This is a genomic window from Enterobacter huaxiensis, assembly GCF_003594935.2.
GTDB classification, from domain to species: Bacteria; Pseudomonadota; Gammaproteobacteria; order Enterobacterales; family Enterobacteriaceae; genus Enterobacter; species Enterobacter huaxiensis.
Map to the genome: position 1 here is coordinate 4242091 of NZ_CP043342.1, position 115343 is coordinate 4357433.

Genomic DNA, 115343 nt, shown 5'->3' on the forward strand with positions numbered 1-115343 from the left:
ATAAACGGTTTTTCCTTGATGAGCGTAAAACCCACAGCGGGATCCGCCTGACGGATAACTTCTATTTACTGGGCGAACGCCTGCAGTATAAAAACCTCGCTTTTGAAACCAATGCTCGCTGGAACCTGGTGGAACAGGCATGGTCGATGGGGATTTCACGTAACCTTGTTGGCGTGGAGTTCGACGAAGATAATCAGCTACTGTTCACGAAGGTGAACGCGCGTCGCGTAAACATCACCAGCTGTCGCGATAGCCTGAATGGTTACCAGAAAGGACGGTGTTTTTACTGCTTCAAACCCATCAGCCTGGTACCGGGAGATGCAGAACTGGCGGACGTCGACCACTTTATTCCCTGGGCTTCCCGCAAAGAAGTGAGCAATATTAACGGGGTATGGAACTTAGTGCTGGCCTGCCGGTGCTGTAACCGTGGCGTCGAAGGCAAGTCTGCACGCATTCCCGACCTCAGGCTCCTGCAGCGGTTACACACCCGCAATGAGTATTTTATTCAGAGCAAGCTGCCGTTACATGAGACGATTGTTCTACAGACAGGGCAGCGTCCTGAAGCACGGAAAAGCTTTCTGCAGCGTAACTGGCAGGCCGCGCTGGACAAACTTATCCATACCTGGCAACCCAACGCGGAAGGCGAGGAAACGTTTTAATGACACTTCACTACTATCAGAACCACGCGCAGGATTTCTTCGATGGCACGGTCAATGTCGATATGACCTCGCTATACGAGGCCTTTACCCAACATCTGCCTCTCGTTGCCCAGGTTCTGGATGCTGGGTGCGGTTCTGGCCGGGATGCAAAAGCCTTTCATGAGATGGGTTATCAGGTGGATGCTTTTGATGCCTCTTCCGCGATGGTGGAACTGGCAAAGCAACATACCGGGTTACCCGTGCAGTTGATGACATTTTCAGAGATCGACGGTAAAGCACAGTACGACGGGATCTGGTGCTGTGCCTCTTTGCTGCATGTCCCCTCTTCTGGGTTACCTGCGGTGATGCAGAAGCTTGCGGATGCGCTTAAGCCTGGCGGCGTCTGGTATGTGTCCTTTAAGTATGGCAACGGTGAGCGGGTGCAGGGTGAAAGACGGTTTACGGATCTGGATGAAGAGGGGTTGCGGGAGTTGCTGAAGGCGGTTCCGGGGATTGAGATAGCTTCGCTTTGGACGACTCAGGATAACCGCCCGGACAGAGATGAGACATGGCTGAATGGAATATTACGAAAAAACGCCGCTTGATCGTCAGGCGGTGCTAATCGACACGGATTATCTCGATGCGGTTTTCATCATCGCCAGCATGATTCTGTTGATGTCTTCAGTGCGCGGGCCACGCCTGATTTCCCAGTTAGAGAACATTCCAACGCCTCTGTATAGACAATTTCTCCGTCGAACACGTCGAATAGTTCTCCAGCCTTTATCTTTCTTATGCTGCTCATACTTACATCTCCACGAGCAGTACACGGTAAAAATCTGTCAGAGCGTCAGGCCTGAACACCCAATAACGTATCGGTGTGCTCAGGCACTTGATACTGTTTTATAACTGCCGCTGCTCAAGGCTGGAATAAATCGTTTTGATCTCCGATTTTAAGCTATCACCGCGATAGACCATCGATGTGTCATAGCGCTGGTATCTTTCCTCTCGCGCGGCGCTAAACCAGTTAAAGGAACCAACGCAGAGTAGTCCCTCATCGCCAATCACAATCTTACTGTGAACACGGTTGACCAACTTCGTCGTGATGCCCATTTCATTCAACCTTTCCAGGGCTTCATTCAGGCGCTGATGTTTCTCTTTTCGCTTTTCAAAATCTGCATGCTCTGTATTAAACGTTTTATCCGTTACTACAGTGATATCAATGCCACGGGCGCGCGCCTGAGACATCGACGCCAGAAAACCTGTCTGTTCCAGCTTTTGCCAGGTGAGCCACGGGGAAACGATAGTAATGCTCTGATTAATGGCGTCAAAAGTCTGGTTCAGAAACGCATCATGTTGATCCACCCCGTGCAGGGTTGAAATCTGCGTTTGCGAGGTACTTAAATCCTGGCGCTCCTGAAACTCAAACTGCAACGCATTATCAGTGGAAGCAAACAGGTATTTTGCCAGCAGTCCCCGAGGTGAAGAACCGGGTTGGATCTCAAACAGATCCATATCGCCAAAGACCAGGAAGCTATCTTTCGCACGCGAAACGGCGACATTCAGCATGCTGCTGTCGCTGTCAATAAAACTGCCATCTTCATGCTTCGAATATACAGGGGAGAAAAGCACAATCGCCCTTTCCGCCCCCTGCAATGAATGGACAGTACCGACTGTCAGCGAATTTTCATCGCCACTACAATTAATATCCAGCTTACGTAATGACGATTTAATCGTACTGACTTGTGCCGAAAATGGGGTAACAACCCCCACTACTTTATGTAGAGGTTCGCCATAATGACGCTCGATTTCCTCTTTGTGCGCCGCTAGCCACACAGCGATCGTCTCTGCTTCAAAGGCGTTATAACGGCTTCCTCCACTGGCCTGCATACCTTTACCATCAATATGCAAATATCCCATTGCAGGAAATATTGTCTCTTTTTCTTCCCCTCGTTTGGGCTGCAACTTACCGTGATAGCAGAGGGTGTTACAGTAGCCAATGATGTTATCGAAACAGCGACGGTGTTCGTACAGATACATCCCCCTCGCAAAGTCCGGATCATATTGATAGCGCGAGTTAAACTGGGCGATCTTCATGACACTGCCAGATGCAGCACTCTTTCCTGAGTCACACACCAGGGCATAAGATTCGGTAAGTTCTTCTTGAGTACCACCTGGAAGGATATTCTCCTCAACCATGTTGCCGATATCAATACCGGGCAAGCTATTCCAGATAGGCGCAATCTGTTCTGTGTCACCAATCACCAGGGCTTTCTTCGCCAGTGCGAAGGAGGCTGCGGCAACCTCAGGAAGCACCTGCCCCGCTTCGTCGACAATTAGTAAATCGGCAAAGTTATATAAATAGTTATCGTCGAATTTCTTATTGCCGCCGACAAATTCGCTGGTTTTCATATGGTAAGGAAACATGAAGCACGTCATAACTACACAGGGCGTTAGCTTCATTCTACGCTGCCAGCGGGCCTTTGTACTTTTCGCACCAGTACGACCTTTTTCTTTTTGAATATTATCTATGGCAGCCATATCCATCAGCCACCGACCTTCCCAATAATGCGTCGCCAGCAAAAACATTGGGAAACGGAGCTGTGTATCGGCAAGCTCATCGGCTTCGTGCAGACTTAACTCTGTTTCGCCCGGATTCCCCAGTGAGTGAGTAATCTCGCGCCAGCGCATAGCTGCTTCGCTTTCACGTCGGGAAATGTCCTCAGCAAGATCCATTTGCTGCTGATACCCGGCCTGCTCTTTACGCGTTTGCTCAATCAGGCCATTGATAAAGGCATCAATTTCATCGGGCAGAGCGCCCTGGAATGCTGTCATTCTTTCGCCAAACGTAGCCTCTAAAAACAGCTTCATTTGATAGTGACGCTTAGTACGCACGGCGGGAAGCCAGGAGAAGAGAGCGAACATGAACGACTCACCGGCGCGATATTGTTCCCACTGTTTTTTGCCCTGCGTTAATAGCGAGATTTCATTTGTGCTATTAAGCAATATCGTTCTCTTATCCTGAATATACTGTTCGAGATCGTCACTGATGGCATGCCGCTCCTGACGGATTGCGTTCAGGTCATCCCACGCAGGCTCGATTTGCTCAAGCTCTGCAGAGAGTTCAACCAAACGCTGATGCAGGAGATCCACAACCTGTTCAGGTGAATGACATTCCTTATTCGGGAAAGCTGCCCTTGCCTTTTCAAGGAAGAAGCACCGGGCATCTTCAACATATTCAAGGGATTCAACACGGTTAAAAAATTCTTCCGTCTGGTATTTTTTTACCGCCTCGGCTCTTCGTCCAGAAGACGGGAAGTAAGCGCCAAAGCTTTTTACATCAGGTAACCAACGCCCGGCCATAGGCCCAGTGCCGGTAGCAAAATCTTTACCGAAAGCCTCGATAATGTTGGTAACGGCCTGATTGTTGGTTGATGTCGCAATCACTACCGGCGGTTCGGTTTTGTGTAAAGCCGCTCTCGCCCACTCAGTAGCAATGATTGAGAGAACCAGAGTAGTTTTCCCGGTTCCCGGAGGACCGTTCACGGCAAGAATATCGCCCGGCTGTTGAGTGAGATAATGGCTAAGGGCATCGCGCTGCGCCACAGCCAGCGGAAATTTATCACCGGAATGCCCCAGACGCTCACTGAACATGGCATTACTGGCAAGGAGCTGCTCAACAGGAAACTTATCTTTCGAGGCAAAGCGCGCCAGCAATGGCACCTCTTTTTTGCACGACAGCAGATGATCGTACATAGGCAGGATATGGATGCTGGCCCCTCCAGACTGGTTGGCTTTAATAATATAGCCATATCCAGCTGGTTCATATTGCTCAGGTGATGCGAGCCATCTGCCAGCAACATTTTTTAAAAGTTCATCTGTGTCTTTAAGATACTTTTGCCACAACTGCTGATAACGAGCATATCGTTCCACTCGTTGATCATCAGTCTCAACAAGCAGCTCATCCTCATTACTGGGACCAAAAGTAATTGAATCATGCGTGGTTTTGTACTTGTCATATTCCGCCATCTCACCAATAGAAAAGGTTCCTTTAGGGAGAGGTTCGAGCAGGTCACGGGGAATGGTGGCAGGAGATGTAGGGAATAAAAAGCCTTCGCGGTTCAACAGTGCGGAAGTCACCAGAGGCGTAACTATACCTGGTGCGCCTGCCGTACGTTCCTTGCCATGCTTTAACAGGCGGATCCATACTTGTGGACGTAGTCGTACCTCAACGGTCTTAACCTGCTCGTCTTCGCCCTCGAAGAACGATTGCACGATCTCTTCACCCAGTCTTCCCCGATCGACATCCATCCATCGCGTGAATGAATCTTCATCTTTGCGCTCAAATGCCCCTTTTCCAGACTCAGCATCAGCTAAGGTATTTCGCCAGTATGAAGTGAATCCTTGAGTATTGCTGTCCATTCCCCGTCCCATGACTTAAATAAAACTATTGATTTCGTTGATATAAAATCCTCATGGTTAAACATTGTCCACGATGCCAGTACGATCGCAAGGATTTGTTTGTATCGCTAAACATGGTGTATCACTGTACATATCGATGGCTATTTGAGGACACTCACTTAGATAATCAGCCATTGCTTTAATAACTTCTACATCTTTTAGATCATGCCAATAATCTAGTGAGTTCTTCTTTTAGAACATCCATATGTAAATCAATATATGACTTCACCATTGCAGAATATTCACGGTTAGGCTCATAGCAGGTCTGCAATGCATCAATATCGCGCCCAATCTTCGCAAGATAGCGATCTCGGGACACTCCGGGTTGCAAAGTCGTCGTGATCTCTATCAACTCATGAATACTATCCACCTGTACCGCAACAGGTTGCAATACTTCAGCTCTCCTAGTTACAAGCCCAAAACGATTCAGTCCCATAATTTCAATGCTTTTTACCCCCATCTCATCTGGGACATTCTGCACAGAATTTGCTAGCAACAGGGGAATCTTCAAATTGTTGATATGCCAGCAAAGATGGTCCTCAGGGTTATGATTACAAGGATTGATCAATAGGGGAACTTCTTGGTCTAAATCGTCTTGACTTCCCTGAGCTCGATAGATCCCAGATACAGGAAAAGCACATTCCTTGCCTGAATTTTCGGGATCATCGATGAAAACAACTGTGCCATCAGCCTGCAAAGTATAGGACTTCTGTCCGCGTCGGCGGTTACAGTCAGTGCAGGATGGAAGTAAATTCTCCCACTCCAATGCTAGCCACCAGTAACCCGGATGCCCCTGACTTTCGTTCACCTTTCCTTTCGGACGATAATGCTCAACATCCATTTTCTGGGTGCCTATGTATTTACTCTCGCAATAGGCACATTTACCGTGAAAAAGATGTTCCAAGGCTTCGACGATATCTTCTTCTTTATATCGCTTAAATTTATACGTTTTACTGGGGGCTGGTACGACTGCGTAATATCTTCGTGCAGCAATACGCTCATTATCAACAACATTACCTGCCGTGGTTAATGAGACTGGCACAGGTTGAACTGAGCGATCGATTTTAATCATTATCAATAGCCTTTTTGCTCAAGAACGTTAAGGATTGCTCTGATCGCATCCTCTTTCATATCTTTGGCTTCAGGCATCTTTCGTTTTACTGAAATTAAATACCGCGCCAATGCTTCATGGACTACTCGCTGACTAAGAGTCGTACCAAGTACAGTTATTTCACTAAGTTCTTTTTCTATATGACGAATATATTCAGCCTGATTACTTCCGTCTTTCCTGGTAATATTTCCTAGTCTCCGCTCAAGATCTGGATCATCAGTCGAGAGAAGGCCAAAATACTCAGATGTCAATAGTTGTTCCGTTCTCAACCCCTGGAATCCAGGTAAATCATCCTCCTCAGTAATTGAGTATATTTCATCACGTTTTAGCACATGAACTTCACCATCAAACATCCCTCGCAAACAAAGAGGATCATGGGTTGTAAATATGAACTGCACACCCGGCATTGCTCGCCGGAAGGCACCTACTATCTGCATTTTCCATCGGGGATGAAGATGCGTTTCAATTTCATCAATAATAACGATGCCTGATGCATATTCTAAGTTTTCCCAACGTTTTAGCATATGGCGCATAATATCAATAGCAACATAAAACAGAGCCTTATAGCCATCACTCATGTTTTCAAGAGGAGTGTTACGCTTGTGAGCATGGACCATGACATGTCTAAGTTCATTACGATAAATTATGTCATCCTGCTTTAAGGCAAGGATCTCCTTCATGGCCCTAGCCACAGATTGAAATACAATTTCATCACATTCTTGCAGCCATTTAGTTGGATTTGAAAGTAAGGCTACCGGATTGAAAAGAGTTTGGCAGATAATGCCATTTTCTTGACTGGCACGTTTAAGTGGCTTAACAAAGCGTCTAGCTCCATAGGCAAGAAAGACAATATTCTCTGCACCCTCTCCGTTGGCATTAAAATTTTCATCTATCTGAAAAACACACTTGAATCCATCATTAAATATTAATTTAATTATCGTGGGTTGGATATTATCGACCGTCCATTCACCTCTATCCCTAGAAATAAAATCGTCGTAGCTAAGGTGCAACTTTCCACGCTGAGATTCTGTCATCATTGTAAGTGCTATTGACTGAAGAATTGAGCTTTTACCTGTAGCATTTTCGCCAAGTAGCATCACGCAAGGTGCAAGAGATTTCGACTCACCATGCTTTATATTCAAGGTGAATTTATTTATCCCTTTAAAATCCCGAATTTCGATAGTTTTTAGGTGGCGGGAGGCTTTGTCCTCATCACCTATTTTTCTAGCAAGTCTATCATAATAGTCGGACGAAATTTTCAGCGCAATAGAATCTTCATATATTTCAACTGGAGTATTTATCGGATAGTCAAAATTAAAATGGTAATTCTGTAGACTATCCTTTATGAAAGACTCGATTTTAATAGTAGAATAGGTTCCTTGTCTTCTGGAGTATTCCTTTAGGAACATAGAAACAATAAAATTTGTAACACCGACAAGGCATTTATCACTTGAATGATAGCTATTGAACTCTTCAACAGATCCATTATTCTCAAAAACCATAGCGCGAACAATGCGAATTTGTTCCGCCCGAGCAAAGACGAGTTCTGACCGATTCAGATTAAAAATTAGCAGAGTGTGCTCACCTTTATCCGTTAAGGCCTGCAGCGACCCATCTGAGCTAAGTGAAAGGTGACGGAGAGGGTCATCTCGACATGGATTGATAAGTAACACTCTCTCCAATGTGTTGGCTTCTTCCCAAGTAGAAAGGACTGGAGCACGTACAGACTCCACAGGAAAATAATTTCGTTGCGCGCGGCTACACTCGGCACAAGACAAAAAAAGGTTATCCCAAATATAAGCCAACCAACCGTAAGACTCTACGCTTTCATCATCGTTTAGTCCTCTGGCATTCCCGATAGGTCGAAAATGAACAATTTCTTCGTCTCTAGGAGCTAGGTAGGTCTCGCACCAAGCACAGCAACTATGGAATGTTTTGCGTAGAGAAACACGCACGCTCTCATCATAGAAAATTTCTTTATTGACCGGGGGGCGGCTATAGCGGCGCAACTCCTCTGATTGGAGGTAATATTTTCTTAACTTGCTCACTTCTTCGACGATACGTCCTGATTTTAAAATACTAGGGGTATCGGCTTTGAGTCTTCTAATCTTTCTCATGTAATTCCTAGCAAGCTGGGCAGAGTGCGATCCGACAAAAAAATGTTCTGATGAGTATGATTTTACGCTTGTTCAACCTGGTTAAAAGTAGCGTCTTCCACAAAAATCAGAACATTGTCTCTAAGATATTCAGCCAGTTCCAATCCGTGTTGTTAAGGCTACGATGTTCTGCCGTAAATTCGTTCCAATGATACATTTTTTTAACAAATTAGCCTCTATCTTCTCAAACTCAAGAACTCAGCTTGCCGTCAAAACGAAAAAAAACTATGATTAAATCTGCTTAACGCAATCAGGGTATCTAAATGAGTAAAGATGACGTACAAAAGGACATTAGCGGACTGATCGTAAATGCTTTTCAGCGAGAATTCTGGCTTAACATCCAAGAAGAACTCCATACCGCATACGTGGCTGCAAATGCGCTTACAATGGGAAGCATCGCAAAACTAGGTGAGCCAGAACAATCACGTTTTCGCCCCCAAGCACGACATTATGTACTGAATGCGGCTTTTCGAAGAGCTGCAGAAAACTCGGGTATTGTTTGTTGTGACGTGGATACGACACCGAAAGGTGAGAGCTACATCATAGTAAACTCTGCAGGAGTGAAGATTAGTCGAATCGGGCTGAACTATGATGAAAAGTGCATTCGAGGTGCAAAACATCGTTCTTTATTAGCAGAATTAAACGAGAGTTTTGAAGGATATACGCCAGATTTATTTAGCGAACGTGATCATTCTGAAGGTGGAGTTGGCACTCTAGGAATGTTGGTCTTAAATATCAACCCACCACACGGTCATTCGCAAGATAACATGCTGGACCTAAGGATTGTCGTTCCCTTTACAAATATGAAGGGGTATCACTTTAACCGTTCAGTAAGCGAGCTGATTGAGCTTTACCATACTGAACAAGCTGCGGTCATACCAGATAAGGTTATTCCACAGCTGAAGAAACGCCTGAAAGAACAGGAAGGCTAACGTGGTGAAATTATGAGAGTGGGAATAACGGGATTTCAGCCGGAAAGGTTAACTCAGCTTCGTGAAGCGCGAGGGTTATCTAAAATTAATTTGGGTCGTTTGGTTGACCGTTCCCCCTCTACGATTACAAAATGGGAGAATGGCAGCCATTCTCCTGATGCAGAAGTCATTGCGATCTTGGGACAGGTTCTGAACTGCCCTGTCACATGGTTTATCAAACCAACGGTGAAAAAAGAGAACAATCCAGTTTTCTTCAGAACTATGGCAAACACAGCGAAAGACCTGTGCAATGCTTCTGAGTGTTACATGGGGTGGTTGCAGGAAGTTTCTGCAACTTTACAGGAATACCTTGATTATCCTGAAGTAGATGTTCCTCATTTAGAGGTTACAGATTATCGTGCAATTGATGATGAAATGATCGAATTGATGGCTGCAAAATGCCGTCAGCAGTGGGGATTGGGTATAGCCCCTATTACCGATTTGCTTTTGATTATTGAAAATGCCGGAGTTGTATGTTCTCGTTTTGAACAGGGAAGCGCAATGATGGATGGATATTCTCAATGGAATGAGTCAGAGAGTCGTCCCTACATTATTCTTGCCAGTGACAAAGATAATTATTACAGAAGTCGTTTTGACGCTGCACATGAGCTTGGACACGTAGTGTTGCACAGATATGTCGAAAGGCTTGATTCTGTCAATTTTAAACCAATTGAGGAACAAGCTCATAAATTTGCTGCATGTTTGATGTTACCAGAGGAAGCATTTTCGATAGAATTACCTCCGTTCCCGACGCTTGAGAACTTTATTTCATTGAAAACTCGTTGGGGAATGTCTGCTCAATCCATGATTCATAGAGCTAAATCATTGGAACTCATCTCTCCGCTAGAATACCAGCGCCTATATAAAAGCGTTTCTGCTCGAGGCTGGAGAAAAGGTGAGCCACTTGATGATCTTCGCAAACCAGAGTCAGTGAGATTACTGCCTCGTTGCGTCAATTTGTTGTTTGAAACCAACACATTCTCTAAATCAACCTTACTTGAAACTTTAAGCATGTCACGAGTTGATGCCGAAGATATTCTTTCTCTTCCGCGAGGATATTTAGCAGACAAACCATTACTTGATATTAATTCAAAAATTAAACTCAAGAATAGTCTGACACCTGCAGTAAGAGAAGATGAAAAATCAAATGTTATTGATCTATTCACTCGCAAATCTTAAATAACAGATGCTGCGCTGAGTTGCCAATGAAGGCTGACGCTACAATTCCGAGGGTAGTGTCAGCTTATATCTCCTAGAGCAACACTTGTTATGTCGAGAAAACTTATACAGAATTAGAATACTCGAATCATAGCCAAATGATTACCACTCGCTTCACGAATGACCAGTATCTTTCTTCGCCACAATCTTCCCTGTCGTATTGTCCATCCGATATTGCGAAATTGTACCGTCAAGAATGTACTTGATCACAGAGAGCACAGTCGTTAAGGGCGCATGGAACCATTCGCGGGGATGATAAGTTTGTCCATCTAAACCCCGTAATGTGATATTGAGCCGTTGCTTACCTAAAAAACCGTGAATAAAGGTTTCAAATTTGTGAGTGTTGATATTGAAGCATTGTGTAGTCATGACTATACGGACGGGTGCTTCAAGGAATGTTTTATCTTTTTCAGCGTGTTTGATGCGCTCTTCGATAGTTCCTTCAGTAAAGCCAATTTTATACAAATCAGGTTTAAAACGTTGAAGAGCTGGCTGGTCGCTATGCGTGGCGAGGACATAGACATATCCTGTCGGAACCGGAGCTTCATCTGGACGTATTGACTGTCCATTCAAAACAACTTTACGACCTTCTGTATCTCGTACCAGACCATGCGTAAGCGAGAGGAAAAGCATATTCATCTCAGTTCCGTTTTCAAACACCAAATGCAAACGGGCATTCCAAGGTCCATATTCCTCCAATCGCTCACCAACTTTATCTACATAGCCCATAACCCCATTGAGAATAAAAAAATTACCTTCATGAATTTTTAACTCATGGCGGAAGCGAACAAATGAAAACGCCCCCGTTTTCAGACCATGTTGGACTGTCTCAAACAGTGGGGAAAAGCGATAAAAATCAGGGCACGGCTGTCGTTTGGCAATTTCGTCCGGCTGTGTTTTCTTTTCAACCGGAACATGTTTTAACGTGAAAATATCGGGCTCAGCAAATGAGAGCAATCCATCATCGTCATCAGCAAAGATATCGTCCAGAGAGGTGACCAACTCCGATCTATCAACCTCGACGGGAGGAACTGAGAATGATACAGATGATTCAAGGGTATTCTCGTTATTTTCACCTGCTAGTAAGCCATGAATATCAAATGGCTGCAACATCTCGCGATATTGCTTGTTATCCTTGAGAGCCCTCAAACGCTGTGCTAGCAACGTTTCCTTAAATTCCTCCGAATCTGGTAGAGGTGGACGCCCATGAACCACATAAAATGCATTAATTTCTTCTAATCTGCTTACAGGCAGATTACCCGTAGAGGAATATATTTTTAGTGGTTCGACTACGAGTAAGCCAAGATCGTCTGGTTCAGAAAAAATGTCATCAATTGTCACTTTTTGACGAACTTGAAGAGGTGAAAGTCTGAGCATAAGTTACGGTTCCTGTCGCACAGTACGCTGTTGTTTCATTTTTCGGATGTAAGCTAACGCTTCTGCATAACGAACCTCTATTGCGTCACTGGCATTCAGCGATGGCTCCCTTTTATGCTCACTGGCAAACGTTTTAATTCTTGGCCAGAGCATTACCGCCTCCTCCTCAGATACCTGTGCCTGATTAGCTCTGACTGCTTCCTGTATAGTTTTTAGCATTGTCGCGGTAACTGATTTTGATAGAATCTCATAAGCACCGTGAAAAGGATTTACCGCATCAATTAAGTCAATATTCAAGTTCTCAATATTGATGAATTTATCACCCATTTTTATAAACTGATTGTTTACGTTTAATGAATCATTCGAATTGCCGGAACGCTGACCTTGGCTGTTATCAATGATGGCATCCGACGGCAAATCGGCTTCATCAACTAACCCACCACATTGGCCTACAAAAAGACTCTGCAAAATACCGCTGCGAACCTGTTCTAGTTCGTATTCAGTCAGGTCAGGGTGAAGCGTTTGTATCACCGATGGTAACACTACCTGAGTAATTACCTCAGGTGGCGTTGACTCGGTAATAGCCTCTTTAACCACCTGCTCATTCGCCATTAGCGCCGCCAGGATCTCGTTTTTACCGCCGTTAAGGATTGTTAGAACCTTGTCTGATACTGGTAATGCATGATCATCAACTAGAACCGTATTGGCAGGTAACGGCTCGCCAGTCCATTGAGATCGTGGTTTAAATTGAATATTTGGAGCCATGATCTGCTCCATCAACAACGAGGTGGTGATGGCTTTAAGCATGTTGTTTACTGATACTTTAACGTCATCATCTTGAGCATCAGGCTGAGCAATAAGGTTAGTAAACTGTGCGTGAGTTTTGCCTTCACAATCCCGTGTCGCACGCCCAATTATTTGCACAATTTCTGTCATAGAGCTGCGATAACCAATGGTCAGCACATGTTCACAGAATGGCCAGTCAAACCCCTCTTTCGCCATACCTAACGCAATAATGATATCCATATCGTCGGCAGAGTGGATATTGCGCAGATACGCCTGTACTTTCGGTCTTTCTGCCGGGTTATCATCAACCAGATTCGCTACGCGCAACAATTTGCCATCGCTTTTGCGTTTCACTCGATAGATACCGGTATCTGGTTCTTGCTGTTGCACCTCACCCAGCGCATCCAGAATGGCATCAACCTCGGCATGTTTATCTTTTGTTGATTCGCCGGAATTAACATTGGGAATATGGATGATGGTTTTCTTGCTTGCATCCAGCACTGAAGGTAGTGCCTTGATGTATGGACCCTGATAAAAATGGTAGCCAATGCCTAAAGATTTTAAATACTGGTATCCATTTAGCTGTTCATAGTAGGTATAGGTTACTTTCGTGAATTGGGCTTCATCTTCGGGTTGCAGAATGGGTACGGTATCCCCTCGGAAGTAAGAACCAGTCATTGCAACAATATGTGCATTAGAACCTTTCATCAGAGCATCAATCAGATTGCCTAAACGGTTGTTTTCATCCGCTGAGACATGATGGAACTCATCAATTGCAACCAGGCAGTCATTAAACGATTCAACGTTCAGCTTATCGAAAGCAAAACGTAGGGTGGCATGAGTACATACCAGAATGTCGTCAGGACTCGCCATAAATCGTTTAAAGGCTTCAACCTTCCCAGCCTCTCCACCGCCAATGCACAGATTATTTTCAGGTTTTACCTTCCAGTCTGCAAAGAAACCATGATTCGTAAGTTCAGTATTTTTAAACGAACCTCCGATAGACATTTCAGGGACCGCGACAATAGCTTTGCGTAAACCTTGGTTAACAAGCTTATCCAGTGCAAGGAACATTAATGCTCTCGATTTACCAGACGCTGGCGGAGCTTTGATAAGTAGATAAGGGTTGTTGCGCTGTTCAAAGGCTCGTGCCTGCATTTCCCGCATACCAAAATCATTAAGACGCGCACTTTGCCCGGTCTGCCCGTACGTAACCTGTAAAATATTTTCCACAATGCAATCCTCCGTATGCCATGGCTGTCAGAACCAAACCTTATACTTTAGTCAGTAACTCATAGCGCTCTAACAGGCAACTTAAGCGCTCGCTTGAGTCCTTGAATGGTTTATCACGATAAAGACGATCAACTGCCTTATCTAAGGCCTGATGGGCTTCCAGAAGATCTATGGGCATCTTTAACGGGTCATACAACTCTGCAAGCGTTTTTTCTGGGTAATTCTCACGCATCAGTAACACTGTTTTGGCCAAGCTAATAAGGTTCTTACGTTGTACATCCGTCACATCAGGCCAAGGAAAGGAGTTGTAGACCACTTTAGCGGAATAGCGGTAGCGACTTTCAAGACGCCCCGCAACTAATCGCATCCAATCGTTGTGCATTATCGAAGCTAATATTGCAAACTCGTATAAAGAGCCGTTGGGAAGAATGTAATTCAGGTTAGTTGAAATTACACTGGCATCATAAAAACCGATAGGCACATAGGTTCGCCGCTCCGATGAGACGCTAGGGATCAAGATGTAATCGCCGGATGTTGGCTGACGGTTTTCATCAAAAAGATGGGGAGTGTTTGATTTTTTTTGTGTGCTTATCTTTGCGCTTTTCCTGCGCATTTCAGCCACTTTTTGAACCCGCGTGTAAACATGCTGCATCGACTGAAGCTCAGTGATGTTTATATCTACTAACCACAAACACCAACGTTCTTGCCCATTCAAGAATTCATCTGCACCCAGCACTTTTTTAATCCAAGGAGCAGCCTGTGGCTCTTGCTTGAGTAAAGCATCACGTTCAGTACCAGTCATAAGCAAGTGTCCACCATCAGTAGGTTTATTACCAAATAATAAAGGAGGAACGCCATTCACAATTGGTTTGATTCTCGCCTCGACAGCAACATTGCTACCTTCAACCAGATAAGGACTGATATTACTAACTTGCTTACTGTGCCACTTCCCGTCAACCTGTTGATAAAGTTGGCGAATCTTACTCACCCCTGATAGCCCAATAATGACCACATGCACCGCAGCCTTATCACGAGCATTGTTTTCCCATCTAAAGGTGGGGTAAGCGAAGTGAATACTCAGCCCCAGCTCAAATATAGAAGGCCATAATGTTGCTACTTGCTCCCCCTGACATAGGGAGTTTGTAGCCACCAGTGCCAACTCAGCACGACTATTCTGGATATATTGCGCCCCTTTCCAAAACCAACAGGCAACAAAATCCAAACCACCCAATGATTTGAAACCGCTAAATACAGCCTGCATATCAGCACGCTGTTCATCAGAACGTCCAGATGTTCCTAAAAAAGGTGGATTACCAATTATATAAACTTCATCATCAGCGCCCTTTGGACACACCGTTTGCCAGTCTGTTTGCAGGCTGTTGCCACTCCAAATTTTACCGGATGAACGCAACGGCAACGCTGGTGGTGCTGAACCAATATGTTCTTCCCACTGTTTATTTAACTGATGCTCTGCAAGCCATAGGGAAAGGCGGGCTATTTCACAGGCAAAATCATCAATCTCAATGCCGTAAAACTGGTCGAGATGGATACCGCTCATAAAAATGGATTGTGGATCGCATTGCAAAAGAGCTTGAATCACGTCCATTTCCAAAAGACGTAGTTCTTTATAGGCGACAATCAAGAAGTTCCCTGAACCACACGCAGGATCAAAAACTTTCATTTTCCCCAGACGGAGAAGCAACCGTTTGAGACCATTCGTATTTGTGCGTTGTTTTTCAAGCTCTGAACGCAATGGTTCAAGAAATAATGGTTGTATAACCTTCATGATATTGCTGTATGAAGTGTAATGCTGTCCTAAACGGCTACGCTGCTCCACATCAATCACGGCCTGGAACATACTGCCGAAAATGTCAGGGTTAATCTCGCTCCAGTCCATTGCACTGCATTCAATTAAGATACGTCTACCCTTCAACCCCAACTCTGGAACAGGCTCATCACTGGCAAATAAGCCACCATTAACATAAGGGAATGCGGTTAAATGAATCGGAAGTGACAGGCGTAATTTACTATTCGGTTTGCTGTTCATCACGGCAAAAAGGTCTGTCAGAAACTGATCTAAATCACTGCCATCTTCGGCGGTGTAGCTCTTAACTGAGGAAGTAAACTGACCTTTTTCAAAGATTCCTGTGTCTTCGGCAAAAAAGCAAAACAACAAACGAGTGAGGAAAACATTAAGAGCGTGAATATCTTCTGCTTTGCTTAAATCATTACGCTCCTTGATAAGATCAAACAGCTTTCCCATCTTCTCAGCGGCTTTTACATCGGCCGGGTTTTCACTATTGAGAATAGCCTTTTCCAACCCTACCAGCGGTAAGAAAAAACCGTAGTTACGTGGTAACTCTTCAAACTCAATATCGAGACGTTCCTGTGTCAGTGTGTCCAATGCTAAAAAGCGAACAAAATTTGTTACTAGAACAAAGCGGATCTTATTTTTTGCTACAGCAGAATCGGCAATACGTTGCTCAAAAGCAGATTCGAAATCATCAGTATCCGCCACTGGCTGGTAGTAAAGTTTATTTTTTAATGCAACGTGTCCTGGCTCTTTCGCAACATTACGCGTCCCACCTTGCCGAATCTGACTCAGGGTAGATTTAGGGAACTCAAAAGCAGTTAAAAAGCCGTAGATAAATTCGTCTTGCTCAGGGTTTTCAACCAGTTGTTCGAGATGTTCAAAAATTTTCGCCTGATTAACAGCCATTATTTTTCCTAAAAAATACAGTACCCGTAGAGGATGATGCACTCATTCTAACCGAAGAAAATTTTATCAAGTAGTTCCAATGCGTTACTTGGGGTGTATCAAAAAAATAAATAACTTTAGTCCTATGCCTGCCACCGCAAGGCGGCAGGCTTTGCTCAGAGTACTTAATCCTCAGCGGAAATTTATCCCAGGACAGCCGGTGCTACCATGTAGACTCTAGTTTCCCAAAATCAAACGGACTCACTGCCTTCTCCCGATTAGCATCAATATAATCAGCCCACCATTGCAACATCAGCCTACGCTCCCCAAGATGCTCCGCCTTATGAATGTAAGCTGCTCGCACAGAGCTACGCTCCTGATGACTCATCTGCCGCTCTACTGCATCCCTCGACCATAATCCCGACTCGATCAACGAGCTACACGCCATGGTCCTGAAACCATGCCCACACACTTCCGTTTTCGTGTCATAGCCCATCACTCGCAAAGCCTTGTTTACCGTATTCTCACTTAGGGGTTTACGTGGATCGTGATCACCAACAAAAATCAGCTCTCGATTCCCACTCATGCTTTTGATCTTTTCCAGAATGCCTAGAGCCTGCCTCGACAAAGGAACAAGATGAGGAGTCCGCATCTTCGAACCACGCTGAGAATGTTTAACACCTTCCAAGGGTTCACGCTCTCCCGGAATCGTCCACATAGCCGTTTCAAAATCCACTTCTGACCAGCGTGCAAAACGCAGCTCGCTTGAGCGAATGAAAACCAACAAAGTGAGTTCAACCGCCAGTCGAGTTAACGGCCTGCCAGAATAGTGATCAATGCGGTGAAGTAATTCAGGAATGCGATTAAGTTCCAGAGCAGCACGATGCTGTCTTTTCGCCGTAGCTACCGCACCGGCAATCTCTTGTGCGGGGTTATAGTCGATTAAGCCGCTCTGAACGGCAAAGCGCATAATCGCAGTAGTACGCTGCTGTAAACGGGCGGCAACTTCGAGCCGCCCGGATGACTCGACGGCTTTAATGGGTACAAGAAGATCCCGAGTCTTAAGCTCTGCAATGTTCCGCTTACCGATGGCAGCAAAGAGATTATCTTCGAGGCTTTTCAATACACGAGCGCTATGCGATGCCGACCACTTTTGATTGCTGGCATGCCAGTCTCTGGCAACCACTTCAAACGTTATCGCCTCTTGCTCCTGCTCTACCTTAACGGCTTTCTTGTTCTCACTGGGATCGACGCCATTAGCAAACAGCTTACGGGCTTCATCCCGGCGTGCCCGGGCATCCGCCAGCGAGACTTCGGGGTATTTCCCCAACGCAAGCATCTTCTCTTTGCCGCCGAAGCGATAACGAAGCCGCCAATATTTGGAACCGTTAGGGTGAACCAGCAAAACCATGCCTTCACCGTCAGTCAGCTTATAGGCTTTTGCTTCAGGCTTAGCCGAACGAACCTTCACATCACTCAGAGCCATGATGAGTATCCTTTCAAGGGTTCTGTGTGGGTACAAACATTATAGAACCCGGATATACCCGCAGTTGTACCCGCATCAGTAAGTTGATGTAGATTGAATCAGGTTGACTTAGGTCGAGTGAAAAAGCGAGGAAAGCCTTGCGGATACTGGATTTCAGGCACAAAAAAAGACGTCCGTTGACGTCTATTGATGTTCCGATGGTGCCGAAGGCCGGACTCGAACCGGCACGTATTTCTACGGTTGATTTTGAATCAACTGCGTCTACCGATTTCGCCACTTCGGCACTGAAGGGGATGCGGAAACGTTGTGGATTATACCTGTCGCGCGCCGCCATGCAAGCGACGACGCGCTAAACCCGCGCTAAGTGCCCAAAAAACCAGCGTCCTTCGTCACTCCAGCTCAGACACCGCCAGCCGAATCACCCCCGCGGCCTTCTGCTCCGGCAGCTTCAGCACCTTCGCCCACATGTCCTGCACCATATCGCAGGAGAGCTTCTCTTTGCCCACCGCGTTCTCCGGCATCTGCAGCAGCTGGATGTCCTCGCCGTATTTATCCGCCAGCGCCTTCATTATCGGGCGGACGGTCGTCACCGCGGCCTCACGCTCGGCCGGAGTCACATTGTGGCTGTTTTTGCCGTAGGCCGCGCGCATCATGTCGGCGTCGGCCTGCATGCGCCGCGCCATCATCTCTTTATCCAGCACCCGCACCGGGTTAACGCCCCCTTTCACCGCCGGGTAGAGGAAGCGGAAACAGGCGTCGTCGCTCACCTTCTGGATGGCGGCGGTCTGCTCCATGTTGGCCTTCATATAATCCACCACGTTGGCGTCCGGGGCGTGCTGCAGGCGCGACATCTGCAGGGTCAAAATCTGCGGCTGGATGACGTCGATGATGTGCTGTTCAGACTCGCCCGCTTTCTGCATGGTGAGGATCTGCTCGCGGATGCGCTTCTGGAACGCGGGTTCCTGCTCTTTAATCACCTGCCAGGCGGGCATCGTGTTGAGGGTGGTATCAAGCTGCTGTTCAGGGGTGCGCTGCATACGCTGTTTGTCGAAATACACCCAGAACGCCACGGCGGCGGCCGCGACGACGACAATGACAATACGGGTCCACGTTTTATTCATCTCGCATCCTTATCCTTTAGCTATGCCGGTTTACACCGGCACGCCGCTGTGGAAGCGAAACTCGTGGTCCGGTGTTGAGATAAGTGTGGCTTCAATTTCGCCAAAATGCTGCACCCGATGCGAGATATCGTCGTTGCTCACCTGTTGGGCAAGTGCCAGATAGTCCTGATAATGCCGGGCTTCAGAGCGCAGCAGCGAGAGATAGAACTTCTGCAGGTCGTCGTCGAGGAACGGGGCCAGCGCGGCGAAGCGTTCGCAGGAGCGGGCTTCGATATAGGCGCCGCAAATGAGCTTGTCGATCAGCGTCAGCGGTTCATGGGTGCGCACTGCCTTCAGCATCCCTTTGGCGTAGCGGCTGGCGGTGATTTTGACGTACGGAATGTCGCGGGCCAGCATCGCCTCGCGCACCTGCCAGAAGTGGTGCAGCTCCTCTTTAATCAGCAGCACCATGCTGTCGATGAGCGCCTGGCCCCACGGGTCGTCGGTTTTGGGCATCACGCTTTTGCCAATCTGCCTGTGCAAGGCGATGAAGTCCGGCTCCGGGCCGTCGCGGAAGGTGAACTGTTCGTAGGGTTTGAGCCAGTCGAGCAGCGCGTCGGCACCGCTTTCGTCGGCGACGTATTTACGCACCAGGAGCAGCGCGGTCTGGGCGGCCTTGAGCTCGCACACCATGTGGTCGGTGAGCAGCAGCGGCAGATTGGCCGGGTCGCGGGCTTTATCAATCCATGCTTGCGGGGTCGGGCACTGGAGGAAGTTGAGTACGGGGGCGAGTATCTGCGGGTAATCCATGGTTCTGCCTTGAAAAAAGCGGTGGCGCGCGCCACCGCCTGAAACGCTTAGTGACGCACGCCGTCGTCGTCTTCGTCGATGAAATCTTCGTCGTCGCCTTCTTCGCCGTCTTCACCGTTCGGATCTTCGAAGTAGGTTCCCCAGCCGTCGTATTCCACTTCAAACTTCTCGGCCAGGTTCATCAGCTGTTCAACCTGCGCGTCAATAAGTTCCGCCTTCAGCGCGCCTTCGCTCAGGATATCGCAGCAGATGACGGTGTCGCCCTCTTCCACTTCCAGCTCTTCCGGCTCGGTCACTTCGTAACCCAGCTTGAAGGCTTCCACGGCCATTTTTTCCAGCGCGTCGAAATCGTCGGCAGAGAAATGGTGCTCGATGGTGTACAGCGCGTCCGGATCGCTACCGTCTTCCAGCAGTTCTTCAATAATCAGACGCGTCTCTTCGCGTTGCTCTTCCAGGTGTTCCGGGTTTGCCATGGCTCAATCCTCTTTAAAGTGCGGCAGATACTTCTATTTTCACACACGGACGTGTTTGCCTCCACCTTTGTAAGAAAGAATTGTGAAACGGGGTTGCAAATGAATAATTACACATATAAAGTGAATTTTAATTCAATAAGTGGCATTAGCCATGCGAGGATAAAATGTCCGATTTGTACAAGAAACACTTTCTGAAACTGCTCGACTTTACCCCTGCACAGTTCACCTCTCTGCTGACCCTTGCCGCACAGCTCAAGGCCGATAAAAAAAAGGGCCAGGAAGTACAGAAGCTTACCGGTAAAAACATCGCGCTCATCTTCGAAAAAGACTCGACCCGTACACGTTGCTCTTTCGAAGTTGCCGCATTTGACCAGGGCGCGCGCGTCACCTATTTAGGGCCGAGCGGCAGCCAGATTGGGCATAAAGAGTCAATTAAGGACACCGCGCGGGTGCTCGGGCGGATGTACGACGGCATTCAGTACCGCGGCCACGGTCAGGAAGTGGTCGAAACGCTGGCGCAGTACGCGGGCGTGCCGGTGTGGAACGGGCTGACCAACGAGTTCCACCCGACGCAGCTGCTGGCGGACCTGCTGACCATGCAGGAGCACCTGCCGGGCAAGGCGTTTAACGAGATGACGCTGGTCTACGCGGGCGACGCGCGCAACAACATGGGCAACTCGATGCTGGAAGCGGCGGCGCTGACCGGGCTGGATCTGCGCCTTGTGGCCCCGAAGGCCTGCTGGCCGGAAGAGAGCCTGGTGGCGGAGTGCAGCGCGCTGGCTGAGAAGCACGGCGGGAAAGTCACCCTGACGGAAGACGTGGTGGCGGGCGTGAAGGGCGCGGACTTTATCTATACCGACGTGTGGGTGTCGATGGGCGAAGCCAAAGAGAAGTGGGCGGAGCGGATTGCGCTGCTGCGCGGGTATCAGGTGAACGCGCAGATGATGGCGCTGACCGGCAACCCGGACGTGAAGTTCCTGCACTGTCTGCCCGCGTTCCATGACGACCAGACCACGCTCGGCAAACAGATGGCGAAGGAGTTCGACCTGCACGGCGGGATGGAGGTGACGGACGAGGTGTTTGAGTCGGCGGCGAGCATCGTGTTCGACCAGGCGGAAAACCGGATGCATACGATTAAGGCGGTGATGGTGGCGACGCTTGGGGAGTGACCCTCTCTCCCACCTTGAGATGGTGATTATCTGCTGAATTATTTTTCAGCAGATAATCATTTCCAGTTTACGCGCAGAAAAAACCATTTTACTGACGTTTCCTCAGATAAGCATCAACCATAATATGTATTTATGATTTTATTAACCATTATTTATTACATAGATGATGGTTAATATTAGATCATTATCAATTACAAACCATTGTATATATTCGGTGTAATGTTTCCTTATTACTACGTTTCGTTAATAAGGATTATTTTATGTCATGGAATAAGCATGAAGCTGTGTCTTATGCCCGCAGCCACGCACATCATAACAGCACGGGTTACTGCGCTCGCGCCGTCGCTGCAGCTATTCGTGCCGGAGGTTTGAAAATTGATGGTGCTGATGCAAAAAACTTCTGGCGCTCTCCTGAGAAGGCAGGATTCAGCAAGGTGTACGGCACACCCATTGAGGGTGATGTCGCAGTCATTGACGCATTACCAGGTGCGCATCAGAATGGGCATGCATGTATCTACGACGGATCGGGTACCTGGTATTCAGATTTTAAACAGAACAGCCTTTATCCCGGCCAGACATATCGGAAGATACAGCCAAAAATTACCCTTTACAGGCACTACTGATATGAAAAATATCTTACTGCTTCTCTTCATATTTTCTTTCTCTGCAATGGCTGGCCACTCTGACCCGATTGAGCGTGCTGTAAAATTTAACAGCTGGTACGTTAATCAAATCAACAAAGATGCATTTCCCATTACTGATGGGAACGAAATAGATAAATATGTCACAGCATCAACAATGAAAAAACTCCGACACACTCAGCATCCTCGCTATGCAGACGAAGAGTTTTACGAGGCTGATATATTTTTAAAAGCGCAATACGTCGGCGATGACTGGCCCCAGAATGTTACAGCCATAGCCGGGGATACCGATCCAGTTTGTGTCAACGTATACATTGCATTTGGTAAAAAGCAGGACCACGTAGTCATAGATTGCATGGTTAAGGAAAACAACTTATGGAAGGTACAGTCAGTTTCTAATGCGGATTTTTCAAGAAATCTGGCCATCGCGAAATGAGCCAAACAAAGTTCTGACCAGGATAGTGGTTCAGTGCGTCTTTCTTGCCGGGTGGCGCTGCGCTTACCCAGCCTACTTTGTGCAACGATATCAATAATCGTACCACCGGGCAAATCAGGAGCCGATGCGGCCCTCTCCCACAGGGAGAGGGCGTAAACCCGTTTAGCCGATCAGCAGCTTCACCACAACCTTGCGCACCTGCGCAGGCGTCCCCACCGCGCACAGCGGCTTGTGCACTTCGCCCGGGTAGAACACCACAAAGTCCCCTTCGCTGAGCACCACGGTTTTTTCCTGCTCGCCTTCCGGCAGGAACGCGATGTCTTTGTCCGCCAGCCAGTCGGTGTCCGGCGCGCCGTGCGGCAGGGTGCTGAAGGTCATCCCTTCCTGCCCCTTCATAATAATCTGGATGTCCAGATAGCGCGCGTGGTACTCGGCGCGGCGCTCGGCGAACGGCTGGGTCATGTCTTCGGAGACAAGATAAAACAGGCTGTTGCCGTTGATGTCGTGCTTGCCCAGCGGCGTGGCGTCGGTGACGTGCGCTTTTACGTGCTCGATAGCCTGGCGCAGCTCTTCTGGCAGCCAGGGCTGCAGATGGTGGATGTTACCAATAATCATGATTGAACCCTCGATATAAAACACCGTTTCATTTTTATCTTTTATACGAGAATTCGAACTGCCATACCACCGCTTTTTAAACAACATTTGCGCGAGCGCATGTTTATCGGAAAAGGTGTTAATTCTCTGTTAATCCTGCCCAGGCAATTATGCAGAGGTTATGCATAACCTCAGAAGCCGCATATGGCACAGGAAGCGCTAACCCACTGATTATTAACTCTTATTAACAAAAACCGTTGCAGCTTCACATTTTACTGTTTTGTTTATTTGCTCTAAAAACCCATAATTATTTATTGATTTCAATTAAGTCAAAAATAGTTAATTACCTTTCATGCATAGCCATTCCCTACCATCCAATTTTTCCTTTTAAATCAGTTACATGTCTATATATTTCAAATTAATAAAATCTACAAAATAATAACAACCACAAATAATGCCAACGATTCCTGCTTAATCATTCATCGCCGGAAAATATCTAATTAATCATTATCTGATGCGAATCATACAAATAAAAACAAACCCCATAATATCCGATTTCACGTGAGCAGTATCACAATACGGATTATTTAACTGCCTAGTATGAATCACGAAATCAATTGAGCTTAGCCGCCATGAAATTAAACACATCACATGGCGCATGCCCTTTTTATTCTGAAAAACAGTTAAAGGAATAATTATGGAAAAGCATTACGTCGGTTCTGAAATTGGTCAATTGCGTAGCGTTATGCTGCACCGCCCAAATTTAAGTCTTAAACGCTTAACGCCGTCAAACTGTCAGGAGCTGCTGTTTGATGACGTACTCTCGGTTGAGCGGGCGGGCGAGGAGCATGACATCTTCGCAAACACGCTGCGCGAGCAGGGTGTGGAAGTCCTGCTGTTAACCGACCTTCTGACACAAACGCTTGATATTGCAGAAGCGAAAGCCTGGCTGCTGGATACGCAAATCTCCGACTATCGCCTCGGCCCAACCTTTGCCGGCGACGTGCGCGGCTGGCTGGCGGATATGCCGCACCGGGAACTGGCGCGCAGACTGAGCGGCGGATTAACCTACGGTGAGATTCCGGCAGCCATTAAAAATATGGTGGTGGATACCCACACGGCGAATGATTTTATTATGAAGCCGCTGCCGAACCACTTATTTACCCGCGACACCTCGTGCTGGATTTATAACGGCGTCTCTATTAACCCCATGGCAAAAGCTGCGCGCCAGCGCGAAACGAATAACCTGCGAGCAATATATCGCTGGCACCCGGCGTTTGCCGACGGCGATTTTATTAAGTATTTCGGCGACGAGAATATTAATTACGACCACGCCACCTTAGAAGGCGGCGACGTATTGGTGATTGGCCGCGGCGCGGTACTTATCGGCATGTCCGAGCGCACGACGCCGCAGGGCGTGGAGTTCCTCGCCAACAGCCTGTTCAAACACCGCCAGGCCGAGCGCGTGATCGCCGTTGAATTGCCAAAACACCGCTCCTGCATGCACCTCGACACCGTGATGACCCACATCGACGTGGACACCTTCTCCGTCTACCCGGAAGTGGTGCGCAAGGACGCCCAGTGCTGGACGCTCACCCCGGACGGACGCGGCGGCCTGCAGCGCACGCAGGAAACCGACCTGCTGCACGCCATCGAGAAAGCCCTCGGTATTAACCAGGTGCGCCTGATCACCACCGGCGGCGACGCCTTTGAAGCCGAACGCGAGCAGTGGAACGACGCCAACAACGTGCTGACCATCCGCCCGGGCGTGGTGATTGGCTACGAACGCAACGTCTGGACCAACGAGAAGTACGACAAAGCGGGCATCACCGTGCTGCCCATCCCGGGCGACGAACTCGGACGCGGCCGCGGCGGCGCGCGCTGCATGAGCTGCCCGCTGGAACGCGACGGAATTTAAAGGAGCCATCATGGAACGAAAACCCACTCTGGTTGTGGCGCTTGGCGGCAACGCGCTTCTGAAGCGCGGCGAGCCGCTGGAAGCGGATATTCAGCGCCAGAACATCGAGCTGGCCGCCCGCACCATCGCCGGTTTAACAGAGCAGTGGCGCGTGGTGCTGGTGCACGGCAACGGGCCGCAGGTCGGGCTGCTGGCGCTGCAGAACAGCGCCTACGACAAAGTGACGCCCTACCCGCTGGACGTTCTCGGCGCCGAAAGCCAGGGAATGATCGGCTACATGCTCCAGCAGGCGCTGAAAAACAATCTGCCGCAGTGCGAGGTGAGCGTCCTGCTCACGCAGGTGGAAGTGGACCCCGCCGACCCGGCCTTCCGCAACCCAACCAAGTACATCGGCCCGGTTTATAGCGAAGCCCAGGCGAAAGCGCTGACCGCGGAAAAAGGCTGGGTATTTAAGGCCGACGGGGGCTACGTCCGCCGCGTGGTACCGTCGCCGCAGCCGAAGCGCATCGTCGAGCGCGACGCCATCACGGCGCTGATTCAGCGCGATCACCTGGTGATCTGCAACGGCGGCGGCGGCGTGCCGGTGGTGGAAAAAGCCAACGGCTATCGCGGGATTGAGGCGGTGATCGACAAAGACCTCTCCGCCGCCCTGCTGGCGCGCCAGATCGAGGCCGACGCCCTGCTGATCCTGACCGATGCCGACGCGGTGTACCTCGACTGGGGCAAGCCGACCCAGCGCCCGCTGGCGCAGGTGACGCCGGAGCTGCTCAGAGGCATGCAGTTCGACGCCGGATCGATGGGGCCGAAAGTGGCCGCCTGCCGCGAGTTTGTTGAGGCCTGCGGCGGCATTGCCGGGATCGGCGCGCTGAGTGACGGCGCGGAGATCCTGGCGGGCGAGAAAGGCACGTTGATTCGTAACTAAACCCCCTTCCCCTCACCCTAACCCTCTCCCGGAGGGAGAGGGAATGTAAGCCCCCCCCTCTCCCCGTGGGAGAGGGCCGGGGTGAGGGCATCAGACAGCACAAAATTTAAAAAGGATTTACCCATGACCATCAACCTGAAAAACCGCAACTTCCTGAAACTGCTGGACTACACCCCGGCGGAGATCCAGTACCTCATCGACCTCGCCATCGAACTCAAGGCCGCCAAAAAAGCCGGGCGTGAGAAGCAAACCCTGGTCGGGAAAAACATCGCCCTGATTTTTGAAAAAACCTCCACCCGCACCCGCTGCGCTTTCGAAGTGGGCGCGTTTGACCAGGGCGCGCAGGTCACCTACCTCGGCCCAAGCGGATCGCAGATCGGCCATAAGGAGTCGATGAAGGACACCGCCCGCGTATTAGGCCGTATGTATGACGGCATCGAATACCGCGGCTACGGCCAGGCCATCGTCGAGGAGCTGGGCGAGTACGCGGGCGTGCCGGTGTGGAACGGCCTGACCGACGAGTTCCACCCCACGCAAATCCTCGCCGACCTGATGACCATGCTGGAGCACGCGCCGGGCAAAACCCTGCCGGAGCTGAGCTTTGCCTATCTCGGCGACGCGCGAAACAACATGGGCAACTCGCTGATGGTCGGGGCGGCCAAGATGGGGATGGATATCCGCCTCGTGGCGCCGAAATCCTTCTGGCCGGAAGCCGGGCTGGTTGAGCAGTGCCGCGCCATCGCGAAAGAGACGGGCGCGCGCATCACCCTCACCGACGACGTGGAAGAAGGCGTGCAGGGTACCGATTTCCTCTACACCGACGTGTGGGTCTCCATGGGCGAGCCGAAGGAGGCCTGGGCCGAGCGCGTCAGCCTGATGAAGCCGTATCAGATTAACGCGCAGGTGATGAAGGCTACCGGCAACCCGAACGTCAAGTTTATGCACTGTCTGCCGGCGTTCCACAACGAGCACACCAAAGTGGGCCGCGAGATCGAGATGGCGTACGGCCTGAAGGGGCTGGAGGTGACGGAAGAGGTCTTCGAATCACCGAACTCCATCGTCTTTGACGAAGCAGAGAACCGCATGCACACCATTAAAGCGGTCATGGTGGCGACACTCGGCGACTAATCACCGCCCGGCGCGCCGCGGGGTGCGCCGGGTTCAGGAGAACATCATGGGCAAGTTCAAGTTTCCCTCCGCTTACACCATCCTCTTTTTTCTGATTGCCGTCGTGGCCGTGCTGACGTGGGTTGTACCGGCCGGGCAGTACCATATGGCAATGAACGAGGCGCTCGGTAAGGAAGTACCGGTTGCCGGGACCTATGCGCACGTCGCGGCGCATCCGCAGGGGCTGGTTTCGGTGCTGATGGCGCCGATTGCCGGGCTCTACGATCCGGAATCCGGCCAGGCCGGGGCGATCGACGTGGCGCTGTTTATCCTGATCATCGGGGGATTTCTCGGGATCGTCACCAAAACCGGGGCGATTGACGCCGGCATCGAACGCGTCACCACCCGGCTGCGCGGCCGCGAGGAGTGGATGATCCCGATCCTGATGGCGCTGTTTGCCGCAGGGGGCACGATTTACGGCATGGCCGAAGAGTCGCTGCCGTTCTATACCCTGCTGGTGCCGGTGATGCTGGCCGCCCGTTTCGATCCGGTTGTCGCCGCCTCCACGGTGCTGCTCGGGGCGGGGATCGGCACCCTCGGCTCCACCATCAACCCCTTTGCTACGGTGATCGCCGCCAACGCCGCCGGGATCCCCTTCACCAACGGTATCGCCCTGCGCGTGGCGCTGCTGGTCATCGGCTGGATCATCTGCGTGGCGTGGGTGATGCGCTACGCTCGAAAGGTGCGCAAGGATCCGTCGCTGTCGATCGTTGCGGATAAGCAGGAAGAGAACCGCGCCCACTTCCTCGGCAGCAGGGGCGAGCAGTCGCTGGAGTTCACCCCGGTGCGCAAACTCATCCTGGTGATTTTTGCCCTCGCCTTCGCGGTAATGATCTACGGCGTGGCGGTGCTGGGCTGGTGGATGGCGGAGATCTCGGCGGTGTTTCTCGCCAGCGCGATTATCGTCGGCCTGATTGCGCGGATGAGCGAAGAGGAGCTGACCTCGACGTTTATCAACGGCGCGCGAGATTTGCTGGGCGTCGCGCTGATTATCGGCATCGCACGCGGTATCGTAGTCATCATGGATAAGGGCATGATTACCCACACCATTTTGCATAGCGCAGAGGGAATGGTTACCGGTTTGTCCACGGTGGCATTCATCAACGTGATGTACTGGCTGGAGGTGGTGCTGTCGTTTCTTGTGCCTTCTTCGTCCGGCCTGGCCGTTCTGACGATGCCGATCATGGCGCCCCTTGCCGATTTCGCTAACGTCAACCGCGACCTGGTGGTCACGGCCTACCAGTCAGCGTCCGGCATCGTTAACCTGGTCACTCCCACCTCTGCCGTCGTGATGGGCGGGCTGGCTATCGCCCGCGTGCCCTACGTGCGTTATCTGAAATGGGTTGCGCCGCTGCTGGGCATTCTAACGGTGGTGATTATGGTGGCGTTAAGCCTGGGCGCCCTGTTGTAATTTGCTGGATGGCGCTGCGCTTATCCGGCCTACGGATCGGTGCGGTGCCACCGGTTATTTCGGGAACTGATATGGGAACTATGATGGATTACGAAGAGTACTCTCCCAAAGAGCAACTACAGCTGACGGTCTGCCAGCGCCTTATCGCGGAAAAGAGCTATCTCTCCCAGGAAGAGATCCGCCGCGACCTGCAGGAGCGTGGTTTTGAAACCATCAGCCAGTCCACCGTTTCGCGTCTGCTCAAGCTGCTTGGCGTCATAAAAATTCGAAATGCCAAAGGGCTAAAGATTTATTCGTTGAATCCCCAGCTACGCCCTGCCCCCGACGCCGCGCGCACCGTGTCCGAAATGGTGGTGAGCGTGGAGCACAATAGCGAATTTATCCTTATCCATACGGTTGCCGGATATGGCCGCGCGGTGGCGCGAATTCTGGATTATCACCAGCTGCCGGAAATTTTAGGCGTGGTGGCCGGAAGCAGTATCGTCTGGGTCGCCCCGCGGGTCGTGAAGCGTACCGCGCTGGTGCATAAGCAAATTAATTATTTACTCAGAACGCATTAATATTCATAAAGAACCGTTTGCATTGAGTAAAGCGTGCATTAAATCGCTTGATCCGCAAAGCGAGCTGCGTATAATGCCCGACAATTTGCCGGGAGGAAGCATGGTCAAGCGTGTACGACATATCGTCTTACCGCGTCTGAAATCAGACGCTGGCCTGCCGTTTTTCTTCCCGTTGCTAAACCTATTCCCAGAGCCCCTCATTTGAGGGGCTTTTTTTTGCCCGGCGTCAGGAGATAAACATGAATCCGCTTTATCAAAAACACATCATTTCCATAAACGACCTCAGCCGCGAAGAGCTGGAACTGGTTCTGGAAACCGCGGCAAAACTGAAGGCCAATCCGCAACCGGAGCTGCTAAAGCACAAGGTGATTGCGAGCTGCTTCTTCGAAGCCTCTACCCGCACGCGCCTCTCCTTTGAAACCTCCATGCACCGCCTGGGCGCGAGCGTGGTGGGGTTCTCGGACAGCAGCAACACGTCGCTCGGCAAAAAAGGCGAGACCCTGGCGGACACCATTTCAGTTATCAGCACCTACGTTGATGCCATTGTGATGCGCCACCCGCAGGAGGGCGCGGCGCGTCTGGCGACCGAGTTTTCCGGCGGCATTCCGGTACTGAACGCCGGCGACGGTGCGAACCAGCACCCGACCCAGACCCTGCTCGACCTCTTCACCATTCAGGAAACCCAGGGCACGCTTGAGAACCTGAACATCGCCATGGTTGGCGACCTGAAGTACGGCCGCACCGTCCACTCCCTGACCCAGGCGCTGGCGAAATTTAACGGCAACCGCTTCTTCTTCATCGCGCCGGACGCGCTGGCGATGCCGCAGTACATCCTCGATATGCTGGACGAGAAAGGCATTGCGTGGAGCCTGCACGCCAGCATCGAAGAGGTGGTGGCTAACGTGGATATTCTCTACATGACCCGCGTGCAGAAAGAGCGTCTGGACCCGTCCGAATACGCCAACGTGAAGGCGCAGTTCGTGCTGCGCGCCAGCGACCTCGAGGGCGCGCGCGCCAACATGAAGGTGCTGCACCCGCTGCCGCGCATCGATGAGATCCACACCGACGTGGATAAAACGCCGCACGCCTGGTACTTCCAGCAGGCCGGAAACGGCATCTTCGCCCGCCAGGCGTTACTGGCACTGGTTCTGAATCGCGAATTGGCACTGTAAGGGGAAACGACAATGACACACGATAACAAACTCCAGGTTGAAGCCATCAAGCGTGGCACCGTGATTGACCACATCCCTGCGCAGGTGGGCTTTAAGCTGCTGACGCTGTTTAAACTGACCGAAACCGACCAGCGCATCACCATCGGCCTGAACCTGCCGTCGGGCGAGATGGGCCGCAAAGACCTGATCAAAATCGAGAACACCTTCCTGACCGACGAGCAGGTTAACCAGCTGTCGCTGTACGCGCCGGACGCCACCGTTAACCGCATCGACGATTACGACGTGGTGGGCAAATCCCGCCCGAACCTGCCGGACCGCATTGAAAGCGTGCTGGTCTGCCCGAACAGCAACTGCATCAGCCACGCTGAGCCGGTTTCCTCCAGTTTTGCAGTGAAAAAGCGCGCCAATGACATCGCGCTCAAATGCAAATACTGCGAAAAAGAGTTTTCTCATTATGTGGTGCTGGCCAACTAATTGAGGTTGGTAATGAAATCCCGGCTGTTATAATGGCCGGGAACATTCTTAACGCTGTAATTCTGGAGAAAAAATGAGCAAAGTACTCGCGACGGAAAATGCACCAGCGGCCATTGGCCCTTACGTTCAGGGCGTTGATCTGGGCAGCATGATCATCACTTCTGGCCAGATCCCGGTGAACCCTAAAACCGGTGAAGTGCCGGCCGACGTGGCGGCGCAGGCGCGTCAGTCGCTGGAAAACGTGCAGGCGATCGTAGAATCTGCAGGCCTGAAGGTGGGCGACATCGTGAAAACCACCGTGTTCGTGAAAGATCTGAACGACTTCGCGACCGTTAACGCCACCTACGAAGCGTTCTTCACCGAGCATAACGCCACCTTCCCGGCGCGCTCCTGCGTGGAAGTCGCGCGTCTGCCGAAAGACGTGAAAATTGAAATCGAAGCGATTGCCGTACGTCGCTAATTCGTTTCAATAAACAGAAGGCAGCTCAGGCTGCCTTTTATTTCGGCTATTTTTACTCTCCGAATAAAATGACTCACCGCCCGCTCCGTTATTAGACTCTTCCCGCCCGGTAATATTCTCTAATAATGGATGAGTCATGAAACTTTCAAAAATTGCACTTGCCGTCGCGACGTTAACCGTTGCGTCTTCGGCACTTGCGCACGGATATATAGAATCGCCGGCCAGTCGCGCCTATATGTGTAAGCTTGGCCAAAATATCGACTGTGGCGCCGTCCAGTACGAACCGCAGAGCGTGGAAAAAACCTCCGGCTTCCCGTCAGGCGCTGAGCCCGCGGACGGCCAGCTCGCCAGCGCGGGCATCTCTCAGTATTCTCAGCTGGATAAGCAGAGCCTGAACGCGTGGACGAAAAACCCAATGACGGCAGGCCCTCATGAATTTGTCTGGCACCATACTGCACCGCATAAAACCGTCAACTGGCGTTATTACATTACCAAACAAAACTGGGATCCAAATAAGCCGCTGACCCGCGACCAGTTTGAATTAACCCCGTTCTGTACTATCAATGGTAATAGCCAGGCGCCCGCTGTAACTCAGCCAATGAACTGTAATGTTCCTGAGCGTACCGGCTACCAGGTTATTTATGGCGTATGGGAAATTGCTGACACCACAAATAGCTTCTATCAGGCTATCGACGTTGATTTCGGTAACGGCGGCAGCGTCACGCCGGACGAAACGCCTGCTGTCGTATCCCAGTGGAGCAAAACCCTGAGCGGCCAGGTTGCGGGTAACAACCTGAACGCGGGCGATAAGGTGATTGCACGCTTCTTCGACGCCAACGGAGAAGTGACCTCCATGCGTACCGAAATGACCATCGGCTCCGCCGGGCAGGGCGACGCTAACCAGTGGTCTTACGATCTTGCGCAGAAAATCAACGCCGCCCAGAGCGACGTGCGCGTCGGCGTGAAGGACGATGCGGGTGAAATCAGCCCGGTTCACGGCGCGAACAGCGTATTCGTGAAAGACGGCAGCACGCTGCAGTCCGTGGCCGTCTCGTATGAAGAGCAGAAAGCGCAGGTGAATGAGACCATCGCCGTTACCGATCTGCAGTACAGCAAAATCGCGCACGGCAACGCGACCGTGACCTTCCACGTCAACACCAAGGGCGACGTGAATATGGAAGCACACGTGATGAACCACCACGGCGCGGAAAAAGGTTACCTGAAGCAGGACATGAACAACGCCAGCCAGGACGTCACCATGACGCTGACTGACGTCACGCCGGGCCACCATATGCTGAAATACTACGCCACCAACAAAGACGGCACCATGTTCGCCCAGGACGTGCTGAACCTGATGCTGGAAGGCGATGCCGCGGCAGACAGCACCGGCCACCACGACTATACCTTCCCGGACAATATCGCCTCCTATAAGGCAGGTACCGTAGTGCTTCAGCCTAAGGACGGTAAGACCTACGAATGTAAGCCTTTCCCGTACAGCGGGTACTGCATCCAGTGGAGCCAGAATGCCACCCAGTTTGAGCCAGGCACGGGTTCGCACTGGAAAGAGGCGTGGGTGTTGAAGAACTGAGTGGTCTGGTTCCCTCACCCCGGCCCTCTCCCAAAGGGAGAGGGTGTATAAATTCCCTCTCCCTTTGGGAGAGGGTTAGGGTGAGGGGGTCTACTGATTCCGCGTTGCTCTGAGCAGCGTCTCCAGCGGATAGACCGCCGCAATCACCGCTTCGTCCTGAACCTTCGCCGCGTTATCCAGCTCGCTCTGAATCGACGCGATCTCTTTGTCGTCCAGCGTGCCCTGACGTGCTACCAGGTCCGTCAGCCTCAGGCCAATCGAGGCCAGCTTGTCCACTTCCTGAATCACCGGCCTGATGGCCTTCAGCTGATAACTGTTTTCGCTTAGCGCCAGCGCGTCGCTGGTGTTGCTCTGCCAGCGGTTAAAGACGTGGCGCAGCGCGTCGGCGCTTTCGGCGTCTTCCGCGTCGCTCACCAGACGGTCGACCCATTTGTGCATCTGGCGCACGGTAGCGCTTTCGGCGTTCAGCGCATCAGCAAATCGGTTGAGCGGCTCGAACTGATGATAGTTTCCGGCCTGGAACTTCAGGTGCTGACGGGTGTAATACTGCGCCGGCTCGACGGCCTGGGCGAGGATCTGCAGCGGCAGGGTATCGGCATTGTTCGCAAGGCGCGTGAACTGCACCTGCTGCTGAGTATGCTGCTGAAGCCCTACCGATACCGTTGACCAGCTGTCCATCGCCTGCAGGCGGGTGTACATGTTGTCGACGTCGTTGACGTCCTTCGCCGACCACAGCCGCTCAGCCACCGCGAAGGCGCGCGGCCACAGGCGGATATCCAGCACCGGCGCGACCACGTTCTCTGCCCACAGCGCGGCTTCTCCGCCGAGCAGGTTTGCCTCGTTCGCGGTTTCCGGCACCGCCGGCGGCGTGCCTTTTGGCACCTCGTCGAGGCGCGTGCCGCTGATTGGGTAGCGCGTGTTCCCCACCAGGAAATAGCCGGTGAGTTTGTCGTTATCGACGGAGACCACCGGGCGCGTTTCGCCCATCCAGGTATCAACGGTAAACGTCACCTGATTGTCATCGCGCCATTCAATATCCTGCACCGCGCGGCGGGATTTCCCGGCAAAATCAATAAACCCGCGCCAGCCCGCATCGCCTTTTACCAGCGTGAAGCTCCCCTCCACCGGCTTGCCCTTCAGGCGCGGCATGGAGAAGGCCCAGCTCTGAGCGCTGTCGGCGTCCGCTATCACGTCCACGCCGTTCAGCCCCTGCGGGACAATTTCATTCCGGTAGTGATAGGCGGTGGACTGGGGCTGGTCGAGATAGAAGCCGGTGGAGAGGATCCCTTTGTAGCCGTTCTGCGCCACCTGCCCCAGCGCGTCCTGTCCCTGCCAGGACTGGATCAGAATGCTTTTCGGCAGGTCGGGATGGTAAATCTCATCCCAGCCGACCATCTGTCGGCGATGCTTCTCGAGGATCGTCTCCAGCCTGCGGTTGAAATAGGCCTGCAGCGCGTGGCTGTCCGCCAGCCTGTTATCGCGCATGAAATTCTGGATCGCGGCGTTCGCTTTCCACTGGCTGTCGTCCACCTCATCGCCGCCGATGTGCAGATACGGATCGGGGAAGATCGCCGCCAGTTCGCTGACCATCGCGTCCGCAAAGGCGTAGGTTGCGTCTTTGGTCGGGTCCAGCACCGGCTTCAGCACGCCCCAGTGGCGCTCCATTTCGTACGGCCCCGGCGCGCTCATCAGCTCCGGATAGGCCACGGCAATCGCCGAGGCGTGGCCCGGCATGTCAATCTCCGGCACCACGCGAATGCCGCGCTCGGCGGCGTAACGCACAACCTCGCGCATCTGCTCCGGGGTGTAGAACAGCCCGTCGCTGGCAAGCTGGGTCAGCTTAGGGTAGCGCTTCGAGCTGAAGCGCCAGCCCTGATCGTCGGTCAAATGCCAGTGCAGAACGTTAAGCTTAGCGGCGGCCATGCCGTCGATCTGACGTTTGATATCCGGCAGCGGGATAAAGTGGCGCGCCGAGTCCAGGAGCAGCCCGCGCCACGGGAAGCGCGGTGAATCCTCGATGGAAACCCACGGCAGCGAGGTGTTTTCCGCTCCGTTCTGCATCAGCTGGAGCAGCGTTTCCATGGCGCGCAGCGCGCCGAAGCGGGTGTTGGCAGAGATATCTACGCCGCTGGCGTCCACCGTGAGCTTATAGCTTTCATCACTGTCCGGCAGCGGCTGCGGTTTTACCTTTTTGGCGATGGCGATGCGGATGGTCGGTTGGTCTGGTTTTTCAACCTGCGGCTGCAGCGTCCAGCCGGTTTGCAGGGCAATGCGCTGGCGCAGGCGGTTGACGGCGTCACCGAGGTCATCACCGCTGACGCTGACGGAAATTTTATTGTCGATAACCAGCGCGCCCTGGGTCGTCGGGCGCTCGACCTTCGCAGGCCAGGGCATTAAGGGGAGGTCGCCTGCCGGAGCGGCAAACGCAGAGGCGCCGAGCATCAGCCCGGCGGTTAAGAGGCTGTACCGTAACATGAATGTTCCTTATCTGACGGGCCAAAAAATGGCAAAACATTCTGTTAACATGCGCTCAATTTGTCGTCAAGCGATTGCGCCGACGGAGATCACAGGTTGTTGAATTTGGGAGGAAAGCCAGTCCCCTCACCCCGGCCCTCTCCCCAAAGGGGCGAGGGTGTAATCATCCCCTCTCCCTTCCAGGGAGAGGGTGAGGGTAAAAAAATTACTGCCACCCGTACCGGCGCGCATAGAACCCTTTCACCATCTGCGTCAGCACCATGTAGCCCGCGAGGATCGCCACCAGCCACGGGAAGTAGCTCAGCGGCAGCGCCTGAAGCTGCAGGTAGCCAGCCAGCGGTGAGAACGGCAGCGCGATACCCAGCGCCATCACAATGCCCGTCATGATAATCAGCGGCCACGCCGCGCGGCTCTGGATGAACGGAATGCGGCGGGTGCGGATCATGTGCACAATCAGCGTCTGCGACAGCAGACCCACCACGAACCAGCCGGACTGGAACAGCGTCTGGTGTTCCGGCGTGTTGGCGTGGAACACAAACCACATCAGGCAGAAGGTCAGAATGTCGAAAATGGAGCTGATCGGGCCGAAGAACAGCATAAAGCGGCCGAGATCGGAGGGGTTCCAGCGCTGCGGCTTCTGGATCTGCTCGTCATCCACGTTATCAAACGGGATAGCGACCTGAGAAACATCGTACATCAGGTTCTGGATCAGCAGGTGCAGCGGCAGCATCGGCAGGAACGGCAGAAACGCGCTCGCCACCAGCACGCTGAAGACGTTACCGAAGTTGGAGCTGGCGGTCATTTTGATGTACTTGAGCATGTTGGCGAAGGTGCGGCGGCCTTCGATCACCCCCTCCTCCAGCACCATCAGGCTCTTTTCCAGCAGGATGATATCCGCCGCCTCGCGGGCAATATCCACCGCGCCGTCGACGGAGATACCAATATCTGCCGCGCGCAGCGCGGGCGCGTCGTTGATGCCGTCGCCCATAAAGCCCACCACGTGCCCTTCGCGACGCAGCAGCGTGACGATGCGCTCTTTGTGCATCGGCGTCAGACGCGCAAACAGCGTGGTGTGCAGGGCGAGTTTCGCCAGCTCGTCGTCGGAGAGGTGCTCAATGTCGCTCCCCACCACCACGTTGCCCGCGTCCAGCCCCACTTCGTGGCACACTTTAGCCGCCACCAGCTCGCTGTCGCCGGTGAGGATCTTGACGGTAATACCGCTCGCCTTCAGCGCCTTCAGCGCCGGCGCGGTGGTCTCTTTCGGCGGATCGAGGAATGCGATGTAACCTTCGAGGATCAAATCGGATTCATCGATACGCTGGTAGTCCCCTTCGCGCGCGGGCAGGAACTTGCTGGCGACGGCCACCACGCGCAGCCCCTGACGGTTCAGGTTATCGGTGACGCGCTTGATGCGGCGCAGCATGGTGTCGTCCAGCGGCACAATCTCGCCGTTATGGCGCACCTGCGTGGAAACGTTCAGGATCTCCTGCAGCGCCCCTTTGCAGATCAGCTGATGAACATCTTCCTGCTCGCTCACCACCACCGACATGCGGCGGCGCTCGAAGTCGAACGGAATTTCGTCCACCTTCTGCCAGCGGCCGGAGAGCGTGCGGGCAGACTCTTCATCTACCCCCTCCAGCACCGCCACGTCGAGCAGGTTTTTTAGCCCGGTCTGGTAGTGGCTATTCAGCCACGCGGTGTGCAGCACGCGATCGCTGGGTTTACCGGCGATATCGGTGTGGTTCTCCAGCACGATTTTATCCTGCGTCAGGGTGCCGGTTTTATCGGTACAGAGGATGTCCATCGCGCCAAAGTTCTGAATGGCGTCGAGGTGCTTGACGATCACTTTCTGCTTAGAGAGCTTAACCGCCCCGCGCGCCAGCGTGGAGGTGACAATCATCGGCAGCATTTCCGGCGTTAAGCCAACGGCCACGGAGAGCGCGAACAGCGCCGCTTCCCACCAGTCGCCCTTGGTGTAGCCGTTGATCAGCAGGACAATCGGCGTCATGACCATCATAAAGCGGATCAGCAGCATGCTGACGCGGCCAATTCCTTTCTGAAACGCGTTCGGCTCGCTTTCCTGCTCCGTCACGCGCCCGGCAAGCTGTCCAAACCAGGTGTTGCCGCCCGTGGCGGTCACAATCGCCTGCGCCGTACCGCTGACCACCGTGGTGCCCATAAAGCACAGGGTGTCGCACTCGAGCGGGTTCATCTGCTGCGGGTCGCGGCTGCGCGCCACCTTTTCAACGGGCAGGGATTCCCCGGTCAGCGAGGCCTGGGCCACGAAGAGATCGCGCGCCTGGACGATGCGTAAATCCGCCGGGATCATGTCCCCCGCCGCCAGCTTCACCAGATCGCCCGGCACCAGCTGGTCAATAGGCAGCTCAACCCAGGCGTTTTCGCCGAGGTCGTTGATCACGCGGGACACGGTGGCCGTGTTGCTGACCATCGCCTTCAGGGCATCCGCCGCCCTGGTGGAGCGCGCTTCCTGAATGAAGTTCAACAGCGTGGAGATACCGACCATCAGGGCAATGACGCCCGCGGCAAACAGATCTTCTGTGGCGTAGGAAATAATGCCCAGCACCGTCAGCAGCAGGTTGAACGGGTTGCGGTAGCAAAGCCACAGGTGTACCCACCATGGGGAGGGCTTCTGCGCGGGGATCTGGTTATCGCCGTGCACGGCGCGGATTTTTTCTACTTCGGATGCGTTTAGCCCTTCCGGGTGTCCGCCAAACGCGCGCCAGACCTCGTTTTCATCCATCGCCGCCGCGTTCAGGCAGCGTTCGGTCAGGGAGGCGGGGATGGCCGCCCCCGCGATGTTTTTAGCGTTTGGCAGCGGGTCGCGCTGAATAAGACGGTGTGGCAGGTGGCGGCTCAGCATGGCCTGCAGCTGCCGGGTGATATTTTTAAACATAGGCATTCCTCCGCATCCGCAGGGGCGGACGCAGCATTTCCTTCAGGCGTGGCAGGGCCGTACCTGAAAGGCACTGAATTTTTCAAGCAGGAACGTTTAGAACTTAAGACGCTACTGCCTCACGCCGGTGAGACAGCAACAGGGCTGGCTTACCGGAAAGAACGTTTTCTCCCGTTCAGGAGAGGTGTGGGATCGGGATCCATGTGGCCTCCGGCAGGTAAAAAGTAGGGTGTCGCCGCGCAGTATAAGGATTTAACCATACCGTTTGTGGCTAATCGGGCGGTATTATAACTCCACGCAAATAAACCGAACGTAAACCAGACTTTGCCCATAGCGAAATCGCGCTATAGCATTAGGCTCATTTCACTACATTGTCGTTGTTACAGGGAATACAGCATGCAGAACCGCCTTACGATTAAAGACATCGCGCGTTTAAGCGGCGTGGGGAAATCAACCGTCTCGCGCGTGCTGAACAACGAAAGCGGCGTCAGCGAACGCACGCGCGAGCGCGTCGAGGCGGTTATGAATCAGCACGGTTTTTCCCCTTCCCGCTCCGCGCGCGCCATGCGCGGACAGAGTGACAAGGTGGTGGCCATTATCGTCTCGCGTCTGGATTCCCTCTCGGAAAATCTTGCCGTGCAGACCATGCTGCCTGCGTTTTACGAGCAGGGCTACGATCCGATCATGATGGAGAGCCAGTTCTCGACGCAGATGGTGGAAGAGCATTTGGGCATGCTGCAGCGCCGCAACATCGACGGCGTGGTGCTGTTTGGTTTTACCGGCATTAAAGACGAGATGCTCAAACCCTGGCAGCCGTCGCTGGTGCTGCTGGCGCGCGATGCGCCGGGGTTTGCCTCCGTCTGCTATGACGACGAAGGGGCGATTATTACCCTGATGCAGCGTCTGTACGATAAGGGCCACCGCCACATCAGCTATCTGGGCGTGCCGCACGCGGACGTCACCACCGGCAAGCGGCGCCATGAAGCCTATCTGGCCTTTTGCAAAAAGCACAATCTCTCCGCCGTGGCCTCCCTACCGGGGCTGGGCATGAAGCAGGGCTACGAGCAGGTCGCCAGCGTCCTGACCCCGCAAACCACCGCGCTGGTCTGCGCCACGGATACCCTTGCCCTTGGCGCCAGCAAATATCTGCAGGAGCAGCGTATCGATAACCTGCAGGTGGCGAGCGTCGGCAGCACGCCGCTCATGAAGTTCCTGCACCCGGAAATTATTACCGTTGACCCAGGCTACGCCGAGTCCGGAAGACAGGCCGCCGCGCAGCTGATCGAGCAGATCAACGGACGCGCTGAGCCGCGTCAGATCGTCATCCCAGCCCACCTTTCTTAACCCCCGCTAAGCGGTTTATTGTGATCTTCGCCCGGTTTCGGGAACGTTCCCATTTTCGCCGTCACGCTGAAGGAGTAGGCTTGCGCTCAGGTCATTACCCCCTCAACATCAGTCATGAGGTTTCATGATGAGTAAAGTTAAACAAGCCGATATCGATCGGTTGATCGTCCTGGTGGGCGGGCGCGAAAACATCGCCACCGTCAGCCACTGCATTACCCGCCTGCGCTTCGTGCTGAACGATCCGTCAAAAGCGGACCCGAAAGCCATTGAAGAGCTGAAGATGGTCAAAGGCTGCTTCACCAACGCCGGACAGTTCCAGGTGGTGATTGGTACCGAAGTGGGCGATTACTATCAGGCTCTGCTGGCGACAACCGGGCACTCGTCTGCCGATAAAGAGCAGGCGAAGAAGGCCGCGCGCCAGAATATGAAGTGGCACGAGCAGCTGATTTCCCACTTCGCGGAGATCTTCTTCCCGCTGCTGCCGGCGCTGATCAGCGGGGGCTTAATCCTGGGCTTCCGTAACGTCATCGGCGATGTGCCGATGAGCGACGGCAAAACGCTGGCGCAGATGTATCCGGCGCTGCAAAGCATCTACGACTTCCTGTGGCTGATTGGCGAAGCCATCTTCTTCTATCTGCCGGTCGGGATCTGCTGGTCCGCGGTGCGCAAGATGGGCGGCACGCCGATTCTCGGTATCGTGCTGGGCGTCACGCTGGTCTCTCCGCAGTTAATGAACGCTTACTTACTTGGTCAGCAGGTGCCTGAGGTGTGGAACTTCGGCCTGTTTACCATCGCCAAAGTGGGCTATCAGGCGCAGGTGATTCCGGCCCTGCTGGCCGGCCTGGCGCTCGGCTTTATTGAAACCCGCCTGAAGCGCATCGTGCCGGATTATCTCTATCTGGTGGTGGTGCCGGTCTGCTCGCTGATTCTGGCGGTGTTCCTGGCGCACGCCTTTATCGGTCCGTTTGGCCGCATGATTGGCGACGGCGTGGCCTTCGCGGTGCGTCACCTGATGACCGGCAGCTTCGCGCCAGTCGGTGCCGCGCTGTTTGGCTTCCTGTATGCCCCGCTGGTGATCACCGGCGTGCACCAGACCACGCTGGCGATTGATATGCAGATGATCCAGAGCCTCGGTGGGACCCCTGTCTGGCCTATCATCGCGCTGTCTAACATTGCCCAGGCGTCTGCGGTCACCGGCATCATCATCATGAGCCGTAAGCACAACGAGCGTGAGATCTCCGTTCCGGCAGCCATCTCCGCCTACCTCGGCGTCACCGAACCGGCGATGTACGGTATCAACCTGAAGTACCGCTTCCCGATGCTCTGCGCGATGATCGGCTCCGGTCTGGCGGGCTTGCTGTGCGGCCTCTACGGCGTGATGGCGAACGGGATTGGCGTCGGCGGCCTGCCGGGCATCCTCTCCATCCAGCCCGCCTTCTGGCAGGTGTTTGCCCTGGCGATGGCCATCGCGATTATCGTCCCAATGGCGCTCACCACCGTGGTTTACCAGCGCAAGTTCCGTCAGGGCACGCTGCAGATTGTTTAAATCCTTCTTTCGGGGCGCAGTTGCGCCCCTTCGCATTTGCAGGAACACACTATGAATAACCTTCCTCACTGGTGGCAGAACGGCGTCATCTATCAGATCTACCCAAAGAGTTTCCAGGACACCACCGGGCGCGGCACCGGCGACCTGCGCGGCGTAACGCGGCGCCTGGACTACCTGAAAACCCTCGGCATCGACGCCGTCTGGCTGACGCCGTTTTACATCTCCCCGCAGGTGGATAACGGTTACGACGTCGCAAACTACACCGCCATCGACCCGGCCTACGGCACGCTGGACGACTTCGACGAGCTGGTTGCCGAGGCGCACGCGCGCGGCATCCGCATCGTGCTGGATATGGTGTTAAACCACACCTCAACGCAGCACGCCTGGTTCCGCGAGTCGCTGAACAAAGAGAGCCCGTACCGCCAGTTCTATATCTGGCGCGACGGCACGCCGGAGCAGCTTCCGAACAACTGGCGCTCCAAATTCGGCGGCAACGCCTGGCGCTGGCACGCCGAGAGCGAGCAGTACTATCTGCACCTGTTTGCGCCAGAGCAGGCGGACCTCAACTGGGAAAACCCGGACGTGCGCGCCGAGCTGAAAAAGGTGTGCGAGTTCTGGGCCGATCGCGGCGTGGACGGCTTGCGTCTCGACGTGATTAACCTCATCTCTAAAGAGCAGGATTTCCCGGACGACAACATCGGCGACGGCCGCCGTTTTTACACCGACGGGCCGCGGGTGCATGAATACCTGCAGGAGATGAGCCGTGACGTCTTCACGCCGCGCGGCCTGATGACGGTGGGCGAAATGTCGTCGACCTCGCTGGCCAATTGTCAGCAGTATGCGGCTCTCGACGGCAGCGAGCTGTCGATGACCTTTAACTTCCACCACCTGAAGGTAGATTACCCGGGCGGCGAAAAGTGGACGAAGGCGAAGCCGGACTTCGTGGCGCTGAAAACCCTCTTCAGCCACTGGCAGCAGGGCATGCATAACAGGGCGTGGAATGCGCTGTTCTGGTGTAACCACGATCAGCCGCGCATTGTGTCGCGCTTTGGTGATGAAGGCGAATACCGCGTTCAGGCCGCGAAGATGCTCGGCATGGTGCTGCACGGCATGCAGGGCACGCCGTATATCTATCAGGGTGAAGAGCTGGGGATGACCAACCCGCACTTCAGCCGCATCACCGACTATCGCGACGTAGAAAGCCTGAACATGTTCGCGGAACTGCGGGCGAACGGTCGCGACCCGGACGAACTACTGACGATCCTGGCAAGTAAGTCCCGCGATAACGGCCGTACGCCAATGCAGTGGGACGCGTCGCACAGCGCGGGCTTTACCGAGGGCGAGCCGTGGATTGGCGTGTGCGATAATTACGAAACCGTGAACGCCCGCGCGGCGCTCGACGACCCGGATTCAGTGTTTTACACCTATCAGTCGCTCATTAGCCTGCGCAAAACGCTGCCGGTGCTGACGTGGGGGGATTATCAGGATCTGCTTCCTGAGCACGCTTCCCTGTGGTGCTACCGCCGCCAGTGGCAGGGGCAAAGCCTGATTGTGGTGGCGAACCTGAGCAGCGAGCAACAGCAGTGGCAGCCGGCCCCTATACAGGGTGCATGGCGGGCGGCACTCAGTAACTATGAAGACGTTCCCTCCCGCCCCGATACGCTGGTATTGCGCCCGTTTGAAGCCATCTGGTGGGTGCAGGAATAACTCTCAGGAGATACAGCATGCTGTATCTCCTTTTTTATGTTTAGCGATACGCTAAATGTACGACGATAACTTTTACATCGCGATGTAACAAAAATAAAAATAGCCCTGCCAATTAAATAACCTCGGCAGGACATTATGAAAAAGACAATTATTAAAGCAATGTGTATTAGCGCATTATTATTAAGCACGCAGGGATGGTGCGGAAATACATCCGTCGACCTTCGGTTTGGACATAATACGCGCTCGGACGTAAATGATTCACGTATTAAGGTCATGCATCAGGCGAATAACGGTTTTTACTTCTCCGTTGAAGCCGCACAAAACCACAACGATACCTTTTTTGGTGATACCGATCGCTATAATCCCGACGACAAAGGGTTAACGGAAGCGGCGCAGGAAATCGAAACGCGCTGGCGCGTCGATCTGGGAAATGGCTTTGCCGTTGCGCCCGGCATGGTAACGGTTTTCACCGCCAGCAATACCCATTACCGCCCCTTCATTCAGGGCTGGAAAGCATTTGATAACGGTCTGAATCTTTCCGCACGTTACCGCTATAACACAGTCAATGACGCGCACAGCGACAAAGCGTTAGACGGCAGCGGCTACACCCGCCGCCAGTCGCACCAGTTCGACATTTGGTTCGCGTATAACATTGGCAAATTCGGTATGTCCTACAATCCACGCTTCCGCTGGCAGGATAACGTCGATCAGGGAACCGGGGATGATACCTACTGGGAACATACCGTCGCGTTCAACTACAAGCTAGACGATGGCTGGACGCCTTACGTCGAATTGGTTTCGCTGGATAAAACGTACATCACTGCTGATGGCAATCATGAAAATGATTATGCCGTACGTCTCGGAATAGTGAAGCAGCTCTGACGGCCTGACTACACCGTATCGTGCTGCAGTAGCCTGCAGCCGATACGGTCCACGGCGATTAACAGTTCAAGCTGCCCTTCCCGCTGATACAGCGATACCGCGTTAATGTCGATCGATAACGGCCAGCATAGCGTTGAGATCGCCGCCAGTGTCGACCCCTCGCGGGTAATGGCAATAATCTTTAACCCTTTGCGCAGCGCGTTACGCGCCATCTCAATCAGCGACTGCGTCTCCCCTGATTTACTGATCAACACCAGCGTCCCCTTCGATACCCGTGTCAGCTGGTGCATGTCATTTAAAATAAGGTGCGGCAGGCTCGCCAGCGATAAAAAGCGCGACAGGTAGTTGAGGCTGGTGAGCGAGGCACCGCGTGCGTACAGGTAAATGTGGCTGGACTGCGTAAGCAACCTGGACACCTCTGCCACAATATCATCCGCCTGCGGCCCCACGTCAGGCTCTACCGGGGCAGGTGTAAAATGATCGCGCAAAAAACGATACCGAAGCTCGGTATAGCTTTTATAGCCCATTTTTTTACACACCCGATTAACGGATGTTGTCGTGGTAAAGGTGTCACGGGCAATCTCTTTTGCCGATATATTAGAAATATTACATGCATGATACTGAATGTATTCAAATATCAAACGTTCACTTCCCTGGAATGAATTCATCTATTACACCCTGTTTAATCCCGGCATGATATTAACACAGCGGAAAAATAGTCTCTGGAAGGCGCTTCACACATTGCCTTTACGCGTATCACGATACGTAATTAGTATTAGCAAACATTAAAAACTGTTTTAGGTTCTCTTTATACTTTCCCTGTTTTCACATCCAGGGAATTATGACAATGACAAAACAAAAAGTTGTCGCGGTAACGGCCTGCCCGACAGGCATAGCACACACCTTTATGGCGGCGAATAAAATTATTGCATGGGCTAAAGAGCACAATATCGAAGTAAAGGTCGAAACGCAGGGCAGCGACGGTGTTAAAAACCGCTTAACAAAACAGGATATCGCCTCCGCCACGGCCATTATTCTGGCCACCGACGTTCCCATTCAGGATGCCGAGCGTTTTGAAAACATTGCCCACCTTCAGACCCGCACGCAAGAGCTTATCAAGCATACCGATCGCTATTTGCGTCAGGCGCTGGCAAAGGGAAAAAACGTCGCCTCCGACTGCGTAGCAGACGAAGACGATTTCCAGCGTTCGGCTTATCAGGTCTTTATCGGCCATATCATGGCGGCCATCAGCTATATGCTGCCGGTGGTGGTCATGGGCGGGCTGATGATGGCAACGGCCAAAATTACCGGGCAGTTTATTAACATTGAACATTCGCCATTCAGCGTGCTGGATAAAGTGGGCTTTATGACCATCAAGTTCATGTACCCGGTTTTCGCCATGTATCTGGCGTTTTCCATTGCCGGTAAACCGGCGCTGATCCCCGGGCTTATTGGCGGCATCATGTCAGACGAAGTCTACAAGCGCTTCTTTGATATCGAAGGCTTTATGCCGTCCGGCTTTTTCGGCGCCATTGGTATTGGCTTTTTTGTGGGCTATCTGGTGCGCTGGCTCAATGATTCGATTCGCGTCCGTCAGCAGCTCACCACCCTTAAAACTATGCTGGCCGTCCCGCTGATCGCCGGCATTACGCTGGTGATGGTCATGGAATACCTGATTAACCCCATTTTTGGCTCGCTTAACCAGCTGATGGTGGTCTTTTTTACCTCGGCAGGCGACACCGGACGCGGGTTCTATTCCGCGATGATCGCCGCGGGCACCGCGTTCGACCTGGGTGGTCCGGTCAACAAGGCCGCGGGCTCGGTCGCACTTGGTCTGAACGGCATGAGCGAGACGTTTGATTTAACCGCCCGTGAACTCTCCATCGTGATCCCCTCCATTGGCGTCGGCTTTGCCGCATTCCTCAACGGCCGATTTGGGCTACCGGATGTCTTCAGCCGGGAAGAGAAAACCGTTGGCAGCACCTCGTTATTGCTGGGCGTTATCGGGATCTCGGAGGGTGCCATCCCGTTCATTCTGAAAAACCCACGCCTGATCCCGGTATTCATGACCGGTGCCGTCGCCGGCACGCTGGTCGCGATTGCCCTGGGCGTAAAGCAGACGCTGCCTCTGCCGGCCATCTGGGGCTGGCCGCTGGCAACCAATGTGGCGGGCTACCTGGTGAGCGTCTTTCTTGGCGCGCTGATTTGCGCCCTGGGCGTGCTCTATGTCAGCCCAAAGAACGCCAGGTAAGGGGAACGTCATGAATCAGATCCACGTCATTGCCCATACGCACTGGGACCAGGAGTGGTATTTCACCCGTCAGGACAGCATGGTGCTGGCGTCGTATAACTTTGCGGACGTTATCGACACGCTGGAGCAGGACCCGGCCTATCATTGCTATCACCTTGACGGGCAGATGGCGGTGGTGGATGACTTTCTCGCCATCAATACCGATTATCGCGCCAGGCTGGAAACGCTGGTCAGAGAAAAAAGAGTATTTGTGGGGCCGTGGTATACCCAGACGGACAGCTACAACGTGCATGGTGAATCGATTATCCGCAACCTCAAATACGGCATCTTCGCTGCCCGTAGGCTGGGGCATGCTATGCAGGTCGGGTATCTTCCGGATACCTTCGGCCACAATGCGCAGATGCCCATGATTTTGCAGGGCTGCAATATCGACAATATCGTCTTCTGGCGCGGTATCGATCACGACAGGCACGCGAAAACCAGCCAGTTCCTCTGGCGCGCGCCGTCAGGTGCGACCGTCATCGCCTGTGCGATGGCGCTCGGTTATGGCGCGGCTAAAAACATGCGTTCGGAAGCTCTCCATCTGCAGGGTAAAATCTACCCGATGGTTAATCATCTGCGCTCACGGGCCGGTATAAACGACCTGCTCCTGCCCTGCGGCGGCGATCAGGTCAGCATAGACCCGGCGCTGCCGAAAATCCTGCAGGTCGCCAGCGCACAGTCCCCGGATCGGGATCGTTACCTCATCAGTTCGCTGGAGCACTACGTCAGCATTCTGCGCGCGCAGCGTGAACAGTTTGAACTCTGGGAAGGGGAGCTGAAATCACCGCGCTACACCCGTATTCATAAAACGATCGGCTCCGTGCGCTACGACATCAAAAAGAAAAATGATGAGGTTGAGCAGTTCGTCCTTCGACAGCTGGAGCCAACCATTGCAATGGCGCGTCATCAGGGGATCCCGGTCAACCTCTCAGTCGTCGATACGCTCTGGAAGAAGCTATTGCGAAGCCACGCCCATGACTCCATCGGCGGCTGTAATAGCGATGCCACCAACCGCGACATACTGCATCGGCTGGAGCAAACCGAACAGCTGTGCCACAGCCTGTGGAATCTGGTGGTGAAAACCCTGGCCGCCGCCTGCGTTCAGGAAGGCGGCCTGCTGATTTTTAATCCGCTAGCCACCCCAACGCAGCGCGTGGTGAAAACCACGCTCTATAGCCGCGCTGAAAATATCGCGCTGATGCACCAGGGGCGCCCAATCCCCTTCGACGTCCTGAAAAGAGACGCGTTGCCCGGCGGAACGGCGATCTCTCTCACCGCCGAAGGTGAATGTGAAACGCCCCTTCCCCCTTATTTCCGCTGGCAGGTTGCTTTGCAAACTCCGGTTCTGCCTCCGGTCGGCTATCTCACCGTCAGGGTTGAAGATAACCCTGCGCCGTTCCGCCAGCCTGAACAGATTAAGGGGTGTGAGATAGAGAATACGCGCTATCAACTGGCGCTGGATGCCGGAACGCTCACCCTGCAGGACAAACGCAGCGGCAGACGCATCCCCTCTTTCTTTACCCTGGAAGACTGTGCGGACGCGGGCGACAGCTACGATTTCTCACCGCTTGCGGGCGACGCGCCGACGCGCTGTTCGCAGTTCACGCTCATTGACTGCCTGAAAACGCCGCTTGTCGAAACGCTGGTCGTCGAAGCCAGAATGCTTCTTCCGCCGGGTCTCGCAGGACGTCAGGATTCTGGCCGAATGCCGCTATCTATTCATCTGGTATGCGAATTACGCCACGACGATCCGACCCTGTATGTCGAGGCTTCGCTGGAAAACAGCCACTGCGATCACCGGCTACGTTTACTGATCGGCAGCGATATTCACACCCGTCACGCTATCGCCTCACAGCCCTTCGCAATAATCCAGCGCGAAACGGGGTGTGCCGCTGAAAACTGGCAGGAGCGCTATCGCGAGATGCCCGTGGATATCGAAACCAGCGAGGGAATTATTGCTGTCGCGGAAGCGGGCAAAGCGCTGGTGGTAAATAGCCGCGGGATGAAGGAATTTCAGATCGTTGGCAGCGAGCCGGCGGCGATTGCCCTGACGTTGTTTAAAGCGACGGGCGTGCTCGGGCGCAACGATCTCGATTGGCGACCGGGCCGGGCCTCCGGCATTAATAATACGGTGGTCGAGACTCCTGATGCTCAGCTGCTGAAGCCATTGCACTTCTCATTCAGCGTCGCGCTGGCCGACAACGCCGACCATCTCACGCTTCGCCAGCTGGAAAATCAGGCGGCCGGGCAGCCCTTCACCTATCAACGTCAGATGCTGCACACGCTCGATCACCGTCTTGAGCGCTTTACGTTGCGTCTGCCCGACCGCAGGCTTCCAGCACAATTCTCGCTATTGACCCTGCCGGAGCCGCTCATCCTTTCCGCTCTGCCCCATGCGCAGCAGCTGTCAGGCACCGTCGTGCGCCTGTTTAACGCCGGCACGCAGCCGGCTCCCATCCCGGAATGTCTGGCTGGGCTCCGTCAGATCAACTATCTGGAAGAGCCGGTGCAGCCGGTAACGGCAATTCCCCCTTTCGCGACCTGCGATTTTTTGATGGAGGCTTAATATGAATTTGCTTGCCCTGACGCACCCCGATCTGGTTTTTATCAACCCGCCGCACCGTACGCCTGAATCGCTGATACGCTGGCTCGCCGAACCGCTCGCCAGGCGAGAAATCATCAGCGATGAAGAAACGTTTATCCAGAGCGTGGTACAGCGCGAAAGTGAAGGCCCTACCGCGCTGGGTGAGGCGCTCGCCGTCCCGCACGGTAAAACCGGGGCGGTGCTTCAGGCGGCGTTTTGTCTGGCGCTCTTTGACGACCCGATAAGCTGGCCGGGGCTGGACGGTGATGAAGAGGTCAGAATGGTTTTCTTGCTCGCCATTCCGCCAGCGGAAGCAGGCAGTACGCATATGCAGCTGCTGACGACGCTGACCAGCAGACTGACTGACGATCGGGTGCGCAAGCAGCTCCTGGCGGCACACACCCGGGAAGAGGCGATGTCCGCCCTAAGTGATGAAGAACCTCAAAAACAGGACGATGCCCCTGAACGCTCCCTTCTCATCCCGGTGGTGCTGGGCAGTATCGTTACCGCAGCCTTTTTGCAGGCGGGATTGAGCTGGGTCTGCGGAGTAAGTTAAACGAACAGCGCTCAGGACAGGCCGTGCTGAGCGCTTGTTTTTGTTGAATAATTAATCAGATTTTTCTCTCACGCATTTACAAATGCTGTAACGCCCGCCGTTTGTACTCTCGCCTTTTTACTTTGTTCTGCATCAATAAAATCGCAAACATGTTTGATGCAAATCACTATATGTAGCACTTAAAATGCATCCCGACCCAACATGTTGTATTTATCGTCTACTATTCCAACAACAAGACGGCGACTCAGCTCTCCGGAATTGTGGATAACACGCGTTGGGAACGAGGGAAGTCTCTGGCCTGGCTGATAATAGCCCCGGTGAAAACTTCTCCGCCTCTGTGGATAACCTGTTTTTAAAATGGAGTGATCATGACACCGCATGTGATGAAACGTGATGGCTGTAAAGTGCCGTTTAAATCAGAGCGCATCAAAGAAGCCATTCTGCGTGCAGCTAAAGCAGCGGGAGTCGATGACGCAGATTACTGCGCCACCGTCGCAGAAATCGTTAGCAGCCAGATGAATGAACGCAGCCAGGTGGATATCAACGATATCCAGACCGCGGTTGAGAACCAGCTGATGTCTGGCCCGTACAAGCAGCTGGCGCGGGCCTATATTGAGTACCGTCACGATCGTGACGTCCAGCGTGAAAAGCGCGGCCGCCTGAACCAGGAAATTCGCGGTTTGGTCGAACAAACCAACTCATCGCTGCTCAATGAAAACGCCAATAAAGACAGCAAAGTGATCCCGACCCAGCGCGACCTGCTGGCCGGTATCGTGGCCAAGCACTATGCCCGTCAGCACCTGCTGCCGCGCGACGTGGTATCCGCGCACGAACGCGGTGAAATCCACTATCACGATCTCGACTACTCCCCGTTCTTCCCGATGTTCAACTGCATGCTCATCGACCTTAAGGGCATGTTGACCCACGGCTTTAAAATGGGTAACGCCGAGATTGAACCGCCAAAATCAATTTCCACCGCCACCGCCGTCACCGCGCAGATTATCGCCCAGGTCGCGAGCCACATTTACGGCGGCACCACCATCAACCGCATTGATGAAGTGCTGGCACCGTTCGTGACCGAAAGCTTTAACAAGCACCGCAAAACGGCGGAAGAGTGGCAAATCCCTGACGCCGACGGCTACGCGCACTCCCGTACCGAGAAAGAGTGCTACGACGCCTTCCAGTCACTGGAATACGAAGTAAACACGCTGCACACCGCTAACGGCCAGACGCCGTTTGTGACCTTCGGGTTTGGCCTCGGCACCAGCTGGGAATCCCGCCTGATTCAGCAGTCCATCCTGCGTAACCGTATTTCCGGCCTCGGCAAAAACCGCAAAACCGCGGTCTTCCCGAAGCTGGTATTCGCCATTCGCGACGGCCTGAACCACAAGTTTGGCGATCCGAACTACGACATCAAACAGCTGGCGCTGGAGTGCGCGAGCAAGCGCATGTATCCGGACATCCTGAACTACGATCAGGTCGTCAAAGTCACAGGTTCGTTTAAAACGCCTATGGGCTGCCGCAGCTTCCTCGGCGTATACGAAGATGAAAACGGCGAGCAGATCCACGACGGACGCAACAACCTGGGCGTGATCAGCCTGAACCTGCCGCGCATCGCGCTGGAAGCCAAAGGTAATGAACAGGCCTTCTGGACGCTGCTGGACGAACGCCTGCAGCTGGCGCGCAAAGCGCTGATGACCCGCATTGCCCGTCTGGAAGGGGTGAAAGCCCGCGTCGCGCCCATCCTCTATATGGAAGGCGCCTGCGGCGTGCGTCTGAAGGCGGACGATGACGTGTCGGAGATCTTCAAAAACGGTCGCGCGTCGATTTCGCTGGGCTATATCGGCATTCACGAAACCATCAACGCGCTGTTTGGCGACAAGCACGTGTACGACAGCGAGGCCCTGCGTGAGAAAGGCGTGGCGATTGTTCAGCGCCTGCGCGACGCGGTTGACCAGTGGAAAGACGAAACCGGCTACGGGTTCAGCCTCTACAGCACGCCAAGCGAGAACCTGTGCGACCGCTTCTGCCGCCTGGACGCCGCCGAGTTCGGCATCGTGGAAGGCGTGACCGACAAAGGTTACTACACCAACAGCTTCCACCTCGACGTGGAGAAGAAGGTGAACCCGTACGACAAAATCGACTTCGAAGCGGCCTATCCGCCGATCGCCAGCGGCGGGTTCATCTGCTACGGCGAGTACCCGAACATCCAGCACAACCTGAAGGCGCTGGAGGACGTGTGGGATTACAGCTACCAGCACGTACCGTATTACGGGACCAACACGCCAATCGACGAGTGCTACGAGTGCGGCTTTACCGGTGAGTTCGAGTGTACGAGCAAAGGCTTCACCTGCCCGAAATGCGGCAACCACGACGCGGCCCGCGTCTCCGTGACCCGCCGCGTGTGCGGCTATCTCGGCAGCCCTGATGCCCGTCCGTTTAACGCCGGGAAGCAGGAAGAGGTGAAGCGCCGCGTGAAGCATCTGGGGAATGGGCAGATCGGGTAAGTTCTGCGCGGGGTTCTCCCCCTCACCCTACCCCTCTCCCTCAAGGGAGAGGGAACTTTCCCCCCTCTCCCTGTGGGAGAGGGCCGGGGTGAGGGCATCAGCGCGCACAAACTCTCTGGGAATTTTCTATGCGATACCATCAATACTACCCCGTTGACATCGTCAACGGCCCCGGCACCCGCTGCACCCTGTTTGTTTCAGGCTGCGTCCACGAATGCCCCGGCTGCTACAACAAAAGCACCTGGCGCTTAAATTCCGGTATGCCGTTTACCGCTGAGATGGAAGACAAGATCGTCAACGACCTGAACGACACGCGCATTCACCGTCAGGGGATTTCCCTCTCCGGCGGCGACCCCCTTCACCCGCAAAACGTGCCGGATATCCTGAAGCTGGTGAAGCGCATTCGGGCAGAGTGTACGGGAAAAGATATCTGGGTCTGGACAGGCTACAGGCTGGATGAGCTGAACGCGCAGCAAATGGAAGTGGTGGATCTGATTAACGTGCTGGTCGACGGCAAATTCGTGCAGGATTTAAAAGACCCGGCGCTGATTTGGCGCGGCAGCAGCAACCAGGTTGTGCATCATCTGCGGTGAGCAAAGGCGGATGTTATCCGTCCGCCCTTACCTCAAAACCGACTCACACTCTCCATTGCCACCGCCTTAAACTCGGCAAAATCTCCGCAGCCACACAGCCGCGACATCGCCCGTTCACGCAGGAAGGTGACGAAAATATCGTAGATCGCCATCGCCTCTTCGTACTCGCTTTTGCTGATGGCAAGCAGGAAGATGACGTGCGCGGTTTCATCGCCCCACTGAATGCCCTGCGGCGCCAGCACCGTATAGACCACCGTTTTCTGCGCTAAAAGGCCGAGTGAGTGCGGCAGCGCAATACCGTCGCCGAGCATGGTGCTGACGATGGCTTCACGCTCGATAACCGAATCCAGAAACTCCGCGCCAACGAAACCTTCGCCTTCGAGCTGCTCGCACAGCTCGCGGAACAGCGTTTGCTGGTCAACGGGCGTGTCGATAATACGGAAATGGGCCGCGTCGAAGTATTTATCCAGCATCCACGGTCGGGTGCGGTCCACCAGCACCAGCTTGCCGATCTGCTCTAACTGATAGTCTGTCGGGAACGGGGCGATCGTCACCACCGGCTTAGACTTTTCGCTCACGCGGGCGGTGGCGATCACGAAGTCTTCGCCGATGGATTCGGCCAATTCGTACTCGCGCAGGGTGAGCGTGCGCGTGACCTCAATTTGCGGATATTTGCGCTGCAGCACCGCTTCAATCATGCGGACCATGGCATTACCGGCGTCGCACACCAGCAGCACGCGGGGCTGGCGCTGGTAGCCAATGTTGTAGTGGCGCTCCAGCCCGACGCCGATATGCAGCACCAGGAAGCCAATCTCGTTTTCGCTGATCACATACGGCGTGTATTTACCCCAGCTCGACACCGCCGCGAGCGTCATGTCCCACGCCATCGGGTAGTGTTGCTTGATGTTATCCAGCAGCGGGTTGGGGATCATAATTTGATACCGCACGCGGGTGATCATGGTTTTGATGTGCGTGAGCAGGTCCGCGTGCAGCTGTTCGTCGCTGAGCAGGTTGTAGTTATAGTGGGTGTTGATGTAGCGCAGGATGTAGTTGACCAGCGCCTCGTCGTCGTCGGCGTTAATGGCGCTCGGGGCAATCTCCTGAATCTGCCGCGCCGCAATGTGCACGCAGAGCCAGCTCTCTTCGGACGGCGACAGCGCTTTGCCCGCCAGCTGCTGAATAGTGACGGCGATATCCTTCGCCGCCTCGCGCACGTTCTCCTCCACGTCTTCGGCGTGGAATTCCGGCAGCGGATAGCCCTCGCTGATGCGCCGCACCGACACCGCGCAGTAAAGACGCAGGAACAGCTCGCCTTCGTCGGTCAGGCGGATGTGATGGCGCGTCAGCGCATCGTGCAGCACGGGCACCATCTGTTCCGCGACGCCTGCATTCAGCGCAACGTCAGTCACCAGCGGGTTCAGGCTGTCCTGCTGCGCCAGCTCCCACAGGAGGTCGGTGAGGCAGGCGCGGGTCGCCATCTCGCTGCCAAACAGCTTCATGCCGTGGCGCGGACGGGTTTCCAGCGTCAGGTGATAGCGATGGAACCACTCGCGCACTTCCACCATGTCGCTTTGCAGCGTGGCGCGGCTGACGAACCACTCGTCCGCCAGATCTTCCAGCTTGAGGGAAAATGCCGAAGTGAGAAAACGCACCACCAGATAGTGCACGCGCTCGGGACCGGTCCGGGGGATGCGCAGCGCGCGCGGGTGGGTTGCCTGCAATTGCTGATAACGTTCAGCGTCGTCAATTTTGAGCTGATAGCCGTTGCCGCGGCTGAGAATAAACTGCGCGCCGTGGCTTGCCAGCAGCGCGTTCAGGGCGGTGATATCAGCACGGACGGTTCGCGTGGAGACCGACAGCCGCTGCGCCAGCTCGTCCTGCGGCAGCGTCTCGTTTTGCAACAGGTCGAAAAGTTGCGCTAAACGTTGGTTCGGGAATCGCACGTCGTTGTCCTCTTACTGCTTAGGGTGAAATGACCATCTGGGATGGACTGCCGACCGGGGTATAGTCTGGCTCAAAGCTTAGCTTGCCGTCCTGACCCACGCGGAAACGGGTAATGTTGTCGCTGCGCTGGTTCATGACGTACAGCCAGCGCCCCTGTTTATCGAGCGTCAGGGTGCGCGGGTAATCACCCCGCGTCCACACGTCGTCCTGATGCGTCAGCGTGCCATCCGCTGTTACGGTAAAGTGCCCGATGCTGTTATGCAAACGGTTAGCCACATACAGCTGTTTACCGTCGGCGCTTAATGCCAGCCCGGCGGCAAAGCTGGTGCCTTTGTAACCTTCCGGCAGGGCCGAGAGCGTTTTGCCCTCTTTCAGCGTGCCGTTTGCCGTCACGGCATAATGGGTCAGCGTAGATGCCTCTTCGTTAATCAGCCACAGGCCATCCCCTTTTGGCGTGAAGACGAAGTGACGCGGCCCGGCCCCTTTTGAGGAGGCGCTGATAAACGGCGGATCGTTCGGGGTCAGCTTCCCTGTTCGATCGTCAAAACGGTACTGGTAGATACGATCCAGCCCCAGATCGGTGGAAAACACGTACTTGCCGCTCGGATCGGCGGCGATCATGTGCGCATGCGGGCCGTTGTGATCGCTGATGGCGAAACTCCCCTCCGCCGCGGCTTCCGGTTTTGCCGCACCCGGCTCGCCCCGATCCTGATGTTTATCCGTGGCGTCACCCAGCCTGCCGTCTGCGTTGACGGGCAGAACGGCAATCGATCCGCTGACGTAGTTCGCCACCAGCAGGTGCTGGCCGTTCGGCGTCAGGGAAAGGTACACCGGCCCCGCACCGCCGGATGCCGCCTGATTCTGCTCGCTTAGCTCGCCGTTTTCGCCCACGCGCAATGCCTGCACCACGCCCTGCTCCACTTCGCTTGCCAGATAGAGCGTTTTGCCGTCGCGAGAGACGGCCAGCTGCGCGGCGTTCGGCAGCGTGCTCACCAGCGTTCTATTCGCCAGCGCGCCGCTTTGCGGGTCAACGGTAAAGCGGTACAGCCCTTCACCGTTGGGGTTGTAGGTGCCCACCCAGGCGTATTGCGTCTGGGCGACTGCGGCGGTAGCAAGTAAAGAGAGTGAAGCGACGAGCAGGTTACGGGTGTGCATGGTGGCTCCTTCGGGTGTGTGCGGTGTGTTTCCCCTCACCCCAGCCCTCTCCCAAAGGGAGAGGGGGTAAAGGTTCCCTCTCCCTGTGGGAGAGGGTTAGGGTGAGGGGCAGGTTCTACTTCACCAGCTTCTTCGTCATCGCAAGCAGCGTGCGCACGTCTTCCGGGCGCGTGTCGCCGCTGGCCTTGTCGATAATCGAGCTGTAGATATGCGGGATGATTTTGCTCACGCCCGCGTCGAGGGCGATCTGCAGGATCTCCTCATAGTTTTCCAGATCGATACCTCCGGTCGGCTCCAGCCAGAAGTCGTGACGGGCGCAGGCTTCCGCCACCGCTTTGTACTCGTCGCGGCATTTCAGGCCGCCCATCGGGAAGTATTTGATGGAGCTGCCGCCGAAATCTTTCAGCAGGGCAATCGCGGTTTCAACCGGCACGATGCCGTCCGGGGCCGTGCTGCTCAGCGGGCCGGTGGAGATTTTCACCATCCCGACGGTGCCGGTCGGCGAGACCAGACCGTTGACCACGGACTCATTCTGCCCCAGCAGCGCGCGGCTGGTGGCCACGCCGGTGAAGACCTGGTTGACGTGCTGAGGCTGCACCTGACGAGAGATTTCACTCACCATCGCCGACTGGTTCGGATCGCCCGCGCCCAGCCCAACGGAGAGCGCATTATCAATCAGCGCCGCGTATTCGCGCATATCCGCAACCGCGCTTGCCACGTCCGGGTAATTTTTGGAGAGCACGCCCACCAGCACGTGGCCTTCCGCCGCTTCGTAAATGGCGCTGGCGTTGGCTTTAGAACCTGCCAGCACGTTCAGGCAGACGCGGTCACGGTAAAAATTGGGGGTCAGTTTCATGCATTTTTCTCCTGTCCTAACACTTCGCTAATGCGGCGGTACACGATGTTCAGCTGGTCAGCATTCACGCTGCGCACGTCCGCTTCGATAATCCCTTCGTTAGCCTTGTATCCGCGGAAGTAAATGGCGTATTCGCCCTGCTTCAGCTTCGCTACCAGGTCACCGGTTCCGACGCCGGTCGTGGCTTCGTCGAACTTAATCTCGGTGCGGGCGATATCGCGACCCGCGCTGTCCCAGACCACGCGCGCCGTCACGCCGTTCAGGGTGTTGAGCGCGTCGATAAACGGCGTCATCTTCGCCACCATCTCGGCCCCGCTCTCTTTGGTCGCCGTCAGGTAGTGTTCGATGGCGCAGGTCAGGCCCAGGATACCCTCTTTGCCCACCTTCATCGCGCGGCCAATGCCCGCCGTCTGGCGTTTCACCCATTCAACATATTGAGTTTTGCCGATCACCAGCCCGCTGGTTGGCCCTTCAATCGCCTTCGCGCCGCTGTAGATCACCAGATCCGCGCCGGAGCGGTAGTACGCGTGCAGATCTTCTTCCGCCGCCGCATCGACGATCAGCGGGAGGTCGTGCTTGCGCGCCACCACCGCCGCCTGCTCGACGCTGAGCATGCTTTTCTGCACGCAGTGGTGCGATTTGATATAGAGGATCGCCGCGGTGCGCGGGGTAATCGCCGCCGCCAGCTGATCGGCAGAGCATTCGTTGGCGTAGCCCGCTTCCACCAGCCTGCCGCCGCCCAGCGCCACCATGGTGCCCACCGGCGCGCCAAAGTTTACGTTGTGGCCTTTCGGCAGGACGATCTCGTTATTCTCGATTGGAGTGACGTGCAGGTTTTCCAGCAGCCAGTCGCTGTCCTTCACCAGCACCGCCGCCACCGACTGGGCAATGCCCGCCGACGCGCAGGAGACTACCGTTGCGCCTTCTACATCCAGCAGCTTCGCGATGTATTCCCCGGTTTTATTAACCAGATCCTTCATCTCGAAGTACTCATTCATGCCGTCCATTGCCGCCTGCACCACTTCCGGGCGCGGCGTGGAGACACCCAGCGCCGTCATGCGGCCGGAGGTGTTGATAACCTGCTTTAAGTTGTACTTCTCATAAATCGAAGGCATGTTCCGTGCTCCCTTGTTCGGTCATGTAGCCCTTGCCCGCGCGGATCGCGGCAAGCGGCACCAGAATGTGTTCAGCCTGCAGGCTGTCGTTTTCAGCATCCGTCAGCACAGTCGGCTGACGCTTAAGCGTGAACAGCGTCAGGTCGGCGTCGAGGCCAGGCTGAATGCGGCCCTTGCGCGCCAGGCGCAGGCCGTCGGCGGCGTTCGCGGTCACGCAGTCAATCACCTGCGGCAGCGACATGCCGATGGCGAGGAATTTCGACATCACGCTTGCCAGCGAGCCGACCGGGCCGTTGATGCGGTTGCGACAGTAGATGTCCGAGCTGATGGTGTGCGGCAGGATGCCCATCGCGATGGCGCGTTTCGCCACCTCAAAGCTAAAGCTCGCCGTACCGTGCCCGACGTCCAGGCGCACGCCGCGCTTCAGGGCGGAGGTGATGGAGGCGCGCAGCTCGCCGGAGGGCGTCAGAATGCGGTTAGGCTTGCCGTTGTAGCAGTGGGTGATGATGTCGCCTGAACTGAGCAGTTCGGCAATTTCGTCGAGGTTCGGCGGGTTGTTACCGATATGCACCATCAGCGGCAGGTCGCCGTTCTCTTTCTGAATGGCTTTCGCGCGCTCCAGCGGCGTGATGCCGTTTTCACCGACCACGCTGCTGCTCATGCGCGCCTTCAGGCCGACGATAAAATCAGGGTGGCGCGTCACCGCCTGCTTCACCGCATCGGCGTCAATGTTCGCCATGTTGGCCAGTTCGTTCTGGGCAATCAGCCCCACGCGGGAGATGTTCAGCAGGGCAAACACCTCGGTGGAAGCCTTGCGGGTGATAGCGTAAAAATCGTCTACGTCGTCGGCGCCGGTGCTGCCCGCGTCCACCACGGTGGTCACGCCGGTCGCAATGCCCACGCTGTCCGGTTCGTCGTGGTAAATGGGGGAGTTCGGGTAGCAGTGAACGTGGGAGTCAATCCAGCCTGCGCTGACGAATACCTCGCCGTTCAGCTCAACCGTTTTATGCGCGGGGGCGTTAATCTCGCCCAGCGCCGCGATCTTCCCGTCCTGAATGGCGATATCGGTCAGGGTATCGTCGGCAAGGCGCGCACGGCGCAGGAGTAAATCAAACATGAGGATCTCCTGATAAGGCGGGCGCCTGAGCGCCCGCGGGTATTAAAGGGCGACCGGGAACAGCCAGCCCAACAGCATTGCACCGAGGATCGCACCGCCGGTAATCGGCTTCTGCCAGATGTAGAACAGCAGTGCGCCCAGCAGGGAACCGACGCCGATCGGGATGGAAGCGGTCATGGCGCTGAGGATAATCAACGGCCCGAGGAAGCGGCCGGAGGCGTTACCTGCGCCCATCATCACGTCTGCACCGTAGGTGGAGTTGCTCTGGTTGATGGTGAACTTACGCGCCAGAATGATGACGTAGCCAATCGCCAGACCAATCACCAGGCCGGTGATCAGCGCGGCAATGAAGTTGGTCACCGGGAACATAATGCCCGCGCCCAGCAGCAGCGCCGGAACGCCAAGGCCCACGCCGGTCTGGATGGCGCCGCCGATATCAAGAATACCGACCAGAGACCCTTCGATAATGCGGGCGAACAGGAAGCTGGCGCCGAATGCCGCCACCGCGCCGTACACGCCGGTATCCATCCCCGCTTTCAGCATCGCCACGAAGGCCACTTCGTTAAACGCGCCGATGCCGTAGAGGTAGTACATGTGCGTCCCGGCGAAGACGCCGGAGGAGAGCAGGCCAACGAAGATCGGGAACGACCAGTCGGCATACCAAAAACCTTTATTCTGTTCCATTTAGAGGCTCCTGTTATTTACCGCTGAGCGAGTTGTGGATCATGTCGAGCCAGTTCGGCACCGTCAGATGGAAGGATTCGATCATCTTCATGTCGAAGCCGCGGAAGAAACCGCTCAGCACGAAGAGCAGGACGATCGCCGCCATCATCACTTTGGTGACGTGGTTCCAGCCGCTCTCTTCGACGCCTTTACCGATCAGAATGCCCAGCACCAGGCCCGGCACGGCGTTACCCATGATCAGCTGCGCGGCGCCGCCGAACACGGTGGCCCAGAAGCCGGACTTTTTACCCGCGTCGATAGCCGCCAGCCAGAAGATCACCGGCATCACGGTGTTCACCAGCAGGTTAGCCGCCGGTACCAGCACCTTCACGGCGGTGACCTGAAGCGCAGCCGGAACGGAGGAGGCGGTCAGGTTCAGGAAGGTGACGACAACCATGCCAATCACGCCGCAGGCAATCGCCATTTTACGGGGATCGTGCAGCGTTTCGCCGACGTTACGGTTTTTAATCATCAGAGCAGCAGCACCCCAGTTCGGGATGATGCGGTGGTCAACGTCCTGTGTGAAGGCACCTGCGGCCACGGAAGAGGCCCAGGCGTTAAAGAAGAAGCCTAACCCAAAGGAGAAGTGAGACGCCGGATCCCCTTCGCAGGAGTTCAGCTCCCCCAACGTACGAAACGCGCCCATACCCTGAGTGGTAGGCGCATGAAACATGCGTGCAGCCCCGGCTCCGACACCGACGCCAACCAGGCCGCCAATGATGAGCGATTTTATTAATATAATTAAGAACATCAGTCTGCCCTTTTATGAATAATCAGCGTTGCGTGACGAAATCCACCTGGTCGTGATTGATGGCGGTCACGTTGACGGTCACATCCAGCTCCACGCTGTAGGTGCGTCTTTCCCGGCGCATAAAGAAGAACAGAAAAGCTTCTTTGCGCACCGCTTCTTGCGCCTGAACGACCTGCACATCCTGTGGCTCAATACGCAGTAAGATATGCGGTGAGGCTTTCATCACCGCGGCCTGAACGTGGTTGAGCGCGTCGGCAAAGGCGCGCGCTTTGGCGTCGCCTTTCCCCTTCACTCTCACCGTGGTTGTGAACTGTTCTTTCATGCTTATGCGCCGTATTTCTTCTGCCACGCCTGTACCAGACGCTCGCCCAGCTCTTCTTTATCCATAAAGCCGAAGCCCAGCACGTTGCAGCCTTCATTGATGGCGGTTACGCCCTCTTCCACGGAACGCATGCCGTATTTGGCCTTGTAGCCATATTTGGTCTGCGCCGTGATGGCACCCGCGCCGCCGCTGCCGCAGAAGGAGATGCCGAAGGTGGCGTTTTCCGCCTTCATCATGTCGCCCAGCTTCATGTCCGCGGCCATGCCCGGTACGACAACCGCGCGCCCGCCCGCTTTTTCGACACCGGCTGCCACTTTCTGACCTTTGCCCAGGCGATCGCCAATCACGACTGTAATCTGTTCCATGTGTTGCTCCTTAAAGGTTGTCTTTCGCGACTTCGAAGTGAACGGAGAGCAGCCAGGCTTCTTCATCAGGAAGGTTGCCAAACTGCGCTACCACTTCACGGGCAAGTTGCATTGAATCTGGTGAAATTTCGTCGAACAGCTCCGCTTCAACCTCCGGCAGCGGCTCGCCGGTCACGGACCGGTGCGCCATCGCGCGAACGTGGGAGGTCAGCATCTGCTCCTGCACTGCGTTAGGGATGATGTCGTGCCGGGCCAGCAGGGCATAAACCTGCTGCAGCATGGTGTTAGCGAGCTGCTCTGTGTGCAGCGCCTGTTCCCCAACGTCGTTCATTACCGCTCCGTTAATCACTGGTCTTACCCCGTTAATGGCTCTGGAATAAAACTAACGTTGCAGGGGGATTGTTTGTAGCGAGTTGTTTTCCACTTCGAAGTGGAAAGGCGAGCAGCAGCAGTGATCTGTGCCACATAATTGGGGTGAATCTGGATAAATCGCTGTATTTACGTGATGAATGTCACGCATTCCCGCGGTAAAACGCGCGCCGGGGAAACGAAAACGTTCAGGCGTGGTGACGCAAAAATGTGATGGCGATAGGGTTTACTTATTACCGCGCAAAAAAAAACGGGGGCCACTGGCCCCCGCTGGTTGTTTGTTTGATGCGCGATCGATTAACGGTATTTCTTGTGATACGTGTTGCGGGTCGTCACAAACTGGTCGGCTGCCGCCTGGGCTTCCTTCACTTTACCTTCGTTTGCCAGCTTCAGCGCGCCGTCGATCTGGCCGACCAGCACGTCAAAGCCGTGGCGGTAGTCTTTCATCTCGGCGCTGTCTGGCGCCTTGCTTTCCAGCTTCGGCGGGGTCGCTTTTTGCGCGTCCAGTGCCGCTTCGCGCATTTTGGTCAGTGCGTCTTTCATGTCCGCCGCATTGTCCGTTTTCTGCACTACCTTCAGGTTTTCACTGAGGATGTCCATGTTGTCTTCAAGATCGGCGGCAAACGCAGACGAGCCAAGAATCAGCGTTGAAGCCGCGACGATCGCTAACAGGTGTTTACGCATTGCTCACTTCCTTTTTTATTATTAACAAAACGCTCTCTTTACTGACCCGCAATTTTCATTTCGGGAAGAAGTACAGAACCACACTGTATATTGCTTCGTGTTTCAATATCGTTACCGACCGTAACGATGTTGCGCCACATGTCCTTCAGGTTACCGGCGATGGTGATTTCGCTCACCGGATATTGAATTTCGCCGTTTTCAACCCAGAAGCCTGCCGCGCCGCGCGAGTAGTCGCCGGTGATGCCGCTTACGCCCTGGCCCATCAGTTCGGTTACGACCAGGCCGGTGCCCATCTCTTTGAGCATCTGCTCAAAGCTCAGGCCCTGACCGGCAATGCGCCAGTTGTGGATGCCGCCAGCGTGTCCGGTGCTTTTCAGCCCCAGCTTGCGCGCGGAGTAGTTAGTAAGCAGCCACTGGGTCAGCACGCCATCTTTGATGATGTCACGACGTTCGGTGCGCACGCCTTCGCTGTCGAACGGCGTGGAGGCCAGCCCTTTCAGCAGGTGCGGATGTTCTTCGATGGTCAGCCATTCAGGCAGGATCTGCTTGCCCAGCGAGTCGAGCAGGAAGGTCGATTTACGGTACACCGAGCCGCCCGCGATCGCGCCCACCAGATGGCCAAACAGGCCGGTTGCCACTTCATTGGCAAAAATCACCGGGGCCTTCATGGTAGAGAGTTTGCGCGGCGACAGGCGCGACAGCGTGCGCTCGGCACACTCTTTACCCACCCACTCAGGAGACTGCAAATCCCCCAGCGCGCGGCCAATGGTGTAGGCGTAGTCACGCTCCATGTCGCCGTTCTCTTCGGCGATGACGCAGCTGGAGAGCGAGTGGCGGGTTGAGCAGTAGCCCTGCAGCATGCCGTGGCTGTTACCGAACACTTTGATGCCGTAGTGGCTGTTAAAGCTGCCGCCTTCGGTATTGGTGATGCGCTTATCGGCCTGCAGGGAAGCCTGCTCGGCACGCGCCGCCATCTCGATCGCTTCATCCGGCGTCACTTCCGCCGGGTGGAAAAGATCGAGATCCGGGGCGTCGAAGGCCAGCAGATCTTTATCCGCCACGCCTGCGTAAGGATCCGGGGAGGTATAACGGGCGATATCCAGCGCCGCCTGCACCGTACGGGCAATGGCATCCGGGCTGAGATCGGTCGATGACGCACTGCCTTTGCGATTCTGGTGATACACCGTGATCCCCAGCGCGCCATCGCTGTTGAATTCGACATTCTCCACTTCGCCATAGCGGGTGCTCACGCTGATGCCGGTGGTTTTGCTGACCGCCACTTCGGCGCCATCTGATTTTTCTGAAGCAAGCATCAGCGCGGTGGAGACGGCTTCTTCCAGAATCTTACGCTGCGCTTCAACTTGTGAGGTTACTTTCATCGCAAATGCCATACTGTAAGAGAGAGTTATCTGAAGTCTAACAGAGAACCGTTTTTCAGTGCGCGTCTTAACTGGTAACATTAGCCTCTTTTTTTAAGGAGCCTGACATGACTAAGCAGCCCGAAGACTGGCTCGACGACGTTCCCGGTGATGACATCGAAGACGAAGATGATGAGATCATCTGGGTCAGTAAAAGTGAAATTAAACGTGACGCCGAAGAGTTAAAACAGCTTGGTGCGGAACTGGTAGAACTGGGTAAAAACGCCCTGGATAAGATCCCGCTCGAACAGGATCTGCGTGATGCCATTGAACTGGCACAGAAAATCAAAAAAGAAGGCCGTCGTCGCCAGCTTCAGCTTATCGGTAAAATGCTGCGTCAGCGCGACGTTGAACCGATCCGCCAGGCGCTGGACAAGCTGAAAAACCGCCACAACCAGCAGGTTGCGTTTTTCCATAAGCTTGAGCAGATCCGCGATCGTCTGATTGAAAAAGGCGATGATGCCGTACCTGAAGTGCTGAACCTGTGGCCGGATGCCGACCGCCAGCAGCTGCGTTCTCTGATCCGCAACGCGAAGAAAGAGAAAGAAGGGAATAAGCCGCCGAAGTCTGCGCGCCTGATTTTCCAGTATCTGCGCGAGCTGTCTGAGCACGACGAGTAATCCGTGCGGTTTTGCGCCGGATGGCGGCGTAAACGCCTTATCCGGCCTACAAGGTCATGCAAAATGTAGGCCCGGTAAGCGCAAGCGCCACCGGGCTTTTTTTTACTCTACGGCGGCCGCTTCCGCTTTCTTCGCCAGACCGTCCAGCAGCTTCTGATGGATGCCACCGAACCCGCCGTTGCTCATTACCAGAATATGGTCACCGGGCTGCGCGGTTTTCACCACCATATCTGCCAGGGCATCAACGTCCGCACTCCAGTGCGCAGGCTGAATACAGGCGTCGGCGACTTCCGCCACCTGCCACGGAATATGCTGCGGCTGCAGCAGGAAGACTTCATCGGCGCGCCCTAAGGACGGTGCGAGGTCGTCTTTGCAGATGCCCATCTTCATGGTGTTTGAGCGCGGCTCCAGCACCGCAAGAATGCGGGCAGTACCGCCCACTTTACCGCGCAGGGCGGCAAGCGTTGCCAGAATCGCCGTTGGGTGGTGGGCGAAATCGTCATATACCGTCACGCCATTCGCTTCACCGCGCAGCTCCAGACGGCGGCGGGCGTTAATGAACGATCCCAGCGCATTGGCCGCATCCGCCGGCAGCACGCCCACGTGACGCGCGGCGGCAATCGCCATCAGGCCGTTGTGCATGTTGTGCTCGCCTACCAGGCCCCACTTCACCTCGCCCACTTTTTCACCGTCGAGCAGCACTTCCCACTCGGAGGCATCCGCGTTGAGCTTTTTCGCCTGCCAGTGGCCCTGCTCGCCCACCAGCTCCTGCTCGCTCCAGCAGCCCATCGCCATCGTCTGCTTCAGGTTGATGTCGTTCTCCGGCAGGATGATACGGCCCTGCCCCGGCACGATGCGCACCAGGTGGTGGAACTGCTTCTGAATCGCCTTCAGGTCGTCAAAGATATCCGCATGATCGAACTCAAGGTTGTTGAGGATCAGCGTGCGCGGGCAGTAATGGACAAACTTGGAGCGCTTGTCAAAGAATGCGCAGTCGTACTCATCGGCTTCGATCACGAAGAACGGGCTGTCGCCCAGGCGTGCAGAAACATCGAAATTACCCGGTACGCCGCCGATGACGAAGCCCGGCTTGTAGCCACAGGCTTCGAGGATCCAGGTGGCCATTCCGGCGGTGGTGGTTTTACCGTGCGTACCCGCGACGGCGACAACCCAGCGGTCGCGCAGCACGAAATCATGCAGCCACTGTGGGCCTGACATGAACGGAATATTGCGTTCCAGTACCGCCTCAACGCACGGGTTGCCTCGGGTCATGGCGTTGCCAATGATCACCAGGTCCGGCTCAGGATCCAGCTGGCTGGCGTCATATCCCTGAATCAGAGAGATCCCCTGCTTCTCCAGAAGCGTGCTCATCGGCGGATACACATTGGCGTCCGAACCTGTCACTTCATGGCCCAGCGAGCGCGCCAGCATTGCCAGCCCGCCCATGAAAGTGCCACAAATCCCCAATATATGAATGCGCATACGTCACTATCCTTCTTCAATGTGGCGCACATTTTACTCACATGTCAGCGGGTGTGAAACGCATTTCAGGAAATTCCGTATCCTGCTGGCGCGATTCACCTCTGCGCTAATATTTGAATGTTTGTTAAGATTGTTGGACATCAACCGCTTTACTCAACATAAGATGCAGGGAAAGTGTTATGAAAACGTTAGGTGAATTTATTGTCGAAAAGCAGCACGAGTTCTCTCATGCTACCGGTGAGCTCACTGCTTTGCTGTCGGCAATAAAGCTGGGCGCTAAGATCATCCACCGCGATATCAACAAGGCCGGTCTGGTCGATATCCTGGGTGCCAGCGGTGCCGAGAACGTTCAGGGTGAGGTTCAGCAAAAACTCGACCTGTTCGCCAATGAAAAACTGAAAGCTGCACTGCGCGCGCGCGACATCGTTGCGGGTATCGCCTCTGAAGAAGAAGATGAAATCGTCGTTTTCGAAGGGTGTGAACACGCAAAATACGTTGTTCTGATGGACCCTCTCGATGGCTCCTCCAACATCGACGTGAACGTCTCTGTTGGCACCATTTTCTCTATTTACCGCCGCGTCACGCCGGTAGGTACGCCGGTCACTGAGGAAGATTTCCTCCAGCCGGGCAGCCAGCAGGTTGCTGCGGGATACGTCGTGTATGGCTCCTCGACCATGCTGGTCTATACCACCGGCTGCGGCGTTCACGCCTTTACCTACGACCCGTCACTGGGCGTGTTCTGCCTGAGCCAGGAGCGCATGCGCTTCCCGGAGAAGGGCAACACCTACTCCATCAACGAAGGCAACTACATCCGATTCCCGAACGGCGTGAAGAAGTACATCAAGTTCTGTCAGGAAGAGGATAAAGCCACCCAGCGCCCGTACACCTCGCGCTACATCGGCTCTCTGGTGGCGGATTTCCACCGCAACCTGCTGAAGGGCGGCATCTACCTCTACCCAAGCACCGCCAGCCACCCGGACGGGAAGCTGCGCCTGCTGTACGAGTGCAACCCGATGGCGTTCCTGGCCGAACAGGCTGGCGGCAAGGCGAGCGACGGTAAAGACCGTATTCTGGATATCGTGCCGGAAAGCCTGCACCAGCGTCGTTCGTTCTTCGTGGGCAACGACCATATGGTTGAAGACGTTGAACGCATGATCCGCGAATTCCCTGACGCATAACGACCTTCCCGGGGGAGCCAGCCCGGCTCCCCACTCATTTATATATTTTACCGTATAAGTGTTTATAAAAAACGCGCTTTAATATTCACCACCGCTCCTGCATTATTTCCATAACAGTTTGACAAATATTTCGCGGAGCATAATTGCGATGAAAAACTTTTCTCGTGCCAATACCGGTATTGATTTAAATCTTATCCCCGTTTTTATTGAAGTGGTTCGCTGCGGCAGTATGGCGAAAGCCTCCGTTCGCCTTGAGATGTCGCGACCGGCGGTCAGCCTGGCGTTAAAACGCTTTAACCAGCAGTTTGAAGAACCCTTATTTTTCCGCAAAGGTTTATATCTTGAGCCAACGGAAAAAGCCCTGGCGCTAACAAGCTCGCTGGAATTATTAATCGGTGATATTCACGATAATATTGGTGAGATGAATTCTGTGAAAAATAATTCCCTGGGGCAGCCTGCACCAGGGAATAATATTACTATGCTGCAGTCTGAGCCGTCAGCTTAAATGACGCCATCGCTTCCATCAGCTCGCGCGACTGTTCCTCCAGCGAGCGCGTGGCCGCGGAGGATTGCTGTACCAGCGCCGCATTTTGCTGCGCGGTCTCGTCCATCTGATTGACGGCGATATTGACCTGCTCAATGCCGCGACTCTGTTCCTGAGACGCGGTTGCAATTTCACGCATCAGCCTGGTCATGCGCAGCACTTCAGTGGCGATCTCGTCCATTGTCTCACCGGCCTGCTGCGCCAGCTCGCTCCCCTCATTGACGTGGGTTTGCGAATCGCTGATAAGCGAGCGGATCTCTTTTGCGGCATCGGCGCTGCGGCTGGCCAGGTTACGCACCTCGCCTGCGACAACCGCGAATCCGCGCCCCTGCTCGCCCGCGCGCGCCGCTTCAACCGAGGCGTTGAGCGCCAGAATGTTGGTCTGGAACGCAATACCGTCGATGACGCTCAGGATGTCGGCGATGCGCGCCGAGCTGCCGGAGATATCGCGCATTTTCTCAATCACGTAGCAGACCATTTCGCTCCCGTGATCCGCGGTATCGGACACCGATTTCGCCAGCTGGTGCGCCTGCTCGGCATTATCCGCGTTCAGCTTCACCGTGGCGGTGATCTCTTCCATGCTGGCCGCCGTCTGTTCCAGCGAGGTTGCCGTGGATTCAGTACGCTGGGCCAGGTTCACGTTACCGGCCGTCAGCTCGCGGCTGCCGGTATCAATTTGCGAGCTGGCGTCGCGCACCCGCAGTACCGAGCCCATCAGCGACTGACGCATCTCTTCAATGGCGGCATTCAGGCGGTTGAACTCCTGGCTCGCAGGGGCGTTCAACGTGTGGGTTAAATCGCCGGCGGCCACGTGCTCCAGCTGCGAGATGGAGGCTGACAGGGGTTTAAGCAGCATATGGCGCAGCACCAGCCAGGCGAGCACGATAATGCCTGCCGTCAGCAGCGCCGCAACAATAATCAGGATCAGCACCCGGGTTTTACTCGCCTGCACGGCGCTCACTTCCGCCTTACCGCGCGCTTCGCTCCACCTCTGAAACGCCTGCATATCGTTATCAAACCGCTTCGCCACCGGGATCAGCGTATTCTCCAGCAGATCGTAATAGCCGTCCGCGCTTTGCTCGTTAAGGGCTTTCAGCATCGGGTTGATCCCCTGCTGATTATACGCGGTGAGGCTGGCGGCAACGTTCTCCAGCAGTTTCTGCCCCTCTTCATCCGCAACGCCGCCGTCGATAACGCCTTTCAGCGTTTTTTGCGCCTGCGCGACCTCCTGGTTGATGGATTTCACCGATTTAGCGGCATCGTCCAGCATGCCAATTTCCATCATTCGCACGGCCTGGCCCGCCTCATTGCGCGCGCGCAGGATCAGCGTATAGCCAGAATTGAGCCGCACCATTTGCTCACCCTGAAGGTGGTTGATGCGCTGGAGTGAAGAAGAACTCTGTGTGAGAGCATAAATACCAATGCCGCTGACAATCAGCAGCAGAAGGGTCATAACGGCCAGTAAAGAGAGCAAGCCGGTACGAATCGATAGCGTTTTCAGCATGATGTTATTTCCGGTAGCGAGATATTTCTTGGCGTAAAAGAAGAGTATCGGCCGCTACCGGAAAATGTTTATACAATTTCAGTGTGTTATGGCTTTGTTGTCGACACGCTCACGCGTGTAACAGGCGAGCTTTGGCGGTTCTCCCAGAGCACCGTCAGCCCGCGCTGCAGCGCGATAAAGATAAACAGCAGGACGCCGATGGCGATCTTCGTCCACCATGAGCTGAGCGTGCCGTCGAAGTTGATGTAGGTCTGAATCAGCCCCTGGATCGCCACGCCGAACAGCGTGCCCAGCACCGTCCCCACGCCGCCGCTGAGCAGCGTGCCGCCAATCACCACCGAGGCAATGGCATCCAGCTCCACGCCCACGCCCGCCAGCGCATAGCCCGCCTGGGTGTAAACCGAAAACACGATACCCGCCAGTGTGGCCAGCCCGGTCGAGAGCATGTAAATGCGGATAGTTGTGCTGCGGGTCGAAATGCCCATCAGGTTCGCCGAGGTGGCGCTGCCGCCGATGGCGTAGACCTGATTACCAAACCGGGTGCGGTGCGCCAGGAAGATCCCAATCACCACGACGCCCAGCATCAGCAGCCCCATCGCGCTCAGGCGACCGCCGCCGGGGATTTTCCACGCCAGGCTGGAGAGCGTGTCGTAAATCGGGTGGTTAATCGGAATCGACTCTTCCGACACCAGATAGCTCACGCCGCGCAGGAAGAACATTCCGGCGAGGGTGATGATAAAGGCGGGGATTTTTAATGCGTCTATCAGCAGCCCCATAAAGGCGCCAAACGCGCAGCCCATCACCAGCACCAGCGGGAAGGCGAGCAGCGGCGAGATGCCCCAGAAGCCAATTGCCTTGGCGAGGAACACGCCGGTAAAGGCAATCACCGAGCCCACGGAGAGGTCAATCCCGCCGGAGAGGATCACAAAGGTCATGCCGACGGCGATGATGCCTAAAAAGGCGTTGTCGGTCAGGATGTTGCAAATCACGCGCGTGGAGGCGAAACCGGGGAACTGGGTCAGGCAGTACAGGTAGCCCAGTACAAACACGCCCAGCGTGATCGTTAACGGTAAGTTACGTTTTATCATGGCCACGGATCCCTTTAATGATGCTAACAAAGCGCGGCGACTGAACGATCAGCACGCAGAGCACGACCACCGCCTTCACCACCTGGTTGAGTTCCGGCTGGAAGCCCGAGAGCAGAATGCCGGTGTTCATCCCCTGAATAATCAGGGCGCCCACCACAGAGAGCAGCAGGTTAAAGCGCCCGCCCATCAGCGAACCGCCGCCGATCACCACCGCCAGGATGGCGTCTAACTCCAGCCATAACCCGGCGTTGTTGGCATCGGCCCCGCGAATATCCGCCGCAACGATCACGCCTGCAATCGCTGCGCAAACGCCGCTCAGCACGTAGGTCAGCATAACCATGAGCCGGGTATTGACCCCGGCGTTGCGCGCGGCGCGGATGTTGATCCCCACCGCTTCAATAAACATCCCGAGCGCCGTTTTACGGGTAAAGAGCCAAAAGACAACCAGCGTCATCAGGGCAATGATCACCGGCGTCGGGAAAAAGAACAGCCTGCCGCTGCCGAGCCACGCCAGGCCAGGGGAGTTAAACGTGACAATCTGCCCCGACGTGATCAGCTGCGCCACGCCTCGCCCGGCCACCATCAGAATCAGCGTGGCGACAAACGGCTGGATCTTGAGAACCGCCACCAGAATGCCGTTCCACAGCCCGGCCAGCACGCCGGAGCCCAGCGCGGCCAGCAGCACGACGGGCAGGCTGTGCCCGGCGACGGTCATCGAGGCGGCCGTCGCGCCGGCAATAGCCATCACTGCGCCCACTGAAAGGTCAATGCCGCCGGTGGCAATCACCAGCGTCATGCCTATCGCCAGCAGCGCCACGGGGGCGGCACGGTTTAAGATGTCTATCGGGCTGCCAAACAGGCGGCCATCCTGCACGATAATCTGGAAGAAGTGCGGCGCAACCAGGCTATCCACCAGCAGAACCAGCAGCAGCGCGATGATTTGCGGCGTACCGGTCGGCCATCTGAAGCGGCGCTTTGACTCGCCGGTTTGCAAAAGTGAACGGGGCATCACGATTAACTCCTTATGCCGCGATGGCATTCATGATTGCCGGAACGGAAAGCTTGTCCAGCGGGATCTCAGCCACCTGTTTGCGATCGCGCATGATGATGACGCGGTCGGCGTAGCCCACCAGCTCCTCCAGCTCGGACGAAATCACCAGCAGCGCCAGCCCGTCGGCGCAAAGCGTTTCGATCAGGCGGATGATTTCGGCGTGCGCGCCTACGTCAATGCCCCGCGTCGGCTCGTCGAGGATAAGGAACTGCGGTTTGGTCAGCAGCCAGCGCGACAGCAGCACCTTCTGCTGGTTGCCGCCGGAGAGGAACTCAATCGGCTGTTCCGCGCTCGGCGTGCGGATACCGAGCTGGCGGATAAAGCGCTCGGCAATGGCGTTCTGCTCTTTGCGGGGTATCGGCCGTAGCCAGCCGCGCTGGGCCTGCAGCGCCAGAATGATATTTTCCCGCACGGAGGCCGCGGCAATGATGCCGTCGGTTTTCCTGTCTTCCGGGCAGAAGCCAACCCCGAGACACGAGGCCTGGTGCGGCGATCGCAGCGCTTGCGGTTTGCCTTTGATCAGCGCGCTGCCGCTGTCCGCCGGCTTGATCCCGAAGATCACCTCGGCGGTTTCGGTACGCCCTGAGCCTAGCAGGCCCGCCAGCCCGACGATCTCACCGGGGCGAACCTCAAGGCTGAACGGGGCGATGATCCCTTTTTTGCCGTAGTCGCTGAACGCGGCGACCGGTTTATCGCTCAACAGCGTGCGGCCTGCGCGCTGGAGCGCGTTGGTCTCGAGCTCACGACCGAGCATCATTTTAACCAGCTCAATCTGCGGCAGCTCGCGGGTTTCGCGGCAGCCGACAAAGCTGCCGTTACGCAGCACCGTGATGCGATCGCTCACTTCATAGACCTGATCGAGGAAGTGGGTAACGAAGATCAGGCTGACCCCCCGATCGCGCAGCTGGCGCATCAGGGTGAACAGCATCTCCACTTCCTGAGTATCGAGACTGGCGGTGGGTTCATCGAGGATGAGTACCTTCGCTGAGAGGTCGATGGCGCGACAGATGGCGACAATTTGCTGCATCGCCACGGAAAAGCGGTTCAGCGGTTCGCGGACGTCGAGGGAGAAGCCGTACGATTCCATCAGCGTTGTCGCCCGCGCTTCCATCTCTTTGCGGCGCAGCAGGCCAAAGCGCCGTGGCTCGCGGCCAATAAACAGGTTATCCGCCACCGACATGTTCGGCAGCAGGTTCACTTCCTGGTAAACGGTCCCGATCCCCAGCTGTTGGGCATGGGCCGTGTTTTTTGGCGAAATGGCGTTGCCTTCCAGCCAGATGGTGCCGCGATCGGCGTGATAGACGCCGGTCAGGGCTTTAATCAGCGTCGATTTCCCCGCGCCGTTCTCACCCAGCAGCGCCATGATCTCGCCGCGGCGCAGGCTGAAGTCAACGTTATCCAGCGCTTTTACGCCGGGAAAAAATTTGCTTAAGCCCTCTGTGCGGAGGATTTCCTGGTGTTGTTCTGCGGTCATGGTTCCCCCTCACCCTGCCTCTCTCCCCGGAGGGGAGAGGGGATAGTATCGTAGGCCGGGTAAGCGCAGCGCCACCCGGCAATTACACGGGCTTAGTAGCCCATATTTTTCTTCTTCTCTAACTCTTCTTTCGCGGTATCCGGCAGATAGAGCGTGGATTTGGTGACCGTCACTTTCTCTGGCATGGTGCCGTCTTTCTTGAATTTCTCCAGCGCGTCAAATGCCGGGCCGGCCATATTTGGCGTCAGCTCGACGCTGGCATTCGCTTCACCGTCGATCATCGCTTTGTAGATATCAGGCACGCCGTCGATAGAGCCGGTGAGGATATCTTTGCCCGGCTTCAGGCCCGCCTCTTTGATGGCCTGGATGGCGCCGATTACCATGTCGTCGTTGTGGGCGTAAACCATGCAGATGTTCTTGCCGTTGTTTTCAGCCTTGATAAAGCTCTCCATGACCTCTTTGCCCTTACTGCGGGTAAAGTCGCCGGACTGGGAGCGGATAATCTTGATGTTTGGCGCTTTGGCGATAGCCTCAGCGAAGCCTTTCTTACGGTCGATAGCCACGCTCGCGCCGACGGTCCCCTGCAGCTCAACGACGTTACACGGCTTGCCGTCGACCTGTTTTATCAGCCAGTCGCCAATCAGCTGGCCTTCAAGCACGTTATTGGCGGTGACGGTGGTCATATAGAGAGATTTGTCTTTTACATCAATGGAACGATCGAGCAGGAAGACCGGAATTTCAGCGTCTTTCGCTTCCTTCAGCACCGGTTCCCAGCCCGTAGCCACGACGGGCGCAATGAAGATGGCATCCACGCCCTGGGCGATAAAGGAGCGTACCGCCTTGATCTGGTTCTCCTGTTTTTGCTGGCCATCGGCGATTTTCAGCGTGATGCCGCGTTTTTCGGCCTCGCTTTTCGCAACGCTGGTCTCAGCCGCGCGCCAGCCCGATTCAGAGCCGACCTGTGAAAAACCTACGGTTAAAGGTGCGGCCATCGCCATAGACGACATGGCTGCCGAAACTGCTGTGACAAGAAGTAAGCGCTTCCACATATGAACGTCCTCGTAGGGGTGTTTATTATTGGTTAAAAGGTGTTCTGCGAAATGACTATAGCCAATGAAATATGTAACGAATTGCGTTACATCACACTTCAGAAAAGTGAATGAAACGTTAATCACAAGTTTGTAATCGCTTTCATTTTCGCATTTAAAATGCAGCTGAGTTTATGGATTATCCTGTCATGGAATCGGTCTGAAAAGTGGGGCGAACGAGGAGAGAAGGCGAAAACAGGCAGAGACATTAAGCGCCAGTTGGCTATAATACCTGCCACTTGTTTACCATCCAATTTAAAGGACACAGACATGAGCTTACTCAACGTCCCTGCGGGTAAAGAACTGCCAGAAGACATCTACGTTGTTATCGAAATCCCGGCTAACGCAGATCCAATCAAATACGAAGTGGACAAAGATAGCGGTGCCCTGTTCGTAGACCGTTTCATGTCTACCGCAATGTTCTATCCGTGCAACTACGGCTACATCAACCACACCCTGTCTCTGGACGGTGACCCGGTTGACGTACTGGTCCCAACGCCATACCCGCTGGAGCCAGGCTCAGTTATTCGCTGCCGTCCAGTTGGCGTGCTGAAAATGACCGACGAATCCGGTGAAGATGCGAAGCTGGTTGCGGTACCGCACACCAAGCTGAGCAAAGAGTACGATCACATCAAAGATGTGAACGACCTGCCAGAGCTGCTGAAAGCGCAGATCACTCACTTCTTCGAGCACTACAAAGACCTCGAAAAAGGCAAGTGGGTTAAAGTTGACGGCTGGGACAACGCTGAAGCTGCGAAAGCAGAAATCATCGCGTCCTTCGAGCGTGCTGCTAAGAAGTAATGCTCACAGCTGTTCATGAAGGCCCCGCGAGTCGGGGCTTTTTTGTGGCTGGTGAGTTTTGCCCGGCGGCGCTACGCGTGCACGGGCCTACAGTGAATATGTAGGCAAAAGGCGCAAAAAAAACAACGCCACCTTTCGGTGGCGTTGTCGTTTATCAGTACTGGTCTCTGTCTAACCAGTTACCGCTTTCAATCCGCGTTAACCCTTCAACCGAACGCTGGTACACATACATCCATGCACTGCCGTACGGCGTCTGGATCAACTGACGTGCGTATTCACCGCCCCTGGTGCGCAAGGCATCCAGTTCGGCAAGCGTGGCATTATCAATACGATAAACTTCACCCTGTACCGTTCCTTCGCCCGGAACCGCGCCTGGATAGTGGCCCAGACTGTACAACTGGTAGTTCTCAATATTGTAATTACCCATTAACTGGGCGTTGGTCATCCAGTGACTGTTGCCCTGCTTCGTGCGTAAACTACCGTAGACAAATATTCGCATTGCTAGAACTCAAACTGATAGAGCACATCGAGCGCCTGATCTATGCCAGACACCGCTTCCAGATATAGCTTAGGCATCAGGCGATAGCGTAGCGTGAGTGTGGCTAATGAGTCAAAGATCCCCACGCCATATTTTACCTGCAGACCCGGCAGTACATAGCCGCTGACTACCACCTGCGAGGAGTCACCCACGCCCTGGGTATCCAGCGCCAGATTGCTTACGCCGAACGTCTCGCCGATTTTACCCACAACCTGCCCACTTTGTGCAACCCCCAGGCCAACTAACATTGACGTCATTGCCGCACTGTCGCTTTGACCACTCTCCAGCCCCTGCCCGCGCAGCAGGTACGATAATGCTTCCTGCTGCGACATCGCCGGGTCGGAGAAGATCTCCGCCTTCGGTTCGTCGGCAGAGCCGGTCACGCGAACGCCCGCAATCACGTCGTTTTCGGTCGCCTCCGGGTTACGAATGGCCTCGATATTCAACAACGGCTGATCAGGTGGGCCAGAGAACAGCAGTTCACCTTTACGCACAATCAGATCCTGACCGTAGGCGTGGAAGCGCCCCTCTGGAATATTGATTTGTCCGTTCAGGCCAAGCCCCTGTTTATCCTGCGCCACTTTAAGATCGCCCGTGAGCCTCGCCTTCAGCCCAAACGCATCCAACCGCACGTTATTCCCCACGTGTACGATTAGATTACTATTAATCGGTATGCCGGCGCTCTTCTGTTCGACAGGTTTAAGATTTTCATCCAGTAAAACTTCATCGCTGGAGACGCCGACGGCGCTTTCCGGCACGTCGTGGACCACGATGCGCGCCCAAGGCACGTCGACGCGCCCGTCAAGGGTAAACAGGCTTGGCGTGGCCTCAAAGACCACGTCCGGCGAGACGTCCAGCCGCACCATAGGCGGAACGGTGATACGGACCCGGCTGCCCTTCGCCGCCACGCGGGCGCGCCAGTTATCAAGCTGGCTCCAGTCGGCATCGCCGCTGAGGTTGATTTCCCCCTGCTGCGTACGTACGACACCGGCGAGCGTTGAGCTTCTGCCGTTGAAGTTCATCGCAATCTGGCTTGGCTGCATATCAAACGGCATAAAGTTTCCGTCAATATCAAGGCCGTTCAGCTGCATCTGTCCGAACAGCTGCGGGCTTTGCGCATCGCCGGCCAGGCGCAGGTTAGCGCTGAGCATGCCCTCTGCTTTTTCCCCGCGGGAGAAAATCGGGTTCACCATCGCCAGGTTGACGTTGCGGATATTCACGCTGCCGCCCAGATTGCGCCGACCTTGCGGGTCGGTAATCTGCACCTGCCCGTCAAGCTGACCGTTATTGGTCAGGCGGATCAGCCACCCCAGCTCGGCGCGGTTGTTATGCAGGTCCGCGCTCAGGTTCAGGGTGTCAAACGCCAGCGGAAGCGGCGCGTCGTTGACGTCCTGCGTCACCTTTACGTTACGCCCGGAAAGCGTCACGCTGCCCTGCGGCAGCCCCTCTTTGGTGGTGTCCCATGACACATCCGCCTTACCGCTGAAGACGCCGCTGGCCTGGGTTGTTTCCGGCATAAACGGCTTCAGCATCGCCAGATCGAAGCGGTTGAGGTTGATCTGCGCACGCCCTTCCGCCCCCGCATCGATAGTCTGCGGTACGCAAAGCTCGGCATTGGGGTTTGTCCAGCAGTGCGGCCCAATGCTGATTTTCTGCTCGGCGTTGCGGTAGTCCAGCGCAATAGAACGCGACAGCGCCAGCGGCCCTACCGGCGTGCTGAAGCGGGTATTATCCAGCGTGCCTCTCCAGCGCTCTTCCTTGCGGTCGAAGCTGCCCTTCAGGTGGAGCTGCCCGGAGACCGGCTCACCCTGCACGCGCAGCTGGAGGTCGTGCTGCTTCTCGTTACCTTTGGCCTCCAGCGTCACCAGACTGAGGTTCACATCCGGCTGGGAGATGCGCTCTACGCGCAGGTTCAGGTTCCCGCCGATCTGATCGGTAGATTTTACATCCCCCTGAACGCGCACGCGGGCGACGGAGAGTTCCTGCCAGCGCAGATTGTTGGCGGTAATATCCGCCAGCAGCTGAGGCGCCTCAACCGTGCCGCGCACCTTCACTAAGCCTTTCGCGGTGCCGCCAAGCCCCGGCAGGGCATTGTCCAGATTCGGCGCATCGATGGTGGCATCCAGCTCGAGATCCTTCACCCCCAGCTCGCCTTTGATATCCGCCGTGTTGCGGCCCAGCGCCACGTGCAGACCCGGGATCACCCACTGGAGATAGCTGTTGCCCTTGAGGGAGCCTTCAACGTTAACCTTGTTCTGCTTCACGTTACCGGCGAGCTTGATTTCCGGGACGTCCATCTGCCACGTGCCGCCGTACAGGCTGCCCCGCGTCTTGATCAGGCCGTCAAGTTTAGACGGCCAGTCCGGCACCTCTTTGGCGGTGTTGATGCCCGTAAGCTTGAGCTCCCCGCGCCAGCTGATCGCCTGCTGCCAGTCGAGCAGCGCGGTCAGTTCGGTTTTTCCTTCCAGCGCCGCGACGGTCAGCTTATCGAGGTTAACCTGCTGTTCATTGCCTTTGGCATCAAGGGTGATTGTCGCGGGCGGAACGCCCTGCCCCTTCACCGCCGTGCGGAACGACAGCGTGTAGTCGGTCATCTTGCCGCTCAGCTTCAGCTTCAGGTCATCGGCCTGGAACTGCTTCTCGCCGGTGAACGGCCAGTACAGCTGCTGGCTGACTATCTCCAGGTTGATCGGCAGTCCGGCTTCCGCCAGCTGGGTTTGTCCGCGCAGCACCATATCCACCGGGCCGGAGAGGTTCACGCCGAACTCCAGCTTCTCGCGCAGGGCACCGCCGACCTTCAGCTTCACCTTCTCGCCCTTGAGCGGGTCGATGTTGAGCGCGCTGTTGAGGGTAATATTCACCGGCCAGTTGTCGCGCAGCAACGCGTTCCCCGACGCGTTAACCGAGCCTTGATTCGTGTCGATATCCAGCGCGTCGAGCTTCATGTTGCCGTCGATGCTGCTGACCTTAAGCAGCATGTTGTAGACCGTCAGGTCGGTATCGCCCGTCAGGCGCAGCTGCTCGCCCTTGAACTCCTCAATATTGAGGTTCAGCGGCAGATGCACGTCCGTCATCTCGGGTAATACGGGCTTAGAGAAGAGATCCTTTAACGTTTCGCCCAGCGGTTTTTCGTCCGGCTGCGGGTTCTGGATCTTCGGCTCGACGATCTCTTCCTGCGCCACGTCGGCGACTTTAGGCAATGCAATCAGCAGCCCCTGAAGCGAGGTGGGCGTCAGGGTGAGGTTTTTCTCCTGCCAGCGCAGGCCGGAGGTGAAGTCCATCACCGACACGGTGGTGTCGTCGATTTTGATATTGACGTTATCCAGCGCCACGCGATAGAGCGCGATCGGGTACGGCGTAGAGAGGTTCAGCGGGCCGCTATCCTCTTCTTTAACTGGCGCTGTCTTCGGCATTTTTTTCGAATCAATCGCCACGTTGACATCTTTTAGCGACAGATCGTTTACGCACAGCCTGCTGTCCCGCAGGCAGCCCAGCTTCACCGCCAGATGAAACTCACCCGCGTTCACCGCCACGCCAGGCTGTTCGTAGCGAATATTCTTCAGGCGCAGATCGCGCCAGCCGCCGGTCACCTGGCCAATTTCCAGCCCCGGCACCCAGCGGTTTGCCGCGTTAAACAGCAGGTGCAGGCCGGTCGTCGTGCCGACCAGAAACGCCACCGTACCGAGCAACAGCACGATAAAAATCAGCACCCCGAGGCTTATCTTCTTCCATAAACTCATAATTCAGGCCCCAGACCGATGTAAAACTGTAATCCGTGTTCGTCTTTGTCGCCCACCGGAACGGCGAAATCGAGCTTGATTGGCCCGACCGGGGACTGCCAGCGCACGCCAACGCCTGCGCCGGTTTTGAAATCGCTGCGACGGATATCGTTCACCGCCTCACCGCCGTCCATAAACATCGCGCCCCACCACTTGCCGCTGACGTTGTACTGGTACTCCAGCGAGCCGGTCGCCAGCTTGGACGCCCCGGTCAGCTGGCCTTTCTCATTTTCAGGCGAGATGGATTTGAACTTATACCCGCGAATGCTGCGGTCGCCCCCGGCGAAGAAACGCAGGTCCGGTGGAACGCGCTCGAAATCACCGGTCTCGATCCAGCCGAGGTTGCCGCGCATCACAAAGCGGTGTTTGTCATACAGCGTACGGATCCAGACGTTTTGCGCCTGCACCACGGAGAAATCCACGTCAGAGCCCCAGGCGGAGTTGGAGTAGTCAATGGAGTAACGCTGCGAATCTCCCCAGGTGGGCATCAGGCCGCCGCGCGAGCGGGTACGGCTGATCATCACCCCGGGATAGAGCAGCATAGTGGTGTTGGTGACGTTTGCCTGAGTAAAGTGGTCGAGGCTCCAGCGCAGGTTAATGGCGCGCTGCCAGCCGCTGGAGAGGTCCCAGAAACGGGAGACCGCGAGCGTGGTGGAATCCTGCTCGGTGTCGTTCAAATCGGTGCGCTTAAAGCCGCCCTGCAGCAGGTAATACTGCTCAAGCGGGTTTTTCAGCAGCGGCATTTTGTAACTGAAATCAAGCTGCTGTTCCGGCGCGGAGATGCTCGCGCTGGTCGTCAGGCTGTGGCCGTAGGAGTTTATCCACGGTTTTTTCCACGTCGCCCTGACGCGCGGGCCGACGTCGGTGGAGTATCCCCCGCCGAGCTCAATCGTATTCTCGGTGCGCGGCGAAACCACGCCGTGCAGCGGCAATACCTTGGTTTTACGTGCCTTATCAAACTCCGGTGCAACAACGACCGAGTTAAACCAGCCGGTTGCCGACAGGCGGCGGTTGAGCTCGCCCAGGTCGCTCGACTGGTAATAATCGCCTTTTTTAAACGGTACCAGGTTTTGCAGGTACTCTTCGCGGATTTGCGACCCTTCAAAGGTCACATCGCCGAAGCGATAGCGCTCCCCGCTGTCAAAATCGATATCCCAGAAGGCCTGACGCCGCTCAACCGCCACGCCCAGCTGGCTTTTGTTGAACTGGCTGTCGAAGTAGCCTTTACGCAACGAAACGTTGGTGAGCGATCTTTTGAAGCGGTCGTAGTCACCGTGGTTCAGCACCGTGCCGACTTTAGGCCGCGCGCTGAGCAGGTCCAGATAATCGCGATCCGTACGCGCACCGCCGCGCAGCACCACGTCGGTGCCGCCAATCAATACCGGTTCGCCCGCCGAGACGCGGGCAATCAACACCTGCCGCCCCTTGGCCGGAGGCGGACGTAAATCAAAATCGATGGTGGGTTCGTAGTAACCCAGCGCTTTCAGCCCTTCGCGGATCGCATCGTCCACGCGCGCGCGAAAACGCCGGTCCGGCGTGACTTCATCACTCTGGATCGTCGACAGCTGCGCGCGCACGTTTTTTTCCAGCGCCCCGGATAACCCCTCAACCTGCAAACGGACATTCGCCGCGCTGGCAATCCCGCTTGTCAGCAATAGGCTGACTAGACATAACTGGCGGATTTTTGTCACGTTTTCTCCTGAATATCCCTGTTTCCACCCTGGAAGCAAATGAAGTGCCGCTCCGCGGCGCAATACGGCCTGTTAGCCAAAAACCCAATTCGCGGGTTGAAAAAGGGTGTAACACCCAAATATTTCTTATGATTAAATCTAGACTCATTCAGCGCATTTATTGTGTTCAATTAAACGCGTCGTGACAACCTTAACTGAAACATCGCTACCCCGGAGGCCCCACCGTGAGTTTATTCGACAAAAAGCATCTGGTTTCACAAGCCGATGCGTTACCGGGACGCAACACCCCTATGCCAGTGGCGACGTTACACGCCGTAAACAGCCATTCAATGACAAACGTTCCTGATGGAATGGAGATTGCGCTGTTCGCGATGGGCTGCTTCTGGGGCGTCGAGCGCCTCTACTGGCAGCTGCCGGGCGTTTACAGCACTGCAGCGGGCTACACCGGCGGCTACACGCCGAACCCAACGTACCGTGAAGTCTGTTCCGGCGACACCGGCCACGCTGAAGCCGTTCGCGTGGTCTATGACCCGGCCATCATCAGCTACGAACAGCTGCTGCAGGTCTTCTGGGAGAATCACGACCCGGCGCAGGGCATGCGTCAGGGTAATGACCACGGCACGCAGTACCGCTCTGCGATCTATCCCCTCACCCCCGAGCAGGATGCTGCCGCCCGCGCCAGCCTTGAACGTTTCCAGAAAGCCATGCGTGACGCTGGCGACACGCGTGACGTGACAACGGAAATCGCCACCGCAAAGCCGTTTTACTATGCCGAAGACGACCACCAGCAGTATCTGCATAAAAACCCGTATGGCTACTGCGGTATCGGTGGCATCGGCGTGTGCCTGCCGCCACAGCTGGCCTGATTACTGGTCTAGCGCCACGCGAGCCGCGTGGCGCGTGGCGTTACTGACCGAACCATAATCCATCACCTTTCCCTGCAGCAGCAGATTATAAACCGGTGCCTGCGGCCTGTTGAGCCGCGTTTGCAGCAAATGAACGGCTTCGATCCCCAGATCGCGGCAGGGCACCGTTATCCCCGTGACCGGTTTTTCCAGCCGGTGCGCTAAATTCCACGCAAAATCGGTCGTGATGATGGAGATATCTTCCGGTACACGCAGCCCGTGGCGCTGTAGCGCCCTGAGCACGCCCTCCGTCATGCTAGTGCTGTTGGGAAAAATCACCTCCGGCCACTGGGTTTTGTCATGACGTAACAGCCACTCATCCAGCGCGCGCTCGGCTTCTTCGGCGGTAAACCACTCCGTTACCAGCAAATCACGCTGCGCATCAAACGCGACGTGAAAATGACGGTACGCTTCCTTGATGCCGTCCAGGCGAGCATAAAGCGTATCCCTGCGCAGGCAGGTCAGCGTCAGCACCCGTCGATGCCCCTGCTCGAAAAGATATTGCATGGTGGTAAAGCCAATTGCGCGGTGATCGGGCGATACAGAATCCAGCACGCGATCGCGGTCGACAGAATTAATTAATACACAGGGTTTATTGAGCGTGCTGGCCAGTTTAAATATGGTTGAATCATCCGTGCCAATAATAATTATCGCGTTAATATTTTTATGGCTGGCCTTCTCGAGAAATAATTTTACATCGGCGTGCTGTTCTTCTAATCCGCAATAGCTGACCCACACATTATGCGGTGCGCTGGCTTCGGCAATTCCCCGGGTCACTTCAAGGTAAAAAATATCACCGCGCCCCTGAAACGTTCTTTCCGGGGCAAAAACAGCGATACCGTTAATAAGCAGTCGTCCACTCGCCATTGATTCAAGTACACCTAATTCCCGCGCGGAGCGGACTATCGCCTCTCGGGCCTTATCGCTGGTGTAAGACTTGCCGCTTAACACTCGCGAAACGGTACTGACGGAATAGCCCGTCAGGGAGGCGATTTGCTCCATTTTTAACTTGCCCGCCATAGTGTGACCTCGCTCTCAATCAGTTTTTGCAAATATTTGCAGAAACAGCACATTGATTTTAAAACGAAATTTCAAAATGATTGGAGTTTACTTATTGACCTTGCGAGTATTCTCACAAAAACACATTGTCGTCGCACCTGACCTTTCCTATTTTCCGGTCATCACTCTTTTTGACTGAAATTAAGGTGTGACATGGAGAAGGTACGTTTTGGCATTATTGGTATAGGTAATATCGGTACGGTCCACGCCCGCTATTTACTGGCGGGAACCGTCAGCGACGCCTGCCTGAGTGCGGTTTGCGATAATGCGACCGAGAAGCACTCGGCCATACGCCAGCTGGTGGGCACCATCCCGCTGTTTAGCGACGCGCAGGAAATGCTCCAGAGCGGGCTTATCGATGCGGTCATTGTCGCCACTCCGCATTACGAACATCCGCGCCTGTCGATGCTGGCGATGCGCAACGGCATTCATACGCTGTGCGAGAAACCAGCCGGTGTGTATACGGCTCAGGTGCAGGAGATGAACGCCTGCGCGCACGAGTGCGGCGTGGTGTTCGGCATGATGTACAACCAGCGCCCTAACCCGCTGTATCAAAAAGTGAAAGATCTGATCGCCAGCGGCGAGCTGGGTGAGATCCGCCGCTCAAACTGGATCATCACCAGCTGGTACCGCTCGCAGAGTTACTACAACTCCGGCGGCTGGCGCGCCACCTGGAAAGGGGAAGGCGGCGGCGTATTGCTCAACCAGGATCCGCATCAGCTCGATCTCTGGCAGTGGCTGGTAGGTATGCCGGTGAGGCTGCGCGCGTTTTGCCAGTTTGGTAAGCATCGCGACATCGAAGTGGAAGACGAGGTCACCGCCTACGCTGAATACGCCAACGGCGCCACCGGCGTGTTCATCACTACCGTTGCCGAAACACCGGGGACCAACCGCCTTGAGATCGTGGGCGATCGGGGAAAAGTCGTCGTCGAGGAGGGGAAGCTGCGCTACTGGCGGCTGCGCGAGTCGGAAACGGCGTTTAACGCCCGCTGGCAGAACGGCTTTGGTGAACCGGAATGCTGGGAAGTGAGCGTTCCTGTCGCCGCGGAATGTAGCGAACATTACGTCATTACCCGCAACTTCTGTGCCGCCATCCTGCGCGGCGAAACGCTGATTGCACCGGGTCTGGAAGGCATTCGCGGGCTGACGCTCTCCAATGCGATGCACCTCTCCACCTGGACGGACGACTGGGTTGAGCTGCCGCTCAACGAGAAACAGTATCTGCGCCTGCTCCAGCAGCGTATCAACACCTCAGCAGACAAAGAGGCCGCCAGCGTCACGCTGGATGCGTCTGGCAGCTGGTAACCCGGGAGAATCATCGATGTTAAATGTCGCTATCGTGGGAACAGGGAATATCTCGCATAACCATATTCAGGGCTATTTGCAGTTTGGCCAGCGCTGCCGAATTGTCGCGCTGGTGGATATCTACCCCGAAAAAGCCGAAGAGAAAAAGGCACGCTACGGTCTGACGGAGGCGCGTGTATATGCAAGCCACCGGCTGATGCTGGAATCAGAACGCAACCTCGATATTGTCGATGTCTGCACGCCGCCCTACGTACATGCAGAAATCACCATCGACGCGCTTCGCGCCGGCTGCCACGTGCTGTGCGAAAAACCGATGGCCTCGTCGCTTGAGGAGTGCGACGCGATGATTGCCGCACAAAAAGCCAGCGGAAAAACGCTCTCTATCATCGCCCAGAACCGCTTTACCGACGCCTTCTGGCGCTTAAAAGCGGCGCTAGATTCCGGCCTCGCGGGCAAAATCTGCCATGCGCAGGTGGATTCCTTCTGGTGGCGCGGACACAGCTACTACGATCTCTGGTGGCGCGGCACCTGGGAAAAAGAGGGCGGCGGCTGCACGCTAAACCATGCGGTACACCATATCGACGCCATTCAGTGGATGCTTGGCTTCCCGTCCGAAGTGGTGGCGATGATGACCAACGCGGCCCACGACAACGCCGAAGTAGAGGACCTCAGCGCGGCCATTTTCAAATACTCCAGCGGCGCGCTTACCCAGCTTACCGCCTCGGTTGTGCATCACGGCGAGGATCAGAAAATCATCATTCAGGGCGACAAAGCGCGTATTTCCGCGCCGTGGCAGGCCTGCGCCTGCGTGAGTGCTGATAACGGCTTCCCGCGGGACACCAACGACCTGCCGCGAGAAGCGCAGCTTAACGCCATCGTTCAGGAGACGCCGAAGCTCACGTGGACGCTTCACACCGGGCAGATTAACGACCTGCTCCAGGGCATTGAGCGCGGTACGGCCCCGCTGGTGGACGGCGTGCAGGGCAAGCGCTCCCTGGAATTGATTACCGCAATTTATAAGTCAGCCATTACCCGCAGCGTTGTCACCCTGCCAATCGGCCGCGACGATCCGTTTTACCGTACCGGCGGGACCAACGCCCTCGCCCCCCGTTTTTATGAAAAATCCGCTAGCGTCGCCAACTTCAGCGAAGTGGGCGCTATCCCTTTGGGCAAAGATTTGGATCGAGGAGTCTAACCATGAACAAGAATGACGGAATGCACTACGCGCCTGTCGGCAAACCTCAGCCCGTCGTGCGGGAAGGCGAGTTTGTCTTTGCCGCCGCCGCGCTTGACCACGGCCATATCTACGGCATGACTAACGGCCTGATTGAAGCGGGCGCGACGCTCAGGTGGGTTTACGATCCCGACCCGGCCAAAGTGGATAAATTTATTCAACAGTACCCGCAGGCAAAAGTGGCGGAGTCGCTGGAGGTGATACTCAACGACGATGACGTGCGTCTGGTCGCAGGGGCCGCTATCCCATCCGAGCGCTGCGCGCTGGGGCTTAAAACGATGGCGGCGGGAAAGGACTACTTCACCGACAAAGCCCCCCTGACCACCCTTGAACAGCTGGCCGATGCCAGGGCGATGGTCGAGAAAACCGGGAAAAAATACGCGGTGTACTACAGCGAACGCCTGCACGTCGAGAGCGCGGTCTTTGCCGGACAGCTGGTGCAGCAGGGGGCGATTGGGCGCGTGGTACACACCCTGGGAACCGGCCCGCACCGGGAAGGCACGGGCCGTCCGGACTGGTTTTACGATCGTCGCTATTTTGGCGGCATTCTGTGCGATATCGGCAGCCATCAGATTGAGCAGTTCCTGTTTTACACCGGCAACAGCGATGCCGCCGTGATCGCCAGCCAGGCGCGCAATTACAGCCATCCGCAGTATCCGGCGTTTGAAGATTTTGGCGATGCGATGCTTAGCGGTGAAAACGGGGCCAGCGGCTATTTCCGCTGCGACTGGTTCACGCCGGACGGGCTCTCCACCTGGGGCGATGGCCGCCTGACGCTGCTCGGCACCGAGGGGTATATCGAAATCCGCAAATACGTCGACCTCACCCGGGGCGAGCAGGATGTGGTTTATCTCGTCAATAACGAGGGAGAGTTTCGCTATCCGGTGGCCGGAGAGGTCGGGTTCCCCTTCTTTGGCGAGCTGATCCTCGACTGCCTGCACCGCACTGAAAATGCCATGACGCAGGCGCACGCCTTTAAGGCGGCCGAGCTGTGCGTGAAGGCGCAGATGCTCGCGAACGCGGCTGACTAGCGGGAGATGACGATGACGATCCTGAACACGGCGATTATCGGCGGCGGCGCCATTCATGGCTGCCATGTGAATGCCCTGCGCCAGCTTCCCAACGTAGCGCTGCGCGCGCTGGTGGATACCGACAGCGTCAAAGGGCTGAAGCTGGCGATGAACTACCAGTGCCGCTTCTATCAGGATTACCGGGAAATGCTGCTGGATGAGGGCATCGACGTGGTGCACATCTGCACGCCACACGTCGAGCACAAAGACATGATCCTGGCGGCGCTTGCCGCCGGAAAACACGTGTTTTGCGAAAAACCGGTGGGCATGAACGGCGGTGAAATCAGGGATATCACCCGTGCCGCTGAGCAGGCCTCGGGCCTGCTGGGGGTGTGCTACCAAAACCGGCTCAACCCAACCAGCCTGCGCATGCGTAAAGAACTGGCAGAAGGTTCACTCGGCAAGATGCTCAGTATCCGCGCCTTCCTCACCTGGTCACGCTCCGGCGCGTACTACACCGAAAGCCCGTGGCGCGGCCGCCTGGCAACGGAGGGCGGCAGCCTGCTCATCAATCAGGCCATTCATACGCTTGACCTGATGCAGTGGCTCGCCGGCGGCGTGACGCGGCTGAAGGGCGTGGTCGATAGCGGCGAGCTGGCCGATATCACCGAAGGGGAAGACAGCGCCATGGCGACGCTGCACTTTGCCAACGGCGCGCGTGGCCTGTTTTATGCCAGCAACTGTCACACCACCGATTCCCCGCTTTTACTGGAGGTCCACTGCGAGCGCGGCACGCTGCGGCTCAACGACAATGCGCTCTGGCGAGTGACGCCCGGCGAGCGTTCTCGGCTGGAAAACGATGCGTCACCGGACGGCTCGGCAAAAAGCTACTGGGGGCTGGGGCACCAGCAGGCGATCCGCCATTTTTATCATGCCGTCAATAACCCCGGAAGTACGGACTACACCGATATCCGTGAAGCCGGAAAATCACTCACCCTTGTGGAGGCTATTTATCGTTCATCTCAATTAAGACAGTGGATAAATATCAATAATTAAAACGTAATTTGTATTCCAGCAGTTAATAAAAATACGACCTGAAAAACAGGTTAAACATTACCCTACACTGGATATTATTATGGTTAAACCAACTGAACGAAGAGTTGGTTATGGCGTGGCGTTTGGCTATGGCATAACCGATCTGTTTGGCGGAGGCGCTTTCGCCATTATTGGCACCTGGCTGCTCTTTTTTTACACCACCTATTGCGGACTGTCTGTCATCGAAGCGGGCTCAATATTCGCCATTGCCCGCGTGATCGATGCGTTATTGAGCCCGATTATGGGCTACATCACCGATAATTTTGGTGATACCTGGCTTGGACGAAAATTTGGCCGTCGGCGCTTCTTCTTATTACTCAGCTCTCCGCTCATGTTCCTCTATGCCCTGCTGTGGATGACGGATATGGGGTACTGGTATTATTTAGGCACTTACCTCTCTATCGAGCTGTTATCGGCAATGGTGCTGGTACCGTGGGAAACGCTGGCGGCCGAAATGACCAACCGCTACGAAGAGCGTAGCCGACTGTCCGGCGTGCGGATGATCTGCTCACAGCTGGGTGGTTTTCTGGCCGTATCCGTTCCCGGCGTGATTATGCAGTTCACCGGAAAAGATAATCCGTTTACCTATACCCTGACCGGGCTGATATTTTCCTGCGTATTTTGCCTCGCGGTATTTATTACGTGGTACACGACCTGGGAGGCAAAAGATGTTCAGCAGGAATCTGAATTTAAGGTCCATACTCAGCGAAGCGGTGGTATAGGAAACCACCTTAAATATCTGGTACTGGATCTCTTTTCATCGTTCCGCATTCGCGCGTTCCGCCTGCATATCCTGATTTATATTTTCTCCTTCACCGCGATGGACGTATTTGGTTCAGTCTTTACGTATTACGTGGTCTATTGCCTGAGCCAGGATGCGTCAGCGGTCTCCGGCTGGCTGAGTATTGCCGCCTTTGCCTCGGTGCCGGGCACGTACGGATTTATGCTGCTCTTAAACCGGCTAAATATGACGCCATCCGCCGCCCTTCGCCTCGCTTATGGCTGTATCATCCTGGTGCTGGCATTTTTGTTTACGGTTTACCTCACCAAAACCCAGGTGCCGACGCTGCTGTTCTCAGCGGTCTTCATCCTGCTGGGCGCGGCGCGTTCCGGCCTCTATTACATTCCGTGGAATATCTACAGCTTTATTCCGGATATCGACGAAATGGTGACGCAGCAGCGCCGCGAAGGGATTTTTGCCGGGGTGATGGTGCTGACCCGCAAGAGCACCGTTGCGATTGCGATCATGATTATCGGCCTGGTGCTACAGGAATCCGGTTTCGTGAAGGGCAGCGGCGCACAGCCTGAGAGCGCGCTGGGCGCCATCATTGGCCTGATGATTTTTGCCACGGCTGCGCTGCTGGCGGTGAGCTTCTTCGCGACGTACAAATTCAAACTGACCCGTGAAACGCACAGGGTACTGCTGAAAGAAATTGCCCGCCGCAAGCTGGGCGGCGATTACCGCGACTGCGACGAGGATACCCGGGTCGTCATCAAGCAGCTGACGGGCTATGAATATGACCAGGTGTGGGGCGGAGATGCCACGCGCCAGGCGGTTAAAAACATCAGTTTATCCGCCGTAAAATAACCCCTTATGCCGGACCGGTTCCCCGCCCGTCCGGCCGCTTTTTGCCAAAAACGTGACCTCTGGCAGATTTACACGTCTTTACGCTATACTACCGCTGAAATAATCGGCTCAACGCTACGAGCCGACGTTCAATGTGTTTTCACACAAATGGTATCAACTCCCCTTCTGAGGATCTGGCGATAAGCCGGATAAACTATGTTAAACAGTATTTTAGTAATACTTTGCCTTATTGCCGTCAGTGCATTTTTCTCGATATCTGAGATCTCGCTGGCTGCGTCCCGTAAAATCAAACTCAAGCTGCTTGCCGACGAAGGCAACATCAATGCTTCACGCATTCTGAAGATGCAGGAAAACCCCGGTATGTTCTTCACCGTGGTGCAGATTGGCCTGAACGCGGTCGCCATTCTGGGCGGTATCGTGGGCGATGCAGCGTTTTCTCCGGCGTTCTATAGCCTCTTTGTTCAATACATGTCCGTAGAGCTTGCCGAACAGCTGAGCTTTATTCTCTCCTTCACGCTGGTAACAGGCCTGTTCATTCTCTTTGCTGACCTGACCCCGAAACGCATCGGTATGATTGCGCCAGAAGCTGTGGCTTTGCGTATCATCAACCCGATGCGCTTCTGTCTGTACGTGTTCCGGCCGCTGGTCTGGTTCTTTAACGGCCTGGCGAATATGATTTTCCGCATCTTTAAGCTGCCGATGGTGCGCAAAGATGACATCACGTCCGACGACATTTATGCGGTAGTGGAAGCCGGCGCGCTGGCTGGCGTTCTGCGTAAGCAGGAGCACGAGCTGATCGAGAACGTGTTTGAACTGGAATCCCGTACCGTTCCCTCTTCCATGACCGGCCGTGAAAACGTTATCTGGTTCGATCTGCACGAAGATGAGCAGAGCCTGAAGAACAAAGTGGCGGAGCATCCGCACTCTAAATTCCTGGTCTGTAATGAAGATATCGACCACATCATCGGCTACGTGGACTCCAAAGACCTGCTGAACCGCGTGCTGGCAAACCAGAGCCTGGCGCTGATCAGCGGCGTGCAGATCCGCAATACGCTGATCGTGCCCGATACCCTGACGCTCTCAGAAGCGCTGGAAAGTTTCAAAACCGCCGGTGAAGACTTCGCGGTCATTATGAACGAATACGCGCTGGTGGTGGGTATTATCACCCTGAACGACGTGATGACCACTCTGATGGGCGACCTGGTGGGCCAGGGCATGGAAGAGCAAATTGTTCAACGTGACGAGAATTCATGGCTGATCGACGGCGGTACGCCGATTGAAGACGTGATGCGCGTGCTGGACATTGACGAGTTCCCGCAGTCGGGCAACTACGAGACCATCGGCGGCTTTATGATGTTTATGCTGCGTAAAATCCCGAAACGAACCGACTCGGTGAAGTTCTCGGGCTTCAAGTTTGAAGTGGTGGATATCGATAACTACCGTATCGACCAGCTGCTGGTGACGCGCATCGATAACAAACCGACCGTGCTGGTGCCGAAGCTGCCGGACGCGGAAGAAAAAGTGTCGGCATAAAGGCCCAGATACTTCAACGGCTCCCATTGGGAGCCGTCTTTTTAACTACTTAACTACTGCATAGCACGTTGGTTAAGCCATCTCAGTTTGCAGACGCAGAACCTGACGGTTGACTTCGGACATTACAGACAGGTGCTGTTTGTCCTTCACTTTTGGGATAAGGATTTTGCCCTTATCAAATTCAAAAGCGCCAACATCCTTGATATACAACCGTCCTCGGAACAGGATCTTCACGTACTTCGCCACCTGAAGCGGGTTGTAGCGTTGGAAAATTTTCATTCTTGTATCTCCTGCGAATCATACGCTCTTGCGGTGCCACAATCGGCCCGACTGTCCTGAGCGCAAATTTTAATGCCCCATGACTATAGACCAGAACTACGGTGTTACCCAGTGTGCATAAGTTTATTTACCGTTTGATTACAATTATTCAGAATAATCTTTGCAAAGCGTAACGGAGGGCAGTATAAGCCGTCGTTTTTTCATGGATATGTGCGTTCACCCGCAAACTGGCATCGGGATTGCGGGAAAACCCCATTGATCGCACTTATGATTAAAAGCGTAAGACCAAGTGGTCGGATCACCTGCTAACAATAAGGAAACACCATGACCCTACGTAATATCCTGGCAGCTGCGTTCCTGCTTCTGCCCCTGTGGGCTTGCGCGCACAATTTTGAAAACGGACAACGCGTACCGCCGGTCGGCATTGCTGACCGGGGAGAATTGATTCTCGACAATGATAAGTTTAGCTACAAAGTCTGGAATAGCGCGCAGCTCGCAGGGAAAGTGAGAGTTGTACAACATATTGCGGGCCGTACATCTGCGAAAGAGAAAAACGCGCCCCTGGTGGAGGCGATTAAGACGGGAAAATTCCCGCATGACCGCTACCAGACCACCACGATTGTTAACACCGACGACGCGATCCCCGGCTCCGGCATGTTCGTTCGCTCAAGCCTTGAGAGCAATAAAAAGCTCTACCCGTGGTCGCAGTTCATCGTCGACAGCAACGGCGTGACGCGCAAAGCGTGGCAGCTGGAAGAAGAGAGTTCCGCAATCGTGGTGCTGGATAAAGAGGGACGCGTGCAGTGGGCCAAAGACGGGGCATTGACCCAGGATGAGGTGCAGCAGGTGGTTGCCCTGCTGCACAAGCTGCTGGCTCAGTAAAGCGAGACGCGGAAGCCGGGGTTAAGGAATGATTCGCGCGGGGTATAGTCCAGCGGCTTGCCCTGCCAGTCATGTACATGAGCGCCTGCGGCGGCGGCCACTGCATGACCGGCGGCCGTATCCCAGACGTTAGTCGGCCCAAAGCGCGGGTAAAGCTGCGCCTGCCCTTCCGCCACCAGGCAGAACTTGAGCGATGAGCCTATCGAGGTCGTCTGGTGTTCACCCAGCTGCTGCAGGTACTCCTGCAGTTCGCTGTCGCTGTGCGAGCGGCTGATGACCACCAGCGGCGGACGCGCATCGCGCACCTGAATCTGCTTGCGCACGCCGCACTCTTCCTTCCAGGCTTTACCTTCGGCCGCGCTGTACATCACCTTCATCACCGGGGCGTAAACCACGCCGAGCACCGCTTTCCCGTTTTCAATCAGGGCGATATTGACGGTGAACTCACCGTTGCGCTTGATGAACTCTTTGGTGCCGTCCAGCGGGTCAACCAGCCAGTAGCGCTGCCAGTGCTGGCGCTCGTCCCAGCCCTGCGGTGCCTCTTCAGAGAGAACCGGGATGTCCGGCGTTAGCGCCTGCAGCCCTTTCAGGATCACACCGTGCGCCGCGATATCGGCCGCCGTGACCGGAGAGTCATCGGCTTTACTGACGACGTCCATCGGCTTTGTGCCGTCGTACACTTCCATAATGGCATCACCCGCATCCCGTGCGAGCTGACAAATCTTATCTAACATTCTCCACCTCTTCGTTAACGCAGTGGGCATAACTCGTTGTTTTAGTTATATCGTAATGTGAACAATTCCGCTATCTGTGAAGCAATTCCGGTTTCAATGCGCTTTTTTCTGGCAGCATTCACACTTCTGTAAGCAACAAAATATAGATACATATTCTTTTGTGGCTTGGATCGAAAAAAGGACTCCTCAGATGATTAAGTTTAGCGCAACGCTCCTGGCGACGCTGATTGCAGCAAGCGTTCAGGCGGCGACGGTGGATCTCCGTATTCTGGAAACCACCGACCTGCACAGCAACATGATGGACTTCGATTACTACAAAGATACGCCTACCGAAAAATTCGGACTGGTACGCACAGCAAGTTTGATCAACGCCGCCCGCGGTGAGGTGAAAAACAGCGTGCTGGTCGATAACGGCGATTTAATTCAGGGTAGCCCGCTGGGCGACTACATGGCGGCGAAGGGGCTGAAAAAAGGCGAGATCCATCCCGTTTATAAGGCGATGAATACCCTCGATTACACCGTCGGCAACCTGGGCAACCATGAGTTTAACTACGGCCTGAAATACCTTCACGACGCGCTGGCCGGCGCGAAATTCCCGTACGTTAACGCCAACATCATCGACGTTAAAACCAGGAAGCCGCTATTTACACCTTATCTGATTAAAGAGACTGAAGTCGTCGACAGTGAAGGTAAAAAGCAGACGCTGAGAATTGGCTACATCGGTTTTGTGCCGCCGCAGATCATGACGTGGGATAAAGCCAACCTCGACGGGAAAGTGACCGTTAACGACATCACCGAAACCGCGCGCAAATACGTGCCGGAGATGCGTGAGAAAGGGGCAGATCTGGTGGTCGTCGTTGCCCACTCGGGCCTCTCCGCCGATCCGTATCAGGTGATGGCCGAAAACTCGGTCTACTACCTGAGCGAAGTACCGGGCGTTGACGCGATCCTGTTTGGCCACGCCCACGCGGTCTTCCCGGGCAAAGATTTTACCAGCATCAAAGGCGCGGATATCGAGAAAGGGACCCTCAACGGCGTGCCGTCGGTAATGCCGGGCATGTGGGGCGACCATCTTGGCGTGGTGGATCTGGTGCTGAATAACGACGGCGGCAGCTGGAAGGTCACCCAGTCGAAAGCGGAAGCGCGCCCGATCTACGACGCAGCATCCAAAAAATCGCTGGTGAGTGAAGATAAAAAGCTGGTCGACGTGCTGAAGCATGACCACGACGCGACGCGCGAGTTCGTCAGCAAGCCTATCGGCAAATCAGCAGACAACATGTACAGCTTCCTGGCGCTGGTGCAGGATGACCCGACCGTTCAGGTGGTTAACATGGCGCAGAAAGCCTACGCCGAACACTTTATTCAGGGCGATCCGGATCTGGCAAAACTGCCGGTGCTGTCTGCCGCCGCGCCGTTCAAGGTGGGCGGACGCAAGAACGATCCGGCAAGCTACGTTGAGGTCGAAAAAGGCCAGCTGACCTTCCGCAACGCCGCCGACCTGTACCTCTATCCGAACACCCTGGTCGTGGTGAAAGCAACGGGCAAAGAGGTGAAAGAGTGGCTGGAGTGTTCCGCCGGGCAGTTTAATCAGATCGACCCGAACAGCAGCAAGCCGCAGTCGCTGATTAACTGGGACGGGTTCCGTACCTACAACTTCGACGTGATTGACGGCGTGGAGTATCAGATTGACGTTACCCAGCCTGCGAAATATGACGGCGAGTGCCAGGCGATTAACCCGCAGGCCGAGCGTATAAAAAACCTGACCTTCAACGGCAAGGCGATTGACCCGAGTGCCACCTTCCTGGTGGTGACCAACAACTACCGCGCCTACGGCGGCAAGTTTGCAGGAACGGGTGACAGCCACATCGCTTTTGCCTCCCCGGACGAAAACCGTTCGGTGCTGGCGGCGTGGATCAGCGCTGAATCGAAAAAAGCCGGTGAGATCCACCCGGGAGTGGACAACAACTGGCGTCTGGCGCCAATCCACAGCGATACGAAGCTGGATATCCGCTTTGAAACGTCACCGACCGACAAGGCGGCCGCGTTCATTAAGGATAAGGCGCAGTATCCGATGAAGAAGGTCGCAACCGATGATATCGGGTTCGCGATTTATCAGGTGGATTTGAGCAGGTAAAAGCAAAACGGCAACGCACGTTGCCGTTTTTGGTGTTTGTTCCCTCTCCCCGTGGGAGAGGGCCAGGGTGAGGGCACCAGGCCGCACATAACCGGCTTTTACGCCGCACGCTCGTCCCGGTTCGCCAGTACCTGCGGCGTATTCAGTTCAATCCAGTCCGCCAGCGCGGCCACCTTCTCGCTCACCTCAACGCCCAGCGGCGTCAGGCTATACTCAACGTGCGGCGGCACAACCGGATACGACACGCGATCGACAAACCCATCCTGCTCCAGCGCCTGTAAAGACTGAGCCAGCATCTTTTCGCTCACGCCGCCCATCTTGCGGCGCAGGTCGCTAAAGCGATGCGTGCCCTGCCGTAGCGCGACCAGAATCAGCACGCCCCAGCGGCTGGTGACGTGCTTCAGGACGTCTCTTGATGGGCACTGTTCCGCGAAGAGATTGCCGTCGCGCATTTGCTCGCTGAGCGTCGGAATGGTCATTTTCATACTTACCTTTTTGTACGTACTTACTAAAAGTTAGTTATGGTGATAGTGTGCCACAACACCAGACAAACACGAAGGAGATTCACCATGATCGCGATTACCGGCGCTACCGGCCAGCTTGGCCAACACGTTATTGAAGAACTGCTGAAAACCGTTCCGGCAAACCAGATTGTCGCCATTGTGCGTAACCCGGCTAAAGCTGAAGCCTTGAGCCAGCAGGGTATCGTGGTTCGTCAGGCGGATTACACCGATGAAGCCGCGTTTACTACCGCGCTGAACGGCGTGGATAAGCTGCTGCTGATCTCCTCCAGCGAAGTGGGCCAGCGCGCCTCGCAGCACCAGAACGTCATTAACGCCGCCAAAGCGGCGGGCGTGAAGTTTATCGCCTACACCAGCCTGCTGCATGCTGACAAATCCCCGCTGGGTCTGCACGTTGAGCACGTCCAAACCGAGAAAGCGCTGGCAGAATCCGGCGTGCCTTACGCCCTGCTGCGCAACGGCTGGTATACCGAAAACTATCTGGCGAGCGCGCCGCCTGCGCTGGAGCACGGCGTGTTTATCGGGGCCGCTGGCGAAGGCAAAATTGCCTCTGCGACCCGTGCAGATTACGCGGCGGCGGCGGCCAAAGTGGTTTCTGAGGAAGGTCACGCAGGTAAGGTGTATGAACTGGCGGGCGACAGCGCCTGGACGCTGAGCGAGCTGGCGGCTGAACTGAGCAGGCAGAGCGGTAAGCCGGTGGCGTATCAGAACCTGAGCGAAGCCGATTTTGCCGCCGCGCTGAAGGGCGTTGGCCTGCCTGCCGGGCTGGCGGATATGCTGGCGGATTCCGACACCGGCGCGTCCAAAGGCGGCCTGTTCGACGACAGCCGTACCCTGAGCAAGCTTATCGATCGCCCGACGACAACGCTGGCGGAGAGCGTCAAATCCATCCTGTAATTGTTACGGATTGGTTATTTTTTGTGGCATCCCCTCGGGTCATCTCTGATAATGAAGCGATGACCCACGAGGAGGCTTACCGTGCAAGGCGTACCGGAACAGTTCATTGATGAGAGAGACAGCGCGCGCTTTCGCCATCTGGCGCAGCTGCCCGGCCTGGAGCTTTATCACGCCCATATCTCCGACTACGCCTTTGAGCCTCACACCCATGAAGCCTTCGGTATCGGCACTATTGAAACCGGCGCCGAACGCTTCCGCTATCGCGGCACCCAGCACCTCGCGCCGGAAAAATCCGTCGTTACCATGAACCCGGACGAGATCCACACCGGGGAATCCGCCACCGTTGACGGCTGGCGCTACCGGATGGTCTACATCGAACCCGACCTGCTGGAAGAGGTGACCGGCCTGCGGCACTGGTGGTTTAGCGACGTGACCCGCTACGATCCGCTGCGCTCGCAGCACATCGGCCAGCTGATTTACGGCCTGTGGCATACGAACGACCCGCTGGCACAAAAAGGATTGCTGCTGGATCTGATTGAGACGTTCCAGCCGTTCGCCCATCACGCGCCGGTGGTACAGGAAGGCGCGCACCGGTTTGAGCGCGTTCGCGACTATCTGCACGATAACTACATGCTCCCCCTGACGCTGGACGAGCTGGCCAACGTCGTCTCGCTCAGCCCTTACCATTTCCAGCGCCAGTTCAAGGCCCATTTCCACGTTACCCCGCATCAGATGCTGATGGCGATCCGCCTGTGGCGCGCCAAAGCGTTCCTCACCCACGGCATGCCCGCCGCCGAGGTGGCGGCCGCAACCGGGCTGACCGATCAGTCACATCTCACCCGCGCCTTTACCCGCCGCTACGGCATTACGCCCGTGCGTTACCAGAAGCAGGTCGCGCGGCGCTAATGCGCAATCTCATACAATACGCGTGCGTTTCGCCCCCCTACACTGAGCGCAAAGTAAATCAATGTGGATGGAAAAATGATTAGCGGCGTGTTGTATGCCCTGCTTGCAGGTCTGATGTGGGGGCTGATCTTTGTCGGCCCTCTGATAGTGCCGGAATACCCGGCGATACTGCAGTCTACCGGACGTTATCTGGCGCTGGGGCTGATTGCCCTTCCTCTGGCCTGGCTGGGGCGCGCGCGTCTGCGTCAGCTCAGCCGACAGGACTGGGTGACCGCGCTGGCCCTGACCATGATGGGCAACCTCATCTACTACGTCTGCCTGGCAAGCGCTATTCAGCGTACCGGCGCGCCGGTTTCCACCATGATCATCGGCACGCTGCCGGTGGTAATCCCCGTTTTCGCCAATCTGCTCTACAGCCACCGGGACGGCAAGCTGGCGTGGTCAAAGATGATGCCCGCGCTGGGGTGCATCGCCGTGGGGCTGGTCTGCGTGAACGTTGCCGAGCTGCGTCACGGGCTGGATGATTTCAGCCTGTGGCGCTACGGTTCGGGGATCTTTTTAGCCTTCATTTCCGTCGTGTGCTGGGCATGGTATGCCCTGCGCAACGCGCGCTGGCTGCGGGAGAATCCCGATAAACATCCAATGATGTGGGCGACGGCGCAGGCGCTGGTGACGCTGCCGGTGTCACTGGTGGGATACGTCGGGGCGAGCATCTGGTTAGGCCATCAGCAGCCGGAATTCGCCCTGCCCTTTGGGCCGCGCCCGTGGCTGTTCGTGGGGCTGATGGTAGCCATTGCGGTGCTGTGCTCCTGGGTCGGCGCGCTGTGCTGGAACATCGCCAGCCAGAAGCTGCCGACGGTGATCTTAGGGCCGCTGATCGTCTTCGAAACGCTGGCAGGGCTGCTGTATGCCTTCCTGATGCGCCAGAGCGTGCCGCCGCTGTTAACGGCCTGCGGGATCGCGCTGCTGGTGGTGGGGGTGGTAATTGCGGTGAGAGCGAAGCCGGAAAAACCGAGGGTCGTTCCGGCGTCGGAGCTGTGAGCATTGCCCAGCGGCGCTTCGCTTGCAGGGCCTGTAAAACCGTAGGCCGGGTAAGCGTCAGCGCCACCCGGTTTGATGTTAAAACGTTTCCCAGTTCGCTTCAGACGCGGTCGCTACCGGCTGCGCTTTTGGCACATAGGCCTTCACCGGCGCGGCTTTCACCGCCTGGTTGCGCGTGATTTTAAACACCGCCACCGCTTCGTTCAGGCGTGCGGCCTGATCTTCCAGCGCCGCTGCCGCTGCAGCAGACTCTTCAACCAGCGAGGCGTTTTGCTGGGTCACGCGATCCATCTCTGCCACCGCCTGCCCGACCTGATCGATACCTCGGCTCTGCTCGTCAGAGGCCGAGGCGATTTCACCCATGATATCGGTCACGCGGGTGACCGCATTGACGATTTCCGCCATCGTCGCACCCGCTTCGTTCACCAGCTGGGAACCGGCGTTTACGCGGTCGCCTGAGTCATCGATCAGAGCCTTAATCTCTTTTGCCGCCTGGGCGCTGCGCTGGGCAAGGGTACGCACTTCACCCGCCACCACCGCAAAGCCACGGCCTTGTTCACCCGCACGCGCCGCTTCCACCGCCGCGTTCAGCGCCAGAATATTAGTCTGGAAGGCAATGCCGTCGATCACGTTGGTAATTTGCGCAATTTTGCTTGAGCTGGTAGCGATTTCGTCCATCGTACGCACCACGCCTTCCACCACGTTACCGCCCTTCTTCGCCGTTGAGGACGCATCTAAAGCCAGACGCGATGCCTGACGCGCGTTATCGGCATTCTGCTTCACGGTTGCGGTCAGCTGTTCCATGCTGGCGGCGGTCTCTTCCAGAGACGCGGCCTGCTGTTCGGTACGGGATGAGAGATCGTTGCTGCCAGCCGAGATTTCGCCCGCGCCGGTATAGATAGTGTCAGCCCCTTCGCGCACCACGCCGACGGTGTTCGCCAGAGAGGTTTGCATCTCCTGAACGTTGCGCGCCAGGATCGCCATTTCGTTTTTACCCTGTGCCTGAATCGGCTGGGTTAAGTCCCCTGCGGCGATGGCGCGGATATGGTTAATGACATCTTCCAGCGGCAGCAGCAGCACGCGGCGCATCGCAATCCAGCTGGAGATAATCACCGCAATGACGAGAATCATGACGGCAGAAAGGATCCACAGGATACGCTTATAGTCGCTTTCATTATCCTGAATGCCTTTATTACTAAGCGCGGACTGCGCCTCGCGCCACTCGCGATAAACCTTCTGCATCGCCGTCTGCTTCTGTTCGGCATTCTGTTTGAACATATCTTCCAGGTTGCCCTGGCCCAGCAGAACGTTCATTTGGGTGAGCGTCGCGGAGTAAATGCGGTACTGCTCTTCCAGCCGATCGGCCAGTTTTTCATCCAGACCCGGGGTTTCCGGCAGCGCGTAGTATTTATCGTAATGCGCCTGGGCATCGGCCAGCAGGTTTTTTGCAGTGTTCACCAGCTCGTTCAGCTGTCCGCCGTTGATCTGCGAGGCCATGCTGCTTTGCAGACGCAGCATGCCGCGGTTCAGGGTAACGCGCGCCTGATTCAGGCTGATCCAGGCATCGGTAAATTCCGCCACGTTCTGGCTGGAGAGCTGAGAAACGGTGAAGTTCTCTTTGTCGTTATTCAGCGCATTTATGAAAATGCCGGCAGAGATCAGCTGCATGATGCCGAGCACGAGCAGCACCGAGATCAGGAGGGTTATGACTTTTATACGTTTAAACATGCGTTGCCTTTTTTATATGCAGGTATTGTCTGACGTGTATCTATCGGCAGGCGCGGCGCGTTGTTTACTGTTTCTACACCTTTAAAAACTTTCGAAAGCCATTTTCTAAATCCATTCAGTAAGTTAAACGAGACATTTTTTTGTGACGGACATCGCATTTTATTCTTGCCCCTAAAGGGTTATAGCGCCGCCTTAAAGATGCATTTAATATGCATCTTATATTATTGATGATGAGGTAACTGCTATGGCCTTCCGCGACCAACCCCTCGGCGAGCTGGCGCTCTCCATCCCCCGCGCTTCTGCGCTGTTCCGTAAATACGATATGGACTACTGCTGCGGCGGTAAGCAAACGCTGGGGCGTGCTGCCTCGCGCAAGGAGCTGGACGTCGAGGCGATTGAAGCAGAGCTGGCACAGCTGGCCGAGCAGCCTGTAGATAAAGACTGGCGCACCGCACCGCTTGCCGAGATCATTGACCACATCATCGTGCGTTACCACGACCGTCACCGCGAGCAGCTGCCAGAGCTGATCCTGCAGGCAACAAAAGTTGAGCGCGTTCACGCCGACAAACCTTCCGTACCGCGCGGCCTGGCGAAGTATCTGTCCATGCTGCACGAAGAGCTGTCCAGCCACATGATGAAAGAAGAGCAGATCCTCTTCCCGATGATCAAGCAGGGCATGGGCAGCCAGGCGATGGGGCCGATCAGCGTAATGGAAAGCGAACATGATGACGCCGGCGAACTGCTGGAAGTGATCAAGCACACCACCAACAACGTCACGCCGCCGCCAGAAGCGTGCACCACCTGGAAAGCGATGTACAACGGCATTAACGAGATGATTGACGATCTGATGGAACACATCAGTCTTGAGAACAACGTTCTGTTCCCGCGTGCGTTATCGGGTAAATAAAAAAGCCCGGTGGCGCTAGCGCTTACCGGGCCTACAACGTCCTCGAACGTAGGCCGGGTAAGCGTCAGCGCCACCCGGCAACATGCTTAACGCATGCCCGCCATTCGTTTCTTACCGATGAACAGCCAGCCCAGCCCCAGTGCGATGAACCACAGCGGCGTGACGATCAGCGCCTGACGGGTATCATCTTCCAGCGTCAGCAGCACCAGTACAAACACGAAGAACGCCATGCATACCCAGCACATCAGCTTGCCCAGCGGCATCTTGTAGATGGATTTCTCATGCAGGTGCGGACGCTGTTTGCGATACACCAGGTATGAACACAGGATGATGGTCCAGACGAACATGAACAGGATCGCAGAGACCGTGGTGATCATGGTGAACGCGCCGATCACGCTTGGGTTTACGTAGAGCATCACCACACCGCCCAGCAGGCAGATGCAGGAGAAGGTCAGCCCTTTCGCCGGTACCGCACGTTTAGACAGCTTGGCGAACGCGCTCGGCGCAACGCCTTCCTGCGCCAGACCAAACAGCATACGGCTGGTCGAGAACACGCCGCTGTTAGCCGAGGAGGCCGCGGAGGTCAGCACCACGAAGTTGATCAGGCTCGCGGCGGCAGGCAGGCCCACCAGTACGAACAGCTCAACGAACGGGCTCTTGGTTGGGACGACAGAGCTCCACGGCGTCACGGACATGATGATGACCAGCGCGAAGACGTAGAACATGATGATACGGACTGGAATGGAGTTGATTGCGCGCGGGAGTGATTTCTCCGGATCTTTGGTTTCCGCCGCGGTGGTCCCCACCAGCTCAATCCCCACAAACGCAAACACCGCAATCTGGAAGCCGGCAAAGAAGCCGCTGATGCCTTTAGGGAACCAGCCGCCGTCATTCCACAGATGAGTGAATGATGCCTGAACGCCGGTTGGTGACTGGAAGTGCGTCAGCACCATCACCAGACCCACAACAATCAGCCCCACGATGGCGACGATTTTGATCATCGCAAACCAGAACTCCATCTCGCCGAACATTTTCACGGTGGCGAGGTTCAGGCTCAGCAGCAGAACGATAACCGCCAGCGAAGCTACCCAGTCTGAAAGGCCGGGGAACCAGAACTGCGCGTACGCCGTGATGGCAACGACGTCCGCCATACCGGTTACCACCCAGCAGAACCAGTAGGTCCAGCCGGTGAAATAGCCCGCCCAGGGGCCGAGCAGGTCAGAGGCGAAGTCGCTGAAGGATTTGTATTCGAGGTTCGAGAGCAGCAATTCACCCATTGCGCGCATCACGAAGAAGAGCATAAAACCGATGATCATATAAACGAAGATGATCGACGGCCCGGCAAGGCTGATGGTTTTGCCCGACCCCATAAACAGCCCGGTACCGATGGCACCCCCAATGGCAATAAGCTGAATATGACGGTTTGTGAGATTTCGCCGCAGCGACTGTTCAGAGGACGCCTCTTCCGAGGCGGCGACTTTGACCTGATCTACCATGTGATATTTTCCTGTTTATGCCTGTCTGTGTTGTTAAGGCTCTTCTGGCCTTTAGATACGCCAAATAAATGACGTTCCCTCTGTAAGGGCTAATCGATAGTAGGTAAGAATCGGCGGGATGAATACTATGATTTAGATATTATGTTAATAATATGTTGAAAGTGAGTGTCATATCACTCATACAGCGCGAAACAGCTCACAAAAATACACGCAACAGTTTCGTTTGCAAGATTAAATGTTGATTTGGTCGTAACTATAGGTTTTATCACTATTTTCCTCTCCCCGGGCGGAGAGAGGAAATAAGCCAATCCGATTACAGGATTTCCAGCAGCTCGACTTCAAACACCAGGGTGCTGAATGGCGGGATGGACGCGCCAGCGCCGCGCTCGCCGTAGGCCAGGTTCTGAGGGATGGTCAGCTCCCATTTGGAACCGACCGGCATCAGGGTCAGCGCTTCGATCCAGCCCGCGATAACGCCGTTAACCGGGAATTCAGCCGGTTCGCCGCGCGCAACGGAGCTGTCGAACACGGTGCCGTCGATCAGCTTACCGGTGTAGTGCACGCGAACGTGGTCGGTACGCGCCGGAATAGCGCCATCGCCCTGGTTGATCACACGGAACTGCAGGCCGGATTCGGTGCTGTTCACGCCTTCACGCTCGCGGTTCTCTTCCAGATATTTTTCGCCTTCTGCTGCCATCTCTTCGAAGCGCGAACGACGCACTGCGTCAGCGCGTTCGTGGATTTCACGCAGCGCGCGGTGTACAACGTCAACCGGAACGGCCGGATGATTGCCTGCCAGCGCGTCAGCGATACCCGCCACCAGCGCTTCCGGTAACAGACCTTCCAGGCCGGATTCGCTCAGTTGCTGTCCTACCTGCAAGCCGATGCCGTAGCTTGCCTGCGCTTCGATAGTGTCAAAAGTCGGGGTGGTCATGGGTTTTCCTTCCATCACATTTAAAGTAGCGGGCAGCATAGCAGCCATGCCCTTATGGGTAAAACTTTGTCTTAAGTAAAGGTGACAAACTGCAGCGAAACAGAAACAATAGAGAGAACCAGGATTAATCCCGAACTGATGTCACGGATGTCGGGTTTGCTACGTCGTTCAGGCAGTTAGCGAACTATACTTCGAGCACAGGATATAAAAGACGCGGAGCAGGAGGAGAGCCATGCCCGGGCGATTTGAACTGAAACCTACCCTGGCGAAAATCTGGCATGCGCCGGATAATTTTCGCCTCATGGACCCGCTGCCTCCTCTGCATCGCAGGGGGATTATCATTGGCGCGCTGCTGGTGATCGTTGGCTTCCTGCTGCCTTCCGGCGGCGATGATGTCGACACCGCGCCGGTAAGCCGCAATGCGCAGCTGGATATCCAGTCGCAAACGCAACCGCAGCCAGACGCGCAGCCTATGCAGACCCAGCTGGTTACGCCGTCCAACGATCCTGGCCAGGTTGCGCCCGTCGAACCTGAACCTGTTCAGGAGGAGCAACCTCAGGAGCAGGCTGCCGCGCCAGCGGTCCAGCAGCCAACGGGCATTGAACAACAGTGGCGTTCTTATCGCGTTGAGCCGGGCAAAACGCTCGCCCAGCTGTTCCGCGACCATAGCCTACCCGCGACGGATGTCTACGCCATGGCGCAGGTAGAAGGCGCAGGCAAACCGCTGAGCAACCTGCAGAATGGCCAGATGGTGCAGATCCGCCAGAACGCCAGCGGCGTGGTGACCGGGCTGACGATCGATACCGGAAATGGACAGCAGGTGCTCTTTACCCGTCAGCCTGACGGCAGTTTTATCAGGGCACGCTAGTTCTGTAGGCCGGGTAAGGCGTAGCCGCCACCCGGCACACTGTTCTCAGGCACTCCGCTTATTGACCCACCAGATCCCCGAGCAGACCAGCACCAGCGCAATCGCGTATTTGATATCCAGAATGTTTTCCCCAAGGAAAATCGCGGATAGCACCGTGCCCGCCACCGGTACAACGAAGTTAAACGGCGCAATCATGCTGACGCGATTGACCTTCAGAAGCACGCTCCACAGCGCAAACGCCACGGATGAAAGCAGCGTCAGATACCCAAGCACGGCAGCGGCCTTAGCGCTGTGCACTTCCAGCGTTCCGCCCGTTGCGTATCCGCCCACCACCAGTACCAGCCCGCCGATAGCCAGCTGCCAGCCGGTCATCACCGTAGGGTCGACCGTCTGTGAGATACGTTTTCCGTAGAGCGTGGCGGCAGAAAGGATAAAGGCAGCAAGCACCACAAAACCGTCACCGTTCCAGACAAAATGGAACTCGCTTAGCCCGCTGTGAAAATTCACCAGCATCACCCCGGCAAACCCCAGAATACAGCCCAGCGTCTTGTTATAGCTGAGCCTGTCGTTGTGGTAGATAAAGTGTGCCAGCAACACGCTGAAGAAGGTTCCGGTAGCGTTCATTATCGAGCCGTTAACGCCGGTCGTATACGCCAGCCCGATATAAAAGAACGTGTACTGAATGGACGTCTGCGTCAGCCCCAGGATCGTAAGCTGGCCAAACTGCCCCGGCGTAAGTCTGGCGATAGGTTTACGCTGCAACAGCGCAAACAGCAGCAGCAATACACCCGCAAAAAGAAAACGGTATCCGGCAAACACCACTTTCGACGGAATATCATCGGTGGCGATCTGAAACAGTTCGTAGCCGCTTTTAATGGCCGGGTAAGAGCTACCCCAAAGCAGACAGCAGAGCGTGGCGCAGGCATAGGCCACATTTCGACGGGCAAAGAGAGGCGTGGGCAGAGGGGTATCCATGACAAATCTCATAAATAAAATTGCGTTTCAATTTATTATCAGAGAATGCGTCAGGAATAGCTACCATACAAGCACAAAAGCGCGTGTCGGGTCGCTTAAAAAGCAAAACGCCGGCACAAGGCCGGCGCTTTGACGTGAGCAGAGTAAAAAATTACTCAGCTACTACGTTAACAACCAGTTTAGCGAACACTTCGCTGTGAACCTGGAAGTCAACTTCGTGCTCACCAGTGGTACGCAGAACGCCGTTCGGCAGACGAACTTCGCTCTTAGCCACTTTAACGCCTGCTGCAGAAACTGCATCAGCGATATCGCGGGTACCGATGGAACCGAACAGTTTACCTTCGTCGCCAGATTTGGACGCGATGGTAACAGTGCCCAGTGCGTTGATTGACTCAGCGCGAGCGTTAGCAGCCGCCAGAACGTCAGCCAGTTTGGCTTCCAGTTCAGCGCGACGTGCTTCGAAAAACTCTACGTTTTTCTTGGTAGCTGGAACAGCTTTACCCTGTGGTACCAGGAAGTTACGAGCGTAACCCGCTTTAACGTTTACCTGATCACCCAGGCTACCCAGGTTTGCTACTTTATCAAGCAGAATAACTTGCATTACCTTATCCTCTTAAAGTCGTTAATAGACGGCGGCCGATTACTGATGACGATCGGTATACGGCAGCAGGGACAGGTAGCGAGCGCGCTTGATGCAGCGAGCCAGCTGACGCTGGTATTTTGCACGAGTACCGGTGATACGGCTCGGGACAATTTTACCGCTTTCGGTAATGTAGTTTTTCAACGTTGCGATGTCTTTGTAATCAATCTCAACAACGCCTTCCGCGGTGAAACGGCAGAACTTGCGACGACGGAAATAACGTGCCATATGGCTAGTCTCCAGAATCTATCAAATCAATCTGCTCGGCATGCAGAACCATTTTTGTCAGGCCGTTCTTTGCCTTGTGGCAAGAAATGAACCCCTGAACAGTGACTGCGCTACCGACCGTTATACTGTGAGTAATGGCCTGGTTTTCGTGTCCGCTAATAATAACGGGCATTTGGCACCACGCCTGCCGGTGAAACCCGGCTTCCTCTTGCACAGAACGATGCTCAAGCACGAACTGGCAATGAGGAATTCCTGAGGGGCTGACCTTTCGAAGGGGGGGCCTGCACACAGTGCCAGACAACACCAGACGGTTGGTCATCAGAAATTACTCTTCAGAATCCCCAGCATCAGAATCATCTGCGGTTTCGTTTGCGAAATCATCGCGACGCTCACGGCGCTCGTCTTTCGCTTTAACCATCGGAGATGCTTCGGTAACTGCGTGCTTAGTACGCATAACCATGCTGCGGATAACGGCATCGTTGAAGCGGAAGTTAGTTTCCAGCTCATCGATCGCTTCCTGCGGTGCTTCAACGTTCAGCAGAACGTAGTGAGCTTTGTGCAGTTTGTTGATCGGATAAGCCAGCTGACGGCGGCCCCAGTCTTCCAGACGATGGATCGTGCCTTCTGCTGCAGTGATTGCACCAGTGTAGCGCTCGATCATACCCGGAACCTGTTCGCTCTGGTCAGGATGGACCATAAAAACGATTTCGTAATGACGCATCGAATTGCTCCTTACGGATTATTCAGCCTCCTGTCTGGGTCAGCCGAGGCCCGGGGAGGCAAGGAACGTGTTAAAGGTCGGCTGAAAAATTGACGCGTCATAATACTTGCGCCCCCCTGGAAACTCAAGCTGATTGCACAAATAATTCGCACAAAGCGCGAAGCGGGTCTAAGTGGGTGATTTACTATTAATCACACCCAAAGGCGCTGTTTTTTTGAACAACACCATCAGAAATGGTCGCCTATCCCCGCTGGAGAAGCGATTACACTTTAATCAGAACCCATTCGACTTCAGAAGGAGAGCACTAAACCGTCACACCGCACGCAGTCGTGGAGCGCATATCATGAAAAAAATCGCAATCGCCGTAATGGCTGCGCTTTTGCTTAGTGCAAATGCGATGGCAGCCATCAAGATAGATGGCCGACAGGCCAGAAACATGGACGATGTGCAAAGCTTAGGCGTAATTTATATCAATCATAACTTCGCCACTGAAAGTGAAGCAGATCAGGCTCTTAATGAAGAAACCGATGCTCAGGGTGCAAAATACTATCACCTCATGCTGACCCGTGAACCCGGTAGCAACGGCAACATGCACGCCAGCGCAGATATTTACCGATGATGCTTTAACGCTAGCACCAGGAAAGCCAACAACGAGAACATAGCCATACTTTGACTTGCCCCCTGCCCGGGGGCTTTTTTTATGAATGGCTCCGGAATACCACCGGTTACAACTGTTTCGGTATTCCAGAGCACTTATTCACTTCTGCCCGTAGTAGGCATTTGGGCCATGCTTGCGCATGAAATGCTTGTTCATCAGGTAGTCATCAATGCCCTGAAGCTGTGGGTTGATGCCGCGGGCAATCCACGCCATACGTGCCACTTCCTCCATGACGACCGCATTATGTACCGCGTCGTGAGCGTCTTTACCCCAGGCGAAAGGGCCATGCTGATACACGACAATCCCCGGCGTATGCAGCGGCTCACTTTCACCCAACGTGTCGATGATCACCTTGCCGGTGTTGAGCTCGTACTCGCCCTCCACTTCCGCCTGCGTTAGTGCGCGCGTGCAGGGGATGTCGCCAAAAAAGTAGTCCGCATGGGTCGTTCCGAGTGCAGGTATGGGCAGCCCCGCCTGCGCCCAGGCCGTCGCGTGCGTCGAGTGGGTATGCACGACACCGCCAAGCGACGGATATCGGCGATACAGCGCCAGATGGGTTGCGGTATCTGAAGAGGGCCGCCATTTTCCTTCCACAACCTTACCGTCGAGATCCACAACCACCATATCTTCAGCTTTCATGGTGTCATACGCGACGCCGCTAGGCTTAATCACGATCAGCCCCTGCTCGCGGTCAATAGCGCTTACGTTGCCCCAGGTGAAGGTCACCAGGCCATAACGCGGCAGATCCATGTTGGCCTCAAAGACCTGCTGTTTGAGCTTATGCATGTTCCGCCTCCAGCAGCCCTGCCCGCGCCATACGCTCGCGCACCCAGTCGCGCGCTTTCGCCACTTCTGCAGCCGGGTCATCCGACGTTTCGCTCCACATCTCAATCAGGTAAGGCCCGCAATAACCTGTCTGCTTGAGCGTCTCGAAGCATCGTTCGAAATCCACCACCCCGGCGCCGAACGGTACATTTTTGAAGACGCCTGGACGAGTGTCTTTAACGTGTACCGCCACGATATGCCCGATGCCCGCCTGCAGCTCCATCTGCACGTCGTTATCCCATGCCGACAGGTTGCCGATATCGGGATAAAGCTGGAACCACGGGTTATTCAGATAGTGCGCGTAGCCCAGCGCCTTGCTAATGGAGTTCATCAACGGGTAGTCCATTATCTCCATCGCCAGCGTGACCTGTGCGCGACTTGCCATCTCGACGCTCTCTTTCAGGCCGTCGCGGAAACGACGGCGCGTTTCATCGTTGGCTTCCTGATAGTAAACGTCATAACCCGCCAGCTGGATCACGCGGATACCGACATCCTGCGCAAAGCGAATGGCTTTACGCATGATCTCCAGCCCCTGCGCGCGTACGGCATCGTCTTCGCTGCCGAGTGGAAAACGACGGTGGGCGCTCAGGCACATGGACGGCACGCGCACGCCTGTTTCAGCAACGGCGCTCACCAGCGCCAGCCGCTGTTCGCGGCTCCAGTCGAGGCGAGAAAGGCGCTCGTCCGTCTCATCCACGGACATTTCGACAAAATCGAAACCCAGCTGTTTTGCCAGCTGCAACCGCTCCAGCCAGCACTCCCCCGCGGGGAGTGCCTTTTCATAGATGCCAAGCGGGACCTGTTTTGACAACATACCCGCTCCTTAGCCCCAAAGCTGAGCGATTGAGCGTTTGAACTGACGCGCCGCTTCCACCGGAGACGCCGCATCACGAATGCTACGACCGGCAATAAAGACGTGAATCGGGATACCCTGGAACAGCGGCAGATCCTCCAGCGCCAGACCGCCGGTGACGGTGACTTTGAAGCCCATATCCGCCAGACGCTTAATCGCGCTGATATCCGCTTCACCCCACGCCACGCCTGCAGCCTGCGCATCACGGCTACGATGGTAAACCACCTGCTGAATGCCCGCGTCGCGCCACTCCTGCGCCTGCTCCCAGGTCCAGAAGCCGGTCAGCTCAATCTGCACGTCGCCGTTGAACTCTTTTGCCACGTCCAGCGCACCTTTCGCGGTGTTGATATCGGCACAGCAAATGACGGTCACCCAGTCGGCATTGGCTTCAAAGCACATGCGGGAGAGGATTTTGCCTGCGTCTGCAATTTTGGCATCCGCCAGCACGATTTTATGCGGATACAGCGCCTTCAGGTCACGCACGGCGCGAACGCCTTCGCCCACGCACAAAATGGTGCCCACTTCGATGATGTCCACTTCTTCCGCGATCAGGCGGGTAGTTTCATAAGCGTGTGACAGCGTCTGGTTATCCAGCGCAACCTGCAACATTGGTAATGACATGTTCAATTCCTCTTAGACTGCCGCTGCTGTGGCGTTATCAATTAAATCAAGCACTTCCTGCTCGGTACGGCAGGCGCGTAAACGGTCGAAATTGGCTTCATCATCAAACAGATTGACGATCTGCATGATGCCCACCTCCTGGTGGGTGTTGGCATCAACCGCCGCCATGGTGATCAGGATGTCGACCGGGTCGTTATCTTCATGGTTAAACACCAGCGGCGTTTTCAGCGTCACCAGCGCAAAGCCGGTTTTTTTGACGCCCTCTTCCGGGCGGCCGTGCGGCATTGCCAGACCCGGTGCGATCACAAAATAGGGGCCGTGCTGCGCCACGCCATCAAGAATGGCCTGGTAGTAACGCGGCTCGACAACGTCAGCCTTTACCAGCAGATCCACGCTCAGCTTTACCGCTTCCTGCCATGTGCTGGCCTCAGCCTGCAAAAGGATGGCGTTATTCTCCACCAGCGAATCACGTAGTTTCATGGGGCGTCCTTACTTCACGTCTTGTGGGAAGTGCGCTTTGATCACTTCCAGCAGTTTTGGCCCGAAATCCGCAGGCGACAGCATGTTGCGCACGCCCACCACATATTTATTGCCCGTCACGGTGATTTCGCCGGCGATATGGGTAGAAGCGATGATGATATCTGCGCCGCTCAGCTCACTTTTGTATTCACCCACCGCGCAGCTGTTTACCGTGTGGTCAATGTTTGACTGGGTTAAAAACTGGTCCACCTTCATCTTCATGATCATGGAGCTGCCTTGCCCATTGCCACACACAGCCAGGATACGTACGGTCATAATCGAAACTCCTTAATGAGCAGAAACTTCTGCTGTTTGTTTTTCCGCATCTTCTTCGGCGCGCAGAGAACGGCCCGCGAAGAACATATAAGCCAGTGCAATCAGAATGATGACGGCCATAAAGACCAGCCCGACGGAGGCGAAGCCCTGCATCATCGGCGGTGCCAGAATTGACCAGTCCGCCATGCCCATCCAGGCGCTCATGCCGGTGAGCTTGACCGCCCACACGCAGCCGAAGATTTCAACCATGCCCATCACCAGGCAGATCTTGAGCGCCGCGCGCCAGCCGCCGAAGTGGTTAGCAAATACGCCGATGGTGGCGTTAGAGAAGAACATCGGGATAAAGCCAGGAATGATCAGGATGGACGAACCGCAGCCCACCAGGATGCCCACCGCAATCAGCTGGCCGATGGTGCCCCACATGAAGCCCCAGACCACCGCGTTTGGCGCAAAGCTGTAGATAGCCGCACAGTCAATCGCCAGTACCGCACCGGGGATCAGGCGCTGTGAAATGCCGTTAAAAGCTTCCGACAGCTCGGCAACGAACATGCGCACGCCCTGCGTGATGATGAAAATGGCCACCGCGAAGGAGAAACCGGTCTGCAGGATATAGACCGTCCAGTGGGTTTTACCCGCCATCGCCTGAACAACGTCGATCCCAAAGGAGAGCAGAATGGCGCCGAAGAAAATGGTCATCACAATCGCGGTAGAAACGATGTTGTCGTGGAAGATATTCAGCCAGCCCGGCAGCTTCAGGTCTTCAACGCTCTCTTCTTTTTTGCCCAGGAACGGCGCAACTTTATAGGCAATCCAGGAGGCAAACTGCTGCTGGTGGCCGATGGAGAAGCCGCAGCCGTCGGTCACTTCCTGGGTTGGCTTGTACATCATGTTGGAGGTGATACCCCAGTAGAGCGACACCAGCACCGCTGGTGCAGATAATCGTGGTCCACATCGGGTAGCCGAAGATATAGAAGGAAACCGCAATCAGCCCCGCCTGCTGGAACATGATGTGGCCGGTCAGCATGATGGTGCGAATGCCGGTAATGCGGCGCAACAGCACGTAGATGATGTTCAGCGCCAGCGCGAGCAGTACGGCGTATCCCACCCAGCTGTAGGCATCACCCATTCGGTCGATGGTGGCCATCATTGACGCGTAGGTATCAGAGATGGCGCCGTTGATGCCGTACACTTCCGACATTTTGGCGACGACCGGCTTAAAGGTGCTGGTCAGAATGCCAGAACCCGCCTGCAGCAGCATGAAACCGATAATGGTTTTGATGGTGCCCTTAATAATAACGCTGACGCTTTTGCGCAGAAGGATGTAGCCCAGGCACGTCACGATACCCAGCAGCAGCGGGGCGTTGGTCATTACCTGATTAAAGAACACGGTAAAGACGTTGTAGAGGATCTCCATAACTCTCTCCAGAAATGAGAACACGAGGGGCAATCCCTGTGTGGTTGGTGCCATCACTCTAGTAATCACAAATAATCACCACAAGATTGCATTTGATTATTTGTGACGCATCACGCAAATTATTTCCATGGCGTTAGTAATGATTTTCACTACCGTTCCAGATCATTGAATAAATGCTTATAATTCATGAAAATAATGATTATTACGCGATACTCTAACACCCGATACGTGAGTAATCCGTGAAGTCGAACAGATAAAATTCCGCATTTTCTCCATTGCAAACTACATCAAATGATGCCAGCATTAATCATAACGAATCACAATGTGATTACTTTTGATTAAACCCAGGAGTCAAACGATGAGTAAAGTGAACACCATCACCCGTGAATCATGGATTCTGAGCACCTTCCCCGAGTGGGGTTGCTGGCTGAACGAAGAGATTGAACAGGAACAGGTTGCTCCTGGCACCTTTGCCATGTGGTGGCTGGGCTGTACCGGTATCTGGCTGAAATCAGAAGGTGGCGCGAATATCTGCGTCGATTTCTGGTGCGGCACCGGTAAACAGAGCCACGGCAACCCGCTGATGAAAAAAGGCCATCAGATGCAGCGCATGGCGGGCGTGGAAAAGCTCCAGCCAAACCTGCGTACCACACCGTTTGTCCTCGACCCGTTTGCGATTCGTCAGATCGACGCCGTCCTGTCTACCCACGATCACAACGATCACATCGACGTGAACGTGGCAGCCGCGGTGATGCAGAACTGTGCAGACGACGTGCCGTTCATTGGGCCGCAGACCTGCGTGGATTTATGGATTGGCTGGGGCGTGCCGAAAGAGCGCTGCATTGTGATGAAGCCAGGCGACGTGGTGAAAATAAAAGACGTTGAAATCCACGCGCTGGATGCCTTTGACCGTACAGCATTGATTACTCTGCCAGCCGACCAGAAAGCGGCAGGCGTCCTGCCAGACGGTATGGACGAGCGTGCGGTGAACTACCTGTTCAAAACGCCTGGCGGTTCGCTGTATCACAGCGGTGACTCCCACTACTCCAACTACTATGCGAAGCACGGTAATGAGCACCAGATCGACGTGGCGCTCGGCTCCTACGGTGAGAACCCGCGCGGTATTACGGACAAGATGACCAGTGCCGATATGCTGCGCATGGCGGAAGCGCTGAACACCAAAGTTGTGATCCCGTTCCACCACGATATCTGGTCAAACTTCCAGGCCGATCCGCAGGAAATCCGCGTGCTGTGGGAGATGAAAAAAGATCGTCTGAAGTATGGCTTTAAGCCGTTCATCTGGCAGGTGGGTGGCAAGTTCACCTGGCCGCTGGATAAAGACAATCTTGAATACCACTATCCGCGTGGATTCGATGATTGCTTCACCATTGAACCGGACCTGCCATTTAAATCATTCCTCTGATTGTGAAGCCAAATCGCCAGACCGCTGTGTCTGGCGATGTCATATTTATTTTAGTAATTTCACGCTATTTCAAATATCATCTTTTCAAATCAATTCTTATCGGAATAGCTCATGACGGAAGCGCAACGGCATCAAATCTTACTGGAACTCCTGGCGCAAACAGGTTTTATTACCGTCGAGAAAGCGATCGAGCGTCTGGGCATTTCTCCCGCAACGGCAAGGCGAGACATCAACAAGCTGGATGAAAGCGGCAAGCTGAAGAAAGTCCGCAACGGCGCAGAGGCCATCAGCCAACAGCGCCCCCGCTGGACGCCGATGAATATCCATCAGGCGCAAAATCACGATGAAAAAGTGCGTATTGCCCGCGCCGCGTCGCAGCTGGTGAACCCCGGCGAGAGCGTGGTGATCAACTGCGGTTCGACGGCGTTTCTTCTGGGCCGTGAGATGTGTGGAAAGCCGGTCCAGATCATCACCAACTATCTGCCGCTCGCTAACTATCTCATCGATCGGGAGCATGAAAGCGTGGTGATCATGGGCGGCCAGTACAATAAAAGCCAGTCCATAACGCTCAGCCCGCAGGACAGCGAAAATAGCCTCTATGCCGGACACTGGATGTTTACCAGCGGCAAGGGGCTGACGGCGGACGGCCTGTATAAAACCGATATGCTGACCGCCATGGCGGAGCAGAACATGCTTAACGTCGTGGGCAAGCTCGTTGTGCTGGTCGACAGCAGTAAAGTGGGCGAGCGCGCAGGCATGCTGTTCAGCCGCGCCGAGCAGATAGACATGGTAATTACCGGAAAAGACGCTAACCCTGAGATCCTCCAGAAGCTGGAAGATCAGGGCGTAAAGATTCTGCGCGTTTAAAGATGCTGACGGAAGAAATCCACCGTAGCCTCCAGCGCCGTTGGCGTGATGCGATGGCGAACCCCGGCTTCCCAAAGGCAGGTCACGTTGCCATCCAGCCCTTCACGCTGTAGCGCCTGCTGAAGGCGAAAGGTATCGCCAGGAGGGACCACATCGTCAGCGTCACCGTGCCACAGCAGCAGCGGGCGATCGGCCAGGCGTGGTAATGCAGTAGTGACGTCCCATTCCGCAAGCGCTGCGGTAATACCCTCTGATTTCGTAGAAGGAAACAGCGTCTGTGAGAGCGACGTGAAATAGCCCGACCCCATCAGGCAAGCCACGGACGTCACTTCCGGATGGTGCGTCATAATCCCCAGCGCGGTCATTCCTCCCATGGATGCCCCGGCAACCGCCAGGCGTTTATCCGCCACCAGCCCGGCCTGGTATAGCGCGTCGCGCAGCCCGGAAAATTCGGTCAGATTACCGTGCAGGATTTGCCAGAACTGGCCAAGACGTTCCTGCTCGTTGCCCGTAAAACGTGCGCCGTGGTTGGGGGCATCGGGCATGACGATACGAAACCCCGCCTGGGCCAGCGCGACGGCAAAATAGCTGTAAACCAGCTTTGATGACGTAAAACCATGATAAAAAACCACAGTTGGCAGAGGGCGTTCTTTATGCCCGGCAGGGAAAGCATGTAATATTTCATGGTCGCCCAGACGGCGTATTTCAATTTCAATCATTGTCGATCCTGTTTTGATGAATGATTCATAATGTTGAGAACTGGGTTACGGTTTCACGATATTTTCATTCGAAATCTACGCCCCAGATAACACTTCGGGAACATTCCCCCAAAACTAAATTCACAGACAACTACACTATGGCTATCAGGAAACGAGATATGGTTATGCGCAGGTTTGCTGCTTTATTGCTAATGTTTCTGCTCAGTGGCTGTAGCGCGCTGCAGGGAACGCCGCAACCCGCTCCACCGGTCGCCGATCATCCGAAGGAAATTCGTCGTAATCAGACAGAAGGATTACAGCGAATGGGAACCGTCTCCGCGCTGGTTCGCGGTTCACCGGATGATGCGGAAGAGGCAATCGAAGCACAAGCCGTCGCCGCCAAAGCAGATTATTACGTCATCATTATGATCGACGAAACCATCATTACGGGACAGTGGTATTCACAGGCCATTTTGTACCGTAAGTAATGGTCATCATTTGAACGACATTTACACTGCTTTGCGTCCATAGACATTTTCCTGTCCACAATAAACTCCATGACCGCACCAATGGAAGTGAGTTTATTTGCGAAGGATTGCCCGGCGGATACCGGAGACATGTTAAATGGAGCTGACGATGAAACGAACCCTTGCTTTGACCTCTCTGCTGCTCTCAGCAGGCCTTGTGAGCACGACGGCGCAGTCAGCGGAATTCGCCAGCGCTGATTGTGTGACTGGCCTTAACGAAATTGGCCATATCTCCGTAAATAACATTACGGGGAGCCCGCAGGACGTTGAACGTGTCGTTGCTTTAAAGGCCGATGAGCAGGGAGCGTCCTGGTATCGCATCATACAGATGCAGGAAGATAGCTATGTCGATCGCTGGCGGGTACAGGCCATTCTTTATGCGTAATCCCTCCCGATAAAAGCCACTTATTTTTAGTGGCTTTACGTTTTTGCAAATTCTTTATCTTTTAAGAAACCCATTAAAAACAACTGAATAACATTTTGTTACATTATTTGAATAAATGTTAGCTCTTCTTTGCCGTTGAAGAGCCATCCCTTTTTAATAATGAGCAATTTATGATCAGTTTTTTCCGCCGTGCAGGGCTTGGCACGAAGCTTTCGCTGCTAACCGGCGTGAGTGTCGCCACGCTATTCCTGCTTTTCACTTTTCTGCTCAGCCATAAAGCCAGCCAGCAGCTTGAAGAACTTGCGGTAGAAGACCTGCATAACCAGTCCACCGGCATGGTCGACATGGTAGAGATGTTTAACACCAGCCTGAGTGAAGAGGTCGAAAGTTATACCCGACTGTTTACCACTTTCCTGCCTCAGCCGTTTACCGTCGATAATAGCCAGACCCGCACCATTAGCGGGCTTACGGTGCCCCTGCTGAAGGGGGGAGAGTCTGAGCTTCATGAAAATACGACCTTTTCTGATGACTTCCTGAACCGGACGGGCGCGATCTCCACCCTGTTTGTCCGC

At 55.2% G+C, this 115343-nt stretch carries 104 protein-coding genes, 1 tRNA gene and 2 pseudogenes (2 of these 107 only partly in view); 51 read left to right on the forward strand and 56 right to left on the reverse strand.

Features of this window, described 5'->3' with window-relative positions; translation table 11 throughout:
• A protein-coding gene (locus D5067_RS20225) for an HNH endonuclease (RefSeq protein WP_119935735.1) crosses the window boundary here: on the forward strand, positions 1-659 show its 3' portion. 355 nt of this gene lie to the left of the window's left edge; only the last 659 of its 1014 coding nucleotides appear in the window; its start codon lies off the left edge, out of view; its stop codon occupies positions 657-659.
• Positions 659-1243, forward strand: coding sequence for a class I SAM-dependent methyltransferase (locus D5067_RS20230; RefSeq protein WP_119935736.1), 585 nt, complete (start codon positions 659-661; stop codon positions 1241-1243). Before D5067_RS20225 ends, D5067_RS20230 begins: the two co-directional genes overlap by 1 nt.
• Before the next feature lie 295 nt (positions 1244-1538).
• Here D5067_RS20230 and D5067_RS20235 read toward each other — a convergent pair whose 3' ends face one another.
• From D5067_RS20235 to D5067_RS20245, 3 genes are all read right to left on the reverse strand, one after another.
• Positions 1539-5057: an AAA domain-containing protein gene (locus D5067_RS20235; protein WP_119935738.1), complete on the reverse strand. Its 3519-nt coding sequence runs from the start codon at positions 5055-5057 to the stop codon at positions 1539-1541.
• A 202-nt stretch (positions 5058-5259) separates the two neighbouring features.
• Entirely contained in the window at positions 5260-6168 is a 909-nt protein-coding gene (locus tag D5067_RS20240) for an HNH endonuclease family protein (RefSeq protein ID WP_119935739.1), read from the reverse strand.
• 2 nt (positions 6169-6170) lie between these two features.
• Positions 6171-8324 (reverse strand): AAA family ATPase, encoded by a 2154-nt coding sequence (locus D5067_RS20245; RefSeq protein WP_119935740.1) that lies wholly within the window; start codon positions 8322-8324, stop codon positions 6171-6173.
• A gap of 302 nt (positions 8325-8626) precedes the next feature.
• Between D5067_RS20245 and D5067_RS20250 the strand changes: the two genes are divergently transcribed.
• Both D5067_RS20250 and D5067_RS20255 read left to right on the forward strand, forming a co-directional pair.
• Entirely contained in the window at positions 8627-9295 is a 669-nt protein-coding gene (locus D5067_RS20250) for a hypothetical protein (protein ID WP_119935741.1), read from the forward strand.
• Between the two features lie 12 nt (positions 9296-9307).
• On the forward strand, positions 9308-10513 hold the full coding sequence (locus D5067_RS20255) for a helix-turn-helix domain-containing protein (RefSeq protein ID WP_119935742.1): 1206 nt from the start codon (positions 9308-9310) through the stop codon (positions 10511-10513).
• Positions 10514-10666: 153 nt separating this feature from the next.
• Here D5067_RS20255 and D5067_RS20260 read toward each other — a convergent pair whose 3' ends face one another.
• From D5067_RS20260 to rraB, 8 genes are all read right to left on the reverse strand, one after another.
• Complete coding sequence (locus tag D5067_RS20260; RefSeq protein WP_119935743.1) at positions 10667-11929, reverse strand: GIY-YIG nuclease family protein; 1263 nt, start codon at positions 11927-11929, stop codon at positions 10667-10669.
• Between the two features lie 3 nt (positions 11930-11932).
• Positions 11933-13948 (reverse strand): DEAD/DEAH box helicase, encoded by a 2016-nt coding sequence (locus D5067_RS20265; protein ID WP_210433790.1) that lies wholly within the window; start codon positions 13946-13948, stop codon positions 11933-11935.
• Positions 13949-13988: 40 nt separating this feature from the next.
• Positions 13989-16667, reverse strand: a complete 2679-nt coding sequence (locus D5067_RS20270; RefSeq protein ID WP_119935745.1) for a class I SAM-dependent DNA methyltransferase — start codon at positions 16665-16667, stop codon at positions 13989-13991.
• A 202-nt stretch (positions 16668-16869) separates the two neighbouring features.
• On the reverse strand, positions 16870-18132 hold the full coding sequence (locus tag D5067_RS20275) for a tyrosine-type recombinase/integrase (protein WP_119935746.1): 1263 nt from the start codon (positions 18130-18132) through the stop codon (positions 16870-16872).
• Positions 18133-18330: 198 nt separating this feature from the next.
• Positions 18331-18415 (reverse strand) — tRNA-Leu (locus D5067_RS20280).
• A 106-nt stretch (positions 18416-18521) separates the two neighbouring features.
• The gene (locus D5067_RS20285; protein ID WP_119935747.1) at positions 18522-19253 is read right to left on the reverse strand and encodes a topoisomerase II; all 732 of its coding nucleotides are present in this window, start codon (positions 19251-19253) and stop codon (positions 18522-18524) included.
• Positions 19254-19283: 30 nt separating this feature from the next.
• Positions 19284-20042, reverse strand: a complete 759-nt coding sequence (gene miaE / locus D5067_RS20290; RefSeq protein ID WP_119935748.1) for a tRNA isopentenyl-2-thiomethyl-A-37 hydroxylase MiaE — start codon at positions 20040-20042, stop codon at positions 19284-19286.
• A gap of 47 nt (positions 20043-20089) precedes the next feature.
• Positions 20090-20515, reverse strand: a complete 426-nt coding sequence (rraB, locus tag D5067_RS20295; RefSeq protein WP_119935749.1) for a ribonuclease E inhibitor RraB — start codon at positions 20513-20515, stop codon at positions 20090-20092.
• A 99-nt stretch (positions 20516-20614) separates the two neighbouring features.
• On the opposite strand from rraB, the gene argL reads away from it, so the two are divergent.
• The 4 genes from argL (at position 20615) to D5067_RS20315 (ending at position 22761) form a co-directional block, all read left to right on the forward strand.
• Complete coding sequence (gene argL, locus D5067_RS20300) at positions 20615-20710, forward strand: putative translational regulatory protein ArgL (protein WP_233606871.1); 96 nt, start codon at positions 20615-20617, stop codon at positions 20708-20710.
• Entirely contained in the window at positions 20680-21684 is a 1005-nt protein-coding gene (argF, locus tag D5067_RS20305; RefSeq protein WP_119935750.1) for an ornithine carbamoyltransferase, read from the forward strand. The genes argL and argF (D5067_RS20305) overlap by 31 nt, the downstream gene beginning before the upstream one ends.
• 260 nt (positions 21685-21944) lie before the next feature.
• Positions 21945-22307, forward strand: a complete 363-nt coding sequence (locus D5067_RS20310; protein ID WP_119935751.1) for a CHAP domain-containing protein — start codon at positions 21945-21947, stop codon at positions 22305-22307.
• A gap of 1 nt (position 22308) precedes the next feature.
• Positions 22309-22761 carry a DUF3828 domain-containing protein gene (locus tag D5067_RS20315; RefSeq protein WP_119935752.1) on the forward strand — a complete coding sequence of 151 codons (453 nt, stop codon included), beginning with the start codon at positions 22309-22311 and terminating at the stop codon, positions 22759-22761.
• 162 nt (positions 22762-22923) lie between these two features.
• On the opposite strand, the gene D5067_RS20320 is transcribed toward D5067_RS20315, so the two are convergent.
• The gene (locus D5067_RS20320) at positions 22924-23376 is read right to left on the reverse strand and encodes a YhcH/YjgK/YiaL family protein (protein ID WP_119935885.1); all 453 of its coding nucleotides are present in this window, start codon (positions 23374-23376) and stop codon (positions 22924-22926) included.
• A gap of 676 nt (positions 23377-24052) precedes the next feature.
• On the opposite strand from D5067_RS20320, the gene arcA reads away from it, so the two are divergent.
• The 5 genes from arcA (at position 24053) to D5067_RS20345 (ending at position 29333) form a co-directional block, all read left to right on the forward strand.
• Complete coding sequence (gene arcA / locus D5067_RS20325) at positions 24053-25273, forward strand: arginine deiminase (protein ID WP_119935753.1); 1221 nt, start codon at positions 24053-24055, stop codon at positions 25271-25273.
• A 10-nt stretch (positions 25274-25283) separates the two neighbouring features.
• Positions 25284-26195, forward strand: coding sequence for a carbamate kinase (locus D5067_RS20330; RefSeq protein ID WP_119935754.1), 912 nt, complete (start codon positions 25284-25286; stop codon positions 26193-26195).
• A gap of 123 nt (positions 26196-26318) precedes the next feature.
• Positions 26319-27323, forward strand: coding sequence for an ornithine carbamoyltransferase (gene argF, locus D5067_RS20335; RefSeq protein WP_119935755.1), 1005 nt, complete (start codon positions 26319-26321; stop codon positions 27321-27323).
• A 46-nt stretch (positions 27324-27369) separates the two neighbouring features.
• Entirely contained in the window at positions 27370-28773 is a 1404-nt protein-coding gene (locus tag D5067_RS20340; protein ID WP_119935756.1) for a YfcC family protein, read from the forward strand.
• 80 nt (positions 28774-28853) lie between these two features.
• Complete coding sequence (locus D5067_RS20345) at positions 28854-29333, forward strand: arginine repressor (protein WP_003863366.1); 480 nt, start codon at positions 28854-28856, stop codon at positions 29331-29333.
• Between the two features lie 3 nt (positions 29334-29336).
• Here D5067_RS20345 and D5067_RS20350 read toward each other — a convergent pair.
• A pseudogene (locus D5067_RS20350) lies at positions 29337-29454 on the reverse strand (hypothetical protein).
• On the opposite strand from D5067_RS20350, the gene D5067_RS20355 reads away from it, so the two are divergent.
• The 5 genes from D5067_RS20355 to gbpA all read left to right on the forward strand — a co-directional run bounded on the left by D5067_RS20355 (position 29434) and on the right by gbpA (position 33027).
• Positions 29434-29538 (forward strand): pyrBI operon leader peptide, encoded by a 105-nt coding sequence (locus tag D5067_RS20355; protein WP_071524139.1) that lies wholly within the window; start codon positions 29434-29436, stop codon positions 29536-29538. The pseudogene D5067_RS20350 and the gene D5067_RS20355 sit on opposite strands and share 21 nt — an antisense overlap.
• Before the next feature lie 34 nt (positions 29539-29572).
• The gene (gene pyrB, locus D5067_RS20360; RefSeq protein WP_119935757.1) at positions 29573-30505 is read left to right on the forward strand and encodes an aspartate carbamoyltransferase; all 933 of its coding nucleotides are present in this window, start codon (positions 29573-29575) and stop codon (positions 30503-30505) included.
• Positions 30506-30517: 12 nt separating this feature from the next.
• A complete protein-coding gene (gene pyrI / locus D5067_RS20365; RefSeq protein ID WP_119935758.1) occupies positions 30518-30979 on the forward strand; it encodes an aspartate carbamoyltransferase regulatory subunit in 462 nt (153 codons plus the stop codon).
• 73 nt (positions 30980-31052) lie between these two features.
• A complete protein-coding gene (gene ridA / locus D5067_RS20370; RefSeq protein ID WP_003863373.1) occupies positions 31053-31439 on the forward strand; it encodes a 2-iminobutanoate/2-iminopropanoate deaminase in 387 nt (128 codons plus the stop codon).
• A gap of 136 nt (positions 31440-31575) precedes the next feature.
• Positions 31576-33027, forward strand: coding sequence for an N-acetylglucosamine-binding protein GbpA (gbpA, locus tag D5067_RS20375; RefSeq protein ID WP_119935759.1), 1452 nt, complete (start codon positions 31576-31578; stop codon positions 33025-33027).
• A gap of 90 nt (positions 33028-33117) precedes the next feature.
• Here gbpA and D5067_RS20380 read toward each other — a convergent pair whose 3' ends face one another.
• A complete protein-coding gene (locus D5067_RS20380) occupies positions 33118-35502 on the reverse strand; it encodes a beta-N-acetylhexosaminidase (RefSeq protein WP_119935760.1) in 2385 nt (794 codons plus the stop codon).
• Between the two features lie 205 nt (positions 35503-35707).
• Entirely contained in the window at positions 35708-38416 is a 2709-nt protein-coding gene (gene mgtA, locus D5067_RS20385) for a magnesium-translocating P-type ATPase (protein ID WP_119935761.1), read from the reverse strand.
• A 396-nt stretch (positions 38417-38812) separates the two neighbouring features.
• On the opposite strand from mgtA, the gene treR reads away from it, so the two are divergent.
• The 4 genes from treR (at position 38813) to D5067_RS20405 (ending at position 43895) form a co-directional block, all read left to right on the forward strand.
• Positions 38813-39760 carry a trehalose operon repressor TreR gene (treR, locus tag D5067_RS20390; RefSeq protein WP_119935762.1) on the forward strand — a complete coding sequence of 316 codons (948 nt, stop codon included), beginning with the start codon at positions 38813-38815 and terminating at the stop codon, positions 39758-39760.
• Positions 39761-39887: 127 nt separating this feature from the next.
• Positions 39888-41306, forward strand: a complete 1419-nt coding sequence (gene treB / locus D5067_RS20395; protein ID WP_199746123.1) for a PTS trehalose transporter subunit IIBC — start codon at positions 39888-39890, stop codon at positions 41304-41306.
• A gap of 51 nt (positions 41307-41357) precedes the next feature.
• Positions 41358-43013 (forward strand): alpha,alpha-phosphotrehalase, encoded by a 1656-nt coding sequence (treC, locus tag D5067_RS20400; RefSeq protein WP_119935764.1) that lies wholly within the window; start codon positions 41358-41360, stop codon positions 43011-43013.
• 135 nt (positions 43014-43148) lie between these two features.
• A complete protein-coding gene (locus D5067_RS20405; protein ID WP_119935765.1) occupies positions 43149-43895 on the forward strand; it encodes an oligogalacturonate-specific porin KdgM family protein in 747 nt (248 codons plus the stop codon).
• An 8-nt stretch (positions 43896-43903) separates the two neighbouring features.
• Here D5067_RS20405 and D5067_RS20410 read toward each other — a convergent pair whose 3' ends face one another.
• On the reverse strand, positions 43904-44563 hold the full coding sequence (locus D5067_RS20410; protein WP_119935766.1) for a MurR/RpiR family transcriptional regulator: 660 nt from the start codon (positions 44561-44563) through the stop codon (positions 43904-43906).
• A gap of 179 nt (positions 44564-44742) precedes the next feature.
• Here D5067_RS20410 and D5067_RS20415 point away from each other — a divergent pair, with 179 nt between their 5' ends.
• From D5067_RS20415 to nrdG, 5 genes are all read left to right on the forward strand, one after another.
• Positions 44743-46146 carry a PTS fructose transporter subunit IIC gene (locus D5067_RS20415; protein WP_119935767.1) on the forward strand — a complete coding sequence of 468 codons (1404 nt, stop codon included), beginning with the start codon at positions 44743-44745 and terminating at the stop codon, positions 46144-46146.
• A gap of 10 nt (positions 46147-46156) precedes the next feature.
• Positions 46157-48754: a glycoside hydrolase family 38 N-terminal domain-containing protein gene (locus tag D5067_RS20420; RefSeq protein ID WP_119935768.1), complete on the forward strand. Its 2598-nt coding sequence runs from the start codon at positions 46157-46159 to the stop codon at positions 48752-48754.
• Position 48755: 1 nt separating this feature from the next.
• Entirely contained in the window at positions 48756-49328 is a 573-nt protein-coding gene (locus tag D5067_RS20425) for a PTS sugar transporter subunit IIA (RefSeq protein WP_119935769.1), read from the forward strand.
• Positions 49329-49696: 368 nt separating this feature from the next.
• Positions 49697-51835 carry an anaerobic ribonucleoside-triphosphate reductase gene (gene nrdD / locus D5067_RS20430; protein WP_119935770.1) on the forward strand — a complete coding sequence of 713 codons (2139 nt, stop codon included), beginning with the start codon at positions 49697-49699 and terminating at the stop codon, positions 51833-51835.
• A 128-nt stretch (positions 51836-51963) separates the two neighbouring features.
• Complete coding sequence (gene nrdG / locus D5067_RS20435) at positions 51964-52428, forward strand: anaerobic ribonucleoside-triphosphate reductase-activating protein (protein WP_119935772.1); 465 nt, start codon at positions 51964-51966, stop codon at positions 52426-52428.
• A 32-nt stretch (positions 52429-52460) separates the two neighbouring features.
• On the opposite strand, the gene D5067_RS20440 is transcribed toward nrdG, so the two are convergent.
• From D5067_RS20440 to pmbA, 12 genes are all read right to left on the reverse strand, one after another.
• Complete coding sequence (locus tag D5067_RS20440; protein WP_119935773.1) at positions 52461-54371, reverse strand: BglG family transcription antiterminator; 1911 nt, start codon at positions 54369-54371, stop codon at positions 52461-52463.
• Positions 54372-54390: 19 nt separating this feature from the next.
• Complete coding sequence (locus tag D5067_RS20445; RefSeq protein ID WP_119935774.1) at positions 54391-55527, reverse strand: lactonase family protein; 1137 nt, start codon at positions 55525-55527, stop codon at positions 54391-54393.
• Positions 55528-55642: 115 nt separating this feature from the next.
• Positions 55643-56383: a 2-dehydro-3-deoxy-phosphogluconate aldolase gene (gene dagF, locus D5067_RS20450; RefSeq protein ID WP_119935775.1), complete on the reverse strand. Its 741-nt coding sequence runs from the start codon at positions 56381-56383 to the stop codon at positions 55643-55645.
• Positions 56380-57498 carry a DgaE family pyridoxal phosphate-dependent ammonia lyase gene (locus tag D5067_RS20455; protein ID WP_023334304.1) on the reverse strand — a complete coding sequence of 373 codons (1119 nt, stop codon included), beginning with the start codon at positions 57496-57498 and terminating at the stop codon, positions 56380-56382. Before D5067_RS20455 ends, dagF begins: the two co-directional genes overlap by 4 nt.
• A complete protein-coding gene (locus D5067_RS20460) occupies positions 57482-58615 on the reverse strand; it encodes an amidohydrolase/deacetylase family metallohydrolase (RefSeq protein WP_119935776.1) in 1134 nt (377 codons plus the stop codon). Before D5067_RS20460 ends, D5067_RS20455 begins: the two co-directional genes overlap by 17 nt.
• A 42-nt stretch (positions 58616-58657) precedes the next feature.
• Positions 58658-59299 carry a DUF4310 family protein gene (locus D5067_RS20465; RefSeq protein ID WP_006179056.1) on the reverse strand — a complete coding sequence of 214 codons (642 nt, stop codon included), beginning with the start codon at positions 59297-59299 and terminating at the stop codon, positions 58658-58660.
• A 13-nt stretch (positions 59300-59312) separates the two neighbouring features.
• Complete coding sequence (locus D5067_RS20470; protein WP_119935777.1) at positions 59313-60089, reverse strand: DUF4311 domain-containing protein; 777 nt, start codon at positions 60087-60089, stop codon at positions 59313-59315.
• A 22-nt stretch (positions 60090-60111) separates the two neighbouring features.
• On the reverse strand, positions 60112-60411 hold the full coding sequence (locus D5067_RS20475) for a DUF4312 family protein (RefSeq protein WP_119935778.1): 300 nt from the start codon (positions 60409-60411) through the stop codon (positions 60112-60114).
• A 2-nt stretch (positions 60412-60413) separates the two neighbouring features.
• Positions 60414-60776 (reverse strand): SFCGS family glycine-rich protein, encoded by a 363-nt coding sequence (locus D5067_RS20480; RefSeq protein WP_010427372.1) that lies wholly within the window; start codon positions 60774-60776, stop codon positions 60414-60416.
• Between the two features lie 10 nt (positions 60777-60786).
• On the reverse strand, positions 60787-61125 hold the full coding sequence (locus D5067_RS20485) for a glycine dehydrogenase (protein ID WP_029484951.1): 339 nt from the start codon (positions 61123-61125) through the stop codon (positions 60787-60789).
• A 317-nt stretch (positions 61126-61442) separates the two neighbouring features.
• Positions 61443-61829, reverse strand: coding sequence for a cytochrome b562 (gene cybC, locus D5067_RS20490; RefSeq protein WP_119935779.1), 387 nt, complete (start codon positions 61827-61829; stop codon positions 61443-61445).
• 38 nt (positions 61830-61867) lie between these two features.
• On the reverse strand, positions 61868-63220 hold the full coding sequence (pmbA, locus tag D5067_RS20495; RefSeq protein ID WP_119935780.1) for a metalloprotease PmbA: 1353 nt from the start codon (positions 63218-63220) through the stop codon (positions 61868-61870).
• A gap of 95 nt (positions 63221-63315) precedes the next feature.
• Here pmbA and yjgA point away from each other — a divergent pair, with 95 nt between their 5' ends.
• The gene (yjgA, locus tag D5067_RS20500; RefSeq protein ID WP_119935781.1) at positions 63316-63867 is read left to right on the forward strand and encodes a ribosome biogenesis factor YjgA; all 552 of its coding nucleotides are present in this window, start codon (positions 63316-63318) and stop codon (positions 63865-63867) included.
• Positions 63868-63969: 102 nt separating this feature from the next.
• On the opposite strand, the gene mpl is transcribed toward yjgA, so the two are convergent.
• Positions 63970-65349 carry a UDP-N-acetylmuramate:L-alanyl-gamma-D-glutamyl-meso-diaminopimelate ligase gene (mpl, locus tag D5067_RS20505; RefSeq protein WP_119935782.1) on the reverse strand — a complete coding sequence of 460 codons (1380 nt, stop codon included), beginning with the start codon at positions 65347-65349 and terminating at the stop codon, positions 63970-63972.
• Between the two features lie 179 nt (positions 65350-65528).
• On the opposite strand from mpl, the gene fbp reads away from it, so the two are divergent.
• Positions 65529-66527 (forward strand): class 1 fructose-bisphosphatase, encoded by a 999-nt coding sequence (fbp, locus tag D5067_RS20510; protein ID WP_119935783.1) that lies wholly within the window; start codon positions 65529-65531, stop codon positions 66525-66527.
• Positions 66528-66675: 148 nt separating this feature from the next.
• Positions 66676-67032, forward strand: a complete 357-nt coding sequence (locus D5067_RS20515; protein ID WP_119935784.1) for a LysR family transcriptional regulator — start codon at positions 66676-66678, stop codon at positions 67030-67032.
• Here D5067_RS20515 and D5067_RS20520 read toward each other — a convergent pair.
• From D5067_RS20520 to ytfQ, 5 genes are all read right to left on the reverse strand, one after another.
• Positions 67004-68575 carry a methyl-accepting chemotaxis protein gene (locus D5067_RS20520; RefSeq protein ID WP_119935785.1) on the reverse strand — a complete coding sequence of 524 codons (1572 nt, stop codon included), beginning with the start codon at positions 68573-68575 and terminating at the stop codon, positions 67004-67006. The genes D5067_RS20515 and D5067_RS20520 overlap by 29 nt on opposite strands.
• An 86-nt stretch (positions 68576-68661) precedes the next feature.
• The gene (yjfF, locus tag D5067_RS20525; protein WP_119935786.1) at positions 68662-69663 is read right to left on the reverse strand and encodes a galactofuranose ABC transporter, permease protein YjfF; all 1002 of its coding nucleotides are present in this window, start codon (positions 69661-69663) and stop codon (positions 68662-68664) included.
• The gene (gene ytfT, locus D5067_RS20530) at positions 69650-70675 is read right to left on the reverse strand and encodes a galactofuranose ABC transporter, ATP-binding protein YtfT (RefSeq protein WP_162497934.1); all 1026 of its coding nucleotides are present in this window, start codon (positions 70673-70675) and stop codon (positions 69650-69652) included. Before ytfT ends, yjfF begins: the two co-directional genes overlap by 14 nt.
• 10 nt (positions 70676-70685) lie before the next feature.
• Entirely contained in the window at positions 70686-72188 is a 1503-nt protein-coding gene (gene ytfR / locus D5067_RS20535) for a galactofuranose ABC transporter, ATP-binding protein YtfR (protein ID WP_119935788.1), read from the reverse strand.
• 92 nt (positions 72189-72280) lie between these two features.
• A complete protein-coding gene (gene ytfQ / locus D5067_RS20540) occupies positions 72281-73237 on the reverse strand; it encodes a galactofuranose ABC transporter substrate-binding protein YtfQ (protein WP_119935789.1) in 957 nt (318 codons plus the stop codon).
• Between the two features lie 309 nt (positions 73238-73546).
• Between ytfQ and ppa the strand changes: the two genes are divergently transcribed.
• Complete coding sequence (gene ppa, locus D5067_RS20545) at positions 73547-74077, forward strand: inorganic diphosphatase (protein WP_119935790.1); 531 nt, start codon at positions 73547-73549, stop codon at positions 74075-74077.
• Positions 74078-74231: 154 nt separating this feature from the next.
• On the opposite strand, the gene D5067_RS20550 is transcribed toward ppa, so the two are convergent.
• Genes D5067_RS20550 through tamA form a run of 3 tightly spaced genes read right to left on the reverse strand, consistent with a single transcriptional unit; the run spans position 74232 to position 80085 of the window.
• Positions 74232-74576 carry a gamma-glutamylcyclotransferase family protein gene (locus tag D5067_RS20550; RefSeq protein ID WP_119935791.1) on the reverse strand — a complete coding sequence of 115 codons (345 nt, stop codon included), beginning with the start codon at positions 74574-74576 and terminating at the stop codon, positions 74232-74234.
• 2 nt (positions 74577-74578) lie between these two features.
• Positions 74579-78355, reverse strand: coding sequence for an autotransporter assembly complex protein TamB (tamB, locus tag D5067_RS20555; protein WP_119935792.1), 3777 nt, complete (start codon positions 78353-78355; stop codon positions 74579-74581).
• Positions 78352-80085, reverse strand: coding sequence for an autotransporter assembly complex protein TamA (gene tamA / locus D5067_RS20560; protein ID WP_119935793.1), 1734 nt, complete (start codon positions 80083-80085; stop codon positions 78352-78354). Before tamA ends, tamB begins: the two co-directional genes overlap by 4 nt.
• Positions 80086-80309: 224 nt before the next feature.
• Here tamA and msrA point away from each other — a divergent pair, with 224 nt between their 5' ends.
• Positions 80310-80951, forward strand: a complete 642-nt coding sequence (gene msrA, locus D5067_RS20565; RefSeq protein WP_119935794.1) for a peptide-methionine (S)-S-oxide reductase MsrA — start codon at positions 80310-80312, stop codon at positions 80949-80951.
• Here the strand turns inward: msrA and D5067_RS20570 are convergent, their stop codons facing one another.
• Positions 80952-82010 carry a LacI family DNA-binding transcriptional regulator gene (locus D5067_RS20570; RefSeq protein WP_119935795.1) on the reverse strand — a complete coding sequence of 353 codons (1059 nt, stop codon included), beginning with the start codon at positions 82008-82010 and terminating at the stop codon, positions 80952-80954.
• A gap of 192 nt (positions 82011-82202) precedes the next feature.
• Here D5067_RS20570 and D5067_RS20575 point away from each other — a divergent pair, with 192 nt between their 5' ends.
• The 6 genes from D5067_RS20575 (at position 82203) to paeA (ending at position 89814) form a co-directional block, all read left to right on the forward strand.
• The gene (locus tag D5067_RS20575) at positions 82203-83354 is read left to right on the forward strand and encodes a Gfo/Idh/MocA family protein (protein WP_119935796.1); all 1152 of its coding nucleotides are present in this window, start codon (positions 82203-82205) and stop codon (positions 83352-83354) included.
• A 16-nt stretch (positions 83355-83370) separates the two neighbouring features.
• The gene (locus D5067_RS20580; RefSeq protein ID WP_119935797.1) at positions 83371-84549 is read left to right on the forward strand and encodes a Gfo/Idh/MocA family protein; all 1179 of its coding nucleotides are present in this window, start codon (positions 83371-83373) and stop codon (positions 84547-84549) included.
• Between the two features lie 2 nt (positions 84550-84551).
• A complete protein-coding gene (locus D5067_RS20585; protein WP_119935798.1) occupies positions 84552-85619 on the forward strand; it encodes a Gfo/Idh/MocA family protein in 1068 nt (355 codons plus the stop codon).
• Between the two features lie 12 nt (positions 85620-85631).
• Positions 85632-86654 carry a Gfo/Idh/MocA family protein gene (locus D5067_RS20590; RefSeq protein WP_119935799.1) on the forward strand — a complete coding sequence of 341 codons (1023 nt, stop codon included), beginning with the start codon at positions 85632-85634 and terminating at the stop codon, positions 86652-86654.
• A gap of 79 nt (positions 86655-86733) precedes the next feature.
• Complete coding sequence (locus tag D5067_RS20595; RefSeq protein WP_119935800.1) at positions 86734-88281, forward strand: MFS transporter; 1548 nt, start codon at positions 86734-86736, stop codon at positions 88279-88281.
• Between the two features lie 195 nt (positions 88282-88476).
• The gene (paeA, locus tag D5067_RS20600; protein WP_119935801.1) at positions 88477-89814 is read left to right on the forward strand and encodes a polyamine export protein PaeA; all 1338 of its coding nucleotides are present in this window, start codon (positions 88477-88479) and stop codon (positions 89812-89814) included.
• Positions 89815-89886: 72 nt separating this feature from the next.
• Here the strand turns inward: paeA and D5067_RS20605 are convergent, their stop codons facing one another.
• Complete coding sequence (locus tag D5067_RS20605) at positions 89887-90093, reverse strand: DUF1107 domain-containing protein (RefSeq protein WP_004857160.1); 207 nt, start codon at positions 90091-90093, stop codon at positions 89887-89889.
• A gap of 324 nt (positions 90094-90417) precedes the next feature.
• Between D5067_RS20605 and D5067_RS20610 the strand changes: the two genes are divergently transcribed.
• A complete protein-coding gene (locus D5067_RS20610; protein WP_119935802.1) occupies positions 90418-90975 on the forward strand; it encodes a YtfJ family protein in 558 nt (185 codons plus the stop codon).
• On the opposite strand, the gene cysQ is transcribed toward D5067_RS20610, so the two are convergent.
• Positions 90969-91709 carry a 3'(2'),5'-bisphosphate nucleotidase CysQ gene (gene cysQ, locus D5067_RS20615; protein WP_119935803.1) on the reverse strand — a complete coding sequence of 247 codons (741 nt, stop codon included), beginning with the start codon at positions 91707-91709 and terminating at the stop codon, positions 90969-90971. The genes D5067_RS20610 and cysQ overlap by 7 nt on opposite strands.
• A gap of 190 nt (positions 91710-91899) precedes the next feature.
• Between cysQ and D5067_RS20620 the strand changes: the two genes are divergently transcribed.
• A complete protein-coding gene (locus tag D5067_RS20620) occupies positions 91900-93843 on the forward strand; it encodes a bifunctional 2',3'-cyclic-nucleotide 2'-phosphodiesterase/3'-nucleotidase (protein ID WP_119935804.1) in 1944 nt (647 codons plus the stop codon).
• Positions 93844-93941: 98 nt separating this feature from the next.
• On the opposite strand, the gene D5067_RS20625 is transcribed toward D5067_RS20620, so the two are convergent.
• Positions 93942-94328, reverse strand: coding sequence for a winged helix-turn-helix transcriptional regulator (locus D5067_RS20625; RefSeq protein ID WP_119935805.1), 387 nt, complete (start codon positions 94326-94328; stop codon positions 93942-93944).
• An 84-nt stretch (positions 94329-94412) separates the two neighbouring features.
• On the opposite strand from D5067_RS20625, the gene D5067_RS20630 reads away from it, so the two are divergent.
• The 3 genes from D5067_RS20630 to D5067_RS20640 all read left to right on the forward strand — a co-directional run bounded on the left by D5067_RS20630 (position 94413) and on the right by D5067_RS20640 (position 97208).
• Complete coding sequence (locus D5067_RS20630) at positions 94413-95261, forward strand: SDR family oxidoreductase (RefSeq protein ID WP_119935806.1); 849 nt, start codon at positions 94413-94415, stop codon at positions 95259-95261.
• A gap of 81 nt (positions 95262-95342) precedes the next feature.
• The gene (locus D5067_RS20635) at positions 95343-96167 is read left to right on the forward strand and encodes an AraC family transcriptional regulator (protein ID WP_119935807.1); all 825 of its coding nucleotides are present in this window, start codon (positions 95343-95345) and stop codon (positions 96165-96167) included.
• Positions 96168-96242: 75 nt separating this feature from the next.
• Positions 96243-97208: a DMT family transporter gene (locus tag D5067_RS20640; protein ID WP_119935808.1), complete on the forward strand. Its 966-nt coding sequence runs from the start codon at positions 96243-96245 to the stop codon at positions 97206-97208.
• 78 nt (positions 97209-97286) lie between these two features.
• On the opposite strand, the gene D5067_RS20645 is transcribed toward D5067_RS20640, so the two are convergent.
• The gene (locus D5067_RS20645; protein ID WP_119935809.1) at positions 97287-98936 is read right to left on the reverse strand and encodes a methyl-accepting chemotaxis protein; all 1650 of its coding nucleotides are present in this window, start codon (positions 98934-98936) and stop codon (positions 97287-97289) included.
• A 244-nt stretch (positions 98937-99180) separates the two neighbouring features.
• Between D5067_RS20645 and ytfE the strand changes: the two genes are divergently transcribed.
• Positions 99181-99843 carry an iron-sulfur cluster repair protein YtfE gene (ytfE, locus tag D5067_RS20650; protein ID WP_119935810.1) on the forward strand — a complete coding sequence of 221 codons (663 nt, stop codon included), beginning with the start codon at positions 99181-99183 and terminating at the stop codon, positions 99841-99843.
• Positions 99844-99929: 86 nt separating this feature from the next.
• Here ytfE and cycA read toward each other — a convergent pair whose 3' ends face one another.
• The gene (gene cycA / locus D5067_RS20655) at positions 99930-101339 is read right to left on the reverse strand and encodes a D-serine/D-alanine/glycine transporter (RefSeq protein ID WP_119935811.1); all 1410 of its coding nucleotides are present in this window, start codon (positions 101337-101339) and stop codon (positions 99930-99932) included.
• A 313-nt stretch (positions 101340-101652) separates the two neighbouring features.
• A complete protein-coding gene (bamJ, locus tag D5067_RS20660; RefSeq protein ID WP_168192641.1) occupies positions 101653-102273 on the reverse strand; it encodes a BamJ family beta-barrel-assembly machinery protein in 621 nt (206 codons plus the stop codon).
• A 232-nt stretch (positions 102274-102505) separates the two neighbouring features.
• Between bamJ and D5067_RS20665 the strand changes: the two genes are divergently transcribed.
• Positions 102506-103141, forward strand: coding sequence for an OapA family protein (locus tag D5067_RS20665; RefSeq protein WP_119935813.1), 636 nt, complete (start codon positions 102506-102508; stop codon positions 103139-103141).
• A 45-nt stretch (positions 103142-103186) separates the two neighbouring features.
• Here D5067_RS20665 and D5067_RS20670 read toward each other — a convergent pair whose 3' ends face one another.
• From D5067_RS20670 to rpsF, 5 genes are all read right to left on the reverse strand, one after another.
• Positions 103187-104116, reverse strand: coding sequence for a DMT family transporter (locus D5067_RS20670; RefSeq protein ID WP_119935814.1), 930 nt, complete (start codon positions 104114-104116; stop codon positions 103187-103189).
• 151 nt (positions 104117-104267) lie between these two features.
• Positions 104268-104717: a 50S ribosomal protein L9 gene (rplI, locus tag D5067_RS20675; RefSeq protein WP_028016458.1), complete on the reverse strand. Its 450-nt coding sequence runs from the start codon at positions 104715-104717 to the stop codon at positions 104268-104270.
• A 39-nt stretch (positions 104718-104756) separates the two neighbouring features.
• A complete protein-coding gene (gene rpsR / locus D5067_RS20680) occupies positions 104757-104984 on the reverse strand; it encodes a 30S ribosomal protein S18 (protein ID WP_002210155.1) in 228 nt (75 codons plus the stop codon).
• Positions 104985-104988: 4 nt separating this feature from the next.
• Positions 104989-105303 (reverse strand): primosomal replication protein N, encoded by a 315-nt coding sequence (gene priB, locus D5067_RS20685; protein WP_119935815.1) that lies wholly within the window; start codon positions 105301-105303, stop codon positions 104989-104991.
• Positions 105304-105309: 6 nt separating this feature from the next.
• Entirely contained in the window at positions 105310-105705 is a 396-nt protein-coding gene (rpsF, locus tag D5067_RS20690) for a 30S ribosomal protein S6 (RefSeq protein WP_119935816.1), read from the reverse strand.
• Between the two features lie 343 nt (positions 105706-106048).
• Between rpsF and yjfY the strand changes: the two genes are divergently transcribed.
• A complete protein-coding gene (gene yjfY, locus D5067_RS20695; protein ID WP_119935817.1) occupies positions 106049-106324 on the forward strand; it encodes a DUF1471 family protein YjfY in 276 nt (91 codons plus the stop codon).
• Positions 106325-106462: 138 nt separating this feature from the next.
• Here the strand turns inward: yjfY and D5067_RS20700 are convergent, their stop codons facing one another.
• The 6 genes and pseudogenes from D5067_RS20700 to ulaA all read right to left on the reverse strand — a co-directional run bounded on the left by D5067_RS20700 (position 106463) and on the right by ulaA (position 110871).
• A complete protein-coding gene (locus tag D5067_RS20700) occupies positions 106463-107149 on the reverse strand; it encodes an L-ribulose-5-phosphate 4-epimerase (protein ID WP_119935818.1) in 687 nt (228 codons plus the stop codon).
• The gene (locus D5067_RS20705) at positions 107142-108002 is read right to left on the reverse strand and encodes an L-ribulose-5-phosphate 3-epimerase (RefSeq protein ID WP_119935819.1); all 861 of its coding nucleotides are present in this window, start codon (positions 108000-108002) and stop codon (positions 107142-107144) included. The genes D5067_RS20700 and D5067_RS20705 overlap by 8 nt, the downstream gene beginning before the upstream one ends.
• Positions 108003-108011: 9 nt before the next feature.
• Positions 108012-108662, reverse strand: coding sequence for a 3-keto-L-gulonate-6-phosphate decarboxylase UlaD (gene ulaD, locus D5067_RS20710; protein ID WP_023334265.1), 651 nt, complete (start codon positions 108660-108662; stop codon positions 108012-108014).
• Between the two features lie 12 nt (positions 108663-108674).
• Positions 108675-109142 (reverse strand): PTS ascorbate transporter subunit IIA, encoded by a 468-nt coding sequence (gene ulaC / locus D5067_RS20715; protein WP_119935820.1) that lies wholly within the window; start codon positions 109140-109142, stop codon positions 108675-108677.
• Positions 109143-109151: 9 nt separating this feature from the next.
• The gene (gene ulaB, locus D5067_RS20720) at positions 109152-109457 is read right to left on the reverse strand and encodes a PTS ascorbate transporter subunit IIB (RefSeq protein WP_000218360.1); all 306 of its coding nucleotides are present in this window, start codon (positions 109455-109457) and stop codon (positions 109152-109154) included.
• 12 nt (positions 109458-109469) lie between these two features.
• A pseudogene (gene ulaA / locus D5067_RS20725) lies at positions 109470-110871 on the reverse strand (PTS ascorbate transporter subunit IIC).
• Between the two features lie 358 nt (positions 110872-111229).
• Here ulaA and ulaG point away from each other — a divergent pair.
• Together ulaG and ulaR are read left to right on the forward strand one after the other, a co-directional pair.
• Positions 111230-112294: an L-ascorbate 6-phosphate lactonase gene (gene ulaG, locus D5067_RS20730; RefSeq protein ID WP_119935821.1), complete on the forward strand. Its 1065-nt coding sequence runs from the start codon at positions 111230-111232 to the stop codon at positions 112292-112294.
• Between the two features lie 111 nt (positions 112295-112405).
• Positions 112406-113161: an HTH-type transcriptional regulator UlaR gene (gene ulaR / locus D5067_RS20735; protein ID WP_119935822.1), complete on the forward strand. Its 756-nt coding sequence runs from the start codon at positions 112406-112408 to the stop codon at positions 113159-113161.
• On the opposite strand, the gene yjfP is transcribed toward ulaR, so the two are convergent.
• Entirely contained in the window at positions 113158-113880 is a 723-nt protein-coding gene (gene yjfP / locus D5067_RS20740) for an esterase (protein ID WP_119935823.1), read from the reverse strand. The genes ulaR and yjfP overlap by 4 nt on opposite strands.
• A 137-nt stretch (positions 113881-114017) precedes the next feature.
• On the opposite strand from yjfP, the gene bsmA reads away from it, so the two are divergent.
• From bsmA to D5067_RS20755, 3 genes are all read left to right on the forward strand, one after another.
• On the forward strand, positions 114018-114347 hold the full coding sequence (bsmA, locus tag D5067_RS20745) for a biofilm peroxide resistance protein BsmA (protein WP_119935824.1): 330 nt from the start codon (positions 114018-114020) through the stop codon (positions 114345-114347).
• Between the two features lie 148 nt (positions 114348-114495).
• On the forward strand, positions 114496-114771 hold the full coding sequence (gene yjfN / locus D5067_RS20750) for a DUF1471 family protease activator YjfN (protein WP_148102649.1): 276 nt from the start codon (positions 114496-114498) through the stop codon (positions 114769-114771).
• A gap of 170 nt (positions 114772-114941) precedes the next feature.
• Positions 114942-115343, forward strand: partial view of a methyl-accepting chemotaxis protein gene (locus D5067_RS20755; protein ID WP_119935826.1) — the 5' end (the start) only. 1530 nt of this gene lie beyond the right edge of the window; only the first 402 of its 1932 coding nucleotides appear in the window; the start codon lies at positions 114942-114944; its stop codon lies beyond the right edge, outside the window.

Coding starts and splice junctions, on each gene's coding strand:
- D5067_RS20230 (WP_119935736.1), top strand. CDS start 659: ATGACACTTCACTACTATCAGAACCACGCGCAGGATTTCTTCGATGGC.
- D5067_RS20235 (WP_119935738.1), bottom strand. CDS start 5,057: ATGGACAGCAATACTCAAGGATTCACTTCATACTGGCGAAATACCTTA.
- D5067_RS20240 (WP_119935739.1), bottom strand. CDS start 6,168: ATGATTAAAATCGATCGCTCAGTTCAACCTGTGCCAGTCTCATTAACC.
- D5067_RS20245 (WP_119935740.1), bottom strand. CDS start 8,324: ATGAGAAAGATTAGAAGACTCAAAGCCGATACCCCTAGTATTTTAAAA.
- D5067_RS20250 (WP_119935741.1), top strand. CDS start 8,627: ATGAGTAAAGATGACGTACAAAAGGACATTAGCGGACTGATCGTAAAT.
- D5067_RS20255 (WP_119935742.1), top strand. CDS start 9,308: ATGAGAGTGGGAATAACGGGATTTCAGCCGGAAAGGTTAACTCAGCTT.
- D5067_RS20260 (WP_119935743.1), bottom strand. CDS start 11,929: ATGCTCAGACTTTCACCTCTTCAAGTTCGTCAAAAAGTGACAATTGAT.
- D5067_RS20270 (WP_119935745.1), bottom strand. CDS start 16,667: ATGGCTGTTAATCAGGCGAAAATTTTTGAACATCTCGAACAACTGGTT.
- D5067_RS20275 (WP_119935746.1), bottom strand. CDS start 18,132: ATGGCTCTGAGTGATGTGAAGGTTCGTTCGGCTAAGCCTGAAGCAAAA.
- D5067_RS20285 (WP_119935747.1), bottom strand. CDS start 19,253: ATGAATAAAACGTGGACCCGTATTGTCATTGTCGTCGTCGCGGCCGCC.
- miaE (WP_119935748.1), bottom strand. CDS start 20,042: ATGGATTACCCGCAGATACTCGCCCCCGTACTCAACTTCCTCCAGTGC.
- rraB (WP_119935749.1), bottom strand. CDS start 20,515: ATGGCAAACCCGGAACACCTGGAAGAGCAACGCGAAGAGACGCGTCTG.
- argL (WP_233606871.1), top strand. CDS start 20,615: ATGAATAATTACACATATAAAGTGAATTTTAATTCAATAAGTGGCATT.
- argF (WP_119935750.1), top strand. CDS start 20,680: ATGTCCGATTTGTACAAGAAACACTTTCTGAAACTGCTCGACTTTACC.
- D5067_RS20310 (WP_119935751.1), top strand. CDS start 21,945: ATGTCATGGAATAAGCATGAAGCTGTGTCTTATGCCCGCAGCCACGCA.
- D5067_RS20315 (WP_119935752.1), top strand. CDS start 22,309: ATGAAAAATATCTTACTGCTTCTCTTCATATTTTCTTTCTCTGCAATG.
- D5067_RS20320 (WP_119935885.1), bottom strand. CDS start 23,376: ATGATTATTGGTAACATCCACCATCTGCAGCCCTGGCTGCCAGAAGAG.
- arcA (WP_119935753.1), top strand. CDS start 24,053: ATGGAAAAGCATTACGTCGGTTCTGAAATTGGTCAATTGCGTAGCGTT.
- D5067_RS20330 (WP_119935754.1), top strand. CDS start 25,284: ATGGAACGAAAACCCACTCTGGTTGTGGCGCTTGGCGGCAACGCGCTT.
- argF (WP_119935755.1), top strand. CDS start 26,319: ATGACCATCAACCTGAAAAACCGCAACTTCCTGAAACTGCTGGACTAC.
- D5067_RS20340 (WP_119935756.1), top strand. CDS start 27,370: ATGGGCAAGTTCAAGTTTCCCTCCGCTTACACCATCCTCTTTTTTCTG.
- D5067_RS20345 (WP_003863366.1), top strand. CDS start 28,854: ATGATGGATTACGAAGAGTACTCTCCCAAAGAGCAACTACAGCTGACG.
- D5067_RS20355 (WP_071524139.1), top strand. CDS start 29,434: ATGGTCAAGCGTGTACGACATATCGTCTTACCGCGTCTGAAATCAGAC.
- pyrB (WP_119935757.1), top strand. CDS start 29,573: ATGAATCCGCTTTATCAAAAACACATCATTTCCATAAACGACCTCAGC.
- pyrI (WP_119935758.1), top strand. CDS start 30,518: ATGACACACGATAACAAACTCCAGGTTGAAGCCATCAAGCGTGGCACC.
- ridA (WP_003863373.1), top strand. CDS start 31,053: ATGAGCAAAGTACTCGCGACGGAAAATGCACCAGCGGCCATTGGCCCT.
- gbpA (WP_119935759.1), top strand. CDS start 31,576: ATGAAACTTTCAAAAATTGCACTTGCCGTCGCGACGTTAACCGTTGCG.
- D5067_RS20380 (WP_119935760.1), bottom strand. CDS start 35,502: ATGTTACGGTACAGCCTCTTAACCGCCGGGCTGATGCTCGGCGCCTCT.
- mgtA (WP_119935761.1), bottom strand. CDS start 38,416: ATGTTTAAAAATATCACCCGGCAGCTGCAGGCCATGCTGAGCCGCCAC.
- treR (WP_119935762.1), top strand. CDS start 38,813: ATGCAGAACCGCCTTACGATTAAAGACATCGCGCGTTTAAGCGGCGTG.
- treB (WP_199746123.1), top strand. CDS start 39,888: ATGAGTAAAGTTAAACAAGCCGATATCGATCGGTTGATCGTCCTGGTG.
- treC (WP_119935764.1), top strand. CDS start 41,358: ATGAATAACCTTCCTCACTGGTGGCAGAACGGCGTCATCTATCAGATC.
- D5067_RS20405 (WP_119935765.1), top strand. CDS start 43,149: ATGAAAAAGACAATTATTAAAGCAATGTGTATTAGCGCATTATTATTA.
- D5067_RS20410 (WP_119935766.1), bottom strand. CDS start 44,563: ATGAATTCATTCCAGGGAAGTGAACGTTTGATATTTGAATACATTCAG.
- D5067_RS20415 (WP_119935767.1), top strand. CDS start 44,743: ATGACAAAACAAAAAGTTGTCGCGGTAACGGCCTGCCCGACAGGCATA.
- D5067_RS20420 (WP_119935768.1), top strand. CDS start 46,157: ATGAATCAGATCCACGTCATTGCCCATACGCACTGGGACCAGGAGTGG.
- D5067_RS20425 (WP_119935769.1), top strand. CDS start 48,756: ATGAATTTGCTTGCCCTGACGCACCCCGATCTGGTTTTTATCAACCCG.
- nrdD (WP_119935770.1), top strand. CDS start 49,697: ATGACACCGCATGTGATGAAACGTGATGGCTGTAAAGTGCCGTTTAAA.
- nrdG (WP_119935772.1), top strand. CDS start 51,964: ATGCGATACCATCAATACTACCCCGTTGACATCGTCAACGGCCCCGGC.
- D5067_RS20445 (WP_119935774.1), bottom strand. CDS start 55,527: ATGCACACCCGTAACCTGCTCGTCGCTTCACTCTCTTTACTTGCTACC.
- dagF (WP_119935775.1), bottom strand. CDS start 56,383: ATGAAACTGACCCCCAATTTTTACCGTGACCGCGTCTGCCTGAACGTG.
- D5067_RS20455 (WP_023334304.1), bottom strand. CDS start 57,498: ATGCCTTCGATTTATGAGAAGTACAACTTAAAGCAGGTTATCAACACC.
- D5067_RS20460 (WP_119935776.1), bottom strand. CDS start 58,615: ATGTTTGATTTACTCCTGCGCCGTGCGCGCCTTGCCGACGATACCCTG.
- D5067_RS20465 (WP_006179056.1), bottom strand. CDS start 59,299: ATGGAACAGAATAAAGGTTTTTGGTATGCCGACTGGTCGTTCCCGATC.
- D5067_RS20470 (WP_119935777.1), bottom strand. CDS start 60,089: ATGTTCTTAATTATATTAATAAAATCGCTCATCATTGGCGGCCTGGTT.
- D5067_RS20475 (WP_119935778.1), bottom strand. CDS start 60,411: ATGAAAGAACAGTTCACAACCACGGTGAGAGTGAAGGGGAAAGGCGAC.
- D5067_RS20480 (WP_010427372.1), bottom strand. CDS start 60,776: ATGGAACAGATTACAGTCGTGATTGGCGATCGCCTGGGCAAAGGTCAG.
- cybC (WP_119935779.1), bottom strand. CDS start 61,829: ATGCGTAAACACCTGTTAGCGATCGTCGCGGCTTCAACGCTGATTCTT.
- pmbA (WP_119935780.1), bottom strand. CDS start 63,220: ATGGCATTTGCGATGAAAGTAACCTCACAAGTTGAAGCGCAGCGTAAG.
- yjgA (WP_119935781.1), top strand. CDS start 63,316: ATGACTAAGCAGCCCGAAGACTGGCTCGACGACGTTCCCGGTGATGAC.
- mpl (WP_119935782.1), bottom strand. CDS start 65,349: ATGCGCATTCATATATTGGGGATTTGTGGCACTTTCATGGGCGGGCTG.
- fbp (WP_119935783.1), top strand. CDS start 65,529: ATGAAAACGTTAGGTGAATTTATTGTCGAAAAGCAGCACGAGTTCTCT.
- D5067_RS20515 (WP_119935784.1), top strand. CDS start 66,676: ATGAAAAACTTTTCTCGTGCCAATACCGGTATTGATTTAAATCTTATC.
- D5067_RS20520 (WP_119935785.1), bottom strand. CDS start 68,575: ATGCTGAAAACGCTATCGATTCGTACCGGCTTGCTCTCTTTACTGGCC.
- yjfF (WP_119935786.1), bottom strand. CDS start 69,663: ATGATAAAACGTAACTTACCGTTAACGATCACGCTGGGCGTGTTTGTA.
- ytfR (WP_119935788.1), bottom strand. CDS start 72,188: ATGACCGCAGAACAACACCAGGAAATCCTCCGCACAGAGGGCTTAAGC.
- ytfQ (WP_119935789.1), bottom strand. CDS start 73,237: ATGTGGAAGCGCTTACTTCTTGTCACAGCAGTTTCGGCAGCCATGTCG.
- ppa (WP_119935790.1), top strand. CDS start 73,547: ATGAGCTTACTCAACGTCCCTGCGGGTAAAGAACTGCCAGAAGACATC.
- D5067_RS20550 (WP_119935791.1), bottom strand. CDS start 74,576: ATGCGAATATTTGTCTACGGTAGTTTACGCACGAAGCAGGGCAACAGT.
- tamB (WP_119935792.1), bottom strand. CDS start 78,355: ATGAGTTTATGGAAGAAGATAAGCCTCGGGGTGCTGATTTTTATCGTG.
- D5067_RS20570 (WP_119935795.1), bottom strand. CDS start 82,010: ATGGCGGGCAAGTTAAAAATGGAGCAAATCGCCTCCCTGACGGGCTAT.
- D5067_RS20575 (WP_119935796.1), top strand. CDS start 82,203: ATGGAGAAGGTACGTTTTGGCATTATTGGTATAGGTAATATCGGTACG.
- D5067_RS20580 (WP_119935797.1), top strand. CDS start 83,371: ATGTTAAATGTCGCTATCGTGGGAACAGGGAATATCTCGCATAACCAT.
- D5067_RS20585 (WP_119935798.1), top strand. CDS start 84,552: ATGAACAAGAATGACGGAATGCACTACGCGCCTGTCGGCAAACCTCAG.
- D5067_RS20590 (WP_119935799.1), top strand. CDS start 85,632: ATGACGATCCTGAACACGGCGATTATCGGCGGCGGCGCCATTCATGGC.
- D5067_RS20595 (WP_119935800.1), top strand. CDS start 86,734: ATGGTTAAACCAACTGAACGAAGAGTTGGTTATGGCGTGGCGTTTGGC.
- paeA (WP_119935801.1), top strand. CDS start 88,477: ATGTTAAACAGTATTTTAGTAATACTTTGCCTTATTGCCGTCAGTGCA.
- D5067_RS20605 (WP_004857160.1), bottom strand. CDS start 90,093: ATGAAAATTTTCCAACGCTACAACCCGCTTCAGGTGGCGAAGTACGTG.
- D5067_RS20610 (WP_119935802.1), top strand. CDS start 90,418: ATGACCCTACGTAATATCCTGGCAGCTGCGTTCCTGCTTCTGCCCCTG.
- cysQ (WP_119935803.1), bottom strand. CDS start 91,709: ATGTTAGATAAGATTTGTCAGCTCGCACGGGATGCGGGTGATGCCATT.
- D5067_RS20620 (WP_119935804.1), top strand. CDS start 91,900: ATGATTAAGTTTAGCGCAACGCTCCTGGCGACGCTGATTGCAGCAAGC.
- D5067_RS20625 (WP_119935805.1), bottom strand. CDS start 94,328: ATGAAAATGACCATTCCGACGCTCAGCGAGCAAATGCGCGACGGCAAT.
- D5067_RS20630 (WP_119935806.1), top strand. CDS start 94,413: ATGATCGCGATTACCGGCGCTACCGGCCAGCTTGGCCAACACGTTATT.
- D5067_RS20640 (WP_119935808.1), top strand. CDS start 96,243: ATGATTAGCGGCGTGTTGTATGCCCTGCTTGCAGGTCTGATGTGGGGG.
- D5067_RS20645 (WP_119935809.1), bottom strand. CDS start 98,936: ATGTTTAAACGTATAAAAGTCATAACCCTCCTGATCTCGGTGCTGCTC.
- ytfE (WP_119935810.1), top strand. CDS start 99,181: ATGGCCTTCCGCGACCAACCCCTCGGCGAGCTGGCGCTCTCCATCCCC.
- cycA (WP_119935811.1), bottom strand. CDS start 101,339: ATGGTAGATCAGGTCAAAGTCGCCGCCTCGGAAGAGGCGTCCTCTGAA.
- bamJ (WP_168192641.1), bottom strand. CDS start 102,273: ATGACCACCCCGACTTTTGACACTATCGAAGCGCAGGCAAGCTACGGC.
- D5067_RS20665 (WP_119935813.1), top strand. CDS start 102,506: ATGCCCGGGCGATTTGAACTGAAACCTACCCTGGCGAAAATCTGGCAT.
- D5067_RS20670 (WP_119935814.1), bottom strand. CDS start 104,116: ATGGATACCCCTCTGCCCACGCCTCTCTTTGCCCGTCGAAATGTGGCC.
- rplI (WP_028016458.1), bottom strand. CDS start 104,717: ATGCAAGTTATTCTGCTTGATAAAGTAGCAAACCTGGGTAGCCTGGGT.
- rpsR (WP_002210155.1), bottom strand. CDS start 104,984: ATGGCACGTTATTTCCGTCGTCGCAAGTTCTGCCGTTTCACCGCGGAA.
- priB (WP_119935815.1), bottom strand. CDS start 105,303: ATGACCAACCGTCTGGTGTTGTCTGGCACTGTGTGCAGGCCCCCCCTT.
- rpsF (WP_119935816.1), bottom strand. CDS start 105,705: ATGCGTCATTACGAAATCGTTTTTATGGTCCATCCTGACCAGAGCGAA.
- yjfY (WP_119935817.1), top strand. CDS start 106,049: ATGAAAAAAATCGCAATCGCCGTAATGGCTGCGCTTTTGCTTAGTGCA.
- D5067_RS20700 (WP_119935818.1), bottom strand. CDS start 107,149: ATGCATAAGCTCAAACAGCAGGTCTTTGAGGCCAACATGGATCTGCCG.
- D5067_RS20705 (WP_119935819.1), bottom strand. CDS start 108,002: ATGTTGTCAAAACAGGTCCCGCTTGGCATCTATGAAAAGGCACTCCCC.
- ulaD (WP_023334265.1), bottom strand. CDS start 108,662: ATGTCATTACCAATGTTGCAGGTTGCGCTGGATAACCAGACGCTGTCA.
- ulaC (WP_119935820.1), bottom strand. CDS start 109,142: ATGAAACTACGTGATTCGCTGGTGGAGAATAACGCCATCCTTTTGCAG.
- ulaB (WP_000218360.1), bottom strand. CDS start 109,457: ATGACCGTACGTATCCTGGCTGTGTGTGGCAATGGGCAAGGCAGCTCC.
- ulaG (WP_119935821.1), top strand. CDS start 111,230: ATGAGTAAAGTGAACACCATCACCCGTGAATCATGGATTCTGAGCACC.
- ulaR (WP_119935822.1), top strand. CDS start 112,406: ATGACGGAAGCGCAACGGCATCAAATCTTACTGGAACTCCTGGCGCAA.
- yjfP (WP_119935823.1), bottom strand. CDS start 113,880: ATGATTGAAATTGAAATACGCCGTCTGGGCGACCATGAAATATTACAT.
- bsmA (WP_119935824.1), top strand. CDS start 114,018: ATGGCTATCAGGAAACGAGATATGGTTATGCGCAGGTTTGCTGCTTTA.
- yjfN (WP_148102649.1), top strand. CDS start 114,496: ATGAAACGAACCCTTGCTTTGACCTCTCTGCTGCTCTCAGCAGGCCTT.